Source organism: Lysinibacillus sp. FSL K6-4013 (assembly GCF_038630435.1).
GTDB classification, from domain to species: domain Bacteria; phylum Bacillota; class Bacilli; order Bacillales_A; family Planococcaceae; genus Lysinibacillus; species Lysinibacillus boronitolerans.
On record NZ_CP152031.1, the window covers coordinates 4,321,866 to 4,437,208 of the forward strand.

A 115,343-nucleotide genomic window follows, 5' to 3' on the forward strand; every position below is an offset into this window, starting at 1 on the left:
TCTCTTACATTAGTAGCAGCATTAGCAGCTCATGCAATATTAGCAAAATTTATTTATGCAAATCCGCCTCATCATGTACCAGCCACAGAGGCCGAACTAGGTGCTAAGATCATGTACTACGGTGGTGATGCTATTGAAATCCTTCTTGTGTCTATTCTCTTTTATCAATGGTTTAAAAGTACAAGGAATACTATTCACTCCAAGGCAGCTACTTCATCACGCTAATCTCGCTCTGTTGATTAGGATAAATAGGATTGGATAATCCGCCAGTCCTCTAGCTTTTCAGTGAACGTTTTGATATTTTTCCCTGGTATTGGACTTGTTGATGGCATTTTTTTATAGGCTCGTCCATCAAGAAGCTCTAAGCCAATATGCTTTTTAAAAACCTCAAATGCTTTCGCTCCATTAAAAAGCACTAATTGGATATTAGGGTATTGTTCAAAAAGGGTTTGAAAATCATTGGGCTTTTCATTGCGTATCGCTGCATCTAAACTTCCTTCGCGTTCACAAGTTGCAATCGTGTCCCAAAGACCGATTGCATTGTTTTTTAATAAGGCTATTCTCTCTGTATATTCATTTGGAATCGCTATCTCTAACAACTCACCAATAATGGGCCAAAAGTGATTGCGTGGATTGCCATAGTATTGCTGCTTCTCTAACGATTGTCTTCCTGGCATTGATCCAACAATGAGCACCTTTGTTGCTGAGTCTACAATTGGTAATAATATATTTTTTAATTCATTGGACACAACAATCACTCCTTTTCTCTATTGTAGCGGAAAATTCGAACCAGCAAGTAAATCTTGGCTTGAAATGAACAAGGGATGTTGGCATGAATTGTTCATTTTATACGACTGTACAATTTTGTAGCCTATACAATAGCCTATCCATTGCGGAAGGTCCCCCCCATATAGAAATGGATGATGCTGTTCGATTCCTTGAAGTTGTAACTGCGGTAAAAAATGATGCCCCCATAAAGCTAAAAGCTCTTTATCTGAGTAGGATTGTAACCAAGGAGCAATCCATTTTTCCCCATATAAATCTTTCACTGCATCTTCTGCTAAGCCTTCTAAAATGAGAGAATCCAATAAAGTCATCTCATCTAAAGTTTTTTTTAAGATGTGTATACGACAAACATGGTTATATTCATGAGCAAATAACGCTTGGAGCTCCTGCTTTTGTAAATCGCCCACAAATAAAAAAGCGAATGAGGATAAGCGACACCATTTTTATTGGTTATCGTTTGCCGCTGAGTAATCGGGAAAATATATATTGGTATTGAGGGTCCATTCCATTTCCGCTGTAAGTATAGGAACTCCTGCTGTACACAATCCCATACTTTTTGCTTCTTTAATTTTTCAACATCGACTTCCTCATGTGGTAAAAAAAGACCCTGTTGCTGTAATGTATAGTGAATTTCTTCTGGAAGCCCATCTCGAAATAGTTTGACTAATCGATTGCAAAGAATCGAGCATTGTAAGCTTGTTAGCTCATCCTTTCTAGTGAACTTTCTAGCATTTACAAATTCATTTAACCACTTATCTGTTGACACAACAGCCATATTATCACCTCTTCACAGCATATGTCTTGAATAGACAATCGGCTAGTGATAAATGCATCAAATCGCATATATTAGCTTGTAATGTCATTGAAAGGAGGGAAATGTGTGAATCCAGCTGATGCTTATAGTCTTTGCTGTAAATATCATGGTAAACGTGTTCGAATCTCGGATTCATCTGGTAAAGTACATGTAGGAGAAATCACAAGGGTAGATAGAAGACAGGTATGGATTCTACCTGATAGAAGATATAGTGGTTATGGTTTAGGATTTTGGGGATTTGGAGGATATAGAAGAGAAGGTTTTGGCTATGGAATTGCTTTAGGAACAATTTTAGGTATTGCGCTAGCTCCAATTATTTTCTTCTAATTCAATCCTTTTATTTAAATGAAAAAGAAGCCATTTCAAACTTTGTTGAGATGACTTCTTTTCATTATTGAACTTGCTCTTGTTGCTGTTTGCTTTCAATCAGCTCGGATATTGTAACAAATGTGTACCCTTGCTTTTTTAATGCAGGTAGAATTTCTTCTAGTGCTTGAATTGTTTGTGTTCGATTCCCGCCACCATCATGAAATAAAATAACATCTCCAGGCTTTGTCCCCTTCATCACTTTTTGGACAATTTTCCTTACACCAGGTTCTTTCCAATCTTGCGTATCCTGATGCCAAGACCACATCACAACCTTGTAGCCATCCTTAACAGCTGCATTGATCATTGCATCCGTGTAATTTCCACCAACGGGACGGAATAAAACTGGGGAAAACCCAGTAATACTATAAATCGTGTCACTTGTCTGTTGAAGCTCCTCTTGCAATTTTTTGATGGAAACTTTAAATGGATGTGTATACGTATGATTTGCTAATTCATGGCCTTCTGTATAAGAACGTAAAACAAGCTCTGGATATTTTTCTGCATTTTTTCCAATAATAAAAAAGGTGGCTTTTGCATCATATTTTGCTAATAAATCTAGCACAGCAGCTGTGTATTTAGGATGTGGACCATCATCAAAGGTGAGTGCAACAATTTTATCCTCTGTTTTGATATCCCAAACAACTTCACCTGTCTCCTCATAATAAGGACGACCTCTATCTGCGTAGCCTTCCTGCACTAAAAATCCCGAGATGATTAAAAAGAAAACCATAAAAATGAATACGTAATTACGTGTCATAGCATCACCTCCCAAGTCCGAAATCACAGAACTCCGTCAACTTACTATTTACGAATTGCCATGAAATATACTTGAGAAGGATTGACTGTTTTCTCCTTTTCATTATTTCAAAAAAATTTTAAACGTTATTTATAATTTTGAACAATATGTGAAAAAAATTGAATTGCACTTTATTTTTTTCTTTATTGATGTAAAATAAAATCATCATTGATATATAACAGTTTAAATAATATTTAAATGTTATGCAACACAACGAAGGGGATCACATATATGTGGGTTATTACAGTATTTGAAGAAAACACTTATCGCATGTTTGAGTATAGTTCTAAAAATGAGGCAACAATTGCATTAAACAAATTTAAGCAAACAGCTTTGCTTTCTTATACAAGATAAAGAATAAAAGGAATCTATTCATCAGAGTAGATTCCTTTTTGGTTAAATAAAGTGCCTCCCATGCTTTCACTAATCCTCCTATTCACTTTCCTTATACATCTAGCAACAGGTTTAGTTAATTGTTATGAATTTTTTCATGAAAATGTCGAACACCTTGCTAGTCATCACCATATGTATATAGAGAAAAGGAGTGATTTCAATGGTGACAATTGAGCCTATTATGATTAAAGGGCATTTCTTCACCGCAGTAGTTGTTCAATTACCTAAAACAACATTACTGACCATTTCTAATGATACAGGCTACATTATGTGTGGTGCTTTAGATGTTGGTCTATTAAATAGTCGCTTAGTTGATCGAAAAATTATTGCTGGTCGTGCAGTAGGCGTGAAAACGATTGATGAGCTATTAACAGCTCCATTAGAATCCGTAACATATGAAGCAGAACAGCTTGGTATTACAGAAGGAATGACGGGTGTAGAGGCGCTTTTAAAAATGATCTAATTGGCTAAAAAAAGCGTCAACAAGACGCTTTTCTTTTTTGTTTGCTAACCTAATTTGAATATGCAATTTCCCCATTTCCCATACTGTGGGACAAAGGGAGTTGTTAATATGAATAGTAGGCAACATGTTAAAATACACGCCACCTTACTTATTGTTGTTTTAATTGTTTTCATCTGGTCTGTTATAAAGCCTTCCTCCTATTTAGATTGGCTAGCTGAGGTTAGTCCTGGAATTGTGGCAATAACAGTCGTTGTTTGCATTTATTATAAATTCCGCCTCACCACATTTTCTTATTTTATCATCGCTCTCTTGTCGATTCTGACATTTATAGGTGGACATTATACCTATTCGGAAGTCCCTCTTTTTAATTGGATAAAAGAAGAATTTCATTTACAACGTAATCACTATGATCGCTTTGGTCATTTTTTAAAAGGTTTATTAGCCATCGTAATAAGGGAAATACTAATCAGGAAAACACCACTTGCAAAAGGAGCTTGGCTTACAGGTATTACAATCAGTATTTTGCTCGCAATCGCTGCTTTTTATGAAATCATTGAATGGTTAAGTACAAGAATCTCGAAGGGTAGTAAAGGAGCAAAGGATTTCTTAGGCATGCAGGGAGATCGATGGGATGCACAATGGGACATGTTTTTAGCCTTACTGGGAGCTATTTTAACTTTACTTCTATTCACAAAGCTCCATGACAAATTTTTAAAAAGAATAAACAAATCATAAATATTTTTGCATAGCATGATTATATAACCTATGAAAGGTGGTATTAGATGTACTATGCACAGGTCAATCAACTAACACATCATCCGTCACGTACTATGATTGTAATCGGCAATGGACAGATAATGGCTACACCTAGCTCTGTACAATTACAAATTGAAGTCCAAACACAGGGCAACCATGTACAAGGTCCCCAACAGGAAAATGCGGCAATCATGAATGAAGTTATGCAATCACTTATTGCACTTGGTATTCCAAGAGAACAAATTCAAACTGCTAGTTATACAATCACACCACTCTATAATTTTGAAGATGGTAAACAAATTTTTAATGGCTATGAAGTAGTCAACGCCATTTCCGTCAACGTTTCGGATACCAATGATTTGGGCTTAATCATTGATACCGCTGTAGAAAATGGGGCAAATCGAATAACCAATATTCAGTTCAAAATGGACCATACCGATGCTTACTATCAGCAAGCATTAAGTTTAGCACTACAGAATGCTCAATTGAAGGCGAAAACAATTGCAAAAACTATGCACCTGCCTTTGCAGCCACTCCCTGTAGAGATTGTGGAAGAACAGGCTAACACACCGATCCTTTATCGCTCTATGACTGTATCCTCGGGAATTACGCCTATAGAACAGGGACAAATTGCTATTGATGCTACTGTTCGTGTAAAATTTCAATACTAAAGTGAAGAGCCTTCTGCTAGTCAAAATGCAGAAGGCCCTCGTTTATTTTACAAGTGTATTTTTTTCAATAAGGATTTTATCATCCTGTGTTTTAATAACCATATCAAAATGCTGGCAATGTGGATGCATAAATAATTCATATTGAATACGTCGCTCATCATGTGACTGCTTCAAATAATTGATATCTATTCCTCTCTCAAACACATCTCGACCCGATCTTCTTATAAATTCTGTTTTACCATCTGTATAAAAATAAAGTTTCAAATCAAATAGATTAGGATCAATAAATGCTACGCACATCCCTTCTACTATTGTAATTTTCTTTTTTGAAGAAATAAGTGTGCTTCTCAGGTAATGTGTATCGATTGTCATTAAATCAAATCCAGCTCTTATCATTTGGACGTCCCTCTCCAATGATGGTAGATGATGAGCAGCGGGATGACAAGCCGTCATTTTAAAACGATGATGCTCATTTTGATATGTATACTCAAGCATTGTTTGTTTGCGAATATCTGAATTCACAATATACGGATCAGTATTCAAATAATTCACTTCATCTTGTTCTAAAGTCTGTATAAGTTTTTGAGCAAACGTTGTTTTTCCAGCAGCTCCATGACCAGAAATGCCAATCACAATCCTTTTATCCGCCTTCATCACCCAATTTAAGATGTCTTTTAAAATAGTCTCCATTGTACTCTCCTTATTAGAAAAGGTATGGTAAGCAGCCACTCCCTCCATACCACCTTATTATTCACTTATGCTGAGAACTCCATATTCTTTCTATCGTTACTTCGTTATGCTTAGGACTTAATAGATAAACATCTGGGTTGCTTAAATTCTTCCAACAGTGAAAATCAATAGTCATATCATAATACTTCAACAGTAATGAGATGATATTGCCATGACTCACGATTAATGTATTATCAACATCCCTAGCAAATGCGTCTTTTACAACGTCTACAATTCGATTCATTGCCTCATTACTGGATTCTCCACCATCATATTTTAAATCCATATCAACAAATGTCGCCTGTAATTTTTCATACCAATCTGGAAGGTCTCTAGTACTTAAACGGCGCTCCGAAAGACGTTCATCAATTTCAATCGTTATACTTTCTCTAATACTTAAAGGTTCAATTGATTGTATTGCTCGTAAAAAAGGGCTAGATAGAATTCGATTAATTTTTATGCCCTTGAAAAAATCAGCTAAACTTTCTGCTTGCTCAATTCCCTTCTGAGTTAAGGGTGCATCTAGTGATTGTCCTTGTGCTAGACAATGTCTAATAACATATATCTTCCCCATAAAAACCTCCTAGTGTAGAAATCCATTTATTAACAACTATTATACTTTCTTTACTAACTAGTTCCAAAGAAGCTTATGCAAGTTGCGCAAATCATATTCAGCAATCTATAGCAACTCATCTTGTAGAGTATCTATCCTCTATAGAGATCTGTATGCATAGCATCTCCTTCTACCGAGACAGGTGAAACAAAATATTTTGCTAGATCCAATTAACTGCAATTATTTAGATGTATTTTATCATTAACGTATGATAAAGCTAACTGTATCGAATGAATACGAATCCCAGATTGAGCATAAGAGAACATGCACTAGACCTTCATCACACGAGCAATTATTTCTAAAGAACCTTATTCATGAAACCTTATTGTAGCTCATATAATGAGACATCATAAATTGGTTCAATAAGGAGGATTCAATGCAATCTGAAAAATTGCGACTAAGGAAAATCCAACAACTAGCATATGAAATTATGGATGAGATGCACAATGAGAAGCATCGCACAGAAATGCACAAATTAATTCCGATTATTGATAATTTGTCGCGGGCAATTGGGGATTTAACAGATTCTGTTGGTAAATACTCACTGGATTATGTAGAGGAAAAAGTAAAAAATGCTCATGCTCTTTTATTCAACAAAGAAAAGGTGGATATTTATTAATAAAGAGAGGGAAAAAGGGTAACCATATACATGGTTACCCTTTTGGCATTAATGCGTTTCAGGTTCGAATGTTTTACAGTCTGTTTCCTCACTGTTGGAAGCATGTTGTCCCTTTTGGCTGACAACATAAATTTTTTCGGCTGTGCATTTGTTACCAGAATCCCAAAATGTGCAGTTATTGACTTCACAAAGAATTTCTTGTGCCATCGTCTCACACCTCCTCTTTGTTATCTTTAACAAATTAGAGGTAATCAATACGTTATTCAAAAAAGTCAGGTCTCGATTTTATTAGTACTGTCTGATTCACTCCATACTGAAATCTAGATTAGTAGGATGATTAGATAAATGTTCCTGCGTAAGCATATTTGTTGAGGGTACTTTGTTGTCCACTTCTTCAAAACGGAAGCCATCTGCCCAGACTTTACCCGAACCAATTAGTAACACACCAAAATAAATGGAATAACCTTCTTCAGGTACATCTAAGACAATAGAATAATGATTCCATTCAGTAGAACCTGTTACAGAGCGTTGATCCATATTATCAAATTGAATCGTATCGCCTGTACCATTGTCAATACGCATCCATGCACCACACTTTGTAGCATCTGCCGTCTTTAAATAGCATGACATCTTCAAGCGTTTCCCTTTGTAGTCAGCTGCCTGAAAACCCTGCATCATTGTAGCAAATTGACCATGATTTGCTGAGGCAGTTGTGGAATACAATACTCCTGAGCGGTTCCCTGAATGAAATACCTTGTCATCTGTATGAAATTTATACAATTCTGGATTAGCTCCACTCAACACCCAACCTTTAACCTGTTCAACTGTTTCCATGTAATGTTCCTCCTCCATCATATTTAATGATTGCATTACTTTTCGATACTTCCCTGGTGGTAAAGCATAAACTTCTTTAAATGCTCTTGTAAAAGCTTCTTGTGATTGAAACTGAAGTGTAACGGCAATCGTTAATATCGATACATTAGAGTACATCAAATAACTCGCTGCCATAGCTAGCCGACGTATACGAATATATTCACCAATCGTAAATCCCGTTTCTTGCTTAAAAATTCGGCTTAGATGGTACTTCGAATAACCAGCAGTACTAGGAAGACATTCAAGAGAAATTTCCTCCATCAATTGCTCCTCGATATAGGCAATAGTTCTTTGCGTCGCTTGACTATACTCCATGTTACTCACCTCATCTTTATCATACTGGAGAAGGAAACAGATTTTTTGATGAAGGTTGCTAAATTTCACTTAATCAATTATTTTTGTTGGGGTTGCTTCTTGCACAACGATGAGACCATCATAAGCTTCCTCAGGTGTCATTTTAATGGTGTACAGCATTTGTGTCAGCTTATACCATGGACGAAAATCATCGCCGATATTGCCCATTCTTTGCTTTTCGGAAAGAATATTCGCCAGCTCCTTTGATTGTTTGGCAGCTTCAAAATCCACATAAAAGATGTTATTATCAATGTCACTAAAGGCATCCACTAAAGCATTATAATGCTCAACCGTATATTCCTTTCGTGCACCAGACCCATTTTGTGCCTGGAATGTATTTTTTACAAAGTCTGTGCCAATCGCAAAATAATGATCTTTATATTGCTCACTTAAATAATGCCCCATTGATTGATAGCCTGCCATCGTAGCAGAAGTTTTCTCAATATGACCATTATGAGCAGACATTAATACTTTATCATGGCCTTGCGTTGCTTCATATTCAACGATCCATTGTAAATTTTCAGCTAAATATTCGTCCCGTAAATTCATATAATTACCATCATTTAAAAATAATTGCGTACGCTGCTTCATAATTTGCGCATATTGAACAGCAAAGGAGAATTCATTCTTTGAAGATTTTTTCTCATACATCGCTTTGTTTGATTGTAAATCATTGATTATTGTATCAATCGTTTTATCAAGCTCGATTAGCTGACTATTCGATAATTCTCTCATCGTTTTGTTGGAAACATGCTCTAGTTGAGTCGTGAATTTTTGTGCATTGTCAGCATGTACCTTGGCATAATAATCAAGCAACCCTTTTTTGCTGTAATCATAGCGTTGCATATCATTGCCATAAAAATAAATTTTCTCTTGTTCATCAACTGTCTGATTATAGTCATGCATCCATTGCACAAACCCTACCATTTGTTCAGTTTTGTAGATGCCGTAGTCTAACGCTTTTATAGCTTCCTCCGCCGTTCCTACACCATTTACGATAAATTGATTTATCTGCTGGGCTCCCCCAAAATCTCCTTCTAAGACAAAAACATGAACATTTTCATTTTGTATCATCGCTTCAAATAGATCTTTTTTTAATGTTTGAAATTCAATATTGCCATGTGTTGCTTCCCCAAACCCAATAATTTTTACATCATCAGGAATGTTGATGTCTTTAATTTCATTCGTATATTGTGCGGCATCTTTTACGGCCTCTCTCTGTCCACATCCTACTAAAGCTACTAATAGCATCGATGCAGTTAAAAAACGTAAGCTACGTTTCAGCATTCTCATTCTCCTTTTAGCTTAAATAGATTTTCGCTGGAAATAGTAATATCCTCCGAGGAAAAATAGGATGAAACCGCCTCCTACTACGGTTAACAATTGCTCCCACGGTACAAAGAATACATCGTCTGTATTGCCCCCTATATACATCATCGAAAAGGGTTGTGCCCAAGGATAATACGGACCAATTCTTTCAGAATTCACTGCTAAAATTGATGGTAAAGTAAATATGACATTAACAGCAAATGGAGCAGCAAAGCTTTTAAACATAATGGACAGCCACAATTGCAAGGCTACTAATGGCAATGTCGCTACCCAGCCTCCTACTATGCTTTTCCAAACAATCTCCATAGGAAAAGAATCTGTATAGCCTTTTACCATCCCAACAGCAAAGACCGAGCCTAAATACAATATCTGCATTGCTAAAACAAGCAGCATAATCAATATGTATTTAGCTACAAATACTTTCCCTCTTGTTACTGGTAATGCTAAAAGTTGCTTCCATCCACCAGACTGATGTTCATACCTACAAATAAGACTGGTAAAAACACCAGAAATAAGAGGTAAAAATAATAGAGCATATGTTAAATTCATCGAAAATAACGATATATACCACTCATTGATTTCAATCCCCTGCATGTTGTCCTCTAAATTAGCGGATAGTCCTATAAAAAGTCCAATCATGGGTCCTGCTAAAATAATTGGTACCATTTTTGATTTACGTAACTTAAACCACTCAGCTTGAAGTAAAGCAATCATTATTTCACGTCCCTTCTTGCAAAATCAACCATGCCGATAATATAGAGTAAGATACCAATTCCTACGCCTAATAAGACATTGATCATCGGTTCATTCCATTGGTTCATCAATGATGGCCATTTCCATATCATCCAATCTGGAAGAACATGGGAAGAATAGGCAAAAATCACCCCAAAAATGCCTACAGTTATAGGAATCCCTTGATTATGACTTACACTCGCTATCCACAATTGAAGTGCCAAGATAGGTAATGCTGCAAAAGCAGGGAAATAACTATATTTGGCTAGCTCCATGTAAGGTACCGTGTCACCTAATTCTAAAAACAGCCCGTAGCTCAGCGTAAAAAACATTAATAACGTTGAGGCGAAGAATAGTAAGATAACTAACAACGTAAATTTAGACAAATACACGGTTAATTTGGAAACAGGTAATGCAATGAGCTGCTTCCAAGCATTGGTCTCATTTTCAATGCTTGCTATGAATGACGTAAGAATGGCAATACCCAAGACTATGGCAAGCGGTGTAAATGAATGCACATTTAATAAGAAATAGCCCCAATCATCCTCACTTTGCTGTAAGAGATAATCCTTTCTTACTCCATAATTGACCATTTGCAGAGCAACCACCCCTAAAGGGCCAATAAGCGTTAGAAGCCATAATCCTTTACGTTTGATTTTTAAGAAGTCAGCAGTTAATAGCTTTCCCATCATATCCCCTGTTCTCCCATCGTCATTTGCAGGAATATATCCTCCAATGAACGTTTCTCTTCCTCGACTCGGAATACCGATATACCCTCCTGAACAAGAACTTGGACAATATGAGCAACCTTTTCATCCGAGCACTCTTCTAAGAAAATCACACCACCCTGATAATCTGCCTTAATACCATTTGCTAATAAGAAGCGCCATCCTTTTTCACCATTGTTTACTTTAAAGGTAACCTTTGGTTGGGCAAATCGACGCATAGCCTCAATAGAATCTTGGAAAATTAATTTCCCTTTCGAAACAATCCCAACTTGTGTTGCCATTTGATCAATCTCTGATAATAAATGGCTGGAGATTATAATGGTCATGCCATATTCCTCTGGTAATCTTTTAATTAAATTACGAATCTCTATAATGCCTGAAGGATCTAGGCCATTCGTTGGTTCATCTAAAATAAGTAATTCAGGACTATGTAGTAAAGAAGCAGCAATACCAAGACGTTGCTTCATTCCTAAAGAGAAACCTTTGACCTTTTTATGGGCAGCTTCCTTCAAACGGACAATTTCCAAAACTTCATCGATTCGAGTTTTCGGTACACCTAGTATTTTTCTTAGTGCCTCTAGATTCTCATATGCTGTTAAATGTGGATAATAAGAAGGGTTTTCCACCAACGAACCAATCTTAGCTAAAATTTGGATACGTTCCTTCGTAATATTCTTTTCAAAGACTTTAATTGTTCCAGAAGATGGCTTCATTAAACCTAGAAGCATTCGAATTGTAGTCGTTTTACCTGCCCCATTCGGACCTAAAAATCCATATATTTCACCTTTGCGTATTTGCAAGTTCAAATTTGATACAGCTTGCTCTTTTCCAAAGCTTTTTGATAAGTTTTGTGTTTGTACGATATATTCCAATGTCCTCACCTCTTTAACTATCTTAAAAAGGGAAGTTTAAAAAAAGGTATGGGCTAAGTTTAAATTTTGTTTAAAAAATCATTTCTATCATAAAAAAAATCTGCGAAGCATTTATTTCTCAAGCTTCGCAGATTTTTTTATGATAATTTTTGTACCAGAGTGATCGGAATGGATATCCCATTCAAGATGCATGCCCTTTATCATGACATCAACAATTGATAAGCCGATTCCAGCGCCCTTTGCATTCGACTCATTTTTCATCCCTTGACCATGATCCTCCACAATAAATGCTGTATAACACTCCGTCGATTCCGTTTTCACACTTATATATTTACCACTACTCGCGTGACGCAGTACGTTTTGGAAAATATTATCAAATACTCTCCCTAACCATAATGGATCAACACGCCATTCTACAGGTTCAAATGGCTGTAGCTCAATATCGATTGTAAAACCTTCTCGCTCGAAAACTGGATACCATGTCGTTAGATGCTCCCTTACAAACCGGATAACATTGATGTCTTTCGGTTCAAATTTATATTTACTTGCCATAAGCAATGTATAGGACATCAAATTTTCAATTAAAGCATCAATATTCACTATGGATGTGTCCATAGCCTTTAATGCCTGCTTCCCTTCCTCAGATAACGATTCTTTGCTAATTGTATAGGATTGAGCTCTTACCTTCGTTAAAGGTGTCCGTAAATCATGTGATAGATTAGCAATCAGTTCACGTCTTAGCTGTTCTTCCTTCTGTTGACGTTGTTTACTGTCTCGCAGTTCACAAACCATTCTGTTAAAACTATGCTCCAATTGCCCAATCTCATCTCGTTTTTTCACCTGAATTTCAATAGGTAGACCATCTACATCACGTATTTCCATAGCCTCTTGCAGATGTAATAGTCTTTTTCGAATTCCCTTGAAAAATAAAAGCGAAACTACAATAAAAAATAAAATAACTGCAATAACACCAAAAAATAAAAAGTTACCATAGTTATCATAGACCTTTATAAGTGGAGGATTAAATGCTACCCTTGGAATCTCTAATACAATAAAGCCATTTGATATATCATCACCTAAGAAGGCAATAACAGTAAATGGATCATCTCCATAACGTTCTTTTATAAATTGAGTTGTATAGGCTGGTGTCCACTTTGCTGGTAACTGATCCTTCACATTCCATGTAGTCAGTAAGTTCCCCTCTTCACTTACCCAAAACATAGAAGCCGTAGGAAATTGCTCTTGCCACTTTTGAAATAACTGCGTAATCGCATCATCTGTTGCATTGGTCATATTTTTAGCCTGTGCATGCCATTGCTCTTCAATATCACTTTCTACAAGTACTCCACTTGAAAAATCTCCTGTCCCTGTCTTTGTAATGCCTAATACGAAAATAGCAACACCCAGATAGGAGATTTGCACAATAGATATGGCTAATATAATAATGAGCATATATTTCGCTAATAATGATCGAAAAAATTTCATTGTTTCACCCTATAGCCAATGCCTCGGATTGTTTCAATAATCATAGGCTTTGCAGGATTGATTTCTATTTTTTCTCTTAAGTAACGAATATGCACCATGAGTGTTTTATCACCTTCAATATAGCTCTCACCCCATACGCCCTCATAGAGTTGTTCCTTTGTTAAAATTTGATTTAAATGACGAATAAAATATTGTAATAAATAAAATTGTTTTCCAGTCAAAAGAATTTCTTCTTCATTCATCGTATTGATAACTTGCATATCTTTCGTATAAATTTTAAGATGCTGCAATGCCAGTACATCATCATTTTTTTGATACCTTCTTAATAATACTTCTAGCCTTGCAACGAGCTCATCAGGGTGAAATGGCTTTGTTAAGTAATCATCAGCAAAATGTAGCCCTTCAATTTTATCCTCAACAGCTGTTCTTGCTGATAACATCAGAATTGGCAGGTCTTTATTTTCCCGTTTAATTCTTTTACCTATGGAGAAACCATCCAATCCAGGTAGCATCACATCCAATATAGCAATATCTTTTGAGTTAATATGTTGCTCAAGCCCCTCCCCTGATTCTAGCCATGTCACATCATAACCTCGCTCCGTTAATTCCTTGCTTACCCATTGTCCGATTTCTTTTTCATCTTCTATGTACAATATACGAATCAATGTTCATCCTCCTTGATACATTTTAAAGATTTATAATTTCCATACATGGTTATTATAGGGGAACTGTTATTTATTTTCTTAAGAAATTCAAAACCACCAATTTATTGAAAAAAGTAACTAATAAAAGTTGCTCTTTTATAGTATACGTTGCTACTTTATCACCTGCTTCAAATTCATTTAGAAAGGTGTAGGGAATCGATATTACAAGGCACACCCCAAAGCATGGCAAGAATCATATACACCTAAAAAATGGAATTATTTTTTCATCAACGTTGCCCGCTTCACATTTAGGTGCTAGAAAAAAGAAACTTCACTTCTTTTTTCTTTGATAAATATGCTAACATGGCCCTAACTATATTAAAAATATTAGAGAAATATAATTTTCTTAGGTTTTACCTATAATAGAGGGGTGTTTATGTTTGGATATAAGACAACTACGCTATTTTATAGCAATTGTGGAGGAAAAAAAGATTTCTGCTGCGGCTGAAAGGTTACATATTTCTCAGCCACCATTGAGTCAGCATTTAAAAACGATGGAGGAAGAGCTCGGTTCAAAGTTGGTAGAAAGGAGCGGCAAATATTTTGAAGTAACTGAGGCGGGAAAGACCTTATATAAGTATGCATTGCAGGTTGCACAATTAATGAAAGAGGCAGAAGCAGAGGTTAAGGATGTTGGATTAGGCCTGCATGGTCGATTGACAATAGGCATCAATACATTTTCAGTTGTTGAGCTGCCTCAATTACTACAACAATTTCAACAACACTACCCAAAGGTGACTTATAAAATTCAACAAAACGAATCTTCTTATCTTTGTAAATTAGTAAGGGACCGTGTTGTAGAACTTGCCATCATTCGCTTACCTTTAGAATTAGATGATTTCTCTGTCCTACATATGTACACTGAACCATTTTACTTTATACAATCCAAAAAGTTCGACCTCTTAGAACACGACGTTGCTTTAGCTGAAATACAAAATTGGCCAATCCTTTTACCAAGCACAGAAGGCTTGGGCGTACATTATTCAATACTAGAAGCATTTTCTCGCCTCCAGTTGCAGTCCCATATTGTCGGAGAATGCTCAGATACAGCACTGTTAATGAACTTAATCGCTTCTGGCTTTAGCTCCTCTATCGTGCCTGAAACTATTTTAAAGCAATATGGTGATCTACCACTTCATGCATACAAAATTTCCTCAGCAGAACTATCCACCTCAGTAGGACTCGTATGGCTGAAGAATCATAATTTATCCAAAGCCGCTCAAAACTTTGTGGATTTAATGAGGGAGCATTATTGTTAACGGTTAATAAAAAAGAAAGCAAACTCGAAGCGTTAGTTTGCTCTCTTTTTGAACAGTTATTGAATAATCAACATATCATTCTCATCAAACTGCCACATGTCGCCATAGGCAACTTCCCAATAGTAGCCATTTGGATCTTGAAAATATCCACTATAGCCACCCCAAAATACAGTTACGGGCTCCTTAATAATTTCTGCACCCGCCTTTTTTGCTAATGCAAAGACTCGATCTACTTCTTCTTTTGATTTACCATTATAGGCAAGCGTGATTCCACCAAAGCCTTGGCTAATTTCTGGTGGATTAGATTCATTAATATCTTTGACTAAACGTTCAATTGGAAATAACGATATTTTTGTTCCTCCATTATTAAAGAACATGACATCGGGATTCGTCTCCTCTCCGTATACCACCACTTCAAAACCCAGTCCCTCTCGATAAAAATTTAGAGATTCCACCATATCTTTAACACCTAATGTAATTAAATTTAAACGATTCATCTTCAAAATCCCCTTTTTAAAGTATTACTACTTTAATTCTCTACCGAACGTATATTTCCTTTTATTACCTCAAGAAAAATATTTGTTTAATTGTCTCCAAAGCCTTTTGTAGGTTACTCGATATTTTTTACTAGTAGTTAAGACCAATCAGATGCGACATTTTTATTTAATCGCTTCATCAATAAATATTTTTATTCCTCTAAGCATTGCCAGCTCACAAAAGTTACCTCTACGTTTCTATGACACAAAAAAGTACGTACTTTTTTTGAGAGTATGTTAGCAGCATAATGAGTAAGCAATCAAATAATCACAAAACATGGAGGACTAAAAATGATTACTCATTTACAAGATACAATCACTTTAAATAATGGCCTACAAATGCCTGGTATGGGTTTAGGTGTTTTTCAAGTAGAAAATGATGCTACGGCTGAGATGGTAAAAAACGCTATTGAAGTCGGCTATCGAAGCATCGACACTGCTGCTATTTATGGCAATGAGGCAGGTGTAGGAGAAGGTATTAAACAAACTCTAGCATCTACTGGCTTACGTCGTGAAGATTTATTTATCACATCTAAAGTATGGAACGATGGTTTAAGCTATGATGAAACAATTGCAGCATATGAAGAGAGTCTAAAAAAATTAGGATTAGATTATTTAGATCTTTATCTAATTCATTGGCCTGGTAAAGATAAATATGCTGAATCATGGAAAGCACTTGAAGACCTATATGAACAAGGCAAAATCAAAGCAATCGGTGTATGTAACTTTACTGTGGCACACTTGGAAAACTTATTATCATTTGCTCGTATTAAACCTGTTTTGAACCAAGTGGAATTCCACCCACGCTTACAACAAGTGGAGCTTCGTTCATTCTGTGACAAGCATCAAATTCAACTTGAAGCATGGGCACCTTTAATGCAAGGTGGACTTCTTGAAGATGAAACAATTTCAAAAATCGCAACAAAATACGGAAAATCAAATGCTCAGGTTATTTTACGCTGGGATGTACAAAATGGAGTGATTACAATTCCAAAATCAGTACGTAGAGAACGCATGATGCAAAACGCTGATATCTTTGACTTTACTTTAACAGACGAAGAAATGACATTAATCAATGAGATGAATCGTGAACAACGTGTTGGACCAAATCCAGATGAATTTGACTTTGCTCTATAGGCATTAAAATGAGGAAAGAGACTGTCTTGTATATGACAGTCTCTTTCTCCCCTCATTATGATGTTTGCTGCATAGCTATATCTTCATCACGTTGTTTTAACAGAACGTCTTCACCTTTATCCTGTAGTAACTCAACATGCTTTTCGCCCCAAGTGCAAAGCATATTCAAAATGGGCTCCATCCCTTGGCCATAAGACGTTAAGGAATACTCCACTTTAGGCGGAACTTGATTGAAGACCTTTCGATTGATTAATCCAGCTTGCTCTAATTCTCTTAATTGACTTGTAAGCATTTTTTGTGAAATTCCAGGAATCAATCGTCGAAACTCATTTGTTCGAATTTTACCATGGTGGTTTAAATGACAAAGAATGACTGGTTTCCATTTACCACCAATAACTTCAAGCGTAGCTTCAACACCAATATTATAAATTTTTTGCATTGTAAACCCCCGTAATATTCAAAAGTAACTAAAAGTACTCTACACAACTTTTAGGTATGTATGAATATTACTACACATGATAAAAAAAATCAAAGGAGATATTAGTAAAATGACACAATCAAAAAAGCCAAATGCAAAATTGACATTGCTAGCACTTGCAATTAGTGCATTTGGAATAGGGTCCACTGAATTTATCAGTGTCGGACTTTTACCATTAATTACTGATGATTTTGGTATATCTTTAAGCACAGCCGGTTTAACTGTTTCTATATATGCACTAGGTGTTACTATTGGAGCTCCATTACTAACAGCCTTAACATCTCGTTTAAGTCGAAAAACAGTTTTACTGCTTGTAATGACTATTTTTATAGCAGGGAATTTAACTGCAGCTATCGCACCTGTTTTTTCAGTTCTGATAATAGGTCGTATAATATCAGCTTTAGCTCATGGTGTGTTTATGTCCATCGCTTCTGTTATAGCAGCAGATGTAGTGGAACCAAATAAACGAGCAAGTGCTATCGCCTTTATGTTTACTGGCTTAACATTAGCTACTGTAACAGGTGTCCCACTCGGTACATTTATTGGACAAGTAACAGATTGGCGTATGTCATTCATCTTTATTGTCGTTATTGGAATTATCGGTTTAATTAGTAATGCATTGCTAGTACCTAGCCAATTATCGAAGGGCAATCCCATCTCTATTCGTGATATTGGTAAGGTATTAGGCAATATTCGTATGATCTTAATACTATTCATTACCGCAATTGGATACGGCGGTGCTTTTGTTGTCTACACATATGTTTCACCTATTTTAGAGCAATATATGGGGTATTCACCACATACAGTCGTCATTATTCTAGTTGTCTATGGTATTTGTGTAGCTATCGGTAATACTCTTGGTGGTCATTTTGCTAACCAAAATCCGCTACGTTCAATCTTTATAATTTTTGTTGGACTTGCCTTAGCATTACTTGCCATTGGCTTCACTCTTGAATCACCGATCATCGGTTTAATCATGGTACTGACAATGGGATTATTTATGTTCATGAATGTTCCAGGATTGCAGCTATACGCCGTTCTACTATCTGAAAAACATGTACCATCAGCAATTTCAATGGCCTCAGCATTGAATATTTCTGCTTTCAATATTGGCATATTTTTAGGCTCATATATCGGAGGCTTTATTATTCGCCACCAATCGTTGGCACATACGCCTATATACGGATTCCTGATGGTTATGCTAGCTGCAATTGTTACACTTTTATGGTTACTTTTCGATAACAAAAAACAATAACTCTCTGAATTTCATTTTGTATAAAAAAGTAGTAGAGAATGTGTATTGTTTGTTGATATGTTGTATCCTATAATTTACTTGAATCAAACGAGAATGATTATCATTCTAAATTAAGGGAATACCCTTACTGTTTTAGTAAATCTATAGGAGTGAATAAAATGCGTAGAGGTCGATATTTTTCATTTGTAGTTTTCTTTGCACTAATGTTCTTATTAAGTGCCTGTGGCTCAAATGAAGTAAAAGAGGATACAGCTACAGAAGAACAAACATCTAAAGATACAAGAATTGTAGAAGACGAGTTTGGAAAAGTAGAAATTCCTACAAATCCACAGCGTGTAGCTGCTATCTATTTGGAAGACTATTTAACTGCTTTGGATGTAAAACCTGTTGTGCAATGGTATCACCCATCTTGGGGAAAACAAGACTATTTAGGATTAGATGTTCCTGAGTTCGACATTACTGGTAGCATGGAAACATTATTACAAGCCAAGCCTGATTTAATCATTGTAGATGGCGCGGCGGATAAGGCAAAGTATGAGGAGTACTCAAAGGTAGCGCCTACTTACCGCTTGAAAGAAGATATTCTACAAGATCCACGTAAAATTGTAGAAACAATAGCTGATGTTTTAAATATTCCTGATAAAGCAAAAGAAATGGTTGATCAATATGAGCAACGTGTTTCCGATTTAAAAGCAAAACTAGATGAATCAATTGGAGACGAAACAGTTGCTGTTGTACGACTAAATGTAGCTGATAATACATTAGCGTTATTTGGCATTAAAAATCGCTACTCTGGCTATATTTACACAGAGACAGGCTTAACACCACATCCATTAGCCCGTGATATGACAGAGTTCCACGAGGTTTTATCGGAAGAGGCTATCACGGAATTAGATGCGGATCATATCATCCTTTTCCCTTCAAACGGTACATGGGAGTCTAAAGAGAACCAAGAAGCCATTAAATGGTTAGATAGTACACTATGGAAAACACTCCCTGCTGTAAAAAATGGGCATGTCTATATTGCTGAGCGCACATATTGGCAATCTGGCGCAATCACAGCCAACTTGCAAAAGTATGATGATCTAGAGAAATGGTTCGTCAAATAATTTACAAAAGAAAGCTCTTAATGAGGGCTTTCTTTGTGTTGTTCTGCCAATTCAAAAAAAGGGGTGAATTATCAATGGGTAACTTAACACATGTTTATACGTTTCAAAATATCTCTTATTCAATTCAACCGTCAAAAAAGTTATTGATTAGTAGTGATTTCTATACACTTTTTATCGTAATGAATGGTAGCGGAAAGCTAGCCATAGATCATGACACCATTCATTTTAGTGAAGAAAAGTGCATATTGATTCCGCCAAATAACACGGTTAGTATCCACATTCAAAGTGAACACCTTTGTTTTTATCAGTTACAATTCAACATTGTCAATCTCAGCAATAGTCAAAATTCATATAGTCATTTTACAAGTATCAGCGAACGACATCTTCTCCCCTTTTCACAATGTCATAGACTGCTAGAAGTCATCTATCAAAACCGGTTAGCGGAGGATGAACACACGATTTTTGAACAGCATGTGCACTTTCAAGAGCTGATGTTATTACTCTTACATCAAACCATACCCAAGCAGATGAAAAAAAATGATCGCCAATCTGTTGAGCAGTCCATTAACCAATTACATAAACATTTTGAAAAAGAGTGGACGGTTGAGCAGCTAGCACAGTTAGCTGACGTCCCAAGGTGGAATTATACGCGCATTTTTAAAGATATTACGGGACAAATTCCTCTTCACTATTTAAATAACATTCGTATTGAAAAAGCTAAGCAATTATTAATAACAACAAATGATCGAGTATATGAAATTAGCCAGTCTGTCGGATTTAATAATGAGTATTATTTCAATCGTCGTTTTAAAGAACATGTCGGCATTTCGCCAGGACAATATCGAAGAAGTCAAAGCAGCCATCTACGTGTATTTGCACCATTCTTAGAAGATTTCTTTGTTGCCCTTGGGATTACGCCAATTGCTCAATTCAGTCATTCAAAATGGGGAAAACAAGACTATTTAGGTCTACAGGAAGTGCCAGATATCGATGTACAAAATAGAGAAATGGATCGACTCCTTTACTATAAGCCAACTTTAATTATGCTAGATTCTGGTGTAGAGCGTTGGGAATCCTTTCCGCATTTAAATGAGGTAGCCCCCGTCTGCCATCTCTCACACCCTGGAGAGAATTGGCAATCTACGTTATTTAAAATTGCAGATCTAACAGGAAAAACCTCCTTGATACAAGACGTAATCCTACAATATGAAGATAAAGTACAACAAGCAAAAGGAATTCTTAGTAAATCCGTTTATGGGCAAAGTGTGGCATTTCTCCGTATTTCAGCCATTGGCATCACTCTATACGCTGGTCCTGAGTGTGGCTATACGGGCCCCATTTTATATCATGACTTAGGTTTAATGCCCCATTCACTAGTATGGAGTATTCCGCCCAATCAACGTAAAGCCCAACTGACATTTGATCGATTGATGCAATTAGATGCCGATCATTTATTTATTACATTTGATAAACAACATTCCATTCATGAGAATGAAGAACGTGCTATTTTAAAAACACCTACTTGGAAAAACCTAGAAGCTGTTAAAACCAACTGTGTCTATGAAGTAGACTTTTTAACATGGATGAATTATGGCATTTTATCACATAGTAAAAAAATTGATGATGTCTTGGATGTACTTGGCTAAAAAGGAAGCTCACTTTAGCTTCCTTTTTAAATGTTTAGGACAAACATTGTATTGTAAATAACACCGAAAGTCGTTTGGCTACATAAGATAAGATATCAGGCTATAGGATAGGAGGAATGATCTTGTATTACAATCCTTATCCGTATTTTGTTCATCCCTATCATTATCCAACATCGCCAATTGCAAATCATTTTGCCGTTAGACCCTTTTCTCAACATCTAGCAATGCCGACCAATAATCCTTTTCCACCTGTCGATACACACAAATTAAAAGCTTCAGCAACACGGATAAAGGCGATGATGCAGCAAGCTCAATTACTTACGGATAAAATAGATAGCTCCCAACAATTCGCACATGATTTAATGAATGCTGCTCAACTTTCAAATAAAACAGAGGTTGAAAAATTAATCACATCAACAGGCATTACGATGAAATTTGAAACGAACTATACACCAGACAGTTTTAGAATACGTCTTATTGATAATGATTGTTGTGGAGTCACCTTGAATTTGAATTGGTGAAAATTCCTAGTGAACTTGTAAACTATAAAAAACTATGCTAAAGTGTTTGTATTGTTATTTCTGAAAATTCTTATATTACTTTTCTTATCAAGAGAGACGGAGGGATTGGCCCGATGAAGTCTCAGCAACCAGCTAAACAGTATGGTGCTAATTCCAATTGGCAAAATGATCAGCCTTGAAGATGAGAAGAACTACCGTTGTTTCAGCAGGAGTCCTCTTCTATAAGGGGACTCCTTTTTATGTACCACTATTTTTAACAGAAAGCAGGGAAATAGATGTCTAATGAACTTTTACAAGCATTGCAATTATTAAAATCGAAACAGTGGGTTGACTTAACACATACATTCGGCCCTAATTCACCACATTTTTTTATGTTTGAGGACGCTAAATTTGAAACGTTATTCTCTCATAAGGATGGCTTCTTCGCCCAACAATTTACGTTCCCCGGTCAATATGGCACACATATCGACCCACCCATTCATTTTGTGCGAGATACTCGCTACTTAGAAGAATTAGAACTAAAAGAGCTTGTTCTCCCCCTTGTTGTCATTGATAAATCACAAGAGGCTGCAAGCAACCATGACTTTGCATTAAGTGTTGAAGATATTCTTGATTTTGAGGACAAGCATGGAGAAATAGAAGCAGGAACATTTGTAGCATTACGTACAGATTGGAGTAAGCGCTGGCCAGATAAAGAAGCTTTCAGTAATAAGGATGCAGATGGACATAACCATATCCCTGGCTGGGGTTTAGAAGCTTTACAGTTTTTACTAAAAGAACGCAAGGTAAGCGCAATTGGTCATGAAACATTCGATACGGACTCTGCCGCCGATTTTCGTAAAAATGGCAAGCTAGATGGTGAATATTTCGTACTTGAACAAGACACCTATCAAATTGAGCTAATGACGAATTTGGACAAGCTACCTGCGAAAGGCGCTATCATCTTCAATATCGTACCTAAGCCAGAAAAAGCATCTGGCTTCCCTGTGCGCTCATTTGCTATTTTGCCATAACATAAAAGTCGGTATAGCGTATACCGACTTTTATGTTTGTCCATTTCTTTTTTTGAATAGAAAGTAAGCAATGAGCATCCCTACAATAAATAAAAGGATAAGATAGATACTATAATGAGTCAGATAGTATCCAACAAATCGCCATTTCTCTCCAAGCATCTTTCCTAATGATATAAATGTGAACGTCCAGATAAATGCCCCTGTATAGGCAAAAAGCGCAAACTTTCTATAAGGATAATTATTAATAGCCGCAATATACGCTGTCAAATGACGTACCCCGGGGATAAAATAGCCAATTAATAATAGGGTAGGTCCTATTTTTGTAAACATCTTTTTCGTAAAGTCAATTTTTTGCTCTGTAATATGAATTTTAGGCCCATATTTCTGCAATAACGGTAAGCCAAAACGATAACCAATATAGTAGCTTAAGGTAATGCCTCCAACCGCACCAATCATTGCACTGACTAAAGCAGGAATATGTTCAAGACTTTCTCGGTAAACACTATAGCCTACATAAGTTAGAAACACCTCATCAGGAAGTGGCACCCCTACAATACCTCCAATTAGAATCACGATAATTCCAAAGTATCCGTAATGTTCAATTAGAGACTGCACGTGATGTGCCATAAATCATCCCACCTAAAATTTATTAAAATTTACCTGCTATATATAGTGTAGCCTCAGCGCTCTAAATGACTTGAAGCTGACGTAAAGCAAAATCGATACCGTTATCAGTAGATTTCTTTGTAACAAAATTGGCAGCACTTTTTAGAGCTGTGCTACCATTCCCCATGGCAATTCCTAATCCTACATACTCCAACATGTCAATATCATTATCCCCATCCCCAAAAGCAATCGCATTCTCAGGGTCGATGTTAAAATGATCCAGTACGGCTTTAATAGCTATTGACTTCGAAACATCCTGCTGTAATACATTCACAATATAAGGATGCCATCGCTGCAAAAATATATTCGAAAACTGGCTAGTATATCTTTTTTCAGCCAGCTCATCCGCATATAGACACATGAGAAAAACCTCTTCATCTACAATTTTTTCATTTATAAGTGGAAAATCCCGTAAAGATAAAGTTTCCTGCATCGCTCTTAAAGCTACTGGACTTTGTATGCTATTCATATATAGCTTCTCTGTAAAAAATGTTAGGCTATGCTGCTGTTCCTGTGCAAATGCCTGTACATTTCGGACAATTTCTTTGGCAATCGGAGTTTTATGTATGACAAGATCCTTATGTTTCACATAGGCCCCATTTGCAGTAATAAAGGTTTCAATCCCTAGCGCTTTTAACTCATAGCACATAGATAAGGGTCTTCCAGTAGCCGCTACAAGATGGATTCCTTTTTCTTGCAATAGCTGAATAGCTTGTTTTGTACTTTCTTCCACACAGCCATCCTCGTAATTAATCAATGTGCCGTCTACATCAAAAAACACGATATTATACTTCATTTTGAGCACCTCCTTTATAATCATTTAGAACCAATTTATAATTTTTCTCCCATGAAACATGTGAAAGTATTTTGACAAACTTTAAGCAAACTATATAACTTCCTTTTGCACCACCGATAAAAACTATTACAAGCGTATTTATAATAATATTTAACTAAAAATTCCTTGAATATTTTTAATTTAATAATTCTAAAGGAGTATACCAAAGAACACAAAATTGTTAAAATAATAGATAATACCTTAAATACATTGAACGATAAAATCTTACGTATAAATAGAACAAAAGAAATAGCGCGCAAAGGAGTTGATTCTTATGGCATTTAACATTTACTACTATGAAAGTAGTGTAGACTGTAAATTTTGCAAAAAGCAGTTTACCACATATAAAGTTCGCCCTAATCGATATAAAATTATCGAAGAACAAACGGATTTCATGCCTGTTTATGATGGTCTAAACCCTTTGCTGTATGAAGTTGCTGTATGTCCACATTGTGGCTATGCCTACCATAAATCTATGACACGGACATATGGACCTTTCATGCTACTCATTGATGAACTATACATTAAAGAGCTCCAGAAACCTATGGATATCTGTCAGGAACGTACAATTGATGATGCCATTATCAGTTTTAAGCTCGCCTATTTAGTATCCCGTGCGTCAATGGAAGAATCTCTTTTAATGGCTAATTTCGCTCTAAAAATTGCTTGGCTCTATCGATTAAAAAAGGACGAAGAGTCTGAAAAGCGCTACCTTTTTGCTGCTAGAGATTTTTATAGTAAATCCTTTGCCTCCAATCAAGAAGGTGGAGAGAGAATTCAGTTTTTACATGCTGAATTAAGCCTTCGACTTGGTGATATCCCTGAAGCTAAAAAAGGTTTTTCACGTTTAATTGCAGATCGAAATGTTTCGACGAAATATCGTAAGCTTGCACGCAATCGTTGGGAAAATTATAAATATGACGAACAACCCATAACAATTAATGAAATCATTAATTAATGGGACGAGGAGATGATTGGTTATGTTGCTATTTCAAAAGAAAATTGATGTGAGAGAAGAGGATATATATTCAGAGCTACATCATTTTTTATTAAGAAAAAATAATCGCTACCTAACAAACGAAGAAGTTGTCGCTCTAACAGGCGTATCATCCGAATTGCTTTATAAATGGGTAAAAGCAGGAAAATTAAAGAACACCATTTTCCCTAATTTAGGGGCACCATGTGAACGATGTGGACAAATTACACAAGCTAAAATTTGTGTTAGCTGCTCTTCCTCCATTGTTGGTACATTAAAACAAGAAGAAAAGGATCGTGCATGGTTTAACCAAATTCAACGTAACCATGTAAGAGCAAGTACGTATCACTATAAATAGCATGCCAACCTCCATCAATTGGAGGTGTTTTTCTTTTTTACATACTAAATTTAAACTAATTTTAAACAAATTCTTCCTAAACTTTAAACTTGCCTTTCTATAATTAGTATCAATATAAAGTGAAGGGCTGATAATTAATGAGGAAAGCTAGGAAGCATAAGGTTTTATTAAGTTTTGCATTGGCAAGTTTAATGACAGTAAGTGGAGTAGTAAATGTCTCTGCTGCTGTCCCTGTAAATGAGCAGATTATTAAAAACGATTCTGCCGTCAAACAAGCTAGGACTTCTAATGAAACATTACTTGATTGGAAAAAATGGGTGAATGACCATGCATACAGCCTGTCATCCATCCAGCCTGAAACGTTTGCCGGACAAAAAATTCCCGCTAACAAATTTGACGATTTAGAGATGCTAAAACCTTTATTACATGATAAACGTATTGTCTTTTTAGGGGAAAGCTCTCATGGAGTGGCGCAATTCAATCTAGCGAAAACTCGTTTAATACAATTTTTACATCAAGATATGGGCTATAATGTCCTTGCCTTTGAAAGTGGTATGGGTAATGTGATGAATGCTCAAGGACAAATTGATAAACAAGCAGCTCTACAAACAATGAAGGATGCCATTTTCGGCGTTTGGTGGACAAAAGAAACTTTGCCTCTGTTTGACTATGCAAAATCGACTCAAGCAACAGAGCAACCTCTTGTACTTACTGGCTTCGATATTCAACAGCAAGGAGCATTTACGAACGGAGATTGGCTGCAAAACCCTAAGTTGGCTCAGCAATTCAATGAAGCTGAGAAGCAACTTGCTGAATGGAGCTCGGGAAAAGATTTGAAGGGCTATCAAAAAGTAAAAGCTACTATAATTGATGTGTATAAACAGGTAAAATCAGAAATACAAATCAAAGAAAAAGAGCTACAGGCAGCTTATCCAAAAGAGCCTCATATTGTAAAACTAATGGATCGCACTCTAGCAGATCGTATTCGACTAGCAGACGAATATATAGAGTTAACAATTCAGTCCAATATCGATATTGAACAAAATAATATAGAATCATTTTTGCAAACTATGGAATGGCGAGATCAAGCGATGATGGAGAACTTACTTTGGTTAGCTGAAGAGGTGTACCCAACAGAAAAGTTTATTGTATGGGCTCATAACGATCATATTCGTAAAGCACAATCGGATGTAATGGGATCTCCTTACCCAGTTAAATTAATGGGGGAACGTTTACCTGATATCTATAAGAAATATAGCTATGTATTAGGTCTATACATGACTAGTGGAGAGACATCAAATAATATGGGAGAACCTATGCCTGTTTTACCTCCTGTCAAAGGATCTATTGAAGATATTCTGTCTTCAACAAATAAACCTTACACATTCATCGATTTACGCAATCGACAAAATGAACGAGGCAACTCATGGATGTTTGAACCACGCTTATCCTATAGTTGGGGAATGATACAGGAAAGTCTTGTTCCGCGCGACCAATACGATGGTATACTTTTAATAGATCAGGTGAATAAACCAACTTATATTAAATAATCTCTCTTATTAAACAATAGCAAACTAGATTTCCTAGTTTGCTATTATTTTAAGTATCCATCGATATAGTATCCCATTCTTCGCCTTGATATCCAATCATCCAAAATAAGCCTCTCCGTCTTTCCATCACAACACTTTCATTTAATGCTAAAGGAGCTTCTTGTCCATTGATGCGGCTATCTACACAAGCCCAATGTAATCTGTAAATTTTATCCGCCTCATCCACTATATCTTCCTTACTGCGCAGTACCGTTTGACCATAAAATTGCTCAAATGTCTCGCAACGGGAAACTACTTGAATTGCATATTCACAATCACATACATCGTCAGGGAAATTTAGCTCTTCCACAAGCCCCAATGCCCAAATAAGTGTCCAATAGGCTTCATATTGCCATGATATATTGACTGCTTCTTGAGCACCAGGATGCTGAGCCTCAAGAAAGAATTTTTCATGCTCCGTTAAAAATTCATGCACCTCATATGTGTGTAGCATATTGGTAAAGAATTCTCTAGACTCCTCAATATCACCCCTCTGTGCTACATCACATGCGAATTGAATAACAATTAACAGGGCAACCGCTCTTCTTGCAATATCCTCTTGGCTTTTAAATTGAAGATTTTCTACTGGTGGTAGCTGAGGAAGTGATGATGCATAAGGAATCTCCTTATCCGTTAAAAAAGCTATCGTTCTATTTTTTCGTGCTTCTCCCTGTGCTGACGTCATCTCATGTGCATGTATCTTTCTTGTACAAGCATGTGGTCGAAAAACAGATGGACCCGATTCTCCATTAGGATAAACGATAACCATACCATTTTGATCCAGCAAAGTACCATCTGATAGGAATCCAATCCCCCCTATGCTTGCTAGTAATTTTATAAATTGCTGCATATGGTCATCTGTCATCTCTTTGTCCATTTCGATTGCAACGACAGTATTGAGCACGGATATTTGAATCATTACTTGTTCTTTTAGCTGTTCATCTTTAAATGGAATTGAATTGTAAAAGCCCATCATCCCAGGTATATTTTTTGCAAAATAATCAGGGTTCGTATCTTCAGTTAAAATGTTTATGGTGCATCTATATTTATTAAATAAACCTCTTGATTTTAATAAATATTCATTATCGTTTTTTTCAATAGTAAAGCTTTTTGCTAATATATCAGATAGCTTATCCTCTATATCATCCGTATCATTTTTGGAAGCAAATATCGTAAAATGGTTCAATCTACTCTCCCCTTCGTTGCATATAGCATTTTAATATCCAATTTTCCAAACAACTAAGTGCTTGGCTAAACAGCTGTTTATTTTTCCGTAGCACCTCATGTTCAACCCAATACGCCAGCAAAGGGCGCCATTTTTCTTCGTCTATCATAGTTGTTGGTGTGATTCCACGCTGCATCATCTGACAAATGGCACGAATGGATGTTAGCCTCTCTACTTCGTTGCCATTTAACCACTCGTATAACGTCTCTGCACTTGGCTGTGACTCAGCTAAAAGTGTATCCCATCCATCAATGGGAAACGTGACATAGTATCTCATCCAGTCTATGATATTTGGGTGATGAAATTGACGTAGACGATACAGGGCAGTATAGGCATCAATTCTATCTTTTTCGATATCCATTAAGATGAAAGAAAGTCCTTCATCAGCTGGTAAACAATGTGCTGTTACATAATCACGCAGCCAGTCTGGTACGTCACTCTGTACTTGCCAAAGTTCCCTCGCCCAATTTCCTGCCTCACTCGGGCATACCTTGACTAAAACTTCACTCCACGCTTTCTGTTCTGATGGAGATTGAGCGCGCTCTAATTTATGTCGAAGTGCCTGATACACCTGCACACCATCAAAATGCAAAAATGTCTCCTGCACGCTTGTTTTTTTCACACCATGCATGGAAACATAATGAAGTAAAGAATCTAAGCCGGATTGAGCCTGCTGTAAATTAGAGCTTAAATATTGTTCTAGCCAAGTTAGCCATAATTGTGAGCTAGCCAATTCAATATCCAATCCATTTTCGCTACAAAATTGACGATGCTGTCCGCAGTCTACTCCGATACACCCTAAAGCTGTCATATTATCAACGTACGAATGAAAGCTGGCAGCAAGCAAATCAAGCTCATCTTCTTCATGACTCCAATACCAAATCGTTTCATCCTCGAGCTTAAGGAGAAGAGCATCTCCATTACCTGCCGTAAAAAATTGTAAATATTGCTGTTCATCCGATTCATCATTCTCTCCAAAGTAAGGAAAGTCTAAGTCGTTTAAACTCCAGCCAAACTCCCCAGAAGGCGTATCAAGCAATTCAATAGGAAGGATCGCCTCCTCAGGTAATGACCAATAAATACTTACTTGCTTTGAGCAATTTTGCAATAGTTGACGAAATCCACTAGGGATTTGTACACCCAGTCTTGCCTCCACCTGCAGTACCTCTTGCTCAGTAGCGACTGGTTGTATTTCAATCGGATGTACACAAGCTTCTTGTTGTTTCAATCGCTCTACTAAATGATTCCAACGCTCAATCCACATTGTCTCTAACCTCCATATAAAGCCCATGAGATGTCATACTTCTTATTTATCGTCAGGAAATCATTTACTGATTAGGATAACTTTAAACAGGATGATAAAATGCTATTATTTTACTGGCATCTAAACCTTCGTATATGATAAATGACTCAGCTATATTCATTCTTTTCTATTATGTTTTATTTTACTTTATTAACTTCCATCATAATTTTGGTTACATACTCTTCTTCTCGATTTTTCATTACAGCATCATAAATGTATTCCTCGTATACATATTGGCCTAGCTCATACCCCTTTTCATGCATGACATTAAATAACCGTGTGTATGTCTCACCAAGTTTTGAAGAGGGGCCAACATGATAACCAATCACAAATTCACCCTCTATCGCCTTAAAATAAGGATGCCCTTCTCTTGGATGAGGTTGCTCAATATATAAATAACTGTAGTTGTCGTAATTTCCAGCTAACACTTGCTCTCTTCTTGTTATCCCTCCAATTGGATACCCCGTATCTAATTGAGAGCGATCCAACTCCTCAATAAAGTCAGATACAGCCTTCACAAACTGCTCTTCTGTGGAATTCTCGATATTTTTACTCAAATATAATGTGTCTTCAGGAAAGTACTCAATCGTGATGTCCTTAAAATTTAGATGCAGTGCTTCCTCTGTTGTTTTGATTTTAACATCAATAATATTCTCAATCATTTCTAGTTCTCTACGTTTCTTCGCAACATGCTCTTTTTGTTGATGCATCAATTCTAAAAAATTTTCAGGTGATTTCTCTGCCATATACCGCTGAATATCCTTTAAGGACATTCCCACTGCCTTTAATAATTCAATAACACCGAAAAAATCATATTGAGCAAGTGAATAATACCTATAATCCTTACTATCCTTCATGATGGGAGATAGTAAACCAATTTGATCATAATAAATAAGTGTCTGTTTATTTACTTTACATAATTTTGCAAATTCCCCGGTTGTAAAATATTTTACATTTTTATTAAGCATTTTTTGAGCTTCCTCCCTTGACTATATAGTTACTATATACTTTAGATTGTATCTATTCAAAATAAAAATAGAAAGGTTTTGACATTATGTTCACGGAGATTCGTGACATTACAGCTTTTAACAAGAAAGAAATTTTAGCATTACGCATCGCTGACAGTCAGCAACATTTTATTGAATCTACAGACCAGTGCTTAGCAGAGGCAGAAATGGATCGACGCTTTACGCCTTTAGGTCTGTATAAAGATAACACCGCTATAGGCTTCGCTATGTACGGCTTATTCCCTCATGATGATTACAGTCAACGCGTATGGCTTGATCGCTATCTAATTGCAGAACAATACCAAGGACAAGGTTTAGGAAAACATTTTTTACAGCAGCTTATTCAATATTTAACAGTAAAGTTCAACTGTCTTCAGATATATTTAAGTGTTTATGACAATAACGCTGTAGCTATCCAACTATATAAACAATTCGGTTTTATATTTAATGGTGAGCTAGATGATAAAGGGGAAAAAGTGATGGTTTTGGAGGTGCATGGTTATGACAACCATTAATCCAATTGAAACAAGACCACTGAAGCCATTATTTTTATCATACTTATTCCCTGCAATGATCGGGATGCTTTTAATGTCCGTCAATATATTGGTAGATGGCATTTTTGTTAGTCATGGCGTGGGACCTACAGCTTTAGCTGGAGTTAATATCGCTGTTCCTATTTTCTCCATTTTGCTTTCTATTTCTCTATGGATTGGCATGGGAGGAGCTACCCTTTTCTCGATTTCTCTAGGAGAGGGCAATAAGCAACGTGCTCATCAACTATTTACATTGGCGTTTTCTATAATGCTAGTGGTTGTCATCACAATTATTGGATTTCTCGCGTTAAATCTAAAGGACATTTCTTATATATTTGGGGCGAGCGATGATACGTATCCTTATGTGCAGGAGTATCTACATGTCATTTTGCTCTTTGGGGTATTCTACACAATTGAAAATCTCTTAAGTATTTTTATTCGAAATGATGGCAACCCAAAATTAGCTATGCTGGGCTTAATTACAACATCGGTTTTGAATATACTTTTAAATTATGTTTTCATCTTCGTACTAGATTATGGTGTGACTGGTTGTGCCTTAGCGACAGCAATAGCCACAATTATAGGTACGTCTGTGCTATGTCTTCATTTTTTCCGTCCTCAATCTGAGTTAAAGTTTGTCACTTCATTTTTTAATCTATCAGATCTGAAAAAAATTTTTTCAATAGGTTTACCTAGCTTTATTGTCGAAGCTTCCGTTGCAGTTATCGTTATTTTGTATAACGTTACCTTTTTACATTATTTAGGCGCAAATGGCGTTACAGCCTATGCAATGGTCAATTATATCCATACTGTCTTGCTGACTATTTTTCTTGGCGTTGGTATGGCCCTACAACCATTAGTTAGTTATCACCATGATGCAAAATTACTAGAAAGATTAACAGCTTTATTAAAAATCGGTTTAGCTACCGCATTTATTTTAGGGTTAACAACTGCTCTTATAGCTCTTATTTTCCCTTCACAATTAATGGCTTTATTCGGAGATAGCTCATTTGAAATTCGCAGTATGGCGGCACAGGGCTTTGTTCATTTCGCCATTGGCTATGTATTTTTAGGGATCAACATGGTGTTCGCAGAATTCTTTCAATCCATTGAAAAAATTCGTATTGCCACAACAATTATGTTACTACGTAGTATTATTTTATTTATCCCTACTCTCATCATACTCCCCAAGATACTTGGCTCGCAGGCCATTTGGTGGACCTTCCCAGTAGCAGAAGGGATTACAGCCTTGCTTATTTACTTGTACATTAGAAAAAATCCAAGAACCCTTGCATCTCCTAAACATGCTTAAATAAAAGAAACGGGGACAAAAGGGTTTTAGCCAACAAAAATACCGAACTATCCACTAAAACACTCACGAAGTGTTTCGAATAGTTCGGTTTTTTTATTTTAAAAGCATCTTATAATACTATCGCTATCTTCCTCACGTATTTCTCTTAAATAGACCTGTGGGCCTTTTATCAATATAAACACCTCTTGTGCAGTAAATAAGGAATCATCAGATGTGTAGATGATTCCTTTGTTAGAACTATTCCATTTGTTTTTCAGTTGGTACTTTCACCGATTTCTTCGTAGGGTCTTCCGAGGAGGTTACACCTAGAATATCAAGCATAAACATAAATAGTGGAATACCTATGATTAGTCCCCATACACCAAGGAAATGCTCCGAGAAGAGAATGACCATAAACGTATAGAAAATCGGTAAATCTGTTTTTGCGGACATAAGCTTTGGGTTTAAGAAGTATGCTTCAATGGCGTGTAAAACCATGACAATGACCAAAATGTAGACGATGTACATCAAGCCACCAATGCTATATGCGATAATGCTTAGTGGTATTAACGAAATAATAACTCCTGCGACTGGAACTAAGCCTAAAATAAAGAGCATAATTCCAAGTGCAATCAAATGTGGGAAGCCCATAATGGAAAGGGCAATTACGGATAATACACAGTTAACAGCAGCAATAATAAATTGGGCCTCAATTACTTTGCCAAAAGAGCGGATGAAGATTCTTGAGAAGTAATGAAGCTCATCATAAAGCGGCCCAATTTTACTATCCTTGAACTTGGCTGTAAACTCAATAATACGATTCTTCTCTAACAAGATGAATAAACTCAATATTAGCGAAATCAAAATTTGCATAATGATTTTACCAATATTCGTAATATTTTTAAGAGTTAAATCCACACCTTGCTCTAAATATTTCCCGAGCTCTATCTTCTCAAAAGTTGGTGCTAAGTATCTCGCAATCTCATTGTCATCTGGATCGAGATTAAAACTTGCAATGAGGTCGAAAAGCTGCGTAATTTGCTGGGTTACAATTGGTAAATACTTGTAAATGACTGCGACAATACCTGCAACAAGTAAAAGGTATAACGTTACCGTCACAGCTTTTTCATTCATTGGCGTGTATTTTCTTATGCTTTTCGTTGTCTTTGTCGTAAGCTGGTTCATCAAATAAGTAATAATAAACGTAAGTAAAATTAGATTGATCATACTACGCATTAAATATAATGCAAGAGCAATGCCAACTAGAATAATAAAACGCTTAAATCCATTACTCCGAAAGAAATTATTCATTTATTCACTCCTTCTACAAAACGGCCTCGCTGCCTCTGCTACCTAGGGCTACACTATAAAATTGATTTATAACAATACGCATCATTCTTATGTAAAAATTTCCCTCTCATTTAATGAGTATAGCCATCTACCTTCAAAATAAGACGAAATGTATGTTTCTTTTAGAAGTGTCTCTATAAAACCTAAGGCGGGGGTGAAGTGAATTGTATGTCTTGTCAAATTAAAAAGTCGATACTTTTATCCTTTGTGAAAGCTTTATCAGCGTATTAGCCAAAATTCTATAAATCTATTATAACCCTTTAATCCAGCATATCCAATTTGTATGTTCATTTATAATGGTATTTGTATAGAACTTTTATCAACTATTACTTTATGCTATTTTGATTAGAGATATAAATAAAATAGAGACAGGACTGATTCTATGAAAATCGCGAGAAATCCTCAGAACATTCATCCACCCGTTGCTCCTTATGTTCATCAAATTGAGGTGACAGGACCTCAGAGATCGTTAACGTTATCTGGACAGATTGGCATGATGACCGATGGATCTATACCTGAAGATGCAATAGGACAATTGAAGATAGCACTTGAAAATATTAAAAAAAATCTAGCTAGTGCCGATATGGAAATTCAGGATATTACAAAGCTCGTATTTTATTTAGTGGGGGATATGGATGCTAATCGACGAAAGGAAATTATCAATGACTTCTTGGGGGAACATCTTCCATGCACAACATTAATGTATGTCGTTGCTCTTGCTACACCTGCATTAAAGGTTGAGATTGACGCATGGGCTTGTAAGGAATTATAAACTCATAATATGTAGAATGTTATAGAAATATGTGGTTTCTTTATAGAAAATACCCCTCTAGATGGCTCTAAAGGGGATCACATATTATTATTACTTTTTATCAGTAAAGCTTATTTTAGCATGTTTATAGCCATACAATAAGTAAACAACTAAGCCTATAAACAACCAAATGAAGAAGCGCAAAATTGTAAATAGTGGAAGACTAAAGATTAGCGCTAATGAACCCCCAACGCCAACAATTCCCACAAGCCAGATTGCTGGCACTTTAAATGCGCGTGGTTGTTCTGGCCTTGTGTAGCGAAGAACAATTACACTAACTGTCGTTAAAGCAAATGCTGTTAGACCTCCAATGTTAGCAAATTCCGCTAATTCACCGATAGATAAAAACCCTGATAACATAATACCTGTCAATACAACAATGACAATTGATAATACAGGTACACCAGTCTTTTTATTAGTTTGGGCAATTCTCTCAGGGAGAAGTCCATCACGGCTCATCGCAAATAGAACACGTGTAGCACTTGTAGTATTTGCAATCATTGTTGCAAGTAACCCAAATATAACTGCTACTGCAATGATTGCACCTCCCCATTGAATTCCTACAGACTGTAATGCAAACACAGTTGGGTTGGGAACATCTAAATCAGGGAATGGTACAATCCCTGTCAAAATTGCTGCAACAAGAGCATAAATCAGTGTTAATACACTTAGTCCACCAATTAATGCTTTTGGTATTGTTTTCTGTGGATTTTTTACTTCTTCTAGTACAGTTGTTACCCCATCAAAACCTGTAAAAGCAAAAAATACTAATGCTGCTCCTGCCATGACACCCGACCAACCAAATGGTGTAAATGGCGTCCAGTTTACAGGATTTACATGGAAAGTTCCTATAACAAGAAATAAGATAATTGCTCCAACCTTCGCAATGGTAAATAATGTATTTGAACGACCAACATTTTTAATACCACTTAACGCAATCCAAGCTACGATTAGCCACCCTATGACTGCAGGTAGATTTACGATTCCACCATGTGCAATATCTTTTGTTAGAGCTCCTGGTAAATGGATACCGATAGATTGTAAAAATGAATCTACGTAACCGCTCCAGCCAACAGCCACTGTACTAGCAATTACGGTAAATTCCAATAATAAATCCCAGCCGATCATCCATGCAATAATTTCCCCTAATGCAATATAAGAATAGGTATAAGCGCTTCCGGCGACTGGGGCCATTGCTGCAAATTCAACATAAGCTAGTCCAACAGCAATTGTGACCAGTCCACCAATGAGGAAAGAAACAATTACCCCTGGTCCCGCATGTAAAGCAGCAGTCGTTCCAGGCAATACGAATATCCCTGCCCCTATTGTAGCCCCCAAAACATATAGCATTAACTGCCATGATCCTAGTTCTCTTTTAAGTTTAAAGCGTTCTACTTCAGTTATTTTATTGGCCTGCTCGATTGACTTTGTTCGTAGAAAATTCGCCATAATAACCACTCCACTTTCACTAATTGATGTTTTCTATCATTTTTATACATTTTTAATAGTAATTAGTATATTATATAATTTTCAAAATATAGTCAATGATTAGATTATTATCATAATTCCTTTTTATTAGAATAATTTGTGTGTCATCATAAATCAATCTGTTTTATTAATCTTTTACTTCTCTAACTAGAAAAGCTCAAAAAAACCCTTTAAAATATTATTTTAAAGGGTTACATAGACTCTCAATTCTATACTTTCAATAGTTATTTAAGTAATGTCAGCGTCGTTGCAATGGCATTGTCAACAAATGAGCGTTGTGGCTGCGATTTCAGCATAACTGTTAAACCTATTAACGAAACAATTAATGCTTGCGCTAAAGACTTTGCATCCGTGTTCGCCTCTAATTCTCCTGATTGAATTCCCCGTTCAATTGTCTCCTGAAAAATTACTGACAGATAGAGTTGATGCTCTCTCGTCAAAATCTCGAACTTCTCATCATGTGGAGCTAATTCAACCATTGTATTGATACAAAAGCACCCATTGCTAAGATCTTTTGTATATTCAGCAGTAATTACTTCTTCAAAAAATATAGAAAATGCCTGTTTTACAGAGGCGTAACTTTGGAGTTTAGTCCGTATTTCGGATGCGCGAGATGTCGTATATCTACGAAGTGCCGCTTCAAATAGCTCCTTTTTATCCCCAAACGTTGAATAAATACTAGGACGCTGAATCCCCATTCTAGCAGTAAGATCACTTAAAGAAGTCGCTTCATATCCCTTCTCCCAAAATAACTGCATTGCTGCCTCTAACACTTTTGCCTCATCAAATTCACGAGTTCTAGCCATTAAAGATACACCACCATTATGAAGAAATATTAAATTAATCATTACTCTTTATAATACCAAACAGTATGTAATTATTCTATAATCAGATGTTTTTATTGTCCATTTTATTTAATCCTTCCAATTAATTGGATTATGCATTTCTAAATTTAGATTGACATATCCAACAACTTTAAGCTATATTTACCAATAATTATATTGTACCGAACGGTATGTTATAATTATTATTCGATAAAGAAAGGAGAATGCTATGTGAAGAATACAAATGCTGCACTTAATATACATCAGCAGTTTCCTATGTCTCGAGCTGTAACATTATTGTTCGCAACAGCCTGCGGAATGTCTGTTGCTAATATTTATTTTGCTCAGCCGCTGCTAGATGAATTATCGAATGATTTTGCTATTGATCAATCAATTATTGGTTTGATTATTACTATCACACAAATTTTCTATGGGCTAGGCTTACTTCTTCTAGTACCACTTGGAGATTTACTAAACCAACGACGCTTGATTATTGGACAAATGCTATTATCCACAGTGGCTTTGCTTATAGTCGGTACTGCCTCCTATGTTGTAGTGCTATTTGCAGGTATGGCCTTAGTTGGTCTACTTGCAGTCGTGACTCAAACCCTTGTTGCGTTCGCTGCAACTATGGCTTCCTCTACAGAACGTGGTCGTGTCGTAGGCATTGTTACAAGTGGCATTGTCATTGGCATACTACTTGCTCGTACCTTTGCTGGGTTAGTAACTGATCTTGCAGGGTGGCGTTCTGTCTATCTAGTCTCCGCCGCTTTCATGCTTCTAATGGTTGGTATGTTTTTAAAAGTGTTACCAAGGAGTGAGCGTGAAGTAAAATCACTAACCTATTCTCAGCTAATTCAATCCGTGTTCACGCTGTTTATTCGAGAGCGAACATTACGCATCCGCTCAATTTTAGCCATGCTAATTTTCGCTGATTTCAGTATTTTGTGGACACCACTTGTTCTGCCACTTAGTTCATCACCATTGGCTCTATCACACACTGTAATTGGCGCTTTTGGTCTTGTAGGTGTGGCAGGTGCATTAGCTGCTGCACAAGCGGGGAAAATTGCTGACCAAGGCTATGGACAAAGAACGACAGGTATTGCTTTAACGCTTTTACTTATCTCCTGGATATTTATTAATTATTTAGATAGTTCATTCTTGGCATTAATTGTTGGCATTGTGTTACTTGACTTGGCAGTGCAGGCAGTACATGTCACCAATCAGACGATGATTCTTCCATTACGTACAGAAGCACGAAGTCGACTGACCGCAGGCTATATGGTGTTCTACTCTATTGGTAGTGCTAGCGGTTCAATCGCTTCAACTCAGATGTATGCACATTTTGGTTGGGGAGGGGTTTGCTTACTCGGAGCCTCTATTAGTACAATTGCTCTTCTGTTTTGGGCAACAACTAAACGATTTACTAAATAAAAATTAGAATTGGAGAGATAACAAATGGAAATAGGAATTACTTCTTTCGTAGAAACAAAACCAGACGTTCACAGTGGTGAAGTAATTAGTCATGCACAGCGTTTACGTGAAGTAGTAGAAGAAATCATTCTTGCAGATCAAGTAGGATTGGATGTCTTTGGCATTGGCGAGCATCATCGAGAAGATTATGCCGCATCCTCTCCCGCAATGGTACTATCTGCTGCTGCTTCGCAAACGAAAAACATTCGACTCGCAAGTGCAGTAACTGTCCTTTCTTCAGCTGATCCTGTACGTGTCTTTCAGGATTTTGCCACATTGGATGGACTATCAAATGGACGTGCAGAGATCATGGCAGGTCGTGGTTCCTTTATCGAATCCTTCCCCCTATTTGGCTACGATTTACATGATTATGATGAATTATTTGAGGAACATTTAGATTTACTAATCAACATTCGTCAGTCTGAGAAAGTAGTTTGGGAAGGTAAACATCGACCAGCAATCAATCATTTAGGTGTGTATCCTCGACCGGTTCAACAGTCTCTCCCAATCTGGGTGGCTAGCGGAGGAAATCAACAATCTGCTATGCGTGCTGGCCTATTAGGGTTACCCCTGATGCTAGCAATTATTGGTGGCAACCCAATGCAATTTGCACCGATTGTACAGTTATATAAAAAGGCAGCGCTTCATGCGGGTCATGATTTATCAAAACTTCAGATAGGTTCTCATTCAATAGGTTTTGTTGGACCGAATACGGAATGGGCAGCAGACACATTTTTCCCATCAACAATGGCTGGTATGAATAAATTAGGCAAGGAAAGAGGCTGGCCTTATTATGATCGTTCTAGTTATGATGCTGCAAGAAGCTTTGAAGGAGCATTATATGTTGGTGATCCAGATACAGTTGCTGAAAAAATTATTCATCTTCGTAAACACGTAGGAATTACACGGTTTATGCTATATGTTCCTTTAAGTACCATGCCACATGATCAAGTCATGCAAGCTATAGAACTACTTGGAACAGAAGTTGCCCCCCGTGTACGTGAAGAAGTCGCCAATTGGGAAGCTGAAATGGCTCTAGAAGGAAAGCCATTGTTTTAAGATTTCAATATTCAACAGGAGGAATATATATGACCATTATTAACCGAATTTTACCAGAATTAAGGCAGGCTTACTCAGAATTTCCTGGCTTTCGATTGGAGGAGGATTTAACTTGGAGTCGAAGTCTCTTGTCCAATCCACCTTCAAAAAAATCAGAACATGTATTTACGACCAACTGTTTGATTCCTAGAGGGGACGGGAACGAAATGCTGGTTAAAATCTATGAACCAGCTAAACGGAAGCAGGATAAACTTCCAGCTATGCTTTGGATTCACGTAGGTGGCTTTGTCATGGGGCACCCTGATATGGATGATGTTTTATGTGAACGCTTTGTTGAGACAGCTAACTGCGTTGTCGTATCCATCGATTACCGACTAGCGCCTGAACATCCCTACCCAGCGGCTATTGAAGATTGTTATGCTGGATTAGTTTGGATGACTAATGAGAACCAATCACTTGGTATCGATGTCAAACGGGTGGCAATTGCTGGTGCAAGTGGTGGTGGAGGATTAACAGCAGCACTAGCATTAATGGCTCGTGATAAAGGAGGACCATCAATCATATTCCAGATGCCACTGTATCCGATGCTTGATAATCGAAATGTAACACCTTCCAGCTATGAGGTTATTGATGATCATGCAACATGGAGTAGAACAAATAATTTGACTGCTTGGCGTTTGTACTTAGGAGAGGAAAAGGACATCAATGCACTTTCTCCGTATGCGGTCCCTGCAAGAGCGGAAAACTTAACAGGATTACCGCCAGCCTATATATGTATTGGCCAACTTGATTTATTTCTCGATGAAACCATTGATTATGTAACACGTCTTGCACAGGCAGGAATTGATGTTGAATTCCATCTTTACCCTGGCAGTTACCATTGTTTTGATGTCTTTGTGCCGGAAGCAAAAGTAAGTCAGCAGGCTATTCAGAACTATTTAGATGCCATGGCACGTGCACTCCATTTTTGATTAGCACTTCACCTTCTAATAATAAAAAATGCGAAAATGTTGGCTATCAACATTTTCGCATTAATTGAAAATATATTGTGGACGTTCTATCTCAAAAATCTCGCCAACTTTAGCTTAGTTTGATCCTGCAAGCCTGCTTAATCAAGCTCACGTACTTTAATCGGAATTAATGTTCTCTCTAATTGTTCACGATGCTGCTCGTATTGAGGGGGCAACATTAATTGGCTACCCATTGTCTCTGGTGTCTCGTCATGAGCAAATCCAGGAGGATCTGTAGCGATTTCAAATAAGATTTCGCCAGGTTCACGGAAATAAATCGCATTAAAATAATTACGATCTTTTACTTCTGTTACATGTTGTCCATGATTCATCACATACTCTTGCCATTCTAAATGATCTGTATTATCTTGGGCTCTCCACGCAATATGATGCACAGTTCCTACACCCATTTGGCCACGTTGACCTGCAACTGTTTTTAAATCCACTGTATTGCCGATCTCTGCGCTAGAAGTAAAACGCGTATAGTCACCTTCCGTCGCTACCTTTTCAAGACCCATTACCTCTGTTAAAACTTTGGCAGTTTCTTCAGGGTGACTTGAGAATAGTGTAGCTCCACCAAATCCTTTGATAGCAACCTCAGGTGTTACTTCACCAAATGACCATTCGTTTACTTCACCTTCCGTACGTGCAACGAGTTCAATATGCAAACCATGCGGATCATCAAATTGAATGACTTGCTCACCAAAACGTTCAGCTTTTTGAAAAGGAATCGAGAATTTCGCTAAGCGATTAACCCAAAATGGCAGTGCCCCTTCTGGTACAACATAAGTTGTAACGCCAACCTGACCATCACCAATACGTCCTTGATAAGCATTAGCCCATGGGAAGAAGGTGATAATTGTTCCTGGTTTTCCACCTTTGTCACCGAAATATAAATGATATGTGCCCGGATCATCAAAGTTTACTGTTTGCTTTACTAAACGTAAGCCTAATACTCCTGCATAAAAATCAATATTCTCTTGCGGATGTCCTACGATCGCTGTGATATGGTGTATACCTGCTGTATGTTTTTTCATGTTAACAAGTCCTTTCATGACTTTTTTCTCACCTATACTGTGCCCAATTTATCCCTACCTCAATCTGTAAAAGCTTAGCGAATTGTATATAACGCTTTAGACCACGGGATCAATTGATCTAACATTTGGTTTACTGAATCTATTTGTACTTCTTTTGGTTTAATTTCTGTGCCATTTTCAAAATCTGTGAATAATGATAGTGCTGGGTGAACACGCACATCTGCGATTAAAAGCTCTCCCATAATTCCGCGTAAATGTTCTGCTGCACGAGCACCACCAACAGAACCATAAGATACGATTCCAGCTGCTTTGTTATTCCATTCAACACGTAAGTAGTCTAGTGCATTTTTTAATGCCCCTGTGATAGAGTGATTGTATTCTTGTACGATGAATACAAAGCCATCTTGTTTAGCAATAATTTCTGACCAACCTTGTGCTCCTGAAGCATCCTGTCCTGGCTCACCCAATAATGGTAATTTATAATCAGCAATATCAATCACTGTATAATTGGCATCTCCGCGTTGATCTGCAATTTCCTTTACCCACTGTGCTACTTGAGGGCTTACACGACCCTCACGAGTTGATCCAATAATAATACCGATATTTAATTCTGCCATTGTTTGTTCCTCCTCTTTTTTTGTACGAAAGAATTTATTAAAAAACCCCATAATTATACCTCCTGACGAAGCTAAAGGTTCGAATTCGTTTATCTTGAATTTATTTATCTTGAATTCGAGATAATAATAGCACGAAATTTTTATAAACGTCAACAACTTTGTTTTTAAATTTAAAAAGGCAGAGAAAATTAATTCTCTGCCTTTCCTAAATGCATATAAACTTGTGATTTTAAATAACAATATTGACCGTCATTAGTATCTTGAAAAGCCTCTTCTCTATTTGAATCAATGTCTTGGTAGTCGATTAGGCATGGAAATTGTTCCTCCGTGAAATCCTTTCGTTCTCCATTAATGACATTATAAAAGTGCCAGCCTTCCTCAAGAAATGTCTTTCTAATTTCTCCTCCAAGAATATCCTGCACAACTAATGAAGTGACGCCACATTGTCCTTTTGCAGGGTTGTCCACACTCCATTTAGAACTTGATTGAATGGACCATGATTTTCTTAAGGCATTTAATACATCTTTTTCCATGCTGTAACTCCTCTCAAATACTTTAAAATGGGACTTCATCTATTTTTATTGGTGTCGACTTCCCTACTACCCAATCATCTTTAATGGCACCATAGACAATACTATCTGTCACGGTACCATCCCCATTTTCCCAAGCATTTCTTAAATACCCTTCCTTCACAAAGCCAGCTTTACTAAAGCATTTTCGCATTCCTATATTATCAACTCTTGTGTAGCCTTCAATACGAATTTTCTTTCTTTCGGCAAACAGATATTCTTGTAGCCAATGAAGTGCTTTGACACCATATCCTTTGCCTCGATAATTTGCATCTAAACGGAGATCAAAAAGAGGGATCGTATCGTTTATATCATGAATAAAGATAATCCAACTTTATCTCCATCTTCAAGTATCCAATGTGTTTCACGATTGTTCTGATAGTCTCCTTCGGCATATGCAGCTCGTATAGCCTCTTCTTTTAAGTAGGAATTCGTGTGATACAACCATCTATTTTGCGTTAATAAATGAACTAAATCATCAATTTCTTCTTCAAATAATTTGATTTCCATACATATCTCCTTTCATCTAAACGTCCTCACATATATCTGAAAAAATAAAATTAGTTTTTGTATGTGCATATGGCTGTAATGCATCAATAAACTGCTCTACATCAGGAAAAGATTGAAAATGCCCCTTTAATAAAAAACATGACTCACCTGAAATGCGATAACAGAAGTCTATATTTGTATAAACCTTCAGATGTTCTTTAAAGTCTGCATAGCGGTTATTTTTGATTGTCGCCTCAACAATCGCTTCAATTGGATAACCCAATGCTTTTTTATTAATAGCCAACGTATATCTCTTAATGACCTTCTGTTCCTCTAATTGTCTTATTCTTTCACGAACTGCTGGTGCAGATAAGTGAACCCTTCTTCCTAGCTCGCTCATAGAAATTCGACTATCTGCCTTTAATTCTTTTAGTATCATTTCATTAATGAAATCCATCGTGTAGATATCCCTTCTTTTTGAAAGAAAAACATCGTATTTTCCTTCGAATTTATATGTTAACCTCGTTATTAACATTTTACACTATTAATAGAAGGAGGAATGACTGATGACACTTATTCAATTACATAACAAGGGCTTAACACCCTTTCAACAATTATTAGGCTACAACGAGGGAATTCAGCTTCACTGGCAGCAGTTAGGGGACGTACTAGAAAAAGAGGGGCATCTATCTGCTCCATTAAAAGAAGAAGTTCGAAAAACATTAGCTCAAAAAAACGGATGTCAGTATTGTCAGGCTAAAGGCAAGCCCAATCCTCAGGACTATGATGAGAAAACAGCAGTATGTACAGGTTTTGCAGAAGCGTTCCTGGCTACCAAAGGGCACACTGCCCCAAATATCACAGCTGTATTAAAAGACTATTTAACAGAAGCAGAGATTAGTGAGCTACTAGCATTTATTTGCTTCACGACAGCACAGCAATATTTTGGCGCACTCATGCAATTAACATAATAAGAAGCTAGGGGAGAACCCCTAGCTTCTTATTCAGCATGCTTCCTTTTAATTAAATTTTATTAGCTATATCTACAATAAATTTCTTACTAAGCTCTTCTTTCATATTATTTTCAGCATCCACCATCACTTGTTCAATGAGACAGCCTTGATGATGGAAGGAATCATCATGTTCAGAGGAACAACTAAATAATGAGGTTTGTCCCTCAATCGCACATATCACATCTAAAAACGATATTTCTTGGGAGCGCTTAGAAATACGATAACCACCGTTGACACCTGGATTCGACTCAATTAAACCTGCCTTCACAAGCTTAGTTAATATTTTGGAAAGATAGGTTGGTGATAATTTTTGCATTTCTGCTAAAGCCTCTACACTCATTGATTTCCCTTTAGGATTGAGTGTTAAAAATACCATTGTATGTAAAGCATAATTTGTTGCTTTTGAATACTTCATCATTCATCACCCTTCATTCAGGACCTTTATTATCTGCAATTAAAACACATTCTATCATAGTTAAAGAAAAAAGCATGTTTTGTATGAAAACACGCTTTTAAGATCTCTTAGTCATGCTGTCCATAACCCGCTTCTTCAGCCATAGCATCAGCCTTTGTTACATGAACAGTCCCAAATGGATGATTTGGTGGCGCATAAATTGTGTAAAGCTTCAGTGGTTTATCCCCTGTATTCGTAACATTATGCCATGTTCCTGCTGGTACCATAATAGCCGTATCTTCTGCGACATGTCTCTGATAGTTTAAATAATCTCTAGTTGGCCCCATTTGCGTTAATCCATGCCCCTCTTCAATACAAATGAATTGGTCCACATGTGGGTGTACTTCTAAACCAATATCTTCTCCGACATTAAGACTCATCACCGTTACTTGTAAGTTTGACCCTGTCCACAGTGCTGTACGATAATTTTTATTGCGCTTTGTAGCCTCTTCAATGTCGATAACAAATGGTCTTGGTCCAAAATCATTCTGGGTATTACTTCTTGGTGCTTGTTCTACCTGATTTGGATAAGCCCAATAAACAGGTTGATAGCCGTAATGATACGATTGATAATTACCGTAATAAGGGTGGTACATTTATCTCAATCCTCTCATGCATGATAACGCTATAGTATGCAGTGGAATGAAAGAAGGTACTCACATGTAGTTTGACTTAATTGAGTAATATTTATATAGACTGGAAATAGGTATCTGTATGCTACATTAGCAGAAAAGCTTGCAGGCACTACTGCGATTAAATGGTTTTCTGGACACGGTCATGGTATTCTCTCTATCCATCGTCTTAACTACTTAATGAATGACATGATCTATGAATAGGCCTCTTCTTTCTCAGAATTTCTTAAAAAACGGATTGAGGAGCGTAGTCAATAGTATGAGTTGTCTTATCTAAGGACGCAACTCACAACTCGGAAAATTCCTCTTTCAAACGCTTACGAAATGTATCATCTGTAAGAAATTTTAATTGAAAACTATTCATACTATTTGAGAGCTTAATCTGCTCCATTGTATTTAAGTTGTTAGCGAAAAAGGCTATCTCTGTTTGATTTCCATCTTGATCTTCCGCATAGGCTGCGAGTGTTAACACAAATGCAGTCGATCCTCCCTTTTGACCAGCATGTTTTAACCATGCTTGATTTCTAGGATTCTGCATCAATTGCTCCAACACAGGATCTAAATATTTATGTACCTCTGGACTAAAGAAATTTTTATCATTCAATTTTTTTAATATAGAGATGTAATCATTTGTTGTGGCCCTTATTAAACGATCAGACCATATCTTTTGAAAATCCATATTAAGCATTTTTTGAGCTTTTATTTTCTCCTCAATTGTCAAAGGATGTTCTATCCAATTCGAATGAATAGCCAATGCACGCTCACGATATTCAACCATATCCATTTTTCGCAAAGCCGTTAATGTTGCTTTTTTCGTTAAATTTTTTTCCTCCATCAAGTGAATGGGAATATAAAGCGCACTTACAATTGGATACAAAGGTTCATGATCCTCTACATTTAGCTGTATAAGTACATCATTAATCATTTGAAAGTCTAATACATGCATTAAATATTCTGTATTTGCATTGGAGCTATAGGCAATCATGCCATTTGCTACTTCACTTAAAGGTACACTTTCTGTCCCCTGAAGGTTTAACTGCGCTAACCATGCTTTATGTGCGCCGCCATCTGTTTTAGGAATATAAAAAGCCTCTAACTCCTTGAGATTGACTTGCTCTTGAGGATTAATACGGCCATCCGCTGCTTGTTGAGCATAGGCGATGGCTACGATTATTTTAACCGTACTTGCTAATGGTAGCTGCTCCTTGGTGTTTAGCTCCACCCAATGTTGTTGATTATAGTGAATGGCTACGGAAATATTTTCATCCTCTTTATGTTCCTTGATAAATTGCACGATATATTCAGGATCATTCTTCTTGATTTCTTTTTGAAACTTCCAAAAAATAATGCTACCTACAAAACCTATACAAACCAAAACACCGCCAATCATCCAATACAACTTTTTCATATTCATCCCTCCATCATTCAGCTGCTTCTAACAACCATTGCTGTAATACTGTAGACGACTGGTTATTTAATCCTTCTGGCGGCATCACTTCTAATACAGAATCCCTTGCTTGATTCACCTCGAATAGTCCTTCTTCATCTTAATGGTAGAGATGGAAGGGCGCTTATTAAAACACTGCCGAACATTCGAAAAATGATCTTCTCCATAGCAATAATAAGGGGAATCTGCATAAGACCATTAGATAAGGGATGCCCTCTCAGATATGTCACAGTTAGTCTGTTTAGCAGCCTGTTCGTTCTGGCGCTTCCCATGACCAAGCTGAAACGCACGGAGCACGCCCTTCTCCAGTGGTGCACAACGATGCAGTAATAATATCGTTCACCATTTTTAAAAAGATCCAGAAACGTTTTTCTCGCTGCACAAACTATTTCAGCTGCCAATTGCTTGATGATAACGATCGTTGATATACCTTCTTAATGAATTAGAGAAGCTCTTAAATTGCTAGCCCCATTTTCTAAATATCCTTTAAGGCATGTTAATGTATAGACCCAACCCTCTTTTTGGCCCATCATTTTTGCCACAATTTCTGGATCATGTGCATTTAACCCTGATTCTACAACAGTAATAATTGTTTCACTTTGTGATTCTTCAAGTGTGATGGTTACCATCGTCACTTCACCATGCTCTTCTCCCCAAACAAACACAATTTTTTTATCCATCTCCATTTCAAGGACGGTGATCACACCCTCTGCACCATACTCCTCATATTTAAGCGTGATTCTTTTACCTTCCCCCCATCTTTCAGAACTGCTAGAAAACCAATAATGCCCGATTTCAGTAGGGGAAATAATGGCTTCAAATACTTTATGGGCTGGTTGATTGATTTTTAGTTTCGTTGTCACATCCGTATTTATCATCATTCATCATCCTTTTTTCATATTGTCTATCTACACCTTCGCCGAAATTTTCCATTAACCTTCCTTTCTAATAAAAATTCACTAAAAAAGGTGCGATTCTCCTAATGGAATCGCACCTTTTCACTTAAAATATTTTTTTATTATGAATATTTTTAAATCAGTGCCAGCAAACTGCATGGAATGAAGTACGCTTCCTTTTCCATATTGCTACCTCCCGAAATGATCCTCCGTGTCAAGTTTCGAAAGTTCTCTCTAAAGACACACTAATTACTGTCGATATATCACAAATGAACATTCCAAAAAGTATATCATTTGGTGAAAACCTGATATAGTATGGAATTTAAGAAAAATAAAATTTGATTTGGTGGTGTTATGTGAATGAAGAAATACGTTATCGATATTTTAATGATTATGCTTGGATCACTGCTTTTTGCCCTAGCAGTTAACTTATTTGTTATTCCAAATGATTTAGGTGAAGGTGGCGTAACAGGCTTAACGATTATTGCTTATTATCTGTTCGGATGGTCGCCAAGTATTGTTAGTTTTGTTATGAATGCAGCTTTACTTATCGTGGGTTATAAATTTTTAAATAGACAAACAACAATTTATACAATCATTGCGGTCTCATTCCACTCTTTATTTTTACATTTAACAGAAACGTGGTCTATTTCTTCAGATGAGATTATCGTCAATACAATTTTTGGTGGCGTATTTGCAGGAGTCGGTATTGGCTTGATTATCAGAGTTGGTGGTACAACAGCAGGTTCTACCATTTTAGCGAGAATCACTAACAAATATCTTGGATGGAGTATTAGCTATGGACTTTTATTCTTCGATTTAATTGTTGCTTTTTCATCCTATTATATCATTGGTGCAGAGGCATTAATGCTAACAATTGTTATGCTATATGTTGGTACTAAGGTAATGGAGTTTGTTATTGAAGGAGTTAACCCTAAAAAGGCAGTTACCATTATCTCTAAGAAGCCAGAAGACATTGCTGGACAGGTAACTGCTTATATGAATCGTGGGGTAACTGTGCTATCAGGTCATGGTTATTACACAAAGGAACAAAAGGAAATTCTGTATATTGTTATCAGTAAGCAAGAAGTTGTTAAGCTCAAAAAAATTGTCAAAGAAGTCGACAAGGACGCCTTTATTGCCATACATGATGTAAGGGATGTTTTCGGAGAAGGCTTTATTGAATTAGCAAAATCATAAACAGTCAATAACACCTTTTGTAAGTAACAACAAAAGGTGTTTTATGTTGTTGAAAAAAGATTCATGTTACTAGCAACAAAAGATCTTTTGGCAAAGCGAAGGGGGATTTCCTTTTCACCAGCGTCCTTTCCATGGGGCGTCCGATGAGCCGCCTCACTCACTTACGTTCACTCCAGGGTCTCATCTGTGACGCTGGCTCCTCTCCAATCAACCATGTGCAAAAGTGTCTTTTCCTTATCTTTCATACTAACAGTAGAAGTAGCTTGCAACGGATATCCATTTTCACCTTTCACAAAAATTCTATTGGTGGTTTTGTTTTTCGATTTACTTATTCCTATCAATCTGTAAAGAGCTTTCAATAATACTGTCTAATAGTGCTGAATAGCTGATCCCCGCTGCAAGGGCACTTTTTGGTAGGAGGCTATTTTGCGTCATGCCAGGCAATGTATTAACCTCCAACACATAAGGAACACCATCCTTAATTAACATATCTACTCTTGCATAAACACTGCACTTTAAAGACTTGTAACTAATCATCGCTGCTTTTGCCACTCGGTCATGAATCGCAAGGGGCAGTTCCACAGGCTCCTCTACTGTAGAAGCATCGTCATATTTTGCCTGGTAGTCAAAAAATACTGCTGTATGTTTGATTGACAGGACTGGCAATAGTTGTTCATTGAGTATTGGGCATGTAATTTCGTCGCCAATCAAATATTGCTCAATAATGATTTCGCTATCCCAATTTAATACTTCTGTAACAGCAGCCAATAAGGCACTCCGATCATGAACAATTTGAACACCCACACTAGAGCCACCAGTATTCGGCTTAACTACAAGTGGATAACCCATAAGCTCTATATCCTGTAAGGGCAGCTCATCCCCCTTTATGAGATGCACCCAATCTGGTGTTGCGACACCTTCATATCGAAGAATTTTTTTAGCCATATTTTTATCCATGCACAAACTACTTGCTAGAAGACCGCTTCCTGTATAAGGAATACCCAATGTTTCCAGCACTCCCTGAATCGTACCATCCTCCCCGAACTTACCGTGAAGTGCTAATAAAGCCACATCAATGTTACGCACCTTGTCAATTACCTCTTTGTTGTCATCTAATGTAATGGCTACAACTTCGTATTTTCGCTTATCTAATTGAGTGACCATTTCCTTACCTGTCATGATGGACACCTGCTTTTCAGAGGAAGTACCACCCATAATTACGCCAACCTTCATTTTTTCAACTCCTCATAACGTTTTTCAATGTATCACCAATGATTTGAATACCTCGAACAATATCGTCATCTGCTAAACGAGAAAAACCTAAACGAAATGTATTACTACCTCTCCCATTTGTATAAAATACATCGCCTGGATAAAATACTACGCCCTTGTCATAGCACTTCTCCAGCAACAAACGTGCATCTACTGCCTCTTCTAGCTCTATAAAGAGATGAAGCCCCCCATCCCCTGTTATCCTGCTAAAGGGAATGTATTGCATACAGGCTTGACGGGCAAGCTCATATTTTTTCTTGTAAACAAATCTTGCTTTCTTTAAATATTTTTCAAAGTAACCATCCTGTAAATATTGATATAACACTGCCTGATCCAGTGTTGATGTATGAATTGTTCGCGCTCTTTTCATACTTTCCAAGCTATCAATTAACTCCTTATCTGCTAAAATCCAGCCAACACGTAAGCCAGGGAAAAGAATTTTAGAAAAGCTACCAATATAGACAATGTTATTACCTGTACCACTAAAAGCGATTAGTGGTGCCAAATGAGAGCTTGAATACCTTAATTCCTCATTAAAACCATCTTCTACAATGGGTATTTGATATTTTGAAAAAAGCTGAAAAATAGCACTCCTTTTCTCGGAGGAAGTGACAATTCCTGTTGGATTATGATAGGACGGGATAAGATAGGCAAAATCGAAATCCTTATCTGCTAACGTTTTTTCCACCTGTTCCATGTCAATCCCGTCATCTTGCATATCGATGCCATGTATGTCTAGCCCATGCAAACGGAAAAGCTTCAATGCTGCGTGATGTGTAGGATTTTCACATAGTACACACCCTGATTTTTTAGCTAAAGAGGTCAATAAAATATCGAGACCTTCTGTAAAACCATTTGTAATTAAAATATCTTTATTAGAAATGTCTACACCTTTCATCTCCATATAGCTAAGAAGATGGTCAATTAAAGGCTTATATCCCTTGGCATAGCCATAGTTCAAGACAATATCTCCTTCAATCGACATTCTTGTGAGAAACGCCCTTTTGAAATTTTCAACATCAAAAAGCTTTTCTTCTGGGGCAATACTCGTAAACGAAATCATGCCTTTTTTCCAGTGTATATCTTGCCGTATTAAATCGATTTCATCTGCTAATAAAGAGGTTTCATTCAGCCTTTGCTTCCAATCTATTTCAATAGAAGAAGTTTTCAATGTAGTAACCTTTCCGATAAAATGCCCTTTTCCTTTCACTGCATAAATGATGCCATCTAGCTCTAATTCGGCATATGCATTCAGCACCGTATTCCTACTGACCGCTAATAGCTTACTAAGTTCACGGGTAGATGGAAGCTTTTGATGTTCCAACAGATGCCCCTTGACAATCATGTCTTGAACATAATCCTTCAATTGTACATAAATTGGTCGTTCATCCATAAGCTTAAAATCACTAAACACTTCCTAACCCCCTTGCTTCATTTTTGCATAAACCATGATAACCAAAAAGGTCCACGCATTATGTAATTTCCTGTTAGAGTGGTTGCTCTTCCTTCTATCATATTTCAATATAGTCATAAGCATAAAAAGAAAACTCCTCTTTTGAGAAGTATATCTTCAAAAGAGGAGTTAAATTATTATTTTAAAATATCATTTAGACCATTTTCATTTTTATCAGGACATACTAAAGACACGACTACTCCAACAATTAAGCAAATAAAGAATGTCGCTGCCTTGGCTGACACAACAGCCTCCATAGGTGACAGGGACCATGCAATCGCACTAATAAAGCCGACAATAATTGTCGCAATGACCCCAATGCCTGAAACACGTTTCCAGAAAAAGATTAAAAGGATCACAACCGAAAACGTATTGCCAATCCCTGCCCATGCAAAGGATACTAAGCTATAAATCACAGAACCTGATTTAAGTGAAATGATAATCCCCACAATCCCACTAATAACAGCCACTAGACGCGAAAGGTGAACTAATTTTTTGCTAGAAATATTCCAACGTAATGTTTTATGAATTATGTCCTCACTTATCGATGTTGTGATGACTAACAATTGAGACGATGCCGTTGACATAATAGCTGCTAAAATACCAGCCACAATAATTCCTGCAACCCAAGGTGGTAAAATTTCAAACACCATATGCGGTAATATCATTTCAGGATCCTCAATAGAGCCTTGTTTATACAAAGTGGACGCAAAAATAGCAGATAGAAAGGCACCCACATAGACAATTAATGTCCAAATAATTGCCATATTACGGCCAGTAATTCGCTCTTTTTCAGTCGTAATAGCCATAAAGCGAGAGCTCAATTGAGGTTGCCCCCCTAGCCAGCCAAAGAACCATGATAGATTTGTAAATAGCATCGCCCCTAAGGCAAGACCATTTAAGCCTCCAACCCAACTATCCGCCCCATTGCCCATTTGTGCAAGCTCTGTTGAAATGCTTAAACCCTGATGTTGAATTTCCATATAAGCTGCAATTGGTACAATAACGAACGAGATCAGCATTAAAAAACTTTGGATTGTATCTGTCCAAACAACAGACATAAATCCTCCCATACATGAATAGGCAATTATTATTGCACCAATAATAATTGTTCCCCATGTAATGTTAAGTCCTGAGAATGAATAAATTGTTTTACCCATTCCTGAAAATTGAGCTGCTAAATAACAAACAAAGAATAACACCATTACTGCAGAAGCTAACCAACGAATTATATCTGCGTGCTTTGGAAATTTAACGGCAATATAATCTGTTAGGCTATTCACTTTATATTTTTGTTGCTCTGTCATAAAGCGTTTTGATAAAAATAGCCATGATGCAACAACGCCTAAAAGCATGCCAGATAAAATCCAAATACCAGACAGCCCAGCCACATAAATAAAGCCAATTGCCCCTAAAAACATATAGGCGGATTCACCCGTAGCACGCTCAGAAAAGGCTAATGCCCAGCCCGGTAGTTTATTTCCCCCTAGAAAGTAGTCATTATGTGATAAATCTTTTTTACTGAAGTAAATACCTACTCCTAACATAGCGAGTAAATAGATAAATATTTCAACATAAACAATTGTATGCATATACCCAAAGTCCTCCATCTGATTAATCTAAACAATCCCAATTGGTTTTATCAGATAATAGTTCGGGTTTTTTTAATTGTCAATAACTAATTTTGTAAAAAGGAGGCAAAGTATTTCGATATTTCTACAAACTTTAAAGCTCCTGGAGAAAGAAGAATACTGTGTTTATGTGCAATTCCAACCTGTCTAATATATGCTTGATAAAATTTTTTTCTAATCAGGTTACTTGGCGCATGTAGCAAAAGGGAATTCGGCACAATTGAAATGCCTAAATTTTCATTGACCATCGTCAAAATGACTTGGTCAACCGATAATTCATAGACCACATTGGGATGAATTTTATGTTTAGCCAAAATCCTTGATACATCTCGATCAATTGTACGTTTAGGCATAATCCAGCGCTCATCCTGCAATTGCTCTAGAGAGAGCCTGTCTTCATTCGCCAATGGATGATCCTGTGCCATAATGCAAACAAGCTCATCATTAAAAATCGCATCGAATACAAGATGTTTAGAACTTGGCTGCACTAAAAAACCAATATCCACAACTCCATTGTGAAGCCAGTCCTCGATTTGATCATAATCTCCCTCCATCAAACGAATTTGTAAGTCTGGATGATGCTGTTCGAAATACGCTAAAACCTTTGGTAATAAGACCAATGAAACACTTGGTAGAATACCAACCGATAATGTACCCCCAATGAGATTTTTTAAATTTGCCACAGAGGTTTCAAGCTGTTGTTGTTGCTGCAATATTTTGGATATATGTTCGTAAACAATTCTCCCCTCACTCGTTAAAACAATATTATTGCGGTTTCGAATAATTAGAGAAAGTCCTAATTCTGCCTCTAAATTACTAATCGTATGACTAATTGAAGACTGTGTGAGATTGAGCTTTAATCCTGTTTCTGTAAAATTCCCTGTATCGATAAGTGTATGGAAAGCAATATATTGCGCTAATGTAGCCATGCTATTCTGCCCCTTTTATGATTTTTTTTCATATATGATTGTGCAAATATTCATTTGATTTAAATTACTAGCCACCTCTATAATAAAAATAAAATCCAAGTAAATCAATATGATTTGTTAATGAGGTGGCTCATAAAATGGCAGAGGAAAAATTAATGATGAAGGCTTTATCTATGGACATAATTACCGCAAAAATGTTTACAGAATTACATCTCTCCATTACAGAGCAGTATGGAGAGCATGGTCGGACATTAGTACAAAAAGGTTTAGAGGCGTTTGGTTTAAAGGATGCTGAAGCAATGGCGAAAAAAGCAACAGCTGAAGGTGAAAATCATACTTTCTTTGAATACTTACCCCAAATCGTTGTAGGTGAAGAAAAATTTGCTAATTTAACACCGTTTGCTCGATTTTCTAAAATGTTTGCACAGATTGCCAAGCCAGTTGTTGATGAATATGGAGAAGCTGGTGAACAAGTGATTATGCGGGCAGTAGAGCGTTTTGGCCATAAGCGAGGCCAAGGCATTGCTCAACGTGCACGCACAAACGGCCTAGCAAATTCAGTGGATAACTATTTAACAAACTATGATATGGGTCGTAGTGATTTGTTTGAAATTGAAACGGTGTATAAAAAAAATGAGGTAGAACAAACGTTTACTCACTGCCCACTAGGTCAACAATGGGCAGATGATGATATGGGTAAGTACGGCATTTTATATTGCAAAGTCATCGACCCCTCAATTGCCAAAGGGTACAATAAAAATCTAGAGGTGGTACATGATCAATTTGTTTTACGTGAAGGACAGTGCCACTTCCAATTCCAAATGAAAGAGTGATGGTCATGATTAATGGAGTTAGGCTCTTACAGCATCTTCAAGACTTAAGTCAAATTGGTCGCAATGAAAAGACAGGTGGCATTAACCGCTTCTCGTTCACGCCAGAAGAAAAGCAAGCCATTGAGTTAGTCACAACTTATATGGAACAAGCAGGGATGAGTGTTACAATCGATGCTGTTGGAAACCTTATTGGTACATATGGTGAAGGAAATGAAACCATTATGCTGGGATCTCACATCGATACAGTACCAGAGGGTGGCAAATTTGATGGAGCATTAGGGGTACTAGCAGCTATTGAAGTGGTACATACTATCCATGAGCAACAGTTGCTACCTTCTAAAAAAATCCAAGTTGTCGCTTTTAAGGATGAGGAAGGAACGAGATTTGGATTTGGACTCCTTGGCAGTAGTGCTATGGCTGGTCTTTTAACAGAGGAGCAATTACAGCATACAGATGAAGCTGGCATTGCTATTGAACAGGCCATGAAGGATTTCCATTTATCACCTTATCCTTTAACACAAGTTCATCGTCATGATATTAAAGCTTATTTAGAAATGCATATCGAGCAAGGAAAAGTGTTAGAAAATGAAGACCTACCAGTCGGTGTAGTCACAGGTATTGCTGCCCCTTTATGGCTAGAGGTTACAGTAACGGGTGTCAGTGAACATGCTGGTGCAACACCTATGCCCATTCGTCAGGATGCCCTAACTGCAGCAAGCGAAATGATTTTAGCTATTGAGCAACTATTAAACAATACAACAGATTCCGTTGCAACGGTTGGTAAGCTAATGGTCTCTCCAAATGGGACAAACATTATACCAGGTAAAGTCACATTCTCCATTGATCTTCGTGATATTGACGAAAATAAAGTAAGTGCATTAGAGCAAGAAATTATGCAACAACTTCAACAAATTGCTGAACGAAGACATGTTACATTGACTTCAAAAGTGTTGCAGCGCATTAAACCCGCAAAAACGGATGCCATGCTACAACAGCAACTCACTATAAGTATTGAAAAGCAAGGTATACGACCTTATTCTCTCATAAGTGGTGCTGGCCATGATGCAATGAATATAGCTGAAATTGCACCGATTGGGATGTTATTCGTCCGCTCAAAGGACGGCATTAGTCATAATCCATTAGAATATAGCTCAGATGAGGATATTATTGTAGCAACGAATATTTTTTACGATACTGTTGTCGAGCTCTCTAAATAGCCCATTCTATAGAAGAAAGCCATTCTCTAAATTTTTTTAGACTGGCTTTTTTAATATTTTTCATAGCCTTCGTTTTTAGCTTGAGTAATTATCTTTTGAATGAAAGGCTCTTTTTTCAGGGTATATGTTGGGCGATCATATTGAAAATGATAGGCAAGCTGTTGCTTTAAAGTTTCATATTCATGTGCCGTTTGAGCATTTAATCGAAGATAATCTCGGAAAAGGCATTTGTCAATCCATTCACTACTGTTATATTCACATATATGTAAATGACAAGTTCCTTGCCCCCATAGCCCTTTTCTAAAAAATCTTCTATCCATTAGCTCAGGTTTAGGAACATATTCATACCCAATTATTCTTAAATCCTCTATTAGTTCCGAGACTCCTTCTTTACTTTGGACTCCTAGCAGAATATCAATAATGGGCTTAGCCTTTAAACCTTTGATAGAGGTACTGCCAATATGTTCAATCCCTAAGTTAGAATGACCAATAGCTTCTTGTATACTCCTTTTCTCAACTAAAAATTGTTCTTCCCAATTTGGATCATAGTCAGACAATACCACTTCAATTTTTTTCATGTGTCATCCACCTCTCTTTTTGAAATAAGTCAACTATAAATAAAGCGTATTTACCTTAAAATAATCAATCAATTTCGTTTTTCAATCTCCTTTAATATAAGAAGATCTCTCTAATTTTGATTGAATTGGTTTCATTTTAGTATAAGGAATATTATCTCTTTTAATATGATATAGTGTAATTATGGTTAAATTTTCTAAATAATTGAAAGGGGCTATAAAATGGAAGAGATTTTAACAATTACGAATTTAACGAAGAGTTATGGAAACAAGGAAATCTTGAAGGGGATTGACCTTCATGCAGCTAGAGGTGAAATCATCGGTTATATTGGCCCCAATGGCGCGGGTAAAAGTACAACTGTAAAACTTATTCTAGGGCTAGAAGGTGATTATGGCGGTGAAATTAAGCTTTTTGGGAAAAGCATAGGGCAAGACCAAATTGATTATAAACGGCGAATCGGTTATGTCCCTGAAATCGCTGATGTTTATGATAACTTAACAGGCTATGAATATTTAACCTTTATCGGCCAGCTATATGGATTAGAGCTAGAGGAGGCGGCTGACAAATCCAAATCACTAATGGAGCTGTTTGGAGTTGGTGAAGCGTACCATTCTAGAATTTCTTCTTATTCTAAAGGTATGCGTCAAAAACTACTAATTATTGCAAGCCTAATACATAATCCAGACCTGCTATTTTTAGATGAGCCGATCAATGGCCTAGACGCAAACAGTGTCATGATTTTTAAAGAAATCTTAACGCAATTAGCTGCCAACGGAAAGACTATATTTTACTCATCTCACATTATGGATGTAGTTGAAAAAATCAGTAGCCGTATCATTCTGCTGTATGATGGAAAAATTGCAGCGGACGGAACATTTGCCCAATTACAAGCAGATAATACTGAAGGAACATTAGAAAGAATTTTTAACCAGTTAACAGGATTTCATGAACATCAGGAAATCGGAGAAAAATTTGTGTCCGTCGTTCGTGGGGGACAATTATGACAGATTTCAAAACGCTACGATTGCTTGATAAGTTCCGATGGCTTTTTATCAAAATGGGCATTGATTATGACATGATGAGAAAAATCCTCCATATAAAATTAACAATGGATGAACGGAAAGTACCTACCCTATTTAATCAAAATAAAAAGAAAGACAATCAAAAGTACGGCTACATTAAGTCTCTATGGATTTATATGTTATTCGGGCTTATACTCATCCCGCTTATGGGATTTGGTCAAAATTATTTATTTCAAATGAGTATTGCCTTTGCAATGATCATCTTTTTGATTATGACTTCATTGATTTCTGACTTTTCTTCTGTGCTTTTAGATGTACGAGATAAAAGCATACTTTCAACTAAGCCTATTTCAGCTAAAACAATTAATGCAGCAAAATTTATGCATATTTTTATTTATTTATCCTATTTAACATTGGCCCTAACAGCCATCCCTCTAATAGTCAGCCTTTTTACTCAAGGAATTGTGTTCTTTATTTTAACAGGTCTTGAAATTCTATTAATGAATTTATTTATCGTTGCCATCACAGCCATTTTATATATTGCCATTTTACGCTTCTTCGATGGTGAAAAGCTGAAGGATATGATTAATTATGTACAAATCGCTTTATCTCTAATGCTGATGATTGGCTATCAAGTTCTTATTCGATCCTTTGAATTCGTCAATTTAGATATGGTAGTATCGTTTCATTGGTGGAACCTCTTCTTAATACCGATGTGGTTCGCTGCCCCTTATGAACTCATACTGCATGGTGACACATCTTTATTGACAGTCATTTATACCATCTTAGCAGTGATTGTACCTATTATTTCGATTTGGATCTATATTAAACTCATACCAACCTTTGAACGCAATCTCCAAAAACTGCTAAGTACAAGTAAATCGAAAAAGGAAAAGAACAATCGACTAAAGTCGTTTTTATTAACCCTTGTGTGTAGAACACACGAGGAACAAGCTTTCTACCGCTTCGCCACTCTGATGATGAAGCAAGAGCGAGAGTTTAAGCTAAAGGTTTACCCATCTTTAGGCTTTTCATTTATTATTCCCTTTATTTTCATGTTTACTTTTAGCAGAGGGGAAGAAGTCGATTATGCTAGTAGTATGAGCTATTTAAATATCTATTTTAGTATGATGATTATACCATCCGCTGTCCTTATGCTTGGTCACTCTTCTAAATATAAGGCTGCATGGATTTATAAAACACTCCCGCTTAAAGATTATACAGAATTACAAAAAGGTAGCTTAAAGGCATTTTTAATTAAATTGTATATTCCGTTATTTTTAGTACTAAGTATAGTCTTTAGCTATATTTATGGTATTCGAATTATCCCTGATTTACTAGCTGTTTTGGTAACAAGCTGGTTATATACCATCCTTTGTTTTGTCATGATGACAAACAAATTACCCTTTACCAAACCCTATGATGAAGTTAACGATGCACAGGGCTGGAAGATTCTTTTATTATTGCTCCCTTTAGGTTTACTTGTAGGGCTGCACTATTTGATAGCTCAGATAACATACGGCTCTACGATATATTTCATTGTGCTTTTCTTCATCAACATCTTGATATGGAAGCTTGTTTTTAAATCGGAAAAATAACCAAAAAAAAAACGGCTCAAATCCTATAATAGAGTGGGATCAGCCGTTTTTTTCATGTTATGTTGTTTAAAAGATAAACGCAACGATTTCTTCCTCACCGCTTTTCATATCTTTTATTTTATACATATTTTGATTGACCTCATTATCTCCTAATACAATAACCTTTGGCGTGTTTTCACGATTGGCTTTTTCCATCGCCTTTTTCACTTTTTTCCCACTTAGCTCAACTTCTATTTTATATTTTTCTCGCCGTAATGCAGTTGCTAGCTTTAGTGCCTCTTTTTCTGTTCCGAGAGGAATAATATAAATATCCACACTAGGAGCGTTTTGATCTATTTTTCCCGAAAGCTCCAATGCTGTATAGATGACATCTAAACCAAATGAAATACCAACAGTAGCATAGGTTTGATTTGTCTCTAAAAGGCCACCAATAGCATTGTCATAGCGTCCCCCACTACCAATACTTGAGCGGATTGTTCCATCTGCTAAAAAAATTTCATAAATTGTTCCTGTGTAAATTTCAAGTCCCCTCGCTAAAAATGGATTGAAAATACATTGGTCACTTATTTCAAGTGCCTCTAAATAAGAAGTTAGTTCCATTAATTCCTGTAAACCTTGTTGTAAAAAGACATTCTCGGTCGCGAATCCTTCAAAATACGCCATACTTATTTGAGGACGTTCATCTAAAAAGTGCTTTATTTTATGATTACTATTATCTGATAACCCCAATGCCTTCAATTCTGCGAGCATTGTTTTCTCGTCTATTTTTTCAATCTTATCTAATGTTAAAATAACTCGATTCATTTGTTCCTGTTCAACCTCAAATAATTGCAGTAAACCAACTAAAAGCTTGCGATTATTATATTGGAGATTAATTTTAAGTTTAAGCTGATCAAAGGCATCTATCGCCATCATCATTAGCTCCGCCTCAGCAGCCTGTGATTCTACCCCAACAATATCTACATCACATTGTGTAAATTCGCGAAAACGACCAGCCTTGATGGGGCCATCTCGAAACACTTTGCCAATCTCATATCGTTTAAATGGCATAGCAATCGCTGGATTCATCGCTACAACTTTTGCAAATGGAATTGTTAAATCATAGCGTAACGCTAAATCTCGCTCACCTCGATCTGTTAATGTATACATCTCCTCTAAAATCTCAGCACCACCAGCATATTTAGAAGCCATCAACTCTGTATAGTTAAGAATAGGTGTTTCTAACGGCTTGCAGCCATAGGCTATAAATGTATCTTCTAACGTACGGCGTATCACACGACGAGTAGCCTCTTGCTCTGGTAAATAATCTTGTGTTCCTCGAACATTCTGATAGTCCATTTTTTTCATCATAATCTCCTCCTCATTTTTTGAGCAATAAAAAAACCGTATAGCGATAAAGCTTCAAATCAGCTTTATTTATACGATTACATGAGAAATAGTCTTCCTATTCAATATTAATAAGTTAATAAGGATAGCAAGACTAGTGATGATGATGATGTTTTGTTGTGAATGATTGGACAAGAGTAATGACCATGTTTATTCCCCCATTTATTTTAAGGGTTACTATAAGATACACCTAACAAAATGTCAAATTTTTTCTAAAATTCACACAGTATTTTTTTCATTTTTTCTAGAGTAGCTAACATTTCAGCTAACTCTTCAGTTGTTAAGTGAGCATGGTACTTTTCTGTAATCTGTTGATTAAAGGCTTCGACTTCCTGTTTATATAATAGACCCTTCTCGCCTAATTCGACAGAAAAGGCACGCTTATCCTCCTCATGCTGCCTTTTCATTATATAGCCATCCTGTTCAAGCTTGGTTAATTGCTGACTCACTGCACTTTTTGTAATAGCCATTTTATCTGCTAGTTCTGAAGGCGAGCAGGATGGATGACGCATCACTAATGTTAAAAGAACATATTGCTGATTATTTAAGGAGAAATTAGTATAAGCCCTTTCCATTTTCTCAAGCATGATCCAAATATCTTCAATGGTTTGATTTATTTGCTCTGCTACCTGGTTATTCTTCATTTTTTTGAGTGTCACCTTTTTCTCGCCATTTTTTAGGATTTAGATAGCTTTTAAATTTGTTGGCTACTTCTTTTCCAACAAGTAAAGCACCAAGCCAAAATAAGATTTCAGCCATAATAATACTTCCTGGTATAATCCCTGCCTTTACTTTTGTAGGTATCGGTGTGAAAGGTGTAATAATTGGGATTAACCATAAAGAAAGTGAAAAGATAATAATGCCTAGTCCAAGCTTATAAGCAAAAGATTTTTGTGTTTTTTCGTTAGAGGTCATGTATCTTCTCCTGTACAAATAATTAATTTAATTAAGTTAACTAAACTATATTATACAATTCATTTTATGTAAAGCTCTTTTATCTTCAAAACAAAAATCCCCATCTATTTGAATAGTAAAGAATCAAATAGATGGGGCTGCTAATACTGTTATTTTCCAAATGTAAGTGGTATACGAAGCTCTGCATCTGGATAATTCGTAGTATATTTCCAAATATAAATATCAAGATCTTTATCTTTAAAATTCTTATACTCATCCATCTGCTTATTATTTTCATCACCAAGTATGCCAGCCATCATAGGCATTCCATAATTTCGCTCTTTATGATCTAGATAATAAGTCTGAGAGACACCACCAAATGTAGGTTCAGTGCTAAAGGATTCCACATAGAGATTGCTATCTTTCTTATAGTAAGTCCATGTAATTGAATACTCCCCAATCGTAGATGTCTTACTTTGAGGTGTATCTGATATATTAGTCAAATGAATCGGTTGCTCGTCACCATCTTTTATATCAACGCGATGTTTAGCTACCAATGCCACAGATTGATTCGCTAACGAGGTCACATCCACTCCAGTCAATTCAAAATGAAGTTCGGTTTTATAAGGATCGTTTTCTATATCCCATCTACCTCCATCCAAAAGTACGCCACCAATATCCAGCTGATAGTCCATGTAAGGAATATGTGCATATTTTTCCTTATGGGTCAGTATTAAACGTACCTGTGTTGGAGTAACTTTCATTTCATGAATTACTATTCCATTAGATGCATTTTCTAAAGGAATATTGACGACTTTTTTAAATGATCCCTTGTTTAATTGTTCTTTGGATAAATTCATCTCTATATTCCAATTATCCTTTGCAATATCTAATGTATGTTCATAAGTTAGTTGGAACTTTGTATCCTTCGCTCGTAAGCTGTCTGAAGTGAAAATTTGCTGACTAAAGTATTCACCAGTTGCACCAGGAGTTCCAAAAACTGGTGTTTCCACTTCTTTAATCGTCTGATTTTTATCATCTAGCGCCTTAATTCGTACCCATTTGTTCTTCATTTCAGAATCTGTAAATTGAACCGCTGATTGGAGCATTACTTTCCCGTCTGATTGTTCAAAGGTTTGTAGAATTACATTGTCAATTCCATCCTTTTTAATGGTGAAATTCTGCGTTTGAGAGTCATTAGGGTTGTAATTAATAGGCAGTTCTTTATCACCAATAGAATGAATATTCTCCATTAAAAATTTAATGTCTGACTTCTGATTATCTGCCACCCAGTCTGTCTCAAAATACCCTTGGAAAAGACCAAGATCTTCATTCCAGCGATGTGAGTAATTCCCTTTAATAAAATCACCATTCGCATCTTGAAGCCCGATTTGATCAAAACTCACATTCATTCCATCCCAAGAGGCCTCAGGTTTCAAACTATACAAAAGAAAGGTTCTGTTATCATCGATAAACGCCGTATGTACGGTCAACGTAAACCCATCCTTCGTAACGGATTTCTCAATAGTCTGCCCTAAGCCCTGGTCTAATGCAGACTGAATACCAGCTCTATAAGATAGAATAGTTGACCAATCGTAATTCAGTGCTGCATAGACAGGTGTAGCCATTAGAGCAACAGCTAATCCTGCGACCAAAACAAATCTCTTTCTTTTTCGAGGTAGAAGTTCGATCGGTTCACCTACCATTTTTAGTTCATCCTGCTGGATACCATTCCACATTTGTTCAAAGTCAGGATACTTCATGTTATGGTCTGCGTTCATCTCTTTTTTCAATTTCTTTTCAATGCGTTCCAAATTGATTCTCTCCCTTCAACCATAAATTTTGATTTTGTTCTAGTTTTTTGCGCATGATTTTCAATGCCTTATGGAGTCTCGATTTCACTGTTCCCACTGGAATCTTTAGCGTTTCCGCAATTTCCACTAATGATAGCTCACCAATGTAGCGTAGGGTGACAACAGCCATTAACTTTTCTGGTAGCTGTCTGAGTAGTGCCTCCCACTCCTCCTCAGCTGCCTTCTCCAGTACAATGGTGTCTACAGATTTAACTGATGCCGTAGTTTGCTCCTGTAGCAACTGTACCTGACTCACTTTTTTTAACTGAGCCTGCTTTCTTTTAAGCAAATTTAAACATTGATTCATCGCAATTCGTAAAATCCAAGCACGTGTATGCTCTACACTTCTCCAATCCTGACGAAAGACGGTGACAAATACATCATGGCAGAGATCTTCCGCATCTTGGGCGTTCCGTAGCATGTAATAACAGGTACGGTAAACATCTTTGTTGTATGAATCGAATAATTCACGTTCTGTCAATCCAAGGCACTCCTTTCTGATGGTTCTACGTTATAAACAAATGACTACTAGAAAAGGTTCATTTTTTTGAAAGTACATATTTCACGTTATATATTAAACACAATAACCCCGCTCTAATTAAAGAGCGGGGTAGGATTCAAAGTTGCAAGTAATTGAAAAATGTTTGTTAAAGAAAACAAACTAGTATTACTGATACTAATATCAGTAATAGAACTAGAGACTGTAATATTATTGTTAATAATTCGATCAATTTCAACAAGGAAAACTTTAATGGCAATATTCATTGAATTGAAATGTCTAGATAATACTGACACAAATCTTTAAAGGAAAGGCAAATTTAATGTATGCTTATAACAATAATATTATTTATTCAATATGATTTGATACGCCCTCATTGCCATGGTCAATACATCTTCTCTAATGGGTTCATTCGGTTAATCTTTTTTCTAAGTATTTTGAGGTGGATATATATGTTAATAAAACATAAATTTATTGAATGTATCTCTTAAAAATATCTTAAATCAATTATAATTTCACACTTTATACTTGTAATAACAAAAATTATTTGTCTAATATAGCAAATGATGTTCTTTTGCAAAATCTACTGCTTGATTACGTGATTGTACATTTAATAAAGTGAATAATTGTGTTAAATACCTTTCCACTGTTCTTTGTGTTACATTAAGTTTCTCTGCAATTGCATTATTTGTAAAGCCTTCTGAAATTAAATTTAGTATAAATTTCTCTTTTTCGTTGAGTTCAATAATATTTTTAGGTTTATTATATGTTTCTAAAAAATCCAAAAAACTTTCATTTAATAAAATTTCACGTCGAGCAGCAGAACGTATTGTTCTAATAACCTGATCTTTAGGTGCCGTTTTAGAGATCACTCCCTCAATCTTTCTTTCTAAAACTAGAGGATAGTAATCTATAATATCGTCACCTGTGTAAAGAATTATTGCAGCATTTTTTTGTATGTTTTTGATATCTCGAGCTAATTTAATTCCATTTATTACAGGCATATGAACATCTATTAAGTAGACATCGTAGTTATTTTTCTTTATTTTTTTCAATGCGGTTGTTGTATCTCTCTCTGTGTCAACTTTAATATCATCAATATCCAGAAATAACATTTTTGAGCCCTCTAAAACAATAGGATGATCGTCTACAATAAGAATTTCTATCAAGGTTTGACCCACCCCTTATTTAATTAAAAATCTATATTACAAAAAAATTAAGACACATTGTTTCAATTATCTTTTTACAATAACATATTGTTTCAATTTACGAAATAATTAAACATTTATTTATTTCTTAGTCAGACCGAAAATTTAATTGGCGGTTTCCGACCAAAAAAATGTCGGTTGCCATGTCGGTGATCAAAGTGATACTGTTTGAATAACTCGAGTATTAAGAAATTGCTATAGTAATTAATCGAATTATCTACACAAGCAAATAATTATTTTACAAAGAGTAGCTGTAATGAATTATGTTTAAAAAAAAGCTTTTAACAAGTGCTATTGCTTTTACTACTATTTGTTCAACAATAACACCATTATCCGCCCTTGCTAATGAATCAACACAAAATTCATACATATTCTTCAGAGTATGTAACTCAATCCATATCTTATGAGAATACTCAGTATGATTATCAAGTATTACAAGATGATGAATTTATTAGAAAAATTCGGGTAACTACAGCAAACGAAACAAGCACTGCTGAATACAATAAAGTAACAGGGGAATATACACTTTTTGATAGTAATGGAGAGATCTATCAAAATCAAATTAGCCCATCAACAGTTCAATCTTCAAATGAATTAACTATAACTCCTTATGGAACTACTATTACCAATGTTTATAATCAAGTTGATAACATTTGGTTTTCTCAATGTAAAGTAGATAGATATGATTACACTTATCCTACATCGACTAAATACGTATGGTTTATCTCTACTAACAATTCAAACGGAAAGAGTGTTATGGAGAGTACATCTAATAATGGAGATTTAAGTAATTTTAAAGCTGCTGTTAAAACAATGAAAACTAAGGAAGTAGAGGCAGCAGCAGCACTTGCAGGTGCCTATGCGGCAGCAGTAGCTGCTTTAGCTACTGCTGCACCAACATTAGGAATGTCAGCTGTAATAGCACTGTTAGGTTCAGTTGGAGCAGTTGGTACAGGGGCAGTTCTACTTTGGCAAGCATACGATGCTCATAACGATGCAATATTTTATTATGGTCGAGTATAATAACCCAAAATAATTAATTTAAATCTTTTATAAAAATGGAACTCTGTATTGCTTTATTAGAGTTCCATTTCTATAAATTAAATCTTAAGTTATTGGAGGTTTTTTAATGTATTATTTGATAATATTTTTGGTAATAATTAATTTAATTATTAATGTTTATATTTCCTATATACGCAAGAACACCCAATTTGAAGGTATACTTAAATTTCTATCTATAACAAATATAATTATACTTGTTTTATTAATCATTTTTCTAGTAAAAATTCGTTTTTTCTAGGTTGAATTCAATACCCTTTAAACCTTAACAGCTTTATGAACTATCTTTCTTCTTAATTTGCTTACAGTTATAAACTAAATCAGATGAAACATTCCCTAAATATTAATGTATTTCAAATGCATTATTTTTTAATTAAATACTAAATTTAAAAATGATGGTTTGATATTTGATATAGGAAAGATTGATAGCTCGGCTTCCACCTTTAATTCCAAAATTATATTAGAGGTAAATTGAAATTACAAATTTTTTATATTTTCAATACAATCTCTTCCTTCAAACCTTCAGAGGCAGATTTTGAATGCATAAATACATATAAAACTAGGGAGAGGAAAATAGCTACAATTCCAAAGACAATGCAGACCATTTGTAGGGAGAGCCATTCCGCTAGCAACCCTAAAGCTAACGTAAAGACAATCTGCAGCACATTCATGACCATCGTTGAAACACTACCGAAACGGCCCATAATTGATGCCGGTACACATATTTGATAAAAAGTGCTGTAGCCTGCATTACAAAATGACATACATATTCCTAATGCTATAAAGCTAACAATCGCCATTATCACATTCGGTGAAGAGTAAAACAATGTATAGCAGATTGTGGTCAAAAGCAGACCATAGACAATATATTGTCTTGTTGAAAACCTTTTAGCATAACGAGCAGCCATTGCTCCACCAATAATAGCCCCAATCCCAGCAATACTAACGATGACACCATATAGACTATCTGAAGCTTGTAGGTCTTGTTTAATAAATGTTGCTTCCTGTGAATCTAATGCAAAGGCAATCATCATTGCACCCTGAAAATATAGAAATACTTTGGCAAAGACTTGCTCTTTTTTTATATAGGCATAGACAATACCATAATCCTCTTTTAGCAAGCTCCAAGTAATGGGTTTTCGGTGCATGTCCCGATGATCTTCTACTGCGGGAAGCTTAAAAATTGAGAGTGCACAGATAAAGAACGTCAAGGCATTAAACCAAAATGCTATAGATATATTTGAAATGGCAATGATAAACCCAGCCAATGCTGGCCCAATTAAAAATGAGCCTGAGCTAAACATTCCTAATATTGCATTAAAGGATTGTTTATCTTCGTCTGGAACATATTTTGAAATATAATAGGTACTACTCGGTCCAAAAAAGCTACTTGCTATATTAGATAAAAATAATACGCTATAGATGAGCCAAATAGAGGACGTAAAAGGTAACAATAAAATCAATATGCCACGAATGATATCACTATAGATCATTAATTTTTGTTTATTCGATCGATCAATAATGGAGCCTGCAAAAAAGCTTGTTAAAATTCGAGCAATCGGTCCTACAATAAATATACTAGCCATAGCAGTAGGCGACTCTGTTAAATGCCAAACTAATAAATTGAGGGCAACTAGATTCACCCAATTTCCTAAATACGAGAAACCAAAGCCAAATAGAATGAGCCAATACTTCCTAGCAATGCTCATAAGTCCCCTTTCTATCACCAAAATGAATGATTGGTCTTTTTTGACATAAAAGTATTCCTTTAGATAATCATATCTATCGATGAATAGCTGTGCAACTAAAAATAGCAACCCTTAGCTAAGTTCATAGCTTTGGGTTGCCTTTTTAGTTAGTTGAATCTCGCTGAATTAATATCGGTTTGAAGCGGTATAGTTTTTGGTCATCAGCTAGATGTTCTTTTTTTATTTTTGCTAAGAGCAATGATGCCGCTTTCTGTGCCATTGGTAAAATAGGCTGTTGTAATGTTGTAATGGAAGGTGTTAAAAAATTGGCATATGGTACATCATCCACAGCGATTACTTGTACATCATTAGGCACATGTAAATTTCTTTTTTTAATATAGAGCATTAATTCTTGGAAAATACGATCATTAGCCGCAATGATTCCCCTAGGTGGTTGCTCCAATGTAAATAACTGATTAAAAATCTCTGTCATCTCAGCTGGCTCACCATTTTTTATATAGCGCTCATCAATCAACAAATTCCTATTTCTGAGCGCTTGACGAAATCCTTCTAAACGTTCGACACGAGGAGTAATCGGTAAGGCTAAAGAAGTAGTGATAAAGGCTATTGGTTGGTTTTGAAATGTCTCCACAGCCGTATTCATGGCAGAAAAATTATCAAGCAATACAGCAGGAATATCTACTCCCTCAATAAAACGGTCAATAAAAACGATTGGCATTGCCTGTTGATGAAGTCTTATGTAGAGATTTTTATTTTCTCCTGTTGGAAAAACGATTAAGCCATCTACCTGTTTTTCTAGTAAAGTTTCGATATGTTTTTTCTCTTTTTTAGGGTTATCCGCCGAGTTACACACAATCATATGAAAGCCTTCTTTATCAAACTCTGCTTCCAATGCATTTATTATTTTTGTTGAAAAGTCATGAATAATATTCGCCACAATAATACCAATTGTAAAGGTAGATTTCTGTTTTAAGCTACGAGCCATTAAATTCGGACGATATTGCAATGCTTCAATAGCCTCTTCAATTTTCTTACGAGTCTCTGCACTCATATATTCATATCGCTTATTCAAATATTGCGATACTGTACTATTTGAAACATTTGCATATTGTGCAACATCGGCAATTGTTGTTTTTTTCACTAAAATCAATCTCCTACCTATAATATAAAACTCTCCTTGGTATTATGTAGCATAGCATACTTTACTGGTTAAATTAACTAGTCAAATAGTTATATACTTGGTCAGGTAAGTCAATGCCCTTATCCATTGTTTCCACACTACGTATCTGTTCAATTTCACCAGGCACTAGTACCTGATCAAAATTTGGTGCTGTTGGCGCATCATGTAATTCATTTATCATTTGCGAGATATTTGCTTTGAATTGATCAACATCTCCAAAAATATTTGGATTTAATACATATAAATATTGCCCTAAATTACGTTTCTGTTCGTAATTGCCATACATTTTTGAAATGTGAGGACCAAAAGCTGCATTTGCTAAAATTCCAGAAAGAACATCTACTACAAGTGCCATACCATATCCTTTTGGCCCTGCAAATGGTGTTAAAGATTTTACTTGATGTGGGTCTGTAGTTGGTGCTCCCTGTGCATCAACTCCCCATGTATTTGGGATTGTCTCCCCTTTTTCACGTGCATATAAAATTTTCCCAAGCGCTACATTGCTTGTTGCCATGTCCAAAATAATCGGTTTATCGTTGGTTGGAAAACCATAAGCTATTGGATTCGTACCAAAGTAAGGCTCTTTTCCGCCAAAGGGAACAACTGCGGAGTCCGTTTGAGAGCACATAATAGCAATTAAATTTTCGCTCGTGGCTTGTTCAAGAAAATAGCCGAGTGCCCCACAATGACTGCTCTCTTGAATAATCGTTGTACATGAGCCATGTTCCTTAGCAACTTTAATGGTTTCATCCATCGCTTCCTTACAAATGACATGCCCTAAGCCATTATCACCCTTAAAAAGAAGGTGATTTGTGCCTCTTTTTTCTACTGAAAAATGAGGGTTTTTCGTTATGCCACCTGCCTTTAAACGTGTTATATAATGCTCCACACGCATAACACCGTGAGAACTGACACCACGTAAATCGGCATAAATCAAAACATCTGCTACTTGTGCTGCTGTTTCAGCGTCAACACCTTCAGTTGTGAATTTTTGAACTACTATTTTTTTTAATGCTGATACAGAAATATTCATTGAAAATCCTCCCCATTATTTAACATAGATTTGTGCTTTATTTGTGTTGTATTGTTTTGCCTCAAAGTAAGAAATCACTTCATCGAATGCAATATTTTTCGTGACATAGCCTTTCTTTATAGCTCCTGACTGCATGTAGTTCATAACCGTCTCAAAATCTTCTGCCGTAGCATTACGACTGCTTTTCAATGTTAATTCCTTTGAATGAAATTCAGGATCATTAAATGTAATGGTTTTCTTCATTAAACCAATAAACACTAATGTGCCACTATTCTCTACGTACTGGAAAGAAGATTCCATTGATTGTTGATTGCCTGTTGCATCAAAGACAACTGTAGGTAGTTCACCATTAAATTTTTCATGTAACTGCGCCATTATGTCATGGCTGCCAACAATCACACCATCTGCTTCCGACCATGCCTGTCCTTCCTTTAAACGTTCTTCGTTCAAATCCATTAATACTGTTTTTGCGCCACGTAATTTAGCAAAACGTGCAGCTCCTAATCCAATGGGCCCTGCACCGATAACAAGTACCGTATCATTTTCTGTTAGTTCCGAACGACGTACTGCATGAGCACCAATAGCTAATGGTTCTGCAATGGCTAATTGGTCACCTGACACAGCATTATCAGTAATTACAATACTGTCCTCAACTACGATATATTCGCCCATACCTCCATCGATATGTACACCTAATACTTTCAAGGACTTACAGCAGTTCGTTTGACCTCGACGACATGCAACACACTCCCCACAATGGATGTATGGAATAACTGTTGCACGATCACCTACTTGAATGTCCGTAACTGCTTCACCGACTTCTTCCACGAAAGCAGCTAGTTCATGGCCTAATACTCGTGGATAACGAAAGAATGGCTGTTCACCTGCAAAAGCATGTGTGTCTGTTCCACATACGCCAATATGCGTGATTTTTAATAAAACATCATGACTTCCTTCAATACTCGGCTTGTCTACTTCACGTTCCACCATTTGAAACGGTTCATTAATGATCAATTGTCGCATGCTATTTCCTCCAATAAACTAGTAATTGTGGCTAATTGCTGAATAACCTCTGCTGCATCACACTGGAAATAATGTTCGATAAATTGTTGCATTGGCTCTGTCTGACCTTGTTCAAAATCGTTATGGATTTCAGTCAGTTTTTCAATAACTTGATCAGATTCACGAATGGAAAAGCGTGTTGGATTCATTGCATATATCCCTATTGCTAAAGCTTGATAGTATATTTCTGTTTCAGTGTATGGGGCAATACGTGTTTGCCACTTGGATAACTCATTTAATTGAATATCATAGAGCTGATGCTCAATAAAGGGGTTTAAAAAACGTTCAAAGACATCTTGCTGATAATGTTCATCCACTTGGAAGCGTTGGGTAAAATCGTTTGTTACTTTTTCAATAAAGGCTCGAACACCTGCATGAGAAAATGCCTCTCTTACAGTTGTATGGTTAAAAATCTTGCCGAATGCTGAAAGCAAAATATGACTACCATTTAAAATGGCGACTTTGCGTTTCCGATACATGTCTAAATCATCAAAGACAAAAGGTAAATCAAGACTTGTTGGCCAATGTTTAAATGGCTCTTTTTCATCAATTACAAATAAGAAATAGGGTTCACAAACTGTGTAAAGGGCGTCCTTCCCCTGATAATCTCGGGGATAACCTGTTACAATACGGTCGACTAGTGTATTACAAAAAGTTAACGTAGCAAGCCATTCATTAAATGCTGTAGGCAAATTCCAGTCTTTAGCGTGCTGTAGACAAATCGTTTTTAATGTAGAGCCATTCAGTTCTATTAATTCCAAAGGCACAATTGCCAATTGCTTTTCACCTTGAAAATGATTGTAATATTGTTCTAGAAAGACGGTTAGCCTTGCTGCATAGCTTGTTGGGCAAGCCGTGGGATAAGGAATATTTTCATAATAAATCCCTGCCTCTGTTGTATTAGACACAATCATTTCTAATGTTTCAGACTGCGCATATTGTAAAAATGTATGCCAGTTCTCACACGGGTGAATCGTATCTTGAATAATCTTAACAGTGGTTTCTTCTTCTACAACCTCACCGTTTTTTAGCCCACGTTCCATCACTTTGAACTGTAACTTTTGTTCTTCTAGCTGTTTGAGTGTTTTTCCTCTTGCTGTTGCTGCGACTGAAACGATACTGCAAGGGACTTGTAGTTTTTCAACTGCTAGATCAAAAAAGCCTCTGATAAAATTCCCATCACCTATTTGCATTATTTTAATAGGATGTTTCATATCATTTCTCTCCTACATCGTGACGCCATCTTTAAAAATGGCGATTTCTTTGAATCCATATTTCTCATTATTTGTTTGCACTTCACCTGAAGCTAGCGCTATTATATAATCCATAAATTCATCGACTAATACATCCATCGGCTTCCCTTCCACTAACTGCCCTGCGTTAAAGTCAATCCAATTTTTTTTACGTTCATAAAGTGGTGTATTTGTTGAAATTTTAACTGTAGGTGTAGGTCCCCCAAACGGTGTACCTCTACCTGTTGAGAAAAGAGCGATTTGGCAGCCTGTGGAGGCAAGTGCTGTTGTTGATACAAGATCATTTCCTGGACCGTTTAGTAAATGTAGCCCCTTTGTCGTCATACGTTCACCGTAATCAAGTACCTCTTTTACTTCTTGGAAGCCCCCTTTTTGAATACAGCCAAGTGATTTTTCTTCCAATGTTGTTATTCCACCCGCTTTGTTTCCTGGAGAGGGATTTTCATAGACAGGTTGATTATATTTAATAAAATACTGCTTAAAATTATTTACTAAATGTACAATATCCTCAAAAACAGAGGCATCTTTTGCACGTTCCATTAAAATCTGTTCAGCACCAAACATCTCTGGAACTTCCGTTAACACCGTTGCACCACCCGCTGAGATCAATTGGTCAGAAAATACGCCTATCATCGGATTAGCTGTAATGCCAGAGAAACCATCACTACCGCCACATTTCAAACCAATTTTCAATTCTGAAATAGGTAATGCTTGTCTTTCAAATGTCGCCACATAGTCAAAGGCTTTTTCAAGCAATAGTTGACCCTCTTCCATTTCATCTGCTGATTCTTGAACATTTAAAAAGGAAACGCGTTGTTCGTCATAATGACCGATTGTTTTCTTAAAGAGCTTAATATAATTGTTCTCACACCCTAGCCCTAATACAATAACTGCCCCTGCATTTGGGTGGTGAATTAAATTAGCTAAGATTTTTTGTGTATACGTTAAATCATCACCAAGTTGTGAGCAGCCATATGGATGAGGGAAATGCTGTACACCATCAAAATTGTCAGCCTTCAATAATTGATTGCCCAACTTCGCCAGATTTTCAGCTACTTTGTTAATACATCCAACCGTATTAATGATCCAAATTTCATTTCGAACACCAACCTGACCATCTTTTCTACGATAGCCTTTGAACATGCGCTGTGCGTGACGAGACTCCGCTACGGGATGTGTTTTTGGAATAAATTCATAGGTTAATTCACCCGATAAATTGGTTTTCATGTTATGTGAGTGAACCCAGCTACCTGCTGGGATTTCTTCTGTCGCATGACCAATTGGAAAACCATATTTCATGATATGTGCATCTTTAGAAAGAGTTGTGATGGCAATCTTATGCCCAGATAGTACCTGTTGCTGTAACGTTATTTCTTTTCCATCCAATGGAAGTAAAAAGCCTTGAGGAAGATCACTCAAGGCTATGGCAACATTGTCCATCGGATGAATTTTAATAACTGCTTGATTGTTCATTTGAATCCATCCTTTCTATTTCTAAGCTATTTCTTTATGAACTATTGGTGTAACAAATTTAATAACTGCTAATGAAGCGATAACCGCTAAGCCGCCTGCAAGTAGGAAAGCTGCGGAGAATGTTCCTGTTCTGTCTACTAGGAAACCTGTTAAAGTTGGCCCAATAATACCAGCTGTGTTTGCAAGGAAGTGCATAAAGCCACCAACAGATCCAACATACTTAGATTCCACCACATCATTAATGATTGCCCAGTAAATAGCTCCTGTTAAATATAAGAAGAAAACAGAGGTAGCAACAAGCGCAACAGCACTAACTGTTGTTGTTACAATGCCTGCGCAGCCAATCGATACAGCTGCTAAGAATAAACATGTAACTAGAACGACTTTACGAGAGAATAAAACTCCCTTACGCATAAAACGTTTATAAATGAAATCTGAGACAATTCCGCTCAATGCTAAACCTAGGAATCCTAAAATCCACGGAATAACCGTTACAATACTCATATCTTTTACAGCCATTCCACGAGCTTCTACTAGATAGCTTGGGAACCAAGTTAAGAAAAAGAATAGAATATAGTTATAGGCAAAGAACGAAAAGGCTGTAAACAATACTGTTGGCTGTTTTAAATAGTATGATAGACCACGACTATGATTGATATCTTCTGCTGCAATCTCTAAATTTGCCATTGGTTCTACACTGTCTTCTTTATTTGGCTTTTCTTTTACCACCTTAAACCATACAATTGCCCAAATAAACCCAAGAATCATAATCGCAATAAATGAATATTTCCAGCCATATGCTAATGCAATATAACCAACGATTGGACCTGCAATCGCACCACCTAGGGGTGTACCACTATTAGCTAGCCCTACTACAGAGGCACGTTTATCCGCCGGGAACCAGTTATTCACCATTTTATTTATGGTTGATGACAAGGGTCCTTCCGCCATACCAAATACAATACGAACAATAATCAACGAAGCGAACCCAACGACTAAAACCATTGCTCCACTAAATAAAGACCATACAATCATCGCTACAAATAGCGTTAACTTGGCACCAAATTTATCGGAAGCCATTCCACCTAAGAAGTTGAAAATGGCATACCCAACAGAGAAGCTACTAAAGATAATCCCTAATTGTGTTGACGTTAGATGAATATCTTCTTGAATAAATGGTGCTGCAATTGATAATGCTGAACGATCTAAATAGTTTATGACACCCGCTAAAAATAGCATGACAATAACAACCGTTTTGCCGTCTCCAAAAATACCTTGTTGTTTCATATCATTCACCCCTAAATTTGAAATAAATCCCCTTTGCTAAACGCCTGAATAAGCCATAAATCCACCATCAACAGGAATTGTTACGCCAGTGACAAATGCTGAGTATGTATCATCAGCTAAAAATAATAAAGTTCCTAATAAATCTTGTGGTTTTCCAAAACGCTTTTGTGGTGTAGCTGTAATGATTTTTTCTGAACGTGCAGTTAATGAACCATCTTCTGTTAGCAATAAATTACGGTTTTGTTCGGTAATAAAAAATCCAGGTGCAATGGCATTAACACGTAAACCTACTTCTGCAAAATGCACCGCCATCCATTGCGTAAAGTTATTAATCGCTGCCTTTGCCGCGCTATATGCAGGCACTTTTGTCATAGGGGCATAGGAGCTCATGGATGAAATATTAATAATCGTCCCCTTCGTTCTCAGCAATGCTTCACCAAAAACTTGGGCAGCCAAAAATGTTCCTGTAAAATTATTCGAGAATACGCTTTCAAAACCACTTGGTGTTAATTCAAAGAAATTTGGTGTAGTCGATTGTTCTTTATATACTTCATCAGCCGTAATGGCATCTGGATGATTGCCGCCCGCTCCATTAATCAGTACATCAATTTGACCATATTGCTGTAAAATTGCTTGTCTCGCTGCTATTAACGACTCTTTGTTTAAAACATCCACAGAAAAATTAATTGCTTCTCCGTCATTTTCTGTAATCGATCGGACGACTGCTTCTCCTTTTTGCGCTGTACGATTTAAAATAGCAACTCGCATACCTTGCCTAGCCAATTCCATTGCCATCTCTGAGCAAAGAACACCACTACCACCCGTTACAACAGCCACTTTATTTTGCAATGCTTCATGCACCTTACTCACCTACTTTTAAAATAACTTTACGTACTTCATTTTGGTTTTTTTCTATATATTCAAATGCTTCTTTTGCTTCATGTAATGAGAAAGTATGTGTAATTAAACCTTGATGCTGTAGCTTTCCAGCATCAACAAGCTTCACTACATTTTCAAATTGGAATGTTTGTAAACGTGAACCTTTTATCGATAATTCCTTTTTCGTAATTGGTAGTGGGGCAAGCTCAATGGCTTCCTCTCCAAAGCTAAGGACTACTACTCTCCCAGCAACTGAAACAGCATCGATAGATTGCTTAAATGTTAGTGGAATACAAACTGCATCAATAGATACATTGACACCTACTCCATCTGTCCATTGGTTAACAGCCTCTAATAAATCTTGCTCGTTTACATTAACAACTACATCTGCACCAAGTTCTTTTGCAAATGAGAGCTTTGCTGGATCCAGATCAGAAATCATCACGCGTGCATCTATTAATTTAGCCATCTTTAAAATACAAATGCCAATCGGTCCGGCCCCTTGAATCAATAGTGTCTCACCAGCCTGTAATTCACCACGATATACTGCCTGCGCGCCAATTGTATAAGGTTCAATTAAGACTGCCTCTTCTAAAGAAGTGTGGTCTGCTACTTTATGCAATTGCTTTTCAGCTACAACAAAACGCTCACGCATGCCTCCATCTTCATGAACACCAAAAACAGAAAGTTGTTCGCAGACATTTGGTTGTCCTTTACAGCAAGCATAGCACTCACCACAATAACGAATTGGTTCGACTACAACCTTGTCACCAGCTTTTAAACCTTGTACGTCTTGACCAACCTCTAACACTCGGCCAGCAACTTCATGCCCAGGTACACGAGGCAATGTCGCTACTGGATTCGAGCCATGATAAATATGCATGTCTGAGCCACAAATACCAACATATTCTGTTTGAACAAGGACATCTGTTGACTTTGTTATTACTGGTTCTGCTACGTCAATTAAAGCCATTTCAAAAGGTTTGATTACTTGTAGTGCTTTCATACACGTCACCTATTTCTTCAGATTTTCATAAGCATCCCAAAGTCCATTTAAATACATAATGCCAAGTGCTCGATCATATAAGCCGTAGCCTGGACGACATTGTTCTCCCCAAATATGACGACCATGATCTGGACGTACATAACCTTCATAGTTTTGGTCATTTAATGTACGTACAATATTTTTAATATCGATTGAACCATCCGATGTAAAATGTGATGTTTCAAAGAAACTACCATTTTCCACAATCTTGACATTGCGGATATGAGCAAACGGAGCACGATATGCATATTTTTCAGCGATGGCTACCATATCATTTTGTGGGTCTGCTCCCATTGAACCTGAGCAGAACGTAAAGCCATTTGCCATGGAATCAGAGATTTTAATTAATTTTTCATAGCTTTCTGCTCCTGTAATAATGCGAGGTAAGCCAAAGATTGAATACGGTGGATCATCTGGATGAATCGCCATTTGAATACCTACCTCTTCCGCAACTGGTAAAATAGCTTGTAAGAAGTAAGTTAAGTTATCCCAAAGTTTAACTTCATCTACTTCTTTGTACTGCTCAAATAATTCTGAAAGTCGAGCTAATCGTTCTGGTTCCCATCCTGGAAGGGTTAAATCCGAAGATGCGCTTACTTCATTCACCAGTTCTTGTGGATCTAAGTTCATGACCTTTTCCTTATCAAAATAGAGAGCCGTTGAGCCATCTTCTAATGGATGGAATAAATCTGTACGTGTCCAATCAAATACGGGCATGAAGTTATAGCAAATAACTTTGACACCCACTTCACCAAGGTTGCGAATAGATTGTTTATAGTTTTCTATATATTGATCACGTGTTGACAATCCTAATTTAATATCTTCATGGACATTGACACTTTCCACGACATCTGTATGGAATCCGAACGATTGAATATAGTCAACTTCATCTTGAATAGCCTCTTTAGTCCATACCTCTCCTGCTGGTAGGTGATGGAGTGCCCAAACAATACCTTTTACATTTGGTATTTGCTTCACATCTTCTAATTTCACTGTATCATTGCCACGACCATACCATCTAAATGTCATATTCATACGTCATTACCTCCTAGTTTGATAGATTTTCGATATATGCTTTGGCACGTTCCACTACACCTGCATAGCCATCTTTTACAAATGCTTTATTTAAATCACTTCCAATCCCAACTGCAACTGCGCCTGCTTCTAACCATTCATTCATATTAGCCAAACCAACACCACCTGTAGGCATAATTGTGATATGTGGTAGAGGCCCTTTAACGGCTTTAATAAAGTTTGGTTCAAATTGATTTCCCGGGAATAGTTTAATAATGTCACTTCCACCTTCAAGTGCTGTCACCATTTCTGTAATGGTCATACAGCCTGGTAAATATGGAATGCTATAGCGATTGCAAAGCCTTGCAATTGCAGCGTTGTAGCTTGGACTAACAACAAATTTAGCACCGTTTAAAATCGCGTGGCGTGCAGTTTCAACATCCAATACTGTGCCAGCTCCAATTATTGCATCGCTATTGCGTAATGCTTTAAAAGTTTCTTCAACAAAAGGCGTTGTATACGTTATTTCAATTGCTCGAATACCACCTGAGATAGCACCTTTTGAAATTTCCGTCGCTTCTTCAGGTGAATTCCCACGAATAACAGCTACAATTTTCGCATCTGACAACGCTTTCAAAATTTCGATTTTTTGCATTCCTGACAACTCCTAACGCTCAATTAGTTTTTCATCACCAATAAATTGCCTTAATTCTTGCAGGGATGGAAGCCCTTCATTATCTCCTTTAATTGTTGCTACCAATGCACCTGCACCATTAGCTAAACGGAGGCGTTCTACGATATCATCACCATTTAAATAGCTATAGACATAGGCAGCATCAAATGCATCCCCTGCTCCAACTGTATCAATGGCACGAATGGAAAATGCTTCTCGATCATACTGTTCAGTGGCTGTATAAACCGTGGCGCCTTGTTCACCTTTTTTCACAATAATTTCATCTATTTTATAACTCTCTTGAACGTCTTTAATTGTACGCCCTTCAAATAAAAGCTCAAATTCATCCTGTCCTGTTAACAGAAGATTGATAGATGGATACACTTTTTCGTATACCGCTCGGGCATCTTCTATAGTCCATAGTTTTAAACGTAAATTTGGATCAAAAGATATTGGAATATTTTTCGCCTGTGCTAAAGTAATTAATTTCAATGCAACTTCAATGTTATGTTCACATACCGCTAAATACACGCCGCTAATATGTAATAGGTCCACATCATCCAGTACTGACTCATCTATACGATCTTCTGTCAGCTCAAGTAAAGGTGATGGGTTGCGGTAGTAAAACGATTTACCTGCACCGTCTTCCCGTATTTCCTTGAAGTAGATAGACGTTGGAATATGTGGTGTTCGTAAAACATGTGACACATCGATTCCTTCACCACGCGCAAAGTTATAAATTAACTTGCCAAATTCATCGTCTCCAATACAACTAATCCATTTTGCTTCCATATCTAAACGTGTAACACCTATCGCAAAATTTAATTCTGCACCACCAACAGCTCGCTCAAAGGAAGGAACGAAACGTAGAGGACCTGTCTTAGATGGATTAAAAACGACCATTGCATCCCCAATCGTTGCAATTCGTTTATTTCTCAATATTTTCATCCCCTTCACAAGTAAAACGTTTTAGTAAAACGTTTTACTAATACTAACACGATTTTTTTTTCGTTGCAACAATAATCCGATTATTTAGATTGTTAGAGTCAAATGATCATTATTGTCTTACATGCATAAAAAAACCTCGTAAAAGACAGAAAATAATCTATCCTTTTACGAGGGGAAATCGATTTTATTGATAAAACGGCTTTACCTTGTAGCCGTTTTTCTCCAAATGATAGCGAATATTTTTATCGATTAGGAAGTGACCTGAACCAACAACAACAAAGTACTTACCTTCTTTTTCTTCCAGTACATTCATGATTTTCTTTGCCATCTGTTCATCGCGTAGACCAAATAGCATTTCATTAAATTCAGAGGATGTACCTTCCATTGCTTGGAAGCTTTTTGCAAACTCTTCAACATTTCCTTGCTTCCAGCTTGTAAACCACTCTTGAAGAACTTCAGATTGATTTTCTTCAGATGGATTAATGATACTATCCAGTACAGCGACTAATGACTGCTCCTGTGCCTCTGGTGATAATCCTTCAAACATATCAACCTGTGCTCTTGTACCTTCTAATTCAATTACTGGCTTTTGCTGCAACTGTGCGTTTAATAAAAAGTAGATATCAATACCGTGCATTGCCATCTCTTGTGGAGTCATACCAAAGGAATCGTCCATAGCTAACATCGATAGTGCGCTAGAAAGCATCCACGGCTTTTGCACTGTTAGCTGCTCCATTGGAAGACCATAAAGCTTTGCCACTTGTTCAAGCTTTGCATATGTTTCTGGTGCAACAGCATCTTTCAATGTTGAGCCATCTGTATACATTGCTTTTTCTGAATAGTATTCCAGTGCTTCTGTATCTAAAATGTTTGCTTCTACTAACAGTGCATCAGATTCATCAAACGCATTTACTAATTTTTTATCGAATGGATATAAGTCTGGTGTCCCTAAATGAATCGAACCTAATAAGTAGATAAGTGTATCCTCATCCTCTACTACCCAGGCTACCCCTTTAGATCCTTGCTCTGCAAGTGCATATGTACTCTGAATGAAACGAACAGCTAGTAAAACAGCCTGTTGAGTCGTTGCCTTTTTCTCTAACTGAAGTCCATTGGGAGAGCCTTGTAATATATTTTGCTCTTTCATAAATTGAACAGCATCTGTACCAACAGGTAAATCATAACGCGCCACAATATTATACAAGCGCTTTACAATATCCCCACGTGTGTTATCATTTTTCACACTTACTGGTTTGTATTGTTTATTTTCAGCTAGGCCTAGAGAGGCAACTTTCTTTTCCGTTAAAGCTAGTAGTTCATTTACTTTATCCACTGAAATTTCTTGAAGGAAGCCATCAAAATACCATTCAGTTGAGTAAATCCCGTATTTTTCGCCCTCATTTAAAGTTTCTATCGCCCATTCACTTATCGACGGTACTAGGGGTGGTGTTTGCTCTTCTGCATGAATAACAGGGACAACTGTCGTCAGCATTAATGAGGCACCAAGCAATGCTGCACTCGTTCGTTTCATCATCTTTTTCATCAAATTCTTTTCTCTCCCTTTTCCTTTTTTATGTATCAGTATCGTATGGAATTATACCATATACCATCCAACTATTTTATACTTAAAGGTGAAAATATTGCCAAATATGTATTGGCAATTATCTATTTTGAAATAGTGGTAAAGAGACCAAAATTAATAAGACGATGACAAATTATTATGTCATCGTCTTTTTGCTTAATAGTATAGAAGGTTTATTGAATAAATTTAGGATCTAATATACCTAAACCACTGCCTTCAAGTTCAAACTTCACTTTTGAAGCACCCTCTAAATTAACATGAACCTTTACCTTGTCTTTGATTGCTCCACTATCATAAGCCAATTTACCATCTGCGTAAATTTTCAGGAAACCTATTCCGGAAGAATTAGCTGCTAACTTTTTAATTGGTGCCAGATAGGTTTCGAATCCCTTGTAATTTCCATTGGCTAAGTATTCCACTGTATGGTCTTGAACTGCGCCTCCTCCATGATAACCACCAAGTTGATAGGATCGCTCAAACTTCTCACCTGTACTAATAGTGACAGAGCTTGGATTGTGGAAGAAGTGGTCTTCCTCACTCCCAATAGGTTTTACATCTTTTAAAGCGGTGAATTTGGGAACATCACCAATATAAACAGACTTTGTTTTCCCATCCCATGTTACTTTTTCACCTAAAGATTCAGCGATAAAACGCATTGGGACATATATTGTGCCTTGATAATTAAATCCAGATTGACCTTCTGACGGCACTTTTTCAACCTTATCTACATAGTAATTAATCGGATCCTGAAACACGCTGATCTTTTTCATGTCACTTGCTGCTTCCGTTGTTGAAAAGTAGGTAAAAGTCATACCTCCTAATATAAAAAACCCTAAGTAACTAGTTATTATAAATAGCTTCTTCACGACATCACTCCTCAAAATAAACATAGATTTATGTAATTATACCAGAAATTTCTTACAGACTTTAATGATTTTATACTAGAATATTTTTAAGGGAAACTGTTAGCTAGTTCTGAATCATTTACAGAATTATAGTTTTAGCTGTTAAAAAACAATTCTCCTTTAATAATGAAATGATGAAAGCCTTTTTTCTATTTTTCAGGAATTTTTTTATACTCTTTAACCCTCTTCCCTTTCTACTTGTATGCCGCAAGAGGAGATATGAACCTAACTCCAATTGCGGCTATATATGGTTTACATGCTAATGTTTCATTAAGGAATATCGTTGGAAACATCCTATTTTTTATGCCCTTAGGTTTCGGTATTTTATCAACTTAGACCCTCAGGGTAGAAAATAGTGATATTTAAGTATAAGCTCCTATAGGGGCAAAAAAGAAACCCCCTTTTAGTGGTTTCTTTTCAACAAAGTTGCTGATTAGCTATTTGATTTCTTCAGCGAGCTCTAAAATAATTCCTTCTGGCCCACGCACGTAGCATAATTTATAGGCGTTTTCGTAGCTATAAATGTCACTAATAAGTTCTACGCCCTTCTTTGTCAAATTGTTAACGAGGGCTTCAATATCTTCAACATTGAAGGCAATATGTTGGAGACCCTTAGTATTTGTTAAAGGATGCTGGATGCTTATTGGATTTGATGGCGCGTTAAATTTTACTAGTTCAATATTCGCCTCGCCGTCTGGTGTTCGCAACATTACTATTTCTAGATTTGCGTCACTATCTGACGTTTTTGCAACGTCCTCTTTAATACCTTGAAGCCCTAATACCCGCTCCATCCTCTTCACCCATTCACCTTCCACTTTTCCTTCCCCTAGCACCTCAAGACCAAAGTCAAGAAAAAATGCTTTCACTGCAGGAAGATCATTGACGATTATCCCCACATGATCAATCTTACGGATTTTCATATTTCATACCACCTTTCTCCTATTTTAATAATTTCTTTTTAATTGCAGAATAGAGCACTAATAATCCTAAGTCTCAATATTTTTATCGTATATGATGATCGTCCTTTTTACGAATAAAAACATTTTAAAGCGCCTATCTGAAACATCCTTCTAAATAATTTCCAGTTTATGTAGTTATTCGAATATGAAAATAAAAAAGAAGCCCATTAAAATAAGGCTTCTCTTACACTTATAAATAAATGATTTTCACTAGGTAATCTTTTTCGCCCCATGAGCCGTGGCATTTATAGGGGGAAGATCCCCAATACTACACAGACAATAATCATGACAATTGTAGAACCGAATGCCCACTTTAAGAAGATACGTTGTAGTGTCCCGAAATCCTCTCCTACCATACCTACTAATAAATAAGTAGAGGGAACAAGCGGACTTAGAAGGTGTACTGGCATACCTAAAAGAGAAGCTCTACCGATTAAGGCTGGATCAATGCCATATACTGCTCCTGCCTTTGCAAGTAACGGCAGTACGCCATAGTAAAAGGCATCATTAGACATAAAGAATGTAAAAGGTGCGCTGAGAATGGCTGTAACAACAGCAAAATGAGAACCCATTGCATCTGGAATATAATGAATCACTGAGTTTGCCATCGCATCTACCATTGATGTACCTGAAAGAATGCCTGTAAATATCCCAGCTGCAAAAACCATAGAAACAACAGATAATGCATTGTCAGCATAATTCGCAACACGTTCCTTCTGATCTTTCAATTTTGGATAGTTTACAGTAATCGCAATCGCAAAACCAAGCATGAATAATGCAACAGGTGGTAATAACTCCATAATTAACGCTACTAAAAGAACAATTGTCAGAGTATAGTTAAAGATAATCAGTTTTGGACGTTTCAAATAGTCATCTTCAGCTGTAGCAGCAGGCTGAGCTGCCGCTTCATAATCATATTCTATAATACCAATCCGCTTTTTTTCCTGTCTTCCAAGGGTAAATGCCATAAACAGAACAAAGATAGCCCCGCCAATCATCGCTGGAATCACTGGTGTAAAAACCTCAGACATTTCCAGATTCAGGGCTGTCATAACTCTTGCTGTTGGTCCTCCCCAAGGTAGAAGGTTCATCACACCTGAAGCTGAAACGGCAATACCAGCTAATACAATTGGTCGCATGCCAATTCTTTTATAAAGCGGTAGAAAGGCAGAAATAGTAATCATGTATGTTGTCGTACCATCACCATCTAAAGAAATAAAAAGGGCTAATACGGCTGTTCCGATAGCAATTTTTACAGGATCCCCTTTTACTAGTCTAAGAATCGTTTTAATGATTGGATCAAATACGCCAGCATCGATCAAAATACCAAAGAAAAGAATTGCAAATAAAATCATAATCCCTGTCGGAGCGACACTTTTAATCCCATCCAACATCATAGGTCCCATTTCACTTCCGAATCCACCAATAATTGCGAACGTAATTGGAACTACAATTAATGCAATCATTGCTGTAAGACGGCCAGTCATAATCAAAATCATAAAGACTATTATCATTAAAAAACCTAAAATTGCTAGCATAATACTCCCCCTAAATGCTTTGTGAAATTATTTATTAATTTGTTAAATAACTAATTTTCCGAATATTACACCTTATAATAAAATAACATCGGCCAAATGTAATCGTTTACAAATTAATGTTTATTAATTTCTTTATAGCTACTTCGTACATTTTGTTCACGGAAAGCATTGTATGTTTTTGCTAAACAAAAAAAGAGGCTAACCTTGGACTATGTATTCTCTCCACCATCGGATGAGACGGTAGAAAGGAAAACACATAGTTCTCAATAGTCAACCTAATAAAAAAATTGTACATAATAAGAGTATTTTACTTAGTAAATCTCCAATAATTTCTCATATTTCTTATTTTCCTCATCAAGAAATCTAGATGTATCTCTACTGTTCATATAAAAATCTTCCCACATATACGTCTGCAAAATTTGTTTCCACTCTTTGGTTTTGACCATTTTTGCAAATGTCATATCCCAAAATTCGATTTCCTTTTTTGACATATTAGGTGGTCCCATAATACCGCGCCAGTGTTTAAAAACTACATCTATTCCCTCTTCCGTCCATGTAGGAATTTCGGGGAGCTCCTTTAAACGTTTCTCCGAGGAAATGACAAGCAATTGTACTTGATTCAAATCATAATATTTTTTAGCCTCGGATAAAGTCATCGTTGCCACATCAATTTGCTTTTTTAATAATGCATCAACTACTTGACCACTATTCTCATAAACAAAAAAATTTAGTTTTTCAGGTTGCACTCCTGCCTGTTTACTCGCTAATACAAAAGAAATTTGATCATCATTGCCTAATCTCGGGGAAACTCCTATTTTATATGCTTGAGGTGTTTCTTTGAGCTTTTCCATTAAAGCTTTTGCACTTTTTATTTCTGAATCCTTGGAGACAATTACGACACTCCATTCTGTAGCCAAAGTGGCAATTGGTGTAAAATCTTTGTAGGTTAACTTACTTTGCCCCAACAAATGATTAGTAATGAGTAGGCTTGAATTCATTGCTAGCACATGTTTTTTTTGTTGTTTAGTATATTTCCATCCTAGCTCTCCACCAGCACCAATTTTATTCAGTACATGAATATCCTCATCAATCAAATTGTTACTCAGTAAAATGTCCTGTATGGCTCTTGCTGTTTTGTCCCAACCTCCACCAATCGAGCTTGGGGCAATGATTGTTACTGTATCTGTTATCGCTTCATGCCCCTCATCTTGTGAACAACCAAAGCAAAGCATAACAACAAGCCCGAAAATAAACATTATTTTTCTCATTGTTCATCCCTTGTCCTAATTTTTGAGTTAACCTTGTTGTTATTCTTTATAGTAATATTTCCTCTCAGGTCTTCCAACAACTCCATATTCATGTTTTGCCGTACAGACATCAATTGAAACAAGAAACTCTAAATACCTTCTCGCAGTTGTTCGAGATGCACCGATTTGTTCACCCATCTCCTCGATGGAAATACCACCTTTTAGTTCTTTCATTACCTCTTTCACTTTTTCTAAAGTATGACGATCAACACCTGAAGGTAAGTCTTTTTGAGCTGAGGACAATTGATTAGCAACGCCAAAGTATCGATCAATCAATGTTTGGTCGACCTCATCACGATAGCTTAGAAGTTTTTTCTTTTTTTTATATTCTTCCACCGCTTCAACAAATTTCTCCATTGTTACTGGCTTCAACAAATAGTTACTCACACCATATCTGACTGCTGTCTCAAGCATCGTTTTTTCTGTTGCAGCAGTCACTATAATAATATCAATTGTTGGATAATGATCCCGTATCTTTGCTAACAAATTTGTTCCAAGATCATCGGGCATATAGATATCCAAAAAAAGCAAGTCAACTTCATATTTCTCTAGTATGTCCATCGTTTCCTTTGCATTCAATGCCTTCTGAACGGCCTTTACATCTGGTACCTTATGCAAAAACTGTTCTTGCACTTGTGCAATACGAAAATCATCTTCCGCAATGACAACCTTAATCATTTTTTCCCTCTCCTTCTTTTATCTCCCTATGCTGATATTTAGACATCCGATTTAGATAGGAGTCCCCCATCTCACTGAGTAAATTTCATTTTTTCGGTAGGAATACCGTAAAAATGGCCCCACCATTTTTGTCATTTTTCACTTCTACTGTTCCACCTAAAGATTCTACAATTTGTTTAACATTAAATAATCCATACCCTCTATTTTTTCCTTTTGATGAACTACGTAAATCAAATATAAAATCTAACATATCTTCAGCAATTCCCTTTCCGTTATCTGCTACTTCTATAATGATATCATTCCCAATTCCTGTAATTGAGAAAGATACCCTTCTCTCTTTTCGATCGGCTACAGCATCAAATGCATTATCAATAAGATTTCCAATGATTGTGATGATATCCGTGATTTCTATGTGACTTGGTAAGACATCTACATAACTATCAGGATCAATTTCAAAGGCAATTTTCTTTTCTGATGCATTGCCCAGTTTCCCTAATAAGATCGCTTGAACATTTATATCTTGAATTTGATTAAATAGGATTCGGTTTTGGTGCTGGTGATTAGCTGATTCCTTTTGTATAAATTCAAAGGCATCCTGATATCTCTCTAATTGGATTAATCCTGACAATAAGTAAAGTTTATTAGAGTACTCATGCGTTTGCGCACGGAGTCCCTCAGAATATTCACGAACCTCTGTGATCGTATCAATAAGCTTTTTAAGCTCTGTTTTATCACGAAAACTAGAAACCACACCCATAATCTTTTCATTTTCGATAATGGGAATAAAATTAAATATATATACTTTATCATTAATTAATATCTCTACATTATGAATGGGCTTACCTTTCTGTAATACACCATCGATAGTAATTGCTGGTAAGACAAATTGGATATGTTGACCAATCAAGGATTCATCCTTGAGGTTCAACATCGACCTAGCAGAATGATTGATTAATGTTAAGAAACCATTTTGATCGATTGCAATGATTCCTTCCATAACGGATAACAGAATGGCACTTCTTTCTCTATATAGTGAGGAGATTTCATGCGGTTCCAACCCCATAGTATCTTTTCTAATACTTTTGGTTAAAAAAACACCACCAATGATTCCTAAAATTAAAACAATCAGAGATGCGATGAGAATGGACTTAATTCGTTTATAGATATTTTGAAAAATCTCTTTTTCTGCGTATTCAACCGCTACGGTTCCAATTACACGAGTATATTCTCCATTGTCTGCTATGATAGGAACCTTCCCGATTAAAACAGAACCACTCTCTCGTTCTAATTCAAAATTATTAGAACCTCCAAATATTAACCCATAATTATTTGTATGATCAAAACTCTTCTGACCAACTTGACTTGGGCTTCTGTGCGAATAAATAATCTTCTCTCGATCTTCAATAATAATATTTTCTGCATTTACCTGATCTATTACTTGATCAGCAATTGGACGAAAACGTAGGTCTAAATCACTTTTCCCAATGGATTCTTTAAGTTCTGGCATAAGAGAGATTGTCATAGCGGATTGCAATGCCAATTGTTTAACTTGAGTCCTTGCATCGACATATTGTAAATAAGCAAATATACTGGCAAGAAGAAAAACAATAAAAAGAATTAACGTGCTAATCAATCCTAATATTTTTGTTTGTAATGGTATCTTTTTTTTGTTCAATATACTTAACCTTCACCCTTTTCACCTAGTATAATTCATATAACCTTTATCCTACTTTTATTAAGAATATACCAATATGCTTATCTAAAAAGTTAAATTCTTTGTTGCCGTATTTAAGAAAATATAACAGACGTAGCTCATGGTAATTTGACTTTCATGATTGTTTTAACTAAAAAAATCAAAAGAACTTACTAAAATATCAGAGGAAAACCTCCAGCTTAATTTCTTGATTATACTATAACTCAAAGGAATTTTTGAATTCATAAAAATCTTCCACCAAAATCGGTGGAAGGTTTATATAAATCAATAATAAAATCTTATAAACACATTCGGAAAGTCCTGTTGTTCATGCTCATCAAAGAAACGCTTATACGCTAAGTCTCCATTTTTTAATTCTTAGTCAAAATAAACTTGTGTCTCTTAGCTATACATTTTCTTCAGGATGAAAATAGAATAAACATGAATTTATTAATACCATTAAAATAAAGATGCTCCTCTTCTTACAGAAATGCGCCAATGTCTGTTATCTCCTTTGAAACTTCCACTAATTTTTTTCTCCTTATAGTTTGAAAGAGTTTAATAAAGGATATAAAACACTATAACAAAATTTTTAAAATACAAAATAGGAGATGGATAGTATGAGTTTCATTTGGTTTTTAATGATTGGCGGGCTTATCGGTTGGCTTGCAGGTATAATTTTGGGTAAAGATATTCCAGGCGGAATTATTGGTAATATTATTGCAGGTATTATTGGTGCATGGATTGGTGGTATGCTTCTTGGAAGTTGGGGTCCTAAAATTTCTGATTTCTATATCTTCCCTGCCCTCATTGGAGCAATTATACTAGTTTTCATTTTGAGTTTAATTCTGAAATCATTGCGTAATGCTTCGTAAGCTAAATAGATCTCTTAATTTATTTCTATACAATTAAGTGAATCAGATGTAACCAATAATAAATGGTGACTTGCTTATAACAAAAAGGCGGCCTTCCACACTATATCTGTGGAGGACCGCTTTTACTTTGTTCGTCATTAACTTAACAATCCTCCTCTCCGTGAATGCAAGAAGAACAGAACAGCTTATACAACAATAGCGCCTGCAAAATGGTGAAAAGATTGCTGTAATTAAAAATTTAGATAGCACAATTACAAATTTAACGAAACGTATCCACATTGAAGCAATCAATGATGAAATCGCTTCTCTAAAGGCTATAATGTATCAAACGTTTGTACGTAAATAACATTTGATAGCAATGACAGAATTGATTCTACAAGAATTTGTAGTTTTATCCTGTCTTTATTTTTGGCTGTTTTCTTAAATATTGTTGCTATTCAAAACGTAGCAGGTAATGAAGATGGTAGCAGCAAAAGGCAACAATCCAGCATTTGTTATGCTTGATGGACGAATTTATTCCCTTCAAAAGAACATCCTATGATAAAGAGGTGGGATTAATGGCAATTAGGGTTTTATTATTAATACTATTTATTAGTTTTAGTTTTTCAATAGGTGCTTCTGCTGAAGGTCCACTTAAAGCTGCTTTCATACGAGACCACCAGCTTTGGATAAAAGAGGGTGATAAGGAACTACAACTTACGACAGGTCAGTACGTATCCTCTCCAAAGTGGTCAAAAGACGGTCAATTTATTGCCTATTTAGCAGGTAAGGAGGAGGGTGGAAAAACGAATTTATATATTTATGATGTAAAGAAAAAGGAAAGTTATAAGCCGTATCCTATAATTGAAGCAAATGAAATCAAATGGTCGCCAACATCCAATCAACTAGCTTACAATTCGGGAGGTATCCTAAACGTTACAAAAACCAAAAATGGGCGACCACAAGGTTTTGAAAATGTATCTCTAGGTGTTAGTGATTTTGAATGGTTCCCCGATGGAAAAGCATTTATCGTTTCATCTCAATCTAATTTACTTCCTACTGGCTGGGAACCTGTTCGACTTTTTAAAGTGCCAGTAGATGCCAATCTTGATACGAATAAAATAAAGCCCTTTTACACCATTCAAACAAATACAACGGATTTATTCGCCATCGATGCTGATTATTTAACGTTTAGTCCTGATGGGAGCTGGATTAGTTTTCTATTAACACCCACAGCGTCTTGGTCAAATGATAGCAATACATTATCAGTACTTTCATCAGTAGGGGATCAATTTCAAGTGATAGGGAAAATGCTTGGGTATGAAAATTGGATAAAGTGGGCTCCATCAAAAAATCAACTAGCCTTCATATCGGGTGAAGGAAGATTTTTTGTTGAAAACAAAGATACAACCGTTACCGAGATTCCTACAGCGAATAAACAAAAGGGCTATACACCCAAAGGATATGTAGATCTAGATTTGGAATGGCTTTCTCTAGATGAAATAATTGTTGCTCGAGCAAAAGAAAACAAAGCGTGGAAATTGGGACCGGTTCCAACTATGTTTACAGCGCTATATGTAATTAATCTTGAATCAGGAGAACAAAGGCAGATTACATTTCCAAAGAACAATAAAATAGATAATACTCCTCAAGTAGTTGGTTCAACGATTACTTGGTATCGAACATCTAAAAAAGAAAACCAAGGAGATGTTTGGATTAAAGATAGAGTAGATGGTCTAGAATATCGGTGGTTAAAAAATGTAGACACTGCACCAACTTTTTTTATAGCAAGTAACTGAAAAATCCGCACAAAAACTTATGCCATATAAGCATGAAACCCTTTTTTAAATTAGAAATGTTATTCAATTAAATGGCCCTTTAATGAAAAAGAGAGCTTATCCTTCTTGCAGAATCACGCCCTATTCGGAAAATGTATAACTAATATTTCACCTGCAGATTATCTTGTAGTATTTTCTCTGCAAGTTTAATGTTTTCTTTTAGAAATAAAGGTAGTTCCGTATGTGCAAGAACCTCTGATGTAGTCATCCAAATAACATCATCCACTTCTTCAGTACTTTTAGCGTAAGGTTCTCCAGATTTATGATGACATAGGAAAACTATATCGATTACATTTATCCCTGATTCTGTCACGAAGGAGGAGCTATTTACATATTTAATGTCTGTAATTTCGCTACCTACTTCTTCAAAAACTTCTCGTTTTAATGTTCTTTCCAGAATATGAGACGAATCGCCTTCAATTTCACACTTTCCTCCTACTAATGAGAGACCTCCACCAGCATGCTCCTCCTTTTCACTTCTGCGGATTAAAAGCCATTTCTCATTGCGACGAATTGCCCCTTCTACATTTACTACAAACATAAAATACCCCCTAAAATTTATATTTTATCCATAAACACTTGGCCTATTTCATTTCGTAGATGCATTTTTTTCTGCAGAAATGCGCCCGGTTATAGAACCTTCAAACAATATCCCATTGATCATATCACATTCCAATTATTACCACCATGACTCCAGCACTTTAATTTGAACTCTAACTTTTTCGATTATTTACAATCTCCACAAATCTTATTCCTTAGCCAGTTTTTTCTGGTTGACCTTTATCTTTTGGGTCTTATTATAACGGTAGTCGGGGTAGAACGTCTGGCCCGTGGGACTAGTTCCCGTCCGCGAAACTGTTCACCCCTCAGCCATCTCTGCAATAGAAAGACCTTTTTTCCAATATTCGTCATACTCTTTAGCAGTTAACCCTAATAATTTATAAATTTCATCATATTTATATTGAAATTGGTAAACCACTTCACCTTCACTTGTAGCTATATCATCTAAATGTTCTGCTTGAGAAATTGAGGGAAATTTAGACATATAGAAATTAAAAACAAGGATAAAGCTGTTTTTAAAAGGAGCTTCAACATAACACCTCCTTCATTTTTTATTTTAACTTTGTTTTATTTATGTGGGCATTTCAAAATTTTATGCAGTTCACCAAACACGGAAATAGTAAGATTGATTTACAAAACCCTCCCCTTTGACTTAAGTGCACTGTTTCACAAGCTCAAATCAAGATTAACATAAAATACCATCTTCAATTTAGTGTTATTCAAAATGGCCCTTACCATGAATAAAGACGCTTTCCTTATTTCAGAAAAGCGCCCGATTGGTGAAGAGTTGATACTACTGCTTCAGTTACTTTAAGAACATTTTAACCTATCTTTAGGTGTACAATTAGCTCATCGGAATTTGAACCAAAAAATTACTCCGTCTTCACAATTTCTAGCACCATATTGGAATTTAAGCAATTCTAATATTGAACGTGATATGCTTAATCCTAGACCTGTACCTTTTGTATTCCCACGTGATGCTTCACCTTTTTTGAAAGGCAGCCATATTTCATCGATTTTTTCTTCAGGTATATGGCTACCACTATTGAATATTTCAAGTGTATTGTCGGAAATTGTGATGCGAATTTCGCCCGCTTCAGGCATATTTTCGATCGCATTAATGAAAAAATTGTCTATTACTCTCCCAATTAAAGAACGATCCGCCTTGATATATGCCTCCCCTTGAAGAATTGTAGTTATTCGTCTTTCCGCACAAACATGCTTATAGCGAATTAAAATTTCGTTGCACAGCTCGTTAAGTGGAAAATCTTTAATAGTGATTTTAAGAGAGTCTGATTCTAATGTTGTTAACTCTAACATCTCCCTTATTATTCTATCCATTCGGTCTATGTTTGCTTGAATGTGTTTAACATAATGCCCCCTTTTTTCAGTAAAGATGTTTTCTTGTAAGTTCTGGGCGTAACCCGAAATAATACTTAAAGGGGTTTTTAAATCATGGGCCAACGCTTTCGTCATTTCCTTCCGTTGTCTATCAAGGTTCTCTCTTTTCTGATAAGTATTATAAGTTTGTCTAGAGAGTATGAATGCAACAATCATAAATATGATGAAGCAAGAAATCCAAACAAAGACTAATGTGTTAGAGCATTGTTCCCACAAATTAACGTCACGACCAAAAACAAACCAAAAATCACTAATTAGATCTTGTCCATCATAAAAAGCTGTTGGATAAGGTTGTAACTGATAAAAACGATAGTTTAATAAATCTACTCGTTGCGAAAGTGGCTTTGTTAGCATTATATGTGATAATGTTTCTTTTAAATATTCAGAGTCTATTACCAATTGTCGTAGCTCATTCTGCTTTTCATTGTTCGGATTACCGGTATTCTCTGGTATGACACTAGCGAATTCAAAGTACGGTAATCCTTCAATATTTTTATGATTTGAGCGGTAATCAGTATAAGTGTCCGGAATACCTCCGCTTGCACTTACATCCCCATTTTCATCAAATTTCTGTGCATACATTTCAGTTACGCTAATTTGTTCAGGAATAATGTTTTCATTATCAACCCAAAAACCCTTTACATCAACTAAGTAACCTGATAAATCTCCTTCCTTTTTGGCCTTTGGTTGGGCATATAAATATCTTTCAATGTCTTTTATATTTTCTTCGCTATACCAATCTTTAGGATTAATAAAACCGTATTCTGTTGAAAACTTCTTAACATCATTATTTGAATAACTAACCTTCCAGTAATTAGTCGTATTAAAAATCAGTTTGTACTCACCTGTAAATATAGCTATTTCTGTAAGTTCAGTCGTGAAGGAATTTAACTCATTTGCAATTTCCTTTCTTAATAGGGTAATGTCCTTAATATGATTCTCGCTGTCCATATTTTCTTTTAGGATATCCTCAAATTTAGCACTTACTTGTAATGCGTATGATCGTAGGTCCATTTCAGCCATTTTTTTTTGCTGAAATACAAGATAAACGCTGAATCCTATCATAAGAATTAGATATATAGCCAAAAATGAACTAAATATCCGCAAATAGGTCGAATGCTTTGTTTTGTTTTTTTTCATCATTGCACCTCCAGTTTGTAACCTCTTTTAAAGACTGTTTTTATCTGAGTAGAAGCACTGCCTAAGGCTTTTCGCAGCTTTTTAACATGGTTATCCACCACTCGATCATTACCTTCAAAATCATATCCCCAAATTTTAATAAGGAGGCTTTCTCGACTTACTACTTTACTAGGGTTGTCCATAAGTATTTTCAAAATTGAGAATTCTTTCGGTGCAAGAATGACTTCTTTATCATTTAGAAAAACTGTACATCGATATGGATCTAGTTTTATTGATCCTGCTACCATTATTTCATTTCTTACCATACCTTTTGATCGTCGGAGTAATGCATTTACTTTTGCATAAAGCTCTGCTAAAGAAAATGGTTTTGTTACATAGTCGTCGCACCCGAGATGGTATCCATGTAATCTTTCATTCTCTGTGTGCCTTGCAGTAATAAATATAATCGGAACATCACTATTTTTCCTAAGCTCCCTACAAATTGTAAATCCATCGACCTCTGGCAACATGACATCTAGAAGTATTAAATCATATTCGTCTTCAACGATTTTTTGTTGCCCTTCATTTCCTGTCTTGGCCGAATCTATCTTAAAATCTCCATTACTTTTTTGTATAAAATAATCTGTAATAATTTCTCTAATCTCAGCATCATCTTCAACTAAAAGAAGCTTGAAAACCATATCTTCACCTCCAAATATAGGTTAGCACACAAATATGTCTTTTTTGTATCCATTTGGAAGTTATTTATCTGATGCTTTATTTATAGAAGAATGAAAAAGAGACGTTGTATATTATAAAAACAAAAGAAATAAACCAACGTTATAGAGCAACGTTGGTTTAATCTAATCGTTTTGTAATTATCCCATTAAAGTCGTTATTCCACAATAAGGCCCGTTCGTAATATGAGGTTAACCAGTTTTTTCTGGTTGACCTTTTTCTTTTAGGTCTTATTATAACGGTAGTCGGGGTAGAACGTCTGGCCCGTGGGACTAGATCCCGTCCGCAAAACTGTTCACCCCTACTTGTATAAACATGTTTCGAGCTGGTTGGGACAAGGATCCCGTTTAACAAGCGAACCTATGACATTACAAGCAGCTTTAGGGGTTACCGACGAATTTAGTTTTCTTTAGGAGGAGATGTAATTATGAATCCAGTCGTTGGTCTGGATGTTTCAAAAGGAGAAAGTCAGGTTCAAGCCTTTTTAGATAAAGGCAAACCATATCGTAAGAGCTTTAGTATTAAACATACTCTTGATGGTTTAGATAGTTTATTAGAATTTCTAAGGGAAATAGAGAAACTAGCTGATGGTGAGCAACCTTCGGTTATTTTAGAATCTACAGGTCAATATCATATGCCTGTCATTCAATTTTTGGAGGAGCAACAATACGTTTATATTATTGTAAACCCACTTATCTCTCATCGAGCTAGAAGTACAAATTTACGCAAAGTAAAGACCGATGCCATTGATGCCTATCAACTATGTGAACTGTATTACAAGGAAGAGTTAGAACCATATAAAAAAAGGGGCATACACCTCTTAAATCTTCGTAATCTCACTAGACAACAAGAAACAGTATCAAGCACAGCTGTACAAACAAAATTACAGCTACAATCAATCTTAGATCAAATATTTCCTGAATATAGAGGTGTCTTTGGGGATCTCTATTCAAAAATTTCGTTACAGATTCTATCAATCTTCCCAACCTCCAAAGAGGTTTTAAGTGTTAGCGAATCGGATCTTACTAATAAAATTGCAGAATTATGTACAACTGTAACCGTCAAGTTGAAATAACAGTTTTTGCTCGTTTGAAATGAACACTTTTGCTTAAAACACATGCTGTCTATTTTTCATTCGATAACTATCACCATTCATATGAACAATTTCTACACGATGTAATAGTCGATCTAGAATGGCTGTTGTTATACCTTCATCGCCCATTAATTCACTCCATTGCTCAGGGCTTTTGTTTGAGGTTAATATAATTGAACTCCGTTCATACAGATGATTAATCAGCTGGAAGAATAGGTTTGCTTCGCGCTGATCCATTGCCATGTACATTAGGTCATCAATAATTACTAAGTCAGAAGCTTGTAATCGTTTTATCTGCACTTGTGACTTATGCGCAAACTCTTGTGTTTTCAGTAGCTGAATTAGTTCTCCCATCGTTATGAAATACACTTGAAAACCTCTTTGAATTGCCTCTATACCTAGCCCGATAGCTAGAAATGTTTTTCCTACACCAGGCGGTCCTAAAAATATTAAATTATACTGTTGTTCTAACCAACTGAACTCTAGAAGTTGCGTCAATTGTCGTTCTGTTAGGGCTGTTTGTTCATCTATATTAAACTCTTGAAGTGTTTTTATAAAAGGGAAACGAGCCCATTTCATTCGTCTCTCAATACTTTTAGCTTCTCGTTTATTTAGTTCGAATGTTGTAATTGCTTCTAAAAACTCTAAATAAGTCCAAGATGCTTTTTCAGCTTCACGAAGGAGCTGCGGGAGCTCCTCTGCGGTTTCAGCTAAACGTAATTGACGAAAGTGTTCTTGTAATTCTTTGACTGTTTTATTCATTAATTACGTCCTCCTAAGATACTTGTATATGTACTAAGAGAACGTGTCGTTACCTTAATTTTCGTGTTAGAAGTTAGCGTGCTATTACTTTTTTTAATATCTAATATAGAATCATTACCTAATTTCTTTAGATAACTAACGACATCACGAAAATCGTTGGCACTATAAAGATTTTCATCTATACATTTTTCAAGTGTTTGATTAATCCACTGAGGTTCACTTTTGATAACAGATAAAAGAATTGCTAATTGGTCACGACGATAACGATTATACAGTTGGCAAATTTCATTTACATATATCGTTGCAGCTTCTCGATTCTCAAAACTAAAAATGACACTTTGTTTTAACTCTTCAATGCCTTTAGATCTGTCTCTTGTGTGATTTCGATTTTTAATCAGTTTTCCTTTTTGCGTACTAATCTTATGTTCAGCTAGGATTTCACCAGCTGGTTGTTCACGAATAATCAATGTATTTTGTTTTGTTTGAAGGTACACTTGGTTATCATGTAGCGTACCGTAAGTCCCTAATGGGACTGAGTAACGATTTGACTTAAAGCGAATCGTATTGTCCTTATTTACGTTCCTTGCTATAATAACTTCATGGTTACTTTCTAATGAAAGTATAGGGGAGACTGGTTGTAAGTGTTGCTTTTCGACGAGAAACACTTCTACTGGTCTCTTTTTTGTTGTATTGTGTACGTTTTTATTTCCTGTTCGTTCTAACCACTGGGTTGCACTTATATTCCAACTTTTAATATCTTTAAAAACTCTACTATCCGCAAAATTACCTTTTATGTATTTCACTACATTTTCAATCATTCCTTTTGACTCTGGATCTGCCCTTCGACATAAGTGCACACGAAACTTCCGTTCTTTTACATACGCTTGAAATTCGGAGGTTAAGATTAAATCGCCGGCATTCTCACTAACTGTGATTAAGTGGTCTTGGTCATAAACAATTTCCTCAGTGCTTCCCCCAAAAAAGCTAAATGCATTTTCATGACAGCGAATGGCATCCTTTGTCGTAAAAGGCCGGTCTTGCCACTCCATATATTTATATCTTGAATGTGCTAATACAAAAGCAATGAAATACAGTTTTATTTCTTTTTTCTCTGTAGTTTTCTGTTTTGTTTCGCCCCAGTCCACTTGTATTTGTTTACCCATTGGCTGTTGTGGAACGGCTTCGTATTGTCTAACGATATTTCTTTTCTCAATCTGATATATTTCACGAATTTCTTTTACATAAGAGCGTACTGTGCTTTCTCCAATTTCTAAATTAGGATACCTCTCTAGTAACCAATCTTGAATTTGTGCTGCACTTAAATGAGGATATTCTTCCAACCAAGCCACAATCCAATCCCGATAGGGATCTAGTTTTTTAGGCTTTCTAAGTGCATTCCCTAAATACTCCTGTGCCTCTTCAAAGGACATTGCTAAATACTTATAAACAGTTCCACGATTTACTTTTAAATATTTAGCAATTTGTGCAATTTTCATTTTCCGTTTAAATAATTGATGAATCTCAACATATAACACTAACTTTTCCTCCAAGTCTCTTACCTCCAGTAAACGAATAATTCTAGTTTACTAGATAGTCTATTTGGTTAGCGAAAGTGTTCACGTGATTCGAGCGAAAACTGTCTATTTTATTCTAGCGGTTACAACAACCCGTTCAGAAAAATGGGCAAAAGAAAAGGCAATTAAATTGAGAGAAGCTGCATTACGTAATCCATTTCAAAACAACTTGTACCAAAGCCATATCTTTAACCTAAGAATGTTTATTAACATTGTTCTTCAATATCAAGAGCATCTATCGAAGTTAGCAGCAGAAATAGATGCCCTCGCTAAAGAAATTGAAGAATATGAGATAATCCAGTCTATCCCTGGTGTTGGAGAAAAGATTGCGGCAACAATCATCTCTGAAATTGGAGAGATAGAACGGTTTAACCATCCTAAAAAGCTAGTAGCATTCGCCGGGATAGATCCTAGCGTTTACTCTTCTGGCCGGTTTACTGCTTCCATCAATCGCATAACCAAAAGAGGTTCTAGCAGGTTAAGACAAGCGTTGTTTATGGCTGTACAATGCGGTATAAGAGATGCACGTAAGCAAAAAACAAGTGAAGAAATAATCCCTAGAAATAAGAAATTAAGAGAGTTCTACAATAAAAAACGCGAAGAAGGGAAGCCTTTCATAATTGCATGTGCTAATAAGCTTTTACATTGGATTTATGCCCTACTAAAAAGAAAAGAAGCCTTCCAAAATGCGGTTTAAAAATCACATTTAAGTACATTGAGAAAAACCTTCCAATTTTAAAGAGGAAGGCTTATTTGCTGTACCCTTTTTTAGTATATCATGCGAGTTTTAATTTTTTTATTGAAAAATCTTGACAACTATTAGCTGGTTTTGTTGAATAAAGCCGATTTTACCAGCTAAGGTTTCCTCGGCTTACGTGGCATATAAATGGATTTTCATGATGTGTGGGATATACATCTGCTTAATCCCTTGTGGAGATAGAACTGTGACTTAGGCTGTATTGTTCAAGGGCAATTACTTGATTGTTCCTTCAACCTATCCAAATCGCCATTCTTCCAATACTGAATTCTAACAATACTATGCGTTTGTACGGCCATTTGGATTTGATGTGCGAATTCTTTAAAGTCATATTCATCATGTTTTGGCTCTTCAGCCTGCCGTTCACGCAGTGGCTACACATGTTCAGGTAGCATTACCGCTGTCTGTCCATTTAATCGTACCATGATCTCGGTTTCTTTTTATATCCGTTTTATCACCAACGAATAAGAATACATGTTTCCATTTTATATAGGGATGATTAAAAAAGAAAGTATAGCAATGACATATATCAATTTTTTGGTTAATGAACATTCCTAAATTTCTTCCAATTAATAAATGTGGATTAAATGTCAATTTTAATTATAAATAGCTTATGTGTTATGACTATTATGAATAGGTCAATAGTAAGCCCGAAATATAAAAAATAGCGCACCTTTTCGGTACGCACGACGAATGGCCAGCTATCTGAAATTTTTTTCGGATAGCTGGCTATTTTGCACAATTGGCTTGGATATTTTTCGACCAAGGCATGTAATCATTTAAAAGTTCTGGCTGTTGATTAATTGGCAAATTCGGCAACTCGGTCATCAGCTTCACGAGGTACTGATAGAAATCGATACCGTTCACTTTTGCCGTTTCTGCCAAACTTAAACAGATGGCATTTGCTTTAGCACCAGCTTCACTAACAGAGAAGAGCCAGTTTTTGCGACCAATTACATTTGGACGAATCGCATTTTCAGCTGGATTATTATCAATTTCAATCCGACCATCAAACAGAAACGCCTTTAACCCATGTACACGATTTAAAGTGTATTCCGCTGCTTTTGCGAGTGCGCTTTTCCCGAAGAAAGGTGATTCATCTACCCATTTCAAGAATTTCTCTACAATTGGCTTGGAATATTTTTGCCTTGCTTTTCGGCGTTCACTTGGTGAAAGCTGCTTAAATTGGCGTTCTAAGTGATAGAGTTGATCACAATAATTAACGCCAATTTGCCCGTTTTTACTATCGGCTTTCAGCCAATAACGTCGAACGTGCGCCCAACAGTTAGCGAAGATGACATTAGGTAGATTACCGTATGCAGAATAACCATCACAAATGAGAGTTCCTTTAAAGCCAGCCGTAAACTCTTCCAGTACGGTACGACTTCTAGATAAAGCGCTCTGGAAAAGAATAATGATTGGCCCTTGGCTTGGAACACTTCGGAATACCCAATTATAGGCGTTTGATTGACCGCATTTCCCGTCTGATCGTTTAATAATTTGTGCATAGGTTTCGTCCACATGGAGAACAGATTTTGCTATTAATATCTTTTTCATCTGTTCATAAACCGGTAGAAGCCAATCTTTAGCTACACGAATGACCCAATTCGATAAATTCTTATCATTAGTAAGTAAACCATATCTTTCCCATTCTTTTACCTGACGGTAAAGGGGTAAATATTGAATAAACTTATCGTAGATAAGCTTTGCTAAAACAGTCGGTCCTGCAATGCTTCGCTGAATGACAGCTTGCGGTGCTTTCCCTCTTTTGATTTGTGCTTTTTGTGAGGTATCCTTTTTACAATGCCTACACTCATAAGCATGTTCGATATGCTGAACACGCTTCATTGTAGCTGGAACGAATTTCGCTTCTTCACGTGCAATTGTTGTACCAATTTCAATCATCTCACCATGGCAACAGTCACACTGCGTATTGTCAGGATGATGGTGGACTTCTTCCACTTCAATCCCATCTAAAAAAGCATCATTCCGTTTTTTCTTATGTAGTTTCCGAACAACTGTATAAGTAACAGTTGGCGTGCTTTGTTCTTCTGTGTGCTCAGAATCGCTAAAAGACGGATCATCTTCAAATAATGAACCTTGTCCATCGGGCGCTTGATACTTAGATTTTTCTGATTTAGAACCGTATAAAGCCTTTGTTAATTGGCGAATTTGTTCAGCTAGCACCTGATTTTGGGATAACGATTGATCCAGCTTAATCGAAAGCTCTTCATTTTGTTTTTTCATATAGGCTAATTGTTCTTCAAGTAATCGAATCACTTTTTCTGTTGTTGAAGCGTTATCCAAATCATTCACCACATTTCGTTCAATATAAGTTATGGATGATTATATCATTTAGATGAATTAATTTAAAAGACACCTTTTGCAGATTTTGAAATCGCCTTTGGCTGTTGAATTGATAACCCTTCTAATAGCCAACGAAGCTCCTGTTGCGAAAGGTTACGTACCTCATTTTCATTTTTCGGCCATTGCAGCTTGCCGTTATCTAATCGTTTATAAAGCATGGCGAAGCCATCGCCATCAAAGTACAGGCATTTATAACGATCCTTGCTCCATCCTGAAAACAGAAAGATGGAATCACTATACGGATCCAATTCAAATGAATCTTGAATGAGGGTTGCTAGACCATCAATTCCTTTCCGCATATCCGTTTTGCCACAGATGATATATATGTTTTTTACACTTGTAAAATTATGTTTCATCGACTGCTCAACTCCCTCATGATGACTTGGATAATGTGCTCATCTACACCATTGAAGAAGGAAATTTCAACATCAGTTGATTTAATTATGCAGCTTGGAACATGGGCTTGTGGTTGTGATGTTACAGATGAGAGGTTGTTAATAATAGGATCTAATGTCACAGGGACAATCGTTAATTTTGTGGTTGGCATAAAATTGGCACCTCCTTGAATTGATATGTCTATGGTATCGGAGATGCCAATGTGTTTATATGCGTTATTTGATTACGGGCTTACGGTCAATAAGAAAAAAGAAAACCTTGATACAGCAAGCATTCTAGCTGTATCAAGGTAATATTTGATGTCACTTTCAATTATAATTATGTGACAAGATTAATTAAAACTCACAAATGTTGGTTTAAAATAAAGTTTGATTAAAAGGATGCTGCAAACGTTGATTTTATAATAGAAGAAACCCACGCATTTTGAAAAAAGATCGATCAAAATGCGTGGATATAGTTTTTGGTGTAGTATGAAGTTTTATAAAAAAGATTAATAAAAATGCTTATTAGTGTTTGACTATCAGCAATTTAACATCATCTACTCTTATTTCTCTTGAACTCATCCTCATTTTGAATATTACCTAAATAATATACTAAATATTGTTGACGTTCATATTGCTTTGCATAAGTCGTAATATCTGCATTTATTACTTCTATAATTTTTGATTTTTTCCCTTACGCAATAACAACGACTTTATTATTTTAGCACAATTTTATCTGAGAATAAAACATGCTAGGCATTCTATAAAAATCAAAATTTGTCTGCGAGAAATCACACTAATAGAATTTTTCACAACATAAGACAACAGGTTGAAGAGTCAATTTAATATGATTTTTAAATGTATCAATTGGCTTAATTGATATCTAAAAACTCCTCGATAATTCCAATATCATGTTGATCAAGATTATAAATTTTATATACTAGCCTATTTAGTTCTTTTTCTTTTTCTAAAAGGCATTCCCCTTCACACGATGCTCTTAAAATGTCGTCAACTAAAATGACCAATTTTTTATACTCTGAATCCCGTTTATTCAAGAAAATTATCGGGTATTTTTTCATAACTGGCGACTGAAATCGATATTTTTTTGAATGAAGATGAATTGGATTCAATTGCTTATGAATAAATAAAGTGATATTACTGTTAAGTATTCCAAGCAAAAATTTATAATCGTCCAATTCATAGCTTTCCTTTAGGCGAATTGAATAGACAGTTCCATTGAAAAAGAACCCTGAGGTATCAAGGGAAAACCTACATTCAGATGCTAAGTCTGGCGTTAATATCTTCATATTCTTAAAGGTATTATGGGATCGTTCTACCCATGGTTCAAACCACTCTTTTGTACCTTTTTCCTTAATATATGTTCTTTGCTTTAAAATAGACTTATTCTCGAGTAAATAACTCATAACATTGGGGTATTTCTCCAATTGAATCCTTTGAGTTTTTCCATTTTCTTCAGTATAGGGATATAAAATGAAAGTATCAGAAGCTTCTATATCTCCGGTCCAATGATGGCCCCATTTTTTTAGATTTTTCCCTCTTAACATGGGAAAAAACAATTCTTTTTCAAAATAATTTTTTTCAATAAATTCTCTAGTCATATATTTGCAAAAAACATCATCTGCTGTAGTTTGAATACCAACTAAAATACTTTTAATGTACTCTTTTAATTCTTTTGCTTTCGGTTGTTGCAATATCTTTTTAAATACAAATTCAGTTTTAATACCGGTATATCTCCATGTATCACCTAGATAAACAGTTCCTAATTGCCTTACGAATAGCCTTTCATTTTCTTGAATAACCTTCTCCCATCTTGGTTCATTTATAGATTCTCTTTTAGGTGCTTCAAAAAAATAAACTGCTGACAGTACTGCTGCCTTGAAAGGAAATATATCACTTAAATCTAAAACCTTAGTTAAATTAATATTCTGTTTTATATAATCTCTAATTGATTTACCATATGCAGCTGTCATAAATTTATTAGAGCAAACAAGAGAAACTTTACCAGTTTCATTTTTAGAAAGTTTAACCGACTTTTCTATGAATAGCGTATATAAATCAAATTTACCTTTTGCCGAAAAATACCTCTTCTTATAAGCTTCTCTTTTATCTTCGCTTAAAGAGTGATAACGTAAATATGGGGGATTCGTTGCCACTATATCATATTGATTGTCTTTTAATACTTCACTGTCATCATCGCTCAAACTATCTAATTGGAATATCGGCAGTTTTTCATTCGGTCTTATTTCTCCAGAAAACTTAGTAATTGTCATTAATAAACGAAGTTTTGTAATTAGACAGGTATATTCTTGTATATCTACTCCAGTTATTAGTTTTCTCGAATATATCTTCTCAATTATTTCTCTTAGGATTTCGGGAGAATTCTTATACTTAGATAATATTCTGTACACATAAATTACTAAAAAATTACCTGATCCGCATGCAGGATCAATAATAGTTTTATTTATATTTTCCTCGATTTTATATTCAGTAAAAATAAGGTTAATCAGATCTATCCGAGTATAATGTTCACCTAATTTTTTTCTTTTTTTCTCCTCAGAAAGCACTAAATATATTGTACCTAATATATCTTCAGTTGTTTCAGGTGGTGGATTCTTTGCTAACCAATCTAATATTTTTATAGCAGAATCGGAGTATTCATCTAGATATTGAAAAATATCACAACTCAATTTATTTTGAGCTTCATTTTTAAGCTCATCTAAATTAATCTCTTTATAATTATCTAAAAAAGAATTTAAGTTAATATATTTATTACAATATGAAATCCCGTACAATAAGAGAAAAGTTTTTAATTCACTTGCATCCAATTTTTTTAAAAATAATACAGCTTTATTAATATAATTATTCATCATCGTTATTTTCACATATCTTAATTATTGTTTCTTTTAAATTACTTACTAACCCTTTAAAATTTGTATTTGCACATAAGAAAAGTGGTCTCTTTAATTCTTGATCACCTGAACCCCATACAACATACTCTTCAGAATTCACATCGTTATTATCATTGAAATATGCTACTGTAATAAATGCTTTAAATATACCTGCGTATCTCTGTGTAATTTTTTGTGTGATATCTTTTTTTACAGTATTGAATTCACTTGCATACCGTTTTGACTCTATGGCAATAATCTCCTCAGTATTTTTTTTTCTATTTTTCACTCGAAGTAATACATCTATGTCTCTAGAACTACTTTTCGGTTCCCCATCTCTCTTTAAATCAAATTGAAGATCCGCAAATGAACTGATGATATTATAGTCACTTTGTTCAGCCTGCATTTCTTTCTGAACCATTTCCACTACTTCCTGTACAAAATCTTGATGCCAGAAAATTCTTATGTAGTTCAATAAATGGAATGTAGGAGCAAAAATTTTTTCAAAATCATTATTTTCTTCAATCCTCTTGGGATCATTTTTGTTCCTTTCATTAAAAATCAAACCTAATGAAGGATCTATCCAAACCCCTTTTTCTGGGAAGTTATTACTGATTAATCTGTGATAAGGGGAAAAGAATTTATTTATACTTTTTTCTGAAGAAATCTCATCATTAAATTCTTTTTCTGTTAAATATCCTTTATTTAATAATTTCTCTAACACAAATGATATTTTTTTTTCTAATGCATCTGCTTTAGTAACCTTCAAGAAAGATTTCATAAGCTCATTTTTGGTAATATGTTCATCTGCAATACGATATCCAGAGGATACATTTCTACTCATCAACCAATTCCAATTAATGTTATCTTCCCATGTAACTTTTAGTATCCAGTCAAAGCTATGTAAACTGTCTATAATATACTTTAGCATATCATATTTAAATACTTTAATAGTTACCCTAATCCCATTATTAATTTTCATATAGCCAATAATTGCAAAACCTAAAGACAAGGTTTTTAATTTAAATATGGCTATATTTTTACATCGAATATTGTGGAATAAAGGTGTCTTTGAGTAGTGCCTTTCAGCATAATCAACAATTGTTAAAAACTCAGATTCTTTATCATAGTTAATTACTTCCCCATCTTGAATTCTCACTAAATAGTTTATAAATTCATGTTCTTTCAAATCATCACTCTCGATGTTAAAGCTAAAAAGTATTTCCTGTGATTTATATGTTATAAAATTAAAAAGTTCTTCATCAAACTCATCTTCAGAATCATTTAGTTTATCTACAATAAGCTGATATATTCTTGACTTAAAGGTCTCTATTCTAGTTTCATCTGGTGTATTTTGTATATCAAAAACAACTATCTGATCAATTAAATATTTATATTTAAATTCAAGTGATTCTAGAACCTCAACAATATCCGATTCATCAAAATCAATTCCTTCAGGGGTAGAAAACTCTATAAAAAACCAACTGTTTGCTTTTTCAGTATTCACGTTAGACACCCATTCCACTAATAAAATAAGTTATTTGTAAATATTTCCATTTTATTAAAAAGTCTATTTTTCAAAGCTTCAGTGTTTGCCTTATTATACGCTAATAAATTTAATAACTCGCTATGTTCTAAAGACAAGCTTATAATATCAGGATGATTATTTTGATATTTTATAATCGTCTCTGTCTCAGCTTCTTTCTGGTAAATAAAAACAGTCTTAAATTCATCATCATTAATATTACTCAATTCATCTTTAAATTCCAGGCACTTTTGAAATTTATTCCCAAGGCTCTTAGGATTTGAAGCTGTTGCTATATATATTAATTTTTTACTCCCTGATTTCCGAACATACAAAATTGAAGCTAACTCTTCTATACCAAATTCCTCTTTGAACCGTACAATTTCGTATTGTGAGTCAGAAAATAGTTTTTCTAGTGATGATTTTATCAGTCCTGGACGCTGATTGTGATGGGCTTTTTGCCACTGAGCATTTACTTCTTCTAATATACGTTCCTCATCAGTTTTCACAATAGGTAAAGACTCGATATTTACAAAATCATCTATAGGTATATCTGAATCTATCCTATTCTTTTGATAATCCGCTAAAGTTTTGTCTTTTAGTCTTAAATCATCCATAATTTTCAGCATATTGGATATTGCATCACGATAGCTAATCGCATGGGTTGTATTACCTCCTAAATAATCCAAAAACTGCTTTTTCATTTCTTTAGGATAATCAATACCTATATCATATTCATAACCTTTCTTGTACCTAACTGCTAATTCAAGAAATAATTCTTCAAAATCATTCACATTTGAGGGTTTAAACTCACTCAACTCAAGTACATGATGTTCTAAACGAGTCCATATAGCATATTCACGCTTAGACACTTCTTCCTTTAAATTACCTTCATATTGTTCTGTCACAGATGTAATTAACGCAACTGCTGGAGGCTCAAAACTAATAACCTTATCGATAAATTCCTTATAACTAATAAAGAAGTTACGTCTAGCAGCAGTAGTTAAAGCTGAAAAAGCATGCTCAAATTCATCTAGCAATATAAGTAAAAACCCTTCTTTTGGTTTGTATTTTATAAAAAATTGAATGATATTTATATAATCGGAATTATTCAGCTCTTTAATGCCTACTTTGGTTATTTCTGTTCTACCATGAGATGCTCCCAATATTCGTATTGCTGCACTACTCTTATCACCGCCTTTATAAATAGTATAAAGGACTGTTGCTAAACTACTTCCAATTTCAAATTTTTCACATATTTTACTTATAATCGTATCTTTATCGAGATCTGTCTTAATATTTGCATCTGCTATAAGTCTATTAAATGCAAGTGAAAAATCACTAAAGTAAAGTTGAAACAACTTAGAGGCAATCATTCTTACAAAGCTATATTTTACAATATTAGTTTCTTGTACTTGAAATTTAACTATATAATAATCACCTTGGTCTTTTAAACGAGATTCAATCCAATTTAAAAAATGAGTTTTCCCTCCACCAACTCTCCCAGTCAGAACTACATGTGCAAAATCCCATCCCTTATCACAATCAGAAAGTTTTTGAGTAATTCTATCTTTGACATTTTGTTGATTTATAATAAATGTAGGTGATTTTGGGGGTTGTGAGTTCTTCATACCGTTTAATTCTTTTCTGACAATCTCTACAGTTAAGTTTTTTTCATTTTCAAATAGATTATTTATCACTTTCATATACCTCCATTATTCTTTAATAAAAGGTTTATTAATTTTTATATAATACAAATCTTCTTTCAATATGGAGTAGTAATCTTTTTTGGCAAAATCAAGATTTACAGTTGAAAAAGAAGTATATGTAGCAAATATAGGATCACTATATAGCAGTGAAATATTTCTTTTTATACCTTCTTCTGTATAACCTTTTTTTTGCAATGCATCAGCTAATTTAGATATAACTACATTCTTTTGAAATCCACTTGCCAATAGCAAATATTCACTTTGTAGAGTAGTTAGAAAGTGTATATACTGTTCATATTCTAAGAATGGATTTGAATTATTTTCAAATTGACAAGATTTTATTAATCGTTTTATAGCATATAACTTTTCAGAAGCAGTTCTTCTATTCTCTTCTGTATAACCATGCTCTAAAATCTTGTCATATAGAGCTTGGTTTGACACAGAAAATTCAGGATCAATCTGACATATTAGTTTACAATTATGAAATAACTCGTTAATTTTGTAAGAATTATGAAGCAATAGTCGATTAATGCTTCTGTTCAAGTCAATATATAACTGAGTCTCCCAAGTAAGGGAAACTTCATATCCTAATTCTATTAACCCTAATTTCCCCAAGTCTTTTATCTGTATATTAGTTCTTGAAGCACGTTTTCCATACAGTTGACTAACTATCTCCCTCAACTTCTCAATAGGTAGAGAAGGGCTCAAGTCAATTATTTTAAGCAACTTTTCAAGTTCTTCTAAAGAGGGTGGGAACTCGTATAGAGGATATAATTTCATTTTATTCCACCTCTTCCTAGGGATTTATCGTTTCATTCTGTTTATCGATATTTAAAGTTTATCGATAAACAAGCCTTTTTGTCAATTTAATATTGCTTCAGCTAGGATTAAATTTATTCATAATTATCCCCATATAAAAGGTTTTATATAGTAGCTCCTTTTCCTGATCATATCACCTTTATAAACGCCCTATATTAGTTCCAAATATGAATTGTTAATGTGATGCAACCTCAAAACATCTCTAACCAGCAAGAAATATTAGCTCTATAAATAAGATTTTCTCATGATTTTCCTAGCCCTATGTAACATCTTTCTTTCCATGACGTAAAGTTAAAAAATTTATTTTGTTACAATGTAACTGTTCCTTATTCCAAGTTCCATGATTATCAACTAATCTAGTTAAAATTTGTTGATAACAATAACTTTTATACTGCTGATGATTTATTAAACATAATAAAGTTGATAATGCCCTATCCTCGCGTTCCACTTCAAATACGCTAATTTCTTTATTTTGTCTTAAATCTTGATTAGTAAGTAACCAAACTAATTGATAGAGAAAAATGTCTTTTGTGTATTTACGATGATACAGTGATGAAAAATCTAGCTGGAGTTTATTTCAAATAGCCTATAAAGTAAAAAGCGATTTGGTGCTAAAATACTTCGTACAACTTCAACCAACGGAAGAGTATAGTTTTTGCTATTAGAAGAAACGATAATGCTACGTGACATATCTTTATCATTTGTGCCCAAAATGCTCCATTCTTTCTCGAAATATCTTACAGAATTAGGATAAACAGTTATTTCAATATCTTTTGCCCCTGTTGGTATGATACTTTTGTTAATATTGCCATTCATATAATAATGTTGGATTGCTAACGCTGGCAACGTTCCCTAATCTGCTAATACCTTTTCAGTTTTTCCATTAGCTCTGAAATATGCATAGATCAGAATTTTTTTAGATTGCCAAAAAGGGGAGCTTATCCAAGTTAATTGTGCTTTATCTCCTTTTTTAAATGGCCAATTATCTAATTTAACTTGTTGTTTGCTCATCGTTTTTCATATCCTGCTTATGATGCACATAATTCTCTAAATAAGGTTTAATCTCATAAAAATGATGCGATTTCACTGCTGCTCTCCTTTGTACCTTCCATAAAATAATTGGCTCATCCTTCATTACCATTTGGTCAATTACTATACAACAACGACGAATTTGAAATTGTTGAACAGATTCTGTAATCTCGGACAGAAGCTTCTCAGTATTCGGTAGTTTATCTAAATGTCGTTCTAAATTCGCCAAAATACCAAGCCTTCTACCTATTAAAGAAAGTGTAAAGCGGACAGGCTCCTCTAACTATGATAATTCTTTATGGATCTTTTTTATTTTTACTACATAATCTTGATCTCTTTTAGACCAGTTAACTGTTATTGTAGGTTGCTGTCTCTTTTGATTAAAAGGCAAAACACTCATTAGCCATTCTTTATCATGTCGATATAAGAACATGTATTGTTTCTTACATTTCTTACGCAATGTAGTGCGGGATAATTGCGGATACTCTTGAACAATCTTTTCAATGTCCTGTTTATACTTTGCTAATAGCTCTTGACTGTATTCTAACGTTTCTTTGCTTACTTCGACACTCTTCAATAAATACCTTTTTACCGTTTTAGAATCTACACCTATTTCTCTTGCAATTGCCCTAATACTTATATCACTCTTAGCTAGTTGCTTTAGTTTTTCTTGCCATACATGTCTAAATTCTTTTACTCTACCTATATGAAAACGGTCTTCTGATGTTTTATCAGGACCCTTTCTAGAATAGATAAATCCGTAAGTACATTTAAAGGTTCCAACTGGAGCATTTGTTTTATAATCTCTTGTTACATCAACAGATGATATAACTAACTTATGATAATGTAATGCAGCTCGATTTAAACATGGAAATGGGCCTTTACCAAAAGGGCCAATATCAGTTTTTAAATCTATTGTGAATTCATCTATCTCTTGTTCTAAAAAAAGGATGTACGTGACGCTTCGTATTTCGTATTCATTAGCAACATCCACTTTACTTTCATAATGCACTAAGAAATCAACTGGTAATACCTGTTTTAACTTCTTATAAAGATCTTTTTGTCGAATACGGTTAGACGCTGTAACCAATTCTAAATCCCTTAATAATCCACGATATTTCAATGAAACGACTTGCCATGATAATAGATGCAATGGTTTCTGTAATAGTATATATGCTTGTTTTGCTAAATGGATTTTTACTTCTGCATAGGGTCAATTTTATAAATATGCGCTAAATCCATCTGCTCTAATTCAAATCGTATAAACCCAATTCTGCTCATTGCATAAAGTGTAATCGAGTATTTTTTTAATAGCACTTCATGATGCGGGCAATAATCAATTCCTTGTAGCTGATGCTCTCGGTGAATATATGGCTCACCATATCGCAACAAATCTGCCCTTACACAATCAACACAAATAGTACAGATCATTTTTTCTACAGATGCTTCCCGCGACTATACCTAATCTCGTATAAAGTCCCTGTCCATCGTTTGCAACATCCTGAATAATTTCTTGCTGCAGATTCTTTGAAAGAAACATAGCATAATAAGGATAAATTGTGTGGTTAGCCAATAGTGATTCTACAGAATATTGAGCACCTAGTTTTTCTGCTAAAACAGAAAAATAGCTACCAATTCCTATACTCGGTATCACAGAACGATTGTCAAACAACTCTTCCAGCGTATCTTTACAATCAATATTACCACTATAAAAATGATACCTGGCAATTGCTGAATATATATTAATTCATTTGGATAAGGATTTGTAAAAACGGTAACACCTAATGTCCCTCTAGAAATATTCGACTTATTTCTATAATGTCGATATAACTAGCTTTTCAAACATAAGATGTTACCCTTAGTTATGAAAAAGTATCATAAATCATTTAATAAACTCCTCTAAAAACGGTTTTATATATCCATTAACTTTTAATAATTCATACGGATGCTTTTTTCTTTCTAATGATTTCGCTCTTAACTTTACTTATGTGTATGATTTAATTTCTGTTGTTTTTCTTTTGATTTAAAGTCATTGCATTCTGTATAGCTTCTAACTTTAAATTGTTATATTCACTTTCAATTGGCTGGTTATCTACAACTTTGGAAACCAACCTTCTTATATCGTTAGGATTTAAGGTATCGAAAATTCCTAATGAAGCAATCTCATAACTAAGATTTTCAGTTATCTCTAGTTGTCTGTACTGAAGAGTATTTTGACGCTCTGTCATAGCTTCCTTGACTTTACCCTCATATTCAGTATTCTTCTTATGATTAATCATAAGATCATCTAGATTAATCATAATATCCTCATATTTGTACATTGCCTTTAAGTCATTTGTACGTAATGCATTCATCATTGGTTGGATAATTTTCATATCTTCTCTTGCTGTTTTCTTTATTACTTTAGGTGTAATCCTTTCATCTCCATTTATTTCATCAAATAAAGCTCTTTCTTGAGCTAAGATTGAACAAGTTTACTGCTACCGAGGTAATTCCTTGGCATTCTTCATAAAATGTTTTTTTCAACTCTTCTGTTAGTTCCGAATGAATCTTTAAACATTGAAATGCCCATAGAGTTTCCAAGAAGAGTTTCCTTTAAATAGTTGTTGTGCTTTCGAGGTACCAATTAACACAGTTGGTATTCCTACTGTGTTTGTTAATGTCACAAAGAAATTTAGCATTTCTTCCTGTCATTTTTTGAATGTAGCAAATGCTGAATTTCATCAATGACAAGAACGCCAATCCCATACATACTCGCTAGTGATGTCATGCGTCATAACATTGTTGAGGTAACACGGTTTAAATAGACAAATTTCTCTAAATAACGTGTACCTAATAAATCATCAATTGCTTTGAAAAAACTTTTACATAAAGTCGATAAACTACCGTCATACGGACAGTCTATTTTTAGCCAAACGATTTGTGTACGATTAAAAGGCTGCCTTTCATACCATTCATGCTTAATGACTTGTGGATACATTAACAACAAACGTTCAATTGCGGTTGTTTTACGATACCTGAGATGCCAATAATCGATAAACTATCTGCCGTTGAACGAATATGGTTTAAGCGTTCATCAATATATTGATGTGCCTGCTCTTCATCCTCACGTAGGTGATGCAATATTCGAATCCGTTCAAGGAATGATTTATCTAACAGGTTTCGGGCTAAATAACCACGACGAATTAAAGTCGATAACCGGCGCTCTACTTCAAAATGGATTGGCAACGGCTGAATGAAGTTTTTCACACGTTTTAAAACATGATAACGAATATTCGCTTCACTCTTCTTATCTTGTTCACTAATACGCGGCGTCACCATAAAACGATCCAATACATCATCTTCATCAAAGATTGGCGGTAGGGCTTCAATAAAAGGATTATGAGCATATTCAGTAAGATTTGAGTCTTATAACTTGCTTCTTCCATATCTCCTTTTAAGACGACATTATTCATCTTTTCCAAATTCCTCATCTCGCTTCCTCTTTAATTTTTCCATAAGACGTGAAGGTGACTTCTTTTGTGGTTGCTCTTCTAGTTGTATTCTTGATGTAAATCCATGATTTCTGTTGAATGTTCAGCTACAGTGGGTGACAAATCAAATTTTTCTTCCTCGCGATTAGCTTGTTTTTCATTCACTTTATTATCTCGAATCGCAGCTAGTTTTTCCTTTTTACTTGTTGGTTGATGTAGAGCTTGTTTTTTCTTTTGCTCTGCTGCCTTAATAATTTGATTCATCTTCTTATCTGTATTAATCGTAAGCTGCACTTGTTTAGAGCGTTCCTCTTCCTCTAACTCATTTCGTAGTTGATGTTGAAAAACGACTTCTTCTAAAAAATCCATTTTGTATTGCACGCTAGGCTCTAATAAAATGCACGTTTCATAATCCATTCTGTTGTCATTCGGAATATAAATTCGGTCTAAATGACGTGGATCATACACAATATCAATACTTTTGTTTTTCAGCTTTACATACCATTGTTCTTCGATTGCTCGCTTTGATCCATACAGTAAATTATTAAATTTAATGCCTGCTCTCGAAATAGTTGCTTTACCACGTGGTAACACATTTAAGCGCAAAATATTTCTATCTACTGTTCGAAGACAACCTTTGCGATTGTGGATGCCCCAATTCCAGAGATTAATAGGTGTTGGTACTAAACTATCTGTAATCATCTCTTTTTCCATTGGATACTTATCAATGATTTTATGATTATGTTGCAATATCATCGTAATGATTAATGCTGTAAATTCCTTTAAATTAAGTGTAGCGTCTAGCCTATAATCTCTATCTCCGCGCTCTCGATATTCTTTTTAAATAGCACCAGGCGCTTTTTGTTTCACTTTGTCATTAATCGTTCGGAATTTGCGCTCAACAATACCTTTTAAATCTCCTCGATAAGCTGTTGTATTTTCAATTTTTATATTTAAATTATTAATCCTAGCCATTTCTTTAGGAATCCCCAGCTCTGTTACAATGTCCCAATCAATTTGCCTTCGCTCCCAATAAACTCGTTCAATCTCAAACTTTTCAATAACTCGTTGTTTTAGTAGCTCGTCTTTCATTTTTATTGTTCGTGCAAGCTTACTAACCCATTTCCTTTATCTACCGTTAATAAAAAATCCGTTGTCATTACAACTGGCTGATTCGTTTTAGGGTCTGTAGGATGTTTTAGACCTAATTCATCAGCAATGACAATTGTTTCTTCCAACGGCAATAAAGGAAATTGTTCTCGAATATCAAAAACAAAATCCGAATATTCAATTAAAAAAGTAGTTTCGTTCCAAATCTGATAAAAATTCGTGCTGCCTTTCGTTTTAATACCTTTTAAACGAGTGGATCTTTCCAATGAGGAAACATCTTGAATATTCAACCACGGTTTATAATCGGCACCGATTCCCGAGCCACGACCTTCTTTAATCCACTTTTCAACTTTAGATGTTCTAGTTCTTTTAGACAAAAAAACACCCCTTTGGCTAAATAATAACCAAAGGGGTAAAGCTTCGCAACTTTTTTACAATCGTCGCGACTTTATTTCAAATCTACAACAAAATGTAGGGTTGAAATAAAG

The 115,343-nt window shown here is 35.8% G+C and carries 113 protein-coding genes, 6 pseudogenes and 1 riboswitch (1 of these 120 only partly in view); of the genes and pseudogenes, 34 read left to right on the forward strand and 85 right to left on the reverse strand.

The annotated features are described in order from the left end of the window. Positions 1–225: the final stretch of a cytochrome c oxidase assembly protein gene (locus tag MHB39_RS21410; protein WP_342545314.1), read on the forward strand. The gene continues 576 nt to the left of window position 1, outside the view; the window shows 225 of its 801 coding nt (coding positions 577–801); the start codon falls outside the window, past its left edge; its stop codon occupies positions 223–225. Between the two features lie 14 nt (positions 226–239). Here the strand turns inward: MHB39_RS21410 and MHB39_RS21415 are convergent, their stop codons facing one another. The 3 genes from MHB39_RS21415 to MHB39_RS21425 are packed head-to-tail and all read right to left on the reverse strand — an operon-like array spanning position 240 to position 1,561. Further along, positions 240–749, reverse strand: coding sequence for a DNA-deoxyinosine glycosylase (locus tag MHB39_RS21415; RefSeq protein WP_016993104.1), 510 nt, complete (start codon positions 747–749; stop codon positions 240–242). 18 nt (positions 750–767) lie between these two features. Then, entirely contained in the window at positions 768–1,193 is a 426-nt protein-coding gene (locus MHB39_RS21420; RefSeq protein WP_342545315.1) for a DUF2268 domain-containing putative Zn-dependent protease, read from the reverse strand. Continuing rightward, on the reverse strand, positions 1,115–1,561 hold the full coding sequence (locus tag MHB39_RS21425) for a hypothetical protein (protein WP_342545316.1): 447 nt from the start codon (positions 1,559–1,561) through the stop codon (positions 1,115–1,117). The genes MHB39_RS21420 and MHB39_RS21425 overlap by 79 nt, the downstream gene beginning before the upstream one ends. 105 nt (positions 1,562–1,666) lie before the next feature. Between MHB39_RS21425 and MHB39_RS21430 the strand changes: the two genes are divergently transcribed. Beyond that, the gene (locus MHB39_RS21430) at positions 1,667–1,927 is read left to right on the forward strand and encodes a hypothetical protein (RefSeq protein WP_036079579.1); all 261 of its coding nucleotides are present in this window, start codon (positions 1,667–1,669) and stop codon (positions 1,925–1,927) included. Between the two features lie 64 nt (positions 1,928–1,991). On the opposite strand, the gene MHB39_RS21435 is transcribed toward MHB39_RS21430, so the two are convergent. Next, positions 1,992–2,726, reverse strand: coding sequence for a polysaccharide deacetylase family protein (locus MHB39_RS21435; RefSeq protein WP_016993108.1), 735 nt, complete (start codon positions 2,724–2,726; stop codon positions 1,992–1,994). A 270-nt stretch (positions 2,727–2,996) separates the two neighbouring features. Here MHB39_RS21435 and MHB39_RS21440 point away from each other — a divergent pair, with 270 nt between their 5' ends. The 4 genes from MHB39_RS21440 to MHB39_RS21455 all read left to right on the forward strand — a co-directional run bounded on the left by MHB39_RS21440 (position 2,997) and on the right by MHB39_RS21455 (position 5,048). Then, the gene (locus MHB39_RS21440; protein ID WP_016993110.1) at positions 2,997–3,119 is read left to right on the forward strand and encodes a hypothetical protein; all 123 of its coding nucleotides are present in this window, start codon (positions 2,997–2,999) and stop codon (positions 3,117–3,119) included. Between the two features lie 199 nt (positions 3,120–3,318). Further along, positions 3,319–3,621 (forward strand): DUF1805 domain-containing protein, encoded by a 303-nt coding sequence (locus MHB39_RS21445; RefSeq protein WP_004231716.1) that lies wholly within the window; start codon positions 3,319–3,321, stop codon positions 3,619–3,621. Between the two features lie 108 nt (positions 3,622–3,729). Next, positions 3,730–4,356 carry a DUF2238 domain-containing protein gene (locus MHB39_RS21450; protein ID WP_016993113.1) on the forward strand — a complete coding sequence of 209 codons (627 nt, stop codon included), beginning with the start codon at positions 3,730–3,732 and terminating at the stop codon, positions 4,354–4,356. A 47-nt stretch (positions 4,357–4,403) separates the two neighbouring features. After that, positions 4,404–5,048: an SIMPL domain-containing protein gene (locus MHB39_RS21455; RefSeq protein ID WP_342545319.1), complete on the forward strand. Its 645-nt coding sequence runs from the start codon at positions 4,404–4,406 to the stop codon at positions 5,046–5,048. A gap of 42 nt (positions 5,049–5,090) precedes the next feature. Here MHB39_RS21455 and MHB39_RS21460 read toward each other — a convergent pair whose 3' ends face one another. Both MHB39_RS21460 and MHB39_RS21465 read right to left on the reverse strand, forming a co-directional pair. Next, a complete protein-coding gene (locus tag MHB39_RS21460; RefSeq protein WP_342545321.1) occupies positions 5,091–5,738 on the reverse strand; it encodes a phosphoribulokinase in 648 nt (215 codons plus the stop codon). 61 nt (positions 5,739–5,799) lie between these two features. Beyond that, positions 5,800–6,351 carry a histidine phosphatase family protein gene (locus tag MHB39_RS21465; protein WP_016993121.1) on the reverse strand — a complete coding sequence of 184 codons (552 nt, stop codon included), beginning with the start codon at positions 6,349–6,351 and terminating at the stop codon, positions 5,800–5,802. 415 nt (positions 6,352–6,766) lie between these two features. Between MHB39_RS21465 and MHB39_RS21470 the strand changes: the two genes are divergently transcribed. Beyond that, complete coding sequence (locus MHB39_RS21470; protein ID WP_016993122.1) at positions 6,767–7,009, forward strand: hypothetical protein; 243 nt, start codon at positions 6,767–6,769, stop codon at positions 7,007–7,009. Positions 7,010–7,057: 48 nt separating this feature from the next. Here the strand turns inward: MHB39_RS21470 and MHB39_RS21475 are convergent, their stop codons facing one another. The 8 genes from MHB39_RS21475 to MHB39_RS21510 form a co-directional block, all read right to left on the reverse strand. Continuing rightward, the gene (locus tag MHB39_RS21475) at positions 7,058–7,216 is read right to left on the reverse strand and encodes a DUF1540 domain-containing protein (protein ID WP_004231699.1); all 159 of its coding nucleotides are present in this window, start codon (positions 7,214–7,216) and stop codon (positions 7,058–7,060) included. Positions 7,217–7,312: 96 nt separating this feature from the next. Beyond that, positions 7,313–8,197 carry an AraC family transcriptional regulator gene (locus MHB39_RS21480; protein WP_036079591.1) on the reverse strand — a complete coding sequence of 295 codons (885 nt, stop codon included), beginning with the start codon at positions 8,195–8,197 and terminating at the stop codon, positions 7,313–7,315. Positions 8,198–8,266: 69 nt separating this feature from the next. Beyond that, positions 8,267–9,529 (reverse strand): erythromycin esterase family protein, encoded by a 1,263-nt coding sequence (locus MHB39_RS21485; protein WP_342545323.1) that lies wholly within the window; start codon positions 9,527–9,529, stop codon positions 8,267–8,269. A 12-nt stretch (positions 9,530–9,541) separates the two neighbouring features. Next, positions 9,542–10,279, reverse strand: coding sequence for an ABC transporter permease (locus MHB39_RS21490; RefSeq protein WP_342545324.1), 738 nt, complete (start codon positions 10,277–10,279; stop codon positions 9,542–9,544). Continuing rightward, on the reverse strand, positions 10,279–10,989 hold the full coding sequence (locus MHB39_RS21495) for an ABC transporter permease (RefSeq protein WP_342545325.1): 711 nt from the start codon (positions 10,987–10,989) through the stop codon (positions 10,279–10,281). Before MHB39_RS21495 ends, MHB39_RS21490 begins: the two co-directional genes overlap by 1 nt. Further along, the gene (locus MHB39_RS21500; protein ID WP_048394042.1) at positions 10,986–11,897 is read right to left on the reverse strand and encodes an ABC transporter ATP-binding protein; all 912 of its coding nucleotides are present in this window, start codon (positions 11,895–11,897) and stop codon (positions 10,986–10,988) included. The genes MHB39_RS21495 and MHB39_RS21500 overlap by 4 nt, the downstream gene beginning before the upstream one ends. Positions 11,898–12,008: 111 nt before the next feature. Next, the gene (locus tag MHB39_RS21505; RefSeq protein ID WP_342545326.1) at positions 12,009–13,382 is read right to left on the reverse strand and encodes a HAMP domain-containing sensor histidine kinase; all 1,374 of its coding nucleotides are present in this window, start codon (positions 13,380–13,382) and stop codon (positions 12,009–12,011) included. Beyond that, a complete protein-coding gene (locus MHB39_RS21510; protein WP_342545327.1) occupies positions 13,379–14,047 on the reverse strand; it encodes a response regulator transcription factor in 669 nt (222 codons plus the stop codon). The genes MHB39_RS21505 and MHB39_RS21510 overlap by 4 nt, the downstream gene beginning before the upstream one ends. Before the next feature lie 419 nt (positions 14,048–14,466). On the opposite strand from MHB39_RS21510, the gene MHB39_RS21515 reads away from it, so the two are divergent. After that, a complete protein-coding gene (locus MHB39_RS21515) occupies positions 14,467–15,345 on the forward strand; it encodes a LysR family transcriptional regulator (protein WP_312123892.1) in 879 nt (292 codons plus the stop codon). A 56-nt stretch (positions 15,346–15,401) separates the two neighbouring features. On the opposite strand, the gene MHB39_RS21520 is transcribed toward MHB39_RS21515, so the two are convergent. Beyond that, a complete protein-coding gene (locus MHB39_RS21520; RefSeq protein WP_048394038.1) occupies positions 15,402–15,842 on the reverse strand; it encodes a VOC family protein in 441 nt (146 codons plus the stop codon). Between the two features lie 330 nt (positions 15,843–16,172). Between MHB39_RS21520 and MHB39_RS21525 the strand changes: the two genes are divergently transcribed. Continuing rightward, positions 16,173–17,018: an aldo/keto reductase gene (locus MHB39_RS21525; protein ID WP_339280434.1), complete on the forward strand. Its 846-nt coding sequence runs from the start codon at positions 16,173–16,175 to the stop codon at positions 17,016–17,018. A gap of 55 nt (positions 17,019–17,073) precedes the next feature. On the opposite strand, the gene MHB39_RS21530 is transcribed toward MHB39_RS21525, so the two are convergent. Next, positions 17,074–17,457, reverse strand: coding sequence for a helix-turn-helix domain-containing protein (locus MHB39_RS21530; protein WP_036079607.1), 384 nt, complete (start codon positions 17,455–17,457; stop codon positions 17,074–17,076). A gap of 109 nt (positions 17,458–17,566) precedes the next feature. Here MHB39_RS21530 and MHB39_RS21535 point away from each other — a divergent pair, with 109 nt between their 5' ends. The 5 genes from MHB39_RS21535 to MHB39_RS21555 all read left to right on the forward strand — a co-directional run bounded on the left by MHB39_RS21535 (position 17,567) and on the right by MHB39_RS21555 (position 23,040). Further along, a complete protein-coding gene (locus MHB39_RS21535) occupies positions 17,567–18,751 on the forward strand; it encodes an MFS transporter (protein WP_342545329.1) in 1,185 nt (394 codons plus the stop codon). Between the two features lie 158 nt (positions 18,752–18,909). Then, positions 18,910–19,860 carry an ABC transporter substrate-binding protein gene (locus tag MHB39_RS21540; RefSeq protein WP_342545330.1) on the forward strand — a complete coding sequence of 317 codons (951 nt, stop codon included), beginning with the start codon at positions 18,910–18,912 and terminating at the stop codon, positions 19,858–19,860. 74 nt (positions 19,861–19,934) lie between these two features. Then, on the forward strand, positions 19,935–21,506 hold the full coding sequence (locus MHB39_RS21545; protein WP_342545331.1) for an AraC family transcriptional regulator: 1,572 nt from the start codon (positions 19,935–19,937) through the stop codon (positions 21,504–21,506). A 116-nt stretch (positions 21,507–21,622) separates the two neighbouring features. Then, complete coding sequence (locus MHB39_RS21550; RefSeq protein ID WP_244905020.1) at positions 21,623–22,027, forward strand: hypothetical protein; 405 nt, start codon at positions 21,623–21,625, stop codon at positions 22,025–22,027. An 81-nt stretch (positions 22,028–22,108) separates the two neighbouring features. Further along, positions 22,109–22,215, forward strand: a riboswitch (SAM riboswitch). A gap of 87 nt (positions 22,216–22,302) precedes the next feature. Continuing rightward, positions 22,303–23,040 carry a cyclase family protein gene (locus MHB39_RS21555; protein WP_036079618.1) on the forward strand — a complete coding sequence of 246 codons (738 nt, stop codon included), beginning with the start codon at positions 22,303–22,305 and terminating at the stop codon, positions 23,038–23,040. 30 nt (positions 23,041–23,070) lie between these two features. On the opposite strand, the gene MHB39_RS21560 is transcribed toward MHB39_RS21555, so the two are convergent. Both MHB39_RS21560 and MHB39_RS21565 read right to left on the reverse strand, forming a co-directional pair. Continuing rightward, positions 23,071–23,667, reverse strand: coding sequence for a DedA family protein (locus MHB39_RS21560; protein WP_036079620.1), 597 nt, complete (start codon positions 23,665–23,667; stop codon positions 23,071–23,073). 61 nt (positions 23,668–23,728) lie between these two features. Next, complete coding sequence (locus MHB39_RS21565) at positions 23,729–24,502, reverse strand: Cof-type HAD-IIB family hydrolase (protein ID WP_339280438.1); 774 nt, start codon at positions 24,500–24,502, stop codon at positions 23,729–23,731. Positions 24,503–24,815: 313 nt separating this feature from the next. On the opposite strand from MHB39_RS21565, the gene MHB39_RS21570 reads away from it, so the two are divergent. The 3 genes from MHB39_RS21570 (at position 24,816) to MHB39_RS21580 (ending at position 27,425) form a co-directional block, all read left to right on the forward strand. Beyond that, positions 24,816–25,499, forward strand: coding sequence for a DUF2225 domain-containing protein (locus MHB39_RS21570; protein WP_036079623.1), 684 nt, complete (start codon positions 24,816–24,818; stop codon positions 25,497–25,499). A 22-nt stretch (positions 25,500–25,521) separates the two neighbouring features. Beyond that, on the forward strand, positions 25,522–25,875 hold the full coding sequence (locus MHB39_RS21575; protein ID WP_258858892.1) for a hypothetical protein: 354 nt from the start codon (positions 25,522–25,524) through the stop codon (positions 25,873–25,875). A 137-nt stretch (positions 25,876–26,012) separates the two neighbouring features. Next, positions 26,013–27,425, forward strand: a complete 1,413-nt coding sequence (locus MHB39_RS21580) for an erythromycin esterase family protein (RefSeq protein WP_258858893.1) — start codon at positions 26,013–26,015, stop codon at positions 27,423–27,425. A gap of 49 nt (positions 27,426–27,474) precedes the next feature. Here MHB39_RS21580 and MHB39_RS21585 read toward each other — a convergent pair whose 3' ends face one another. From MHB39_RS21585 to MHB39_RS21595, 3 genes are all read right to left on the reverse strand, one after another. Next, positions 27,475–28,650: a DUF4272 domain-containing protein gene (locus tag MHB39_RS21585; RefSeq protein WP_342545332.1), complete on the reverse strand. Its 1,176-nt coding sequence runs from the start codon at positions 28,648–28,650 to the stop codon at positions 27,475–27,477. 1 nt (position 28,651) lies between these two features. Further along, positions 28,652–29,953 carry an SMI1/KNR4 family protein gene (locus MHB39_RS21590; protein WP_342545333.1) on the reverse strand — a complete coding sequence of 434 codons (1,302 nt, stop codon included), beginning with the start codon at positions 29,951–29,953 and terminating at the stop codon, positions 28,652–28,654. 176 nt (positions 29,954–30,129) lie between these two features. Further along, positions 30,130–30,960 carry a MerR family transcriptional regulator gene (locus MHB39_RS21595; RefSeq protein WP_342545334.1) on the reverse strand — a complete coding sequence of 277 codons (831 nt, stop codon included), beginning with the start codon at positions 30,958–30,960 and terminating at the stop codon, positions 30,130–30,132. A gap of 86 nt (positions 30,961–31,046) precedes the next feature. On the opposite strand from MHB39_RS21595, the gene MHB39_RS21600 reads away from it, so the two are divergent. Continuing rightward, a complete protein-coding gene (locus tag MHB39_RS21600; RefSeq protein WP_036079637.1) occupies positions 31,047–31,514 on the forward strand; it encodes a GNAT family N-acetyltransferase in 468 nt (155 codons plus the stop codon). Continuing rightward, positions 31,501–32,844 carry an MATE family efflux transporter gene (locus MHB39_RS21605; protein ID WP_342545335.1) on the forward strand — a complete coding sequence of 448 codons (1,344 nt, stop codon included), beginning with the start codon at positions 31,501–31,503 and terminating at the stop codon, positions 32,842–32,844. The genes MHB39_RS21600 and MHB39_RS21605 overlap by 14 nt, the downstream gene beginning before the upstream one ends. A gap of 237 nt (positions 32,845–33,081) precedes the next feature. Here MHB39_RS21605 and MHB39_RS21610 read toward each other — a convergent pair whose 3' ends face one another. Next, on the reverse strand, positions 33,082–34,134 hold the full coding sequence (locus MHB39_RS21610) for an AI-2E family transporter (RefSeq protein ID WP_016993427.1): 1,053 nt from the start codon (positions 34,132–34,134) through the stop codon (positions 33,082–33,084). A 421-nt stretch (positions 34,135–34,555) separates the two neighbouring features. Here MHB39_RS21610 and MHB39_RS21615 point away from each other — a divergent pair, with 421 nt between their 5' ends. Continuing rightward, positions 34,556–34,945 carry a RidA family protein gene (locus MHB39_RS21615; RefSeq protein ID WP_036079641.1) on the forward strand — a complete coding sequence of 130 codons (390 nt, stop codon included), beginning with the start codon at positions 34,556–34,558 and terminating at the stop codon, positions 34,943–34,945. 90 nt (positions 34,946–35,035) lie between these two features. Here the strand turns inward: MHB39_RS21615 and MHB39_RS21620 are convergent, their stop codons facing one another. Continuing rightward, a complete protein-coding gene (locus tag MHB39_RS21620) occupies positions 35,036–36,433 on the reverse strand; it encodes an amino acid permease (protein WP_016993429.1) in 1,398 nt (465 codons plus the stop codon). Positions 36,434–36,696: 263 nt separating this feature from the next. Further along, positions 36,697–37,278, reverse strand: a complete 582-nt coding sequence (locus MHB39_RS21625) for a TetR/AcrR family transcriptional regulator (protein WP_342545336.1) — start codon at positions 37,276–37,278, stop codon at positions 36,697–36,699. 294 nt (positions 37,279–37,572) lie between these two features. On the opposite strand from MHB39_RS21625, the gene MHB39_RS21630 reads away from it, so the two are divergent. The 3 genes from MHB39_RS21630 to MHB39_RS21640 are packed head-to-tail and all read left to right on the forward strand — an operon-like array spanning position 37,573 to position 40,799. Then, positions 37,573–38,730, forward strand: coding sequence for an MFS transporter (locus MHB39_RS21630; RefSeq protein WP_342546948.1), 1,158 nt, complete (start codon positions 37,573–37,575; stop codon positions 38,728–38,730). Positions 38,731–38,754: 24 nt separating this feature from the next. Further along, positions 38,755–39,828, forward strand: coding sequence for an LLM class flavin-dependent oxidoreductase (locus tag MHB39_RS21635; protein ID WP_342545337.1), 1,074 nt, complete (start codon positions 38,755–38,757; stop codon positions 39,826–39,828). A 29-nt stretch (positions 39,829–39,857) separates the two neighbouring features. After that, positions 39,858–40,799 (forward strand): alpha/beta hydrolase, encoded by a 942-nt coding sequence (locus tag MHB39_RS21640; protein WP_342545338.1) that lies wholly within the window; start codon positions 39,858–39,860, stop codon positions 40,797–40,799. A gap of 137 nt (positions 40,800–40,936) precedes the next feature. Here the strand turns inward: MHB39_RS21640 and MHB39_RS21645 are convergent, their stop codons facing one another. From MHB39_RS21645 to MHB39_RS21675, 7 genes and pseudogenes are all read right to left on the reverse strand, one after another. Continuing rightward, a complete protein-coding gene (locus tag MHB39_RS21645; RefSeq protein ID WP_342545340.1) occupies positions 40,937–41,875 on the reverse strand; it encodes a ring-cleaving dioxygenase in 939 nt (312 codons plus the stop codon). A gap of 74 nt (positions 41,876–41,949) precedes the next feature. Beyond that, a complete protein-coding gene (locus MHB39_RS21650; RefSeq protein WP_342545341.1) occupies positions 41,950–42,543 on the reverse strand; it encodes an NADPH-dependent FMN reductase in 594 nt (197 codons plus the stop codon). A 137-nt stretch (positions 42,544–42,680) separates the two neighbouring features. Next, positions 42,681–43,025, reverse strand: a complete 345-nt coding sequence (locus MHB39_RS21655; RefSeq protein ID WP_258858902.1) for a hypothetical protein — start codon at positions 43,023–43,025, stop codon at positions 42,681–42,683. A 22-nt stretch (positions 43,026–43,047) separates the two neighbouring features. Further along, positions 43,048–43,215 carry a GNAT family protein gene (locus MHB39_RS21660; protein ID WP_309484731.1) on the reverse strand — a complete coding sequence of 56 codons (168 nt, stop codon included), beginning with the start codon at positions 43,213–43,215 and terminating at the stop codon, positions 43,048–43,050. A gap of 27 nt (positions 43,216–43,242) precedes the next feature. Then, a pseudogene (locus MHB39_RS21665) lies at positions 43,243–43,389 on the reverse strand (GNAT family N-acetyltransferase); the annotation flags it as partial. Beyond that, positions 43,368–43,571 carry a hypothetical protein gene (locus MHB39_RS21670; protein ID WP_309484732.1) on the reverse strand — a complete coding sequence of 68 codons (204 nt, stop codon included), beginning with the start codon at positions 43,569–43,571 and terminating at the stop codon, positions 43,368–43,370. The gene MHB39_RS21670 and the pseudogene MHB39_RS21665, both read right to left, overlap by 22 nt. A 16-nt stretch (positions 43,572–43,587) precedes the next feature. Continuing rightward, positions 43,588–44,007, reverse strand: coding sequence for an Lrp/AsnC family transcriptional regulator (locus MHB39_RS21675; protein ID WP_016993434.1), 420 nt, complete (start codon positions 44,005–44,007; stop codon positions 43,588–43,590). 109 nt (positions 44,008–44,116) lie between these two features. Between MHB39_RS21675 and MHB39_RS21680 the strand changes: the two genes are divergently transcribed. Further along, positions 44,117–44,521: a carboxymuconolactone decarboxylase family protein gene (locus MHB39_RS21680; RefSeq protein WP_036079658.1), complete on the forward strand. Its 405-nt coding sequence runs from the start codon at positions 44,117–44,119 to the stop codon at positions 44,519–44,521. Positions 44,522–44,573: 52 nt separating this feature from the next. Here the strand turns inward: MHB39_RS21680 and MHB39_RS21685 are convergent, their stop codons facing one another. From MHB39_RS21685 to MHB39_RS21700, 4 genes are all read right to left on the reverse strand, one after another. Next, the gene (locus MHB39_RS21685) at positions 44,574–44,981 is read right to left on the reverse strand and encodes an Rrf2 family transcriptional regulator (protein ID WP_036079661.1); all 408 of its coding nucleotides are present in this window, start codon (positions 44,979–44,981) and stop codon (positions 44,574–44,576) included. A gap of 104 nt (positions 44,982–45,085) precedes the next feature. Continuing rightward, on the reverse strand, positions 45,086–45,613 hold the full coding sequence (locus tag MHB39_RS21690) for a cupin domain-containing protein (RefSeq protein WP_016993436.1): 528 nt from the start codon (positions 45,611–45,613) through the stop codon (positions 45,086–45,088). Positions 45,614–45,935: 322 nt separating this feature from the next. Beyond that, complete coding sequence (locus MHB39_RS21695) at positions 45,936–47,057, reverse strand: serine hydrolase (RefSeq protein ID WP_342545344.1); 1,122 nt, start codon at positions 47,055–47,057, stop codon at positions 45,936–45,938. Positions 47,058–47,530: 473 nt separating this feature from the next. Continuing rightward, the gene (locus tag MHB39_RS21700; protein WP_016992784.1) at positions 47,531–47,974 is read right to left on the reverse strand and encodes an SRPBCC family protein; all 444 of its coding nucleotides are present in this window, start codon (positions 47,972–47,974) and stop codon (positions 47,531–47,533) included. Between the two features lie 378 nt (positions 47,975–48,352). Between MHB39_RS21700 and MHB39_RS21705 the strand changes: the two genes are divergently transcribed. Next, entirely contained in the window at positions 48,353–49,192 is an 840-nt protein-coding gene (locus tag MHB39_RS21705) for a YitT family protein (RefSeq protein WP_342545345.1), read from the forward strand. Positions 49,193–49,516: 324 nt separating this feature from the next. Here the strand turns inward: MHB39_RS21705 and MHB39_RS21710 are convergent, their stop codons facing one another. The 4 genes from MHB39_RS21710 to MHB39_RS21725 form a co-directional block, all read right to left on the reverse strand. Next, complete coding sequence (locus MHB39_RS21710) at positions 49,517–50,425, reverse strand: D-alanine--D-alanine ligase (RefSeq protein ID WP_036079672.1); 909 nt, start codon at positions 50,423–50,425, stop codon at positions 49,517–49,519. A gap of 4 nt (positions 50,426–50,429) precedes the next feature. Continuing rightward, positions 50,430–51,878, reverse strand: a complete 1,449-nt coding sequence (locus MHB39_RS21715; protein ID WP_342545347.1) for a PLP-dependent aminotransferase family protein — start codon at positions 51,876–51,878, stop codon at positions 50,430–50,432. Between the two features lie 176 nt (positions 51,879–52,054). Then, entirely contained in the window at positions 52,055–53,509 is a 1,455-nt protein-coding gene (locus MHB39_RS21720; protein ID WP_036079678.1) for a sodium/proline symporter, read from the reverse strand. An 86-nt stretch (positions 53,510–53,595) separates the two neighbouring features. Then, positions 53,596–54,477 (reverse strand): LysR family transcriptional regulator, encoded by an 882-nt coding sequence (locus MHB39_RS21725; protein WP_036079681.1) that lies wholly within the window; start codon positions 54,475–54,477, stop codon positions 53,596–53,598. Positions 54,478–54,614: 137 nt separating this feature from the next. Between MHB39_RS21725 and MHB39_RS21730 the strand changes: the two genes are divergently transcribed. Further along, on the forward strand, positions 54,615–55,310 hold the full coding sequence (locus MHB39_RS21730; protein WP_333004614.1) for an L-2-amino-thiazoline-4-carboxylic acid hydrolase: 696 nt from the start codon (positions 54,615–54,617) through the stop codon (positions 55,308–55,310). A 5-nt stretch (positions 55,311–55,315) separates the two neighbouring features. Continuing rightward, complete coding sequence (locus tag MHB39_RS21735; RefSeq protein ID WP_342545349.1) at positions 55,316–56,527, forward strand: Zn-dependent hydrolase; 1,212 nt, start codon at positions 55,316–55,318, stop codon at positions 56,525–56,527. A gap of 50 nt (positions 56,528–56,577) precedes the next feature. On the opposite strand, the gene MHB39_RS21740 is transcribed toward MHB39_RS21735, so the two are convergent. Continuing rightward, positions 56,578–57,105, reverse strand: a complete 528-nt coding sequence (locus tag MHB39_RS21740) for a GrpB family protein (RefSeq protein ID WP_342545351.1) — start codon at positions 57,103–57,105, stop codon at positions 56,578–56,580. Between the two features lie 219 nt (positions 57,106–57,324). Between MHB39_RS21740 and MHB39_RS21745 the strand changes: the two genes are divergently transcribed. Next, positions 57,325–58,107, forward strand: coding sequence for an ABC transporter ATP-binding protein (locus MHB39_RS21745; protein WP_066037934.1), 783 nt, complete (start codon positions 57,325–57,327; stop codon positions 58,105–58,107). Then, the gene (locus MHB39_RS21750) at positions 58,104–59,723 is read left to right on the forward strand and encodes a hypothetical protein (RefSeq protein ID WP_342545352.1); all 1,620 of its coding nucleotides are present in this window, start codon (positions 58,104–58,106) and stop codon (positions 59,721–59,723) included. Before MHB39_RS21745 ends, MHB39_RS21750 begins: the two co-directional genes overlap by 4 nt. Positions 59,724–59,789: 66 nt before the next feature. Here the strand turns inward: MHB39_RS21750 and MHB39_RS21755 are convergent, their stop codons facing one another. The 6 genes from MHB39_RS21755 to MHB39_RS21780 form a co-directional block, all read right to left on the reverse strand. Continuing rightward, positions 59,790–61,070 carry a histidine--tRNA ligase gene (locus tag MHB39_RS21755; protein ID WP_342546949.1) on the reverse strand — a complete coding sequence of 427 codons (1,281 nt, stop codon included), beginning with the start codon at positions 61,068–61,070 and terminating at the stop codon, positions 59,790–59,792. A 251-nt stretch (positions 61,071–61,321) separates the two neighbouring features. Then, positions 61,322–61,753: a MarR family transcriptional regulator gene (locus tag MHB39_RS21760; protein WP_048393972.1), complete on the reverse strand. Its 432-nt coding sequence runs from the start codon at positions 61,751–61,753 to the stop codon at positions 61,322–61,324. After that, positions 61,743–62,024, reverse strand: coding sequence for a transporter suffix domain-containing protein (locus MHB39_RS21765; RefSeq protein ID WP_048393970.1), 282 nt, complete (start codon positions 62,022–62,024; stop codon positions 61,743–61,745). Before MHB39_RS21765 ends, MHB39_RS21760 begins: the two co-directional genes overlap by 11 nt. A 149-nt stretch (positions 62,025–62,173) precedes the next feature. Further along, positions 62,174–63,817, reverse strand: coding sequence for a DUF4179 domain-containing protein (locus MHB39_RS21770; RefSeq protein WP_339280459.1), 1,644 nt, complete (start codon positions 63,815–63,817; stop codon positions 62,174–62,176). Then, the gene (locus tag MHB39_RS21775; RefSeq protein WP_004225288.1) at positions 63,804–64,337 is read right to left on the reverse strand and encodes a sigma-70 family RNA polymerase sigma factor; all 534 of its coding nucleotides are present in this window, start codon (positions 64,335–64,337) and stop codon (positions 63,804–63,806) included. The genes MHB39_RS21770 and MHB39_RS21775 overlap by 14 nt, the downstream gene beginning before the upstream one ends. 569 nt (positions 64,338–64,906) lie before the next feature. Continuing rightward, positions 64,907–65,524: a response regulator transcription factor gene (locus tag MHB39_RS21780; protein ID WP_342545353.1), complete on the reverse strand. Its 618-nt coding sequence runs from the start codon at positions 65,522–65,524 to the stop codon at positions 64,907–64,909. 384 nt (positions 65,525–65,908) lie between these two features. On the opposite strand from MHB39_RS21780, the gene MHB39_RS21785 reads away from it, so the two are divergent. Beyond that, positions 65,909–66,586 carry a geobacillin-26 family protein gene (locus tag MHB39_RS21785; RefSeq protein WP_342545354.1) on the forward strand — a complete coding sequence of 226 codons (678 nt, stop codon included), beginning with the start codon at positions 65,909–65,911 and terminating at the stop codon, positions 66,584–66,586. Positions 66,587–67,110: 524 nt separating this feature from the next. On the opposite strand, the gene MHB39_RS21790 is transcribed toward MHB39_RS21785, so the two are convergent. From MHB39_RS21790 to MHB39_RS21880, 19 genes are all read right to left on the reverse strand, one after another. After that, on the reverse strand, positions 67,111–68,331 hold the full coding sequence (locus tag MHB39_RS21790; RefSeq protein WP_342545355.1) for an MFS transporter: 1,221 nt from the start codon (positions 68,329–68,331) through the stop codon (positions 67,111–67,113). Positions 68,332–68,473: 142 nt separating this feature from the next. Beyond that, positions 68,474–69,472: a LacI family DNA-binding transcriptional regulator gene (locus MHB39_RS21795; RefSeq protein ID WP_342545356.1), complete on the reverse strand. Its 999-nt coding sequence runs from the start codon at positions 69,470–69,472 to the stop codon at positions 68,474–68,476. A 73-nt stretch (positions 69,473–69,545) separates the two neighbouring features. After that, positions 69,546–70,544: an ureidoglycolate dehydrogenase gene (allD, locus tag MHB39_RS21800; RefSeq protein WP_342545357.1), complete on the reverse strand. Its 999-nt coding sequence runs from the start codon at positions 70,542–70,544 to the stop codon at positions 69,546–69,548. A gap of 15 nt (positions 70,545–70,559) precedes the next feature. Next, the gene (locus MHB39_RS21805) at positions 70,560–71,567 is read right to left on the reverse strand and encodes a zinc-binding alcohol dehydrogenase family protein (RefSeq protein ID WP_016992806.1); all 1,008 of its coding nucleotides are present in this window, start codon (positions 71,565–71,567) and stop codon (positions 70,560–70,562) included. Then, a complete protein-coding gene (locus tag MHB39_RS21810) occupies positions 71,555–72,820 on the reverse strand; it encodes a hypothetical protein (RefSeq protein WP_342545358.1) in 1,266 nt (421 codons plus the stop codon). The genes MHB39_RS21805 and MHB39_RS21810 overlap by 13 nt, the downstream gene beginning before the upstream one ends. 12 nt (positions 72,821–72,832) lie before the next feature. After that, on the reverse strand, positions 72,833–74,332 hold the full coding sequence (locus tag MHB39_RS21815; RefSeq protein ID WP_342545359.1) for an altronate dehydratase family protein: 1,500 nt from the start codon (positions 74,330–74,332) through the stop codon (positions 72,833–72,835). A 21-nt stretch (positions 74,333–74,353) separates the two neighbouring features. Next, positions 74,354–75,619, reverse strand: coding sequence for an MFS transporter (locus MHB39_RS21820; RefSeq protein WP_052125406.1), 1,266 nt, complete (start codon positions 75,617–75,619; stop codon positions 74,354–74,356). A 36-nt stretch (positions 75,620–75,655) separates the two neighbouring features. Beyond that, the gene (locus MHB39_RS21825; RefSeq protein WP_221681773.1) at positions 75,656–76,489 is read right to left on the reverse strand and encodes an SDR family oxidoreductase; all 834 of its coding nucleotides are present in this window, start codon (positions 76,487–76,489) and stop codon (positions 75,656–75,658) included. After that, on the reverse strand, positions 76,482–77,504 hold the full coding sequence (locus MHB39_RS21830; protein ID WP_342545360.1) for a zinc-binding alcohol dehydrogenase family protein: 1,023 nt from the start codon (positions 77,502–77,504) through the stop codon (positions 76,482–76,484). Before MHB39_RS21830 ends, MHB39_RS21825 begins: the two co-directional genes overlap by 8 nt. A 9-nt stretch (positions 77,505–77,513) precedes the next feature. Then, on the reverse strand, positions 77,514–78,578 hold the full coding sequence (uxuA, locus tag MHB39_RS21835) for a mannonate dehydratase (RefSeq protein WP_342545361.1): 1,065 nt from the start codon (positions 78,576–78,578) through the stop codon (positions 77,514–77,516). A 13-nt stretch (positions 78,579–78,591) separates the two neighbouring features. Beyond that, positions 78,592–79,212, reverse strand: coding sequence for a bifunctional 2-keto-4-hydroxyglutarate aldolase/2-keto-3-deoxy-6-phosphogluconate aldolase (locus tag MHB39_RS21840; RefSeq protein WP_066037922.1), 621 nt, complete (start codon positions 79,210–79,212; stop codon positions 78,592–78,594). A gap of 12 nt (positions 79,213–79,224) precedes the next feature. Beyond that, positions 79,225–80,178 carry a sugar kinase gene (locus tag MHB39_RS21845; protein WP_342545363.1) on the reverse strand — a complete coding sequence of 318 codons (954 nt, stop codon included), beginning with the start codon at positions 80,176–80,178 and terminating at the stop codon, positions 79,225–79,227. A gap of 184 nt (positions 80,179–80,362) precedes the next feature. Continuing rightward, positions 80,363–81,721, reverse strand: a complete 1,359-nt coding sequence (locus MHB39_RS21850; RefSeq protein ID WP_342546950.1) for a TraB/GumN family protein — start codon at positions 81,719–81,721, stop codon at positions 80,363–80,365. Positions 81,722–81,933: 212 nt separating this feature from the next. Next, on the reverse strand, positions 81,934–82,626 hold the full coding sequence (locus MHB39_RS21855; protein WP_026023318.1) for a stalk domain-containing protein: 693 nt from the start codon (positions 82,624–82,626) through the stop codon (positions 81,934–81,936). 476 nt (positions 82,627–83,102) lie between these two features. Continuing rightward, the gene (locus MHB39_RS21860; protein WP_342545364.1) at positions 83,103–83,585 is read right to left on the reverse strand and encodes a VOC family protein; all 483 of its coding nucleotides are present in this window, start codon (positions 83,583–83,585) and stop codon (positions 83,103–83,105) included. Positions 83,586–83,869: 284 nt separating this feature from the next. Further along, the gene (locus tag MHB39_RS21865) at positions 83,870–85,162 is read right to left on the reverse strand and encodes a CitMHS family transporter (RefSeq protein ID WP_016991563.1); all 1,293 of its coding nucleotides are present in this window, start codon (positions 85,160–85,162) and stop codon (positions 83,870–83,872) included. 311 nt (positions 85,163–85,473) lie between these two features. After that, the gene (locus MHB39_RS21870; RefSeq protein ID WP_342545365.1) at positions 85,474–86,430 is read right to left on the reverse strand and encodes a tripartite tricarboxylate transporter substrate-binding protein; all 957 of its coding nucleotides are present in this window, start codon (positions 86,428–86,430) and stop codon (positions 85,474–85,476) included. Between the two features lie 39 nt (positions 86,431–86,469). Then, complete coding sequence (locus MHB39_RS21875) at positions 86,470–87,147, reverse strand: response regulator (protein ID WP_342545367.1); 678 nt, start codon at positions 87,145–87,147, stop codon at positions 86,470–86,472. A gap of 85 nt (positions 87,148–87,232) precedes the next feature. Beyond that, a complete protein-coding gene (locus MHB39_RS21880) occupies positions 87,233–88,825 on the reverse strand; it encodes a sensor histidine kinase (protein WP_339281026.1) in 1,593 nt (530 codons plus the stop codon). A 635-nt stretch (positions 88,826–89,460) separates the two neighbouring features. On the opposite strand from MHB39_RS21880, the gene MHB39_RS21885 reads away from it, so the two are divergent. Then, entirely contained in the window at positions 89,461–89,715 is a 255-nt protein-coding gene (locus MHB39_RS21885) for a GlsB/YeaQ/YmgE family stress response membrane protein (protein WP_342545369.1), read from the forward strand. 557 nt (positions 89,716–90,272) lie between these two features. Beyond that, positions 90,273–91,493, forward strand: coding sequence for a translocation protein TolB (locus MHB39_RS21890; RefSeq protein WP_342545371.1), 1,221 nt, complete (start codon positions 90,273–90,275; stop codon positions 91,491–91,493). Positions 91,494–91,632: 139 nt separating this feature from the next. On the opposite strand, the gene MHB39_RS21895 is transcribed toward MHB39_RS21890, so the two are convergent. From MHB39_RS21895 to MHB39_RS21905, 3 genes are all read right to left on the reverse strand, one after another. Further along, positions 91,633–92,073 carry an NUDIX domain-containing protein gene (locus MHB39_RS21895; protein WP_258858931.1) on the reverse strand — a complete coding sequence of 147 codons (441 nt, stop codon included), beginning with the start codon at positions 92,071–92,073 and terminating at the stop codon, positions 91,633–91,635. Positions 92,074–92,942: 869 nt separating this feature from the next. Beyond that, positions 92,943–94,634, reverse strand: a complete 1,692-nt coding sequence (locus tag MHB39_RS21900; protein WP_258858932.1) for a HAMP domain-containing sensor histidine kinase — start codon at positions 94,632–94,634, stop codon at positions 92,943–92,945. Next, entirely contained in the window at positions 94,634–95,314 is a 681-nt protein-coding gene (locus MHB39_RS21905) for a response regulator transcription factor (RefSeq protein ID WP_258858933.1), read from the reverse strand. Before MHB39_RS21905 ends, MHB39_RS21900 begins: the two co-directional genes overlap by 1 nt. A gap of 464 nt (positions 95,315–95,778) precedes the next feature. Between MHB39_RS21905 and MHB39_RS21910 the strand changes: the two are divergent. Then, positions 95,779–96,405: pseudogene (locus MHB39_RS21910) on the forward strand (IS110 family transposase); the annotation flags it as partial. A 54-nt stretch (positions 96,406–96,459) separates the two neighbouring features. On the opposite strand, the gene istB reads toward MHB39_RS21910, so the two are convergent. Together istB and istA are read right to left on the reverse strand one after the other, a co-directional pair. Further along, positions 96,460–97,206 (reverse strand): IS21-like element helper ATPase IstB, encoded by a 747-nt coding sequence (istB, locus tag MHB39_RS21915; protein ID WP_342544854.1) that lies wholly within the window; start codon positions 97,204–97,206, stop codon positions 96,460–96,462. Beyond that, positions 97,206–98,741: an IS21 family transposase gene (gene istA / locus MHB39_RS21920; RefSeq protein ID WP_342546941.1), complete on the reverse strand. Its 1,536-nt coding sequence runs from the start codon at positions 98,739–98,741 to the stop codon at positions 97,206–97,208. The genes istB and istA overlap by 1 nt, the downstream gene beginning before the upstream one ends. A 130-nt stretch (positions 98,742–98,871) precedes the next feature. Between istA and MHB39_RS21925 the strand changes: the two are divergent. Then, positions 98,872–99,477, forward strand: a pseudogene (locus tag MHB39_RS21925) (IS110 family transposase); the annotation flags it as partial. A 789-nt stretch (positions 99,478–100,266) separates the two neighbouring features. On the opposite strand, the gene MHB39_RS21930 reads toward MHB39_RS21925, so the two are convergent. From MHB39_RS21930 to MHB39_RS22000, 15 genes and pseudogenes are all read right to left on the reverse strand, one after another. Then, a complete protein-coding gene (locus MHB39_RS21930; RefSeq protein ID WP_307476189.1) occupies positions 100,267–101,853 on the reverse strand; it encodes an IS66 family transposase in 1,587 nt (528 codons plus the stop codon). A 53-nt stretch (positions 101,854–101,906) separates the two neighbouring features. Continuing rightward, positions 101,907–102,260: an IS66 family insertion sequence element accessory protein TnpB gene (gene tnpB, locus MHB39_RS21935; protein WP_307476187.1), complete on the reverse strand. Its 354-nt coding sequence runs from the start codon at positions 102,258–102,260 to the stop codon at positions 101,907–101,909. Beyond that, a complete protein-coding gene (locus MHB39_RS21940; RefSeq protein WP_307476185.1) occupies positions 102,257–102,451 on the reverse strand; it encodes a hypothetical protein in 195 nt (64 codons plus the stop codon). Before MHB39_RS21940 ends, tnpB begins: the two co-directional genes overlap by 4 nt. Positions 102,452–103,153: 702 nt before the next feature. Beyond that, complete coding sequence (locus MHB39_RS21945; RefSeq protein WP_258860881.1) at positions 103,154–105,172, reverse strand: N-6 DNA methylase; 2,019 nt, start codon at positions 105,170–105,172, stop codon at positions 103,154–103,156. Beyond that, positions 105,162–106,697 carry a hypothetical protein gene (locus MHB39_RS21950; protein ID WP_258860880.1) on the reverse strand — a complete coding sequence of 512 codons (1,536 nt, stop codon included), beginning with the start codon at positions 106,695–106,697 and terminating at the stop codon, positions 105,162–105,164. Before MHB39_RS21950 ends, MHB39_RS21945 begins: the two co-directional genes overlap by 11 nt. Positions 106,698–106,714: 17 nt before the next feature. After that, entirely contained in the window at positions 106,715–108,415 is a 1,701-nt protein-coding gene (locus MHB39_RS21955; RefSeq protein ID WP_258860879.1) for a hypothetical protein, read from the reverse strand. 15 nt (positions 108,416–108,430) lie between these two features. Further along, a complete protein-coding gene (locus MHB39_RS21960; protein WP_258860878.1) occupies positions 108,431–109,204 on the reverse strand; it encodes a hypothetical protein in 774 nt (257 codons plus the stop codon). A gap of 600 nt (positions 109,205–109,804) precedes the next feature. Next, positions 109,805–110,089: a hypothetical protein gene (locus tag MHB39_RS21965; RefSeq protein ID WP_258860877.1), complete on the reverse strand. Its 285-nt coding sequence runs from the start codon at positions 110,087–110,089 to the stop codon at positions 109,805–109,807. 6 nt (positions 110,090–110,095) lie between these two features. Next, positions 110,096–110,254: a hypothetical protein gene (locus MHB39_RS21970; RefSeq protein WP_258860876.1), complete on the reverse strand. Its 159-nt coding sequence runs from the start codon at positions 110,252–110,254 to the stop codon at positions 110,096–110,098. Then, a complete protein-coding gene (locus MHB39_RS21975) occupies positions 110,235–110,501 on the reverse strand; it encodes a hypothetical protein (RefSeq protein WP_258860875.1) in 267 nt (88 codons plus the stop codon). The genes MHB39_RS21970 and MHB39_RS21975 overlap by 20 nt, the downstream gene beginning before the upstream one ends. Before the next feature lie 54 nt (positions 110,502–110,555). Continuing rightward, a complete protein-coding gene (locus tag MHB39_RS21980; RefSeq protein ID WP_258860874.1) occupies positions 110,556–111,425 on the reverse strand; it encodes a TnsD family Tn7-like transposition protein in 870 nt (289 codons plus the stop codon). Between the two features lie 44 nt (positions 111,426–111,469). Further along, a complete protein-coding gene (locus tag MHB39_RS21985) occupies positions 111,470–111,661 on the reverse strand; it encodes a TniQ family protein (RefSeq protein ID WP_258860873.1) in 192 nt (63 codons plus the stop codon). Positions 111,662–112,154: 493 nt separating this feature from the next. Next, a pseudogene (locus MHB39_RS21990) lies at positions 112,155–113,745 on the reverse strand (ATP-binding protein). Beyond that, positions 113,720–114,711, reverse strand: a pseudogene (locus tag MHB39_RS21995) (Mu transposase C-terminal domain-containing protein); the annotation flags it as partial. The pseudogenes MHB39_RS21995 and MHB39_RS21990, both read right to left, overlap by 26 nt. After that, positions 114,712–115,232, reverse strand: a pseudogene (locus tag MHB39_RS22000) (TnsA endonuclease N-terminal domain-containing protein); the annotation flags it as partial. Positions 115,233–115,343 lie beyond the last annotated feature (111 nt).

Excerpts from the sequence above, each read along its gene's own strand:
- MHB39_RS21425 (WP_342545316.1), bottom strand. The coding sequence starts at position 1,561 with ATGGCTGTTGTGTCAACAGATAAGTGGTTAAATGAATTTGTAAATGCT.
- MHB39_RS21435 (WP_016993108.1), bottom strand. The coding sequence starts at position 2,726 with ATGACACGTAATTACGTATTCATTTTTATGGTTTTCTTTTTAATCATC.
- MHB39_RS21440 (WP_016993110.1), top strand. The coding sequence starts at position 2,997 with ATGTGGGTTATTACAGTATTTGAAGAAAACACTTATCGCATGTTTGAG.
- MHB39_RS21445 (WP_004231716.1), top strand. The coding sequence starts at position 3,319 with ATGGTGACAATTGAGCCTATTATGATTAAAGGGCATTTCTTCACCGCA.
- MHB39_RS21450 (WP_016993113.1), top strand. The coding sequence starts at position 3,730 with ATGAATAGTAGGCAACATGTTAAAATACACGCCACCTTACTTATTGTT.
- MHB39_RS21455 (WP_342545319.1), top strand. The coding sequence starts at position 4,404 with ATGTACTATGCACAGGTCAATCAACTAACACATCATCCGTCACGTACT.
- MHB39_RS21460 (WP_342545321.1), bottom strand. The coding sequence starts at position 5,738 with ATGGAGACTATTTTAAAAGACATCTTAAATTGGGTGATGAAGGCGGAT.
- MHB39_RS21465 (WP_016993121.1), bottom strand. The coding sequence starts at position 6,351 with ATGGGGAAGATATATGTTATTAGACATTGTCTAGCACAAGGACAATCA.
- MHB39_RS21470 (WP_016993122.1), top strand. The coding sequence starts at position 6,767 with ATGCAATCTGAAAAATTGCGACTAAGGAAAATCCAACAACTAGCATAT.
- MHB39_RS21475 (WP_004231699.1), bottom strand. The coding sequence starts at position 7,216 with ATGGCACAAGAAATTCTTTGTGAAGTCAATAACTGCACATTTTGGGAT.
- MHB39_RS21480 (WP_036079591.1), bottom strand. The coding sequence starts at position 8,197 with ATGGAGTATAGTCAAGCGACGCAAAGAACTATTGCCTATATCGAGGAG.
- MHB39_RS21485 (WP_342545323.1), bottom strand. The coding sequence starts at position 9,529 with ATGAGAATGCTGAAACGTAGCTTACGTTTTTTAACTGCATCGATGCTA.
- MHB39_RS21490 (WP_342545324.1), bottom strand. The coding sequence starts at position 10,279 with ATGATTGCTTTACTTCAAGCTGAGTGGTTTAAGTTACGTAAATCAAAA.
- MHB39_RS21495 (WP_342545325.1), bottom strand. The coding sequence starts at position 10,989 with ATGATGGGAAAGCTATTAACTGCTGACTTCTTAAAAATCAAACGTAAA.
- MHB39_RS21505 (WP_342545326.1), bottom strand. The coding sequence starts at position 13,382 with ATGAAATTTTTTCGATCATTATTAGCGAAATATATGCTCATTATTATA.
- MHB39_RS21520 (WP_048394038.1), bottom strand. The coding sequence starts at position 15,842 with ATGAATCGTTTAAATTTAATTACATTAGGTGTTAAAGATATGGTGGAA.
- MHB39_RS21525 (WP_339280434.1), top strand. The coding sequence starts at position 16,173 with ATGATTACTCATTTACAAGATACAATCACTTTAAATAATGGCCTACAA.
- MHB39_RS21530 (WP_036079607.1), bottom strand. The coding sequence starts at position 17,457 with ATGCAAAAAATTTATAATATTGGTGTTGAAGCTACGCTTGAAGTTATT.
- MHB39_RS21535 (WP_342545329.1), top strand. The coding sequence starts at position 17,567 with ATGACACAATCAAAAAAGCCAAATGCAAAATTGACATTGCTAGCACTT.
- MHB39_RS21540 (WP_342545330.1), top strand. The coding sequence starts at position 18,910 with ATGCGTAGAGGTCGATATTTTTCATTTGTAGTTTTCTTTGCACTAATG.
- MHB39_RS21545 (WP_342545331.1), top strand. The coding sequence starts at position 19,935 with ATGGGTAACTTAACACATGTTTATACGTTTCAAAATATCTCTTATTCA.
- MHB39_RS21550 (WP_244905020.1), top strand. The coding sequence starts at position 21,623 with ATGATCTTGTATTACAATCCTTATCCGTATTTTGTTCATCCCTATCAT.
- MHB39_RS21555 (WP_036079618.1), top strand. The coding sequence starts at position 22,303 with ATGTCTAATGAACTTTTACAAGCATTGCAATTATTAAAATCGAAACAG.
- MHB39_RS21560 (WP_036079620.1), bottom strand. The coding sequence starts at position 23,667 with ATGGCACATCACGTGCAGTCTCTAATTGAACATTACGGATACTTTGGA.
- MHB39_RS21565 (WP_339280438.1), bottom strand. The coding sequence starts at position 24,502 with ATGAAGTATAATATCGTGTTTTTTGATGTAGACGGCACATTGATTAAT.
- MHB39_RS21570 (WP_036079623.1), top strand. The coding sequence starts at position 24,816 with ATGGCATTTAACATTTACTACTATGAAAGTAGTGTAGACTGTAAATTT.
- MHB39_RS21575 (WP_258858892.1), top strand. The coding sequence starts at position 25,522 with ATGTTGCTATTTCAAAAGAAAATTGATGTGAGAGAAGAGGATATATAT.
- MHB39_RS21580 (WP_258858893.1), top strand. The coding sequence starts at position 26,013 with ATGAGGAAAGCTAGGAAGCATAAGGTTTTATTAAGTTTTGCATTGGCA.
- MHB39_RS21590 (WP_342545333.1), bottom strand. The coding sequence starts at position 29,953 with ATGTGGATTGAGCGTTGGAATCATTTAGTAGAGCGATTGAAACAACAA.
- MHB39_RS21595 (WP_342545334.1), bottom strand. The coding sequence starts at position 30,960 with ATGCTTAATAAAAATGTAAAATATTTTACAACCGGGGAATTTGCAAAA.
- MHB39_RS21600 (WP_036079637.1), top strand. The coding sequence starts at position 31,047 with ATGTTCACGGAGATTCGTGACATTACAGCTTTTAACAAGAAAGAAATT.
- MHB39_RS21605 (WP_342545335.1), top strand. The coding sequence starts at position 31,501 with ATGACAACCATTAATCCAATTGAAACAAGACCACTGAAGCCATTATTT.
- MHB39_RS21610 (WP_016993427.1), bottom strand. The coding sequence starts at position 34,134 with ATGAATAATTTCTTTCGGAGTAATGGATTTAAGCGTTTTATTATTCTA.
- MHB39_RS21615 (WP_036079641.1), top strand. The coding sequence starts at position 34,556 with ATGAAAATCGCGAGAAATCCTCAGAACATTCATCCACCCGTTGCTCCT.
- MHB39_RS21620 (WP_016993429.1), bottom strand. The coding sequence starts at position 36,433 with ATGGCGAATTTTCTACGAACAAAGTCAATCGAGCAGGCCAATAAAATA.
- MHB39_RS21625 (WP_342545336.1), bottom strand. The coding sequence starts at position 37,278 with ATGGCTAGAACTCGTGAATTTGATGAGGCAAAAGTGTTAGAGGCAGCA.
- MHB39_RS21630 (WP_342546948.1), top strand. The coding sequence starts at position 37,573 with ATGTCTCGAGCTGTAACATTATTGTTCGCAACAGCCTGCGGAATGTCT.
- MHB39_RS21635 (WP_342545337.1), top strand. The coding sequence starts at position 38,755 with ATGGAAATAGGAATTACTTCTTTCGTAGAAACAAAACCAGACGTTCAC.
- MHB39_RS21640 (WP_342545338.1), top strand. The coding sequence starts at position 39,858 with ATGACCATTATTAACCGAATTTTACCAGAATTAAGGCAGGCTTACTCA.
- MHB39_RS21645 (WP_342545340.1), bottom strand. The coding sequence starts at position 41,875 with ATGAAAAAACATACAGCAGGTATACACCATATCACAGCGATCGTAGGA.
- MHB39_RS21650 (WP_342545341.1), bottom strand. The coding sequence starts at position 42,543 with ATGGGGTTTTTTAATAAATTCTTTCGTACAAAAAAAGAGGAGGAACAA.
- MHB39_RS21655 (WP_258858902.1), bottom strand. The coding sequence starts at position 43,025 with ATGGAAAAAGATGTATTAAATGCCTTAAGAAAATCATGGTCCATTCAA.
- MHB39_RS21660 (WP_309484731.1), bottom strand. The coding sequence starts at position 43,215 with ATGCGAAAATGCTTTAGTAAAGCTGGCTTTGTGAAGGAAGGGTATTTA.
- MHB39_RS21670 (WP_309484732.1), bottom strand. The coding sequence starts at position 43,571 with ATGGAAATCAAATTATTTGAAGAAGAAATTGATGATTTAGTTCATTTA.
- MHB39_RS21675 (WP_016993434.1), bottom strand. The coding sequence starts at position 44,007 with ATGGATTTCATTAATGAAATGATACTAAAAGAATTAAAGGCAGATAGT.
- MHB39_RS21680 (WP_036079658.1), top strand. The coding sequence starts at position 44,117 with ATGACACTTATTCAATTACATAACAAGGGCTTAACACCCTTTCAACAA.
- MHB39_RS21685 (WP_036079661.1), bottom strand. The coding sequence starts at position 44,981 with ATGATGAAGTATTCAAAAGCAACAAATTATGCTTTACATACAATGGTA.
- MHB39_RS21690 (WP_016993436.1), bottom strand. The coding sequence starts at position 45,613 with ATGTACCACCCTTATTACGGTAATTATCAATCGTATCATTACGGCTAT.
- MHB39_RS21695 (WP_342545344.1), bottom strand. The coding sequence starts at position 47,057 with ATGAAAAAGTTGTATTGGATGATTGGCGGTGTTTTGGTTTGTATAGGT.
- MHB39_RS21700 (WP_016992784.1), bottom strand. The coding sequence starts at position 47,974 with ATGATAAATACGGATGTGACAACGAAACTAAAAATCAATCAACCAGCC.
- MHB39_RS21705 (WP_342545345.1), top strand. The coding sequence starts at position 48,353 with ATGAAGAAATACGTTATCGATATTTTAATGATTATGCTTGGATCACTG.
- MHB39_RS21710 (WP_036079672.1), bottom strand. The coding sequence starts at position 50,425 with ATGAAGGTTGGCGTAATTATGGGTGGTACTTCCTCTGAAAAGCAGGTG.
- MHB39_RS21720 (WP_036079678.1), bottom strand. The coding sequence starts at position 53,509 with ATGCATACAATTGTTTATGTTGAAATATTTATCTATTTACTCGCTATG.
- MHB39_RS21725 (WP_036079681.1), bottom strand. The coding sequence starts at position 54,477 with ATGGCTACATTAGCGCAATATATTGCTTTCCATACACTTATCGATACA.
- MHB39_RS21730 (WP_333004614.1), top strand. The coding sequence starts at position 54,615 with ATGGCAGAGGAAAAATTAATGATGAAGGCTTTATCTATGGACATAATT.
- MHB39_RS21735 (WP_342545349.1), top strand. The coding sequence starts at position 55,316 with ATGATTAATGGAGTTAGGCTCTTACAGCATCTTCAAGACTTAAGTCAA.
- MHB39_RS21740 (WP_342545351.1), bottom strand. The coding sequence starts at position 57,105 with ATGAAAAAAATTGAAGTGGTATTGTCTGACTATGATCCAAATTGGGAA.
- MHB39_RS21745 (WP_066037934.1), top strand. The coding sequence starts at position 57,325 with ATGGAAGAGATTTTAACAATTACGAATTTAACGAAGAGTTATGGAAAC.
- MHB39_RS21750 (WP_342545352.1), top strand. The coding sequence starts at position 58,104 with ATGACAGATTTCAAAACGCTACGATTGCTTGATAAGTTCCGATGGCTT.
- MHB39_RS21755 (WP_342546949.1), bottom strand. The coding sequence starts at position 61,070 with ATGAAAAAAATGGACTATCAGAATGTTCGAGGAACACAAGATTATTTA.
- MHB39_RS21760 (WP_048393972.1), bottom strand. The coding sequence starts at position 61,753 with ATGAAGAATAACCAGGTAGCAGAGCAAATAAATCAAACCATTGAAGAT.
- MHB39_RS21765 (WP_048393970.1), bottom strand. The coding sequence starts at position 62,024 with ATGACCTCTAACGAAAAAACACAAAAATCTTTTGCTTATAAGCTTGGA.
- MHB39_RS21785 (WP_342545354.1), top strand. The coding sequence starts at position 65,909 with ATGAATCAACACAAAATTCATACATATTCTTCAGAGTATGTAACTCAA.
- MHB39_RS21790 (WP_342545355.1), bottom strand. The coding sequence starts at position 68,331 with ATGAGCATTGCTAGGAAGTATTGGCTCATTCTATTTGGCTTTGGTTTC.
- allD (WP_342545357.1), bottom strand. The coding sequence starts at position 70,544 with ATGAATATTTCTGTATCAGCATTAAAAAAAATAGTAGTTCAAAAATTC.
- MHB39_RS21805 (WP_016992806.1), bottom strand. The coding sequence starts at position 71,567 with ATGCGACAATTGATCATTAATGAACCGTTTCAAATGGTGGAACGTGAA.
- MHB39_RS21810 (WP_342545358.1), bottom strand. The coding sequence starts at position 72,820 with ATGAAACATCCTATTAAAATAATGCAAATAGGTGATGGGAATTTTATC.
- MHB39_RS21815 (WP_342545359.1), bottom strand. The coding sequence starts at position 74,332 with ATGAACAATCAAGCAGTTATTAAAATTCATCCGATGGACAATGTTGCC.
- MHB39_RS21820 (WP_052125406.1), bottom strand. The coding sequence starts at position 75,619 with ATGAAACAACAAGGTATTTTTGGAGACGGCAAAACGGTTGTTATTGTC.
- MHB39_RS21830 (WP_342545360.1), bottom strand. The coding sequence starts at position 77,504 with ATGAAAGCACTACAAGTAATCAAACCTTTTGAAATGGCTTTAATTGAC.
- uxuA (WP_342545361.1), bottom strand. The coding sequence starts at position 78,578 with ATGAATATGACATTTAGATGGTATGGTCGTGGCAATGATACAGTGAAA.
- MHB39_RS21840 (WP_066037922.1), bottom strand. The coding sequence starts at position 79,212 with ATGCAAAAAATCGAAATTTTGAAAGCGTTGTCAGATGCGAAAATTGTA.
- MHB39_RS21845 (WP_342545363.1), bottom strand. The coding sequence starts at position 80,178 with ATGAAAATATTGAGAAATAAACGAATTGCAACGATTGGGGATGCAATG.
- MHB39_RS21850 (WP_342546950.1), bottom strand. The coding sequence starts at position 81,721 with ATGAAAAAGATGATGAAACGAACGAGTGCAGCATTGCTTGGTGCCTCA.
- MHB39_RS21860 (WP_342545364.1), bottom strand. The coding sequence starts at position 83,585 with ATGAAAATCCGTAAGATTGATCATGTGGGGATAATCGTCAATGATCTT.
- MHB39_RS21865 (WP_016991563.1), bottom strand. The coding sequence starts at position 85,162 with ATGCTAGCAATTTTAGGTTTTTTAATGATAATAGTCTTTATGATTTTG.
- MHB39_RS21870 (WP_342545365.1), bottom strand. The coding sequence starts at position 86,430 with ATGAGAAAAATAATGTTTATTTTCGGGCTTGTTGTTATGCTTTGCTTT.
- MHB39_RS21875 (WP_342545367.1), bottom strand. The coding sequence starts at position 87,147 with ATGATTAAGGTTGTCATTGCGGAAGATGATTTTCGTATTGCACAAGTG.
- MHB39_RS21885 (WP_342545369.1), top strand. The coding sequence starts at position 89,461 with ATGAGTTTCATTTGGTTTTTAATGATTGGCGGGCTTATCGGTTGGCTT.
- MHB39_RS21890 (WP_342545371.1), top strand. The coding sequence starts at position 90,273 with ATGGCAATTAGGGTTTTATTATTAATACTATTTATTAGTTTTAGTTTT.
- MHB39_RS21895 (WP_258858931.1), bottom strand. The coding sequence starts at position 92,073 with ATGTTTGTAGTAAATGTAGAAGGGGCAATTCGTCGCAATGAGAAATGG.
- MHB39_RS21900 (WP_258858932.1), bottom strand. The coding sequence starts at position 94,634 with ATGAAAAAAAACAAAACAAAGCATTCGACCTATTTGCGGATATTTAGT.
- MHB39_RS21905 (WP_258858933.1), bottom strand. The coding sequence starts at position 95,314 with ATGGTTTTCAAGCTTCTTTTAGTTGAAGATGATGCTGAGATTAGAGAA.
- istB (WP_342544854.1), bottom strand. The coding sequence starts at position 97,206 with ATGAATAAAACAGTCAAAGAATTACAAGAACACTTTCGTCAATTACGT.
- tnpB (WP_307476187.1), bottom strand. The coding sequence starts at position 102,260 with ATGAAACATAATTTTACAAGTGTAAAAAACATATATATCATCTGTGGC.
- MHB39_RS21940 (WP_307476185.1), bottom strand. The coding sequence starts at position 102,451 with ATGCCAACCACAAAATTAACGATTGTCCCTGTGACATTAGATCCTATT.
- MHB39_RS21945 (WP_258860881.1), bottom strand. The coding sequence starts at position 105,172 with ATGATGAATAATTATATTAATAAAGCTGTATTATTTTTAAAAAAATTG.
- MHB39_RS21960 (WP_258860878.1), bottom strand. The coding sequence starts at position 109,204 with ATGAAATTATATCCTCTATACGAGTTCCCACCCTCTTTAGAAGAACTT.
- MHB39_RS21970 (WP_258860876.1), bottom strand. The coding sequence starts at position 110,254 with ATGAGCAAACAACAAGTTAAATTAGATAATTGGCCATTTAAAAAAGGA.